89 protein-coding genes, 2 tRNA genes and 1 pseudogene are annotated in these 115,343 nt (G+C 51.4%); 80 read left to right on the plus strand and 12 right to left on the minus strand.

All coding sequences use genetic code 11. The features are described 5' to 3' along the window. Positions 1-138 precede the first annotated feature (138 nt). Complete coding sequence (locus ACTQ3A_RS04325) at positions 139-1,866, plus strand: glycoside hydrolase family 43 protein (protein WP_441494148.1); 1,728 nt, start codon at positions 139-141, stop codon at positions 1,864-1,866. A gap of 22 nt (positions 1,867-1,888) precedes the next feature. Next, positions 1,889-4,123 (plus strand): beta-galactosidase, encoded by a 2,235-nt coding sequence (locus tag ACTQ3A_RS04330; RefSeq protein ID WP_441494149.1) that lies wholly within the window; start codon positions 1,889-1,891, stop codon positions 4,121-4,123. A gap of 127 nt (positions 4,124-4,250) precedes the next feature. Here ACTQ3A_RS04330 and ACTQ3A_RS04335 read toward each other — a convergent pair whose 3' ends face one another. Beyond that, positions 4,251-4,919, minus strand: a complete 669-nt coding sequence (locus ACTQ3A_RS04335; protein WP_441494150.1) for a Crp/Fnr family transcriptional regulator — start codon at positions 4,917-4,919, stop codon at positions 4,251-4,253. 266 nt (positions 4,920-5,185) lie between these two features. Between ACTQ3A_RS04335 and hcp the strand changes: the two genes are divergently transcribed. The 4 genes from hcp to ACTQ3A_RS04355 all read left to right on the plus strand — a co-directional run bounded on the left by hcp (position 5,186) and on the right by ACTQ3A_RS04355 (position 11,561). Then, positions 5,186-6,829: a hydroxylamine reductase gene (gene hcp / locus ACTQ3A_RS04340; protein WP_441474020.1), complete on the plus strand. Its 1,644-nt coding sequence runs from the start codon at positions 5,186-5,188 to the stop codon at positions 6,827-6,829. 186 nt (positions 6,830-7,015) lie between these two features. Further along, positions 7,016-7,219: a hypothetical protein gene (locus ACTQ3A_RS04345; RefSeq protein WP_441098809.1), complete on the plus strand. Its 204-nt coding sequence runs from the start codon at positions 7,016-7,018 to the stop codon at positions 7,217-7,219. Between the two features lie 407 nt (positions 7,220-7,626). Beyond that, positions 7,627-8,922 carry a phosphopyruvate hydratase gene (gene eno / locus ACTQ3A_RS04350; protein ID WP_441494151.1) on the plus strand — a complete coding sequence of 432 codons (1,296 nt, stop codon included), beginning with the start codon at positions 7,627-7,629 and terminating at the stop codon, positions 8,920-8,922. Between the two features lie 659 nt (positions 8,923-9,581). After that, positions 9,582-11,561 (plus strand): glycoside hydrolase family 31 protein, encoded by a 1,980-nt coding sequence (locus ACTQ3A_RS04355; RefSeq protein WP_441494152.1) that lies wholly within the window; start codon positions 9,582-9,584, stop codon positions 11,559-11,561. Between the two features lie 70 nt (positions 11,562-11,631). Here ACTQ3A_RS04355 and aguB read toward each other — a convergent pair whose 3' ends face one another. After that, on the minus strand, positions 11,632-12,510 hold the full coding sequence (gene aguB / locus ACTQ3A_RS04360) for an N-carbamoylputrescine amidase (protein ID WP_441494153.1): 879 nt from the start codon (positions 12,508-12,510) through the stop codon (positions 11,632-11,634). Between the two features lie 389 nt (positions 12,511-12,899). Between aguB and pepT the strand changes: the two genes are divergently transcribed. The 16 genes from pepT to ACTQ3A_RS04440 all read left to right on the plus strand — a co-directional run bounded on the left by pepT (position 12,900) and on the right by ACTQ3A_RS04440 (position 35,736). After that, positions 12,900-14,111 (plus strand): peptidase T, encoded by a 1,212-nt coding sequence (pepT, locus tag ACTQ3A_RS04365; RefSeq protein ID WP_441494154.1) that lies wholly within the window; start codon positions 12,900-12,902, stop codon positions 14,109-14,111. A 308-nt stretch (positions 14,112-14,419) separates the two neighbouring features. Next, positions 14,420-15,445, plus strand: coding sequence for an SPFH domain-containing protein (locus tag ACTQ3A_RS04370; protein ID WP_441098805.1), 1,026 nt, complete (start codon positions 14,420-14,422; stop codon positions 15,443-15,445). A gap of 250 nt (positions 15,446-15,695) precedes the next feature. After that, positions 15,696-15,890, plus strand: coding sequence for a PTS ascorbate transporter subunit IIC (locus ACTQ3A_RS04375; protein WP_441098804.1), 195 nt, complete (start codon positions 15,696-15,698; stop codon positions 15,888-15,890). 245 nt (positions 15,891-16,135) lie between these two features. Beyond that, positions 16,136-16,888, plus strand: coding sequence for a LytR/AlgR family response regulator transcription factor (locus ACTQ3A_RS04380; protein WP_441098803.1), 753 nt, complete (start codon positions 16,136-16,138; stop codon positions 16,886-16,888). Between the two features lie 4 nt (positions 16,889-16,892). Then, positions 16,893-18,272 (plus strand): GHKL domain-containing protein, encoded by a 1,380-nt coding sequence (locus ACTQ3A_RS04385; protein WP_441098802.1) that lies wholly within the window; start codon positions 16,893-16,895, stop codon positions 18,270-18,272. A gap of 367 nt (positions 18,273-18,639) precedes the next feature. After that, the gene (locus ACTQ3A_RS04390; protein WP_441098801.1) at positions 18,640-21,222 is read left to right on the plus strand and encodes a glycoside hydrolase family 2 TIM barrel-domain containing protein; all 2,583 of its coding nucleotides are present in this window, start codon (positions 18,640-18,642) and stop codon (positions 21,220-21,222) included. Between the two features lie 342 nt (positions 21,223-21,564). Continuing rightward, on the plus strand, positions 21,565-24,684 hold the full coding sequence (locus tag ACTQ3A_RS04395; protein WP_441098800.1) for a glycoside hydrolase family 3 C-terminal domain-containing protein: 3,120 nt from the start codon (positions 21,565-21,567) through the stop codon (positions 24,682-24,684). After that, the gene (locus tag ACTQ3A_RS04400; protein ID WP_441098799.1) at positions 24,681-25,064 is read left to right on the plus strand and encodes a hypothetical protein; all 384 of its coding nucleotides are present in this window, start codon (positions 24,681-24,683) and stop codon (positions 25,062-25,064) included. The genes ACTQ3A_RS04395 and ACTQ3A_RS04400 overlap by 4 nt, the downstream gene beginning before the upstream one ends. Positions 25,065-25,242: 178 nt before the next feature. After that, on the plus strand, positions 25,243-28,047 hold the full coding sequence (locus tag ACTQ3A_RS04405; protein ID WP_441098798.1) for a family 78 glycoside hydrolase catalytic domain: 2,805 nt from the start codon (positions 25,243-25,245) through the stop codon (positions 28,045-28,047). Beyond that, positions 28,025-29,782: an MFS transporter gene (locus tag ACTQ3A_RS04410; protein ID WP_441098797.1), complete on the plus strand. Its 1,758-nt coding sequence runs from the start codon at positions 28,025-28,027 to the stop codon at positions 29,780-29,782. The genes ACTQ3A_RS04405 and ACTQ3A_RS04410 overlap by 23 nt, the downstream gene beginning before the upstream one ends. 40 nt (positions 29,783-29,822) lie before the next feature. Further along, a complete protein-coding gene (locus ACTQ3A_RS04415; RefSeq protein ID WP_441098796.1) occupies positions 29,823-30,965 on the plus strand; it encodes an alpha/beta hydrolase fold domain-containing protein in 1,143 nt (380 codons plus the stop codon). A 189-nt stretch (positions 30,966-31,154) separates the two neighbouring features. Further along, on the plus strand, positions 31,155-32,444 hold the full coding sequence (locus ACTQ3A_RS04420; RefSeq protein WP_441494155.1) for a glycoside hydrolase family 5 protein: 1,290 nt from the start codon (positions 31,155-31,157) through the stop codon (positions 32,442-32,444). A gap of 139 nt (positions 32,445-32,583) precedes the next feature. Beyond that, a complete protein-coding gene (locus ACTQ3A_RS04425; protein WP_441098794.1) occupies positions 32,584-35,055 on the plus strand; it encodes a glycoside hydrolase family 3 C-terminal domain-containing protein in 2,472 nt (823 codons plus the stop codon). A 24-nt stretch (positions 35,056-35,079) separates the two neighbouring features. Beyond that, the gene (locus tag ACTQ3A_RS04430) at positions 35,080-35,256 is read left to right on the plus strand and encodes a hypothetical protein (RefSeq protein WP_441494156.1); all 177 of its coding nucleotides are present in this window, start codon (positions 35,080-35,082) and stop codon (positions 35,254-35,256) included. After that, positions 35,249-35,596, plus strand: a complete 348-nt coding sequence (locus ACTQ3A_RS04435) for a DUF2200 domain-containing protein (protein ID WP_441098793.1) — start codon at positions 35,249-35,251, stop codon at positions 35,594-35,596. The genes ACTQ3A_RS04430 and ACTQ3A_RS04435 overlap by 8 nt, the downstream gene beginning before the upstream one ends. Beyond that, positions 35,596-35,736, plus strand: coding sequence for a hypothetical protein (locus ACTQ3A_RS04440; RefSeq protein ID WP_441495252.1), 141 nt, complete (start codon positions 35,596-35,598; stop codon positions 35,734-35,736). The genes ACTQ3A_RS04435 and ACTQ3A_RS04440 overlap by 1 nt, the downstream gene beginning before the upstream one ends. Before the next feature lie 164 nt (positions 35,737-35,900). On the opposite strand, the gene ACTQ3A_RS04445 is transcribed toward ACTQ3A_RS04440, so the two are convergent. After that, positions 35,901-37,160, minus strand: a complete 1,260-nt coding sequence (locus ACTQ3A_RS04445; protein ID WP_441098792.1) for a GntP family permease — start codon at positions 37,158-37,160, stop codon at positions 35,901-35,903. A 166-nt stretch (positions 37,161-37,326) separates the two neighbouring features. Beyond that, entirely contained in the window at positions 37,327-38,475 is a 1,149-nt protein-coding gene (locus tag ACTQ3A_RS04450; protein WP_441098791.1) for a glycerate kinase, read from the minus strand. Positions 38,476-38,891: 416 nt separating this feature from the next. Between ACTQ3A_RS04450 and ACTQ3A_RS04455 the strand changes: the two genes are divergently transcribed. Next, positions 38,892-39,971, plus strand: a complete 1,080-nt coding sequence (locus ACTQ3A_RS04455) for a CdaR family transcriptional regulator (RefSeq protein WP_441098790.1) — start codon at positions 38,892-38,894, stop codon at positions 39,969-39,971. 222 nt (positions 39,972-40,193) lie between these two features. On the opposite strand, the gene ACTQ3A_RS04460 is transcribed toward ACTQ3A_RS04455, so the two are convergent. Beyond that, positions 40,194-41,054 (minus strand): LysR family transcriptional regulator, encoded by an 861-nt coding sequence (locus ACTQ3A_RS04460; RefSeq protein ID WP_441098789.1) that lies wholly within the window; start codon positions 41,052-41,054, stop codon positions 40,194-40,196. A gap of 313 nt (positions 41,055-41,367) precedes the next feature. Between ACTQ3A_RS04460 and ACTQ3A_RS04465 the strand changes: the two genes are divergently transcribed. The 7 genes and pseudogenes from ACTQ3A_RS04465 (at position 41,368) to ychF (ending at position 51,838) form a co-directional block, all read left to right on the plus strand. After that, positions 41,368-43,326 carry an oxidoreductase gene (locus ACTQ3A_RS04465; RefSeq protein ID WP_441494157.1) on the plus strand — a complete coding sequence of 653 codons (1,959 nt, stop codon included), beginning with the start codon at positions 41,368-41,370 and terminating at the stop codon, positions 43,324-43,326. A 52-nt stretch (positions 43,327-43,378) separates the two neighbouring features. Continuing rightward, on the plus strand, positions 43,379-44,164 hold the full coding sequence (locus ACTQ3A_RS04470; protein ID WP_441494158.1) for a LuxR C-terminal-related transcriptional regulator: 786 nt from the start codon (positions 43,379-43,381) through the stop codon (positions 44,162-44,164). Positions 44,165-44,325: 161 nt separating this feature from the next. Continuing rightward, positions 44,326-45,468, plus strand: a complete 1,143-nt coding sequence (locus ACTQ3A_RS04475) for a hypothetical protein (RefSeq protein ID WP_441494159.1) — start codon at positions 44,326-44,328, stop codon at positions 45,466-45,468. 463 nt (positions 45,469-45,931) lie between these two features. Further along, on the plus strand, positions 45,932-48,190 hold the full coding sequence (locus tag ACTQ3A_RS04480; protein WP_441098785.1) for a DUF4428 domain-containing protein: 2,259 nt from the start codon (positions 45,932-45,934) through the stop codon (positions 48,188-48,190). Between the two features lie 107 nt (positions 48,191-48,297). Then, positions 48,298-48,588 (plus strand): annotated as a pseudogene (locus tag ACTQ3A_RS04485) (transposase); the annotation flags it as partial. 563 nt (positions 48,589-49,151) lie between these two features. After that, positions 49,152-50,288 (plus strand): aldo/keto reductase, encoded by a 1,137-nt coding sequence (locus ACTQ3A_RS04490; protein WP_441098784.1) that lies wholly within the window; start codon positions 49,152-49,154, stop codon positions 50,286-50,288. Positions 50,289-50,725: 437 nt separating this feature from the next. Beyond that, complete coding sequence (gene ychF / locus ACTQ3A_RS04495; RefSeq protein WP_441098783.1) at positions 50,726-51,838, plus strand: redox-regulated ATPase YchF; 1,113 nt, start codon at positions 50,726-50,728, stop codon at positions 51,836-51,838. A 209-nt stretch (positions 51,839-52,047) separates the two neighbouring features. On the opposite strand, the gene ACTQ3A_RS04500 is transcribed toward ychF, so the two are convergent. The 3 genes from ACTQ3A_RS04500 to ACTQ3A_RS04510 form a co-directional block, all read right to left on the minus strand. Further along, complete coding sequence (locus ACTQ3A_RS04500; RefSeq protein WP_441098782.1) at positions 52,048-53,475, minus strand: sensor histidine kinase; 1,428 nt, start codon at positions 53,473-53,475, stop codon at positions 52,048-52,050. 248 nt (positions 53,476-53,723) lie between these two features. Beyond that, complete coding sequence (locus ACTQ3A_RS04505) at positions 53,724-54,395, minus strand: response regulator transcription factor (RefSeq protein WP_441098781.1); 672 nt, start codon at positions 54,393-54,395, stop codon at positions 53,724-53,726. Between the two features lie 141 nt (positions 54,396-54,536). Continuing rightward, a complete protein-coding gene (locus ACTQ3A_RS04510) occupies positions 54,537-55,802 on the minus strand; it encodes a hypothetical protein (protein WP_441098780.1) in 1,266 nt (421 codons plus the stop codon). A 241-nt stretch (positions 55,803-56,043) separates the two neighbouring features. Here ACTQ3A_RS04510 and ACTQ3A_RS04515 point away from each other — a divergent pair, with 241 nt between their 5' ends. The 15 genes from ACTQ3A_RS04515 to ACTQ3A_RS04585 all read left to right on the plus strand — a co-directional run bounded on the left by ACTQ3A_RS04515 (position 56,044) and on the right by ACTQ3A_RS04585 (position 74,655). Continuing rightward, on the plus strand, positions 56,044-57,549 hold the full coding sequence (locus ACTQ3A_RS04515) for a MurT ligase domain-containing protein (RefSeq protein WP_441494160.1): 1,506 nt from the start codon (positions 56,044-56,046) through the stop codon (positions 57,547-57,549). Positions 57,550-57,570: 21 nt separating this feature from the next. After that, positions 57,571-58,326 carry a type 1 glutamine amidotransferase gene (locus ACTQ3A_RS04520; protein WP_441098778.1) on the plus strand — a complete coding sequence of 252 codons (756 nt, stop codon included), beginning with the start codon at positions 57,571-57,573 and terminating at the stop codon, positions 58,324-58,326. Positions 58,327-58,417: 91 nt separating this feature from the next. Beyond that, positions 58,418-59,317 carry a cation diffusion facilitator family transporter gene (locus ACTQ3A_RS04525; protein ID WP_441098777.1) on the plus strand — a complete coding sequence of 300 codons (900 nt, stop codon included), beginning with the start codon at positions 58,418-58,420 and terminating at the stop codon, positions 59,315-59,317. A 384-nt stretch (positions 59,318-59,701) separates the two neighbouring features. Continuing rightward, positions 59,702-60,133 (plus strand): division/cell wall cluster transcriptional repressor MraZ, encoded by a 432-nt coding sequence (gene mraZ, locus ACTQ3A_RS04530; protein ID WP_441098926.1) that lies wholly within the window; start codon positions 59,702-59,704, stop codon positions 60,131-60,133. Positions 60,134-60,155: 22 nt separating this feature from the next. Then, positions 60,156-61,100 carry a 16S rRNA (cytosine(1402)-N(4))-methyltransferase RsmH gene (gene rsmH / locus ACTQ3A_RS04535; protein WP_441098776.1) on the plus strand — a complete coding sequence of 315 codons (945 nt, stop codon included), beginning with the start codon at positions 60,156-60,158 and terminating at the stop codon, positions 61,098-61,100. Between the two features lie 25 nt (positions 61,101-61,125). Further along, positions 61,126-61,662, plus strand: coding sequence for a hypothetical protein (locus tag ACTQ3A_RS04540; protein WP_441098775.1), 537 nt, complete (start codon positions 61,126-61,128; stop codon positions 61,660-61,662). Positions 61,663-61,933: 271 nt separating this feature from the next. Continuing rightward, positions 61,934-64,201, plus strand: a complete 2,268-nt coding sequence (locus tag ACTQ3A_RS04545; RefSeq protein ID WP_441494161.1) for a peptidoglycan D,D-transpeptidase FtsI family protein — start codon at positions 61,934-61,936, stop codon at positions 64,199-64,201. A 156-nt stretch (positions 64,202-64,357) separates the two neighbouring features. Beyond that, positions 64,358-65,308, plus strand: a complete 951-nt coding sequence (mraY, locus tag ACTQ3A_RS04550; protein ID WP_441098773.1) for a phospho-N-acetylmuramoyl-pentapeptide-transferase — start codon at positions 64,358-64,360, stop codon at positions 65,306-65,308. A 95-nt stretch (positions 65,309-65,403) separates the two neighbouring features. After that, positions 65,404-66,774 carry a UDP-N-acetylmuramoyl-L-alanine--D-glutamate ligase gene (gene murD, locus ACTQ3A_RS04555; protein ID WP_441494162.1) on the plus strand — a complete coding sequence of 457 codons (1,371 nt, stop codon included), beginning with the start codon at positions 65,404-65,406 and terminating at the stop codon, positions 66,772-66,774. A gap of 11 nt (positions 66,775-66,785) precedes the next feature. Continuing rightward, on the plus strand, positions 66,786-68,438 hold the full coding sequence (locus ACTQ3A_RS04560) for a hypothetical protein (RefSeq protein WP_441487530.1): 1,653 nt from the start codon (positions 66,786-66,788) through the stop codon (positions 68,436-68,438). 175 nt (positions 68,439-68,613) lie between these two features. After that, on the plus strand, positions 68,614-69,792 hold the full coding sequence (gene ftsZ, locus ACTQ3A_RS04565; RefSeq protein ID WP_441475682.1) for a cell division protein FtsZ: 1,179 nt from the start codon (positions 68,614-68,616) through the stop codon (positions 69,790-69,792). Between the two features lie 323 nt (positions 69,793-70,115). Beyond that, a complete protein-coding gene (aroD, locus tag ACTQ3A_RS04570; protein ID WP_441494163.1) occupies positions 70,116-71,348 on the plus strand; it encodes a type I 3-dehydroquinate dehydratase in 1,233 nt (410 codons plus the stop codon). A gap of 221 nt (positions 71,349-71,569) precedes the next feature. Then, positions 71,570-72,397: an FHA domain-containing protein gene (locus tag ACTQ3A_RS04575; protein ID WP_441475658.1), complete on the plus strand. Its 828-nt coding sequence runs from the start codon at positions 71,570-71,572 to the stop codon at positions 72,395-72,397. A 14-nt stretch (positions 72,398-72,411) separates the two neighbouring features. Next, positions 72,412-73,476 carry an AAA family ATPase gene (locus ACTQ3A_RS04580; RefSeq protein ID WP_441475657.1) on the plus strand — a complete coding sequence of 355 codons (1,065 nt, stop codon included), beginning with the start codon at positions 72,412-72,414 and terminating at the stop codon, positions 73,474-73,476. Further along, complete coding sequence (locus ACTQ3A_RS04585) at positions 73,477-74,655, plus strand: GTP-binding protein (RefSeq protein ID WP_441494164.1); 1,179 nt, start codon at positions 73,477-73,479, stop codon at positions 74,653-74,655. Positions 74,656-74,886: 231 nt separating this feature from the next. On the opposite strand, the gene ACTQ3A_RS04590 is transcribed toward ACTQ3A_RS04585, so the two are convergent. Next, positions 74,887-74,960, minus strand: a tRNA-Arg gene (locus tag ACTQ3A_RS04590). Between the two features lie 294 nt (positions 74,961-75,254). On the opposite strand from ACTQ3A_RS04590, the gene ACTQ3A_RS04595 reads away from it, so the two are divergent. From ACTQ3A_RS04595 to ACTQ3A_RS04605, 3 genes are all read left to right on the plus strand, one after another. Then, positions 75,255-75,614 carry a metal-dependent transcriptional regulator gene (locus tag ACTQ3A_RS04595; RefSeq protein WP_441475655.1) on the plus strand — a complete coding sequence of 120 codons (360 nt, stop codon included), beginning with the start codon at positions 75,255-75,257 and terminating at the stop codon, positions 75,612-75,614. A 248-nt stretch (positions 75,615-75,862) separates the two neighbouring features. Further along, positions 75,863-75,994 (plus strand): hypothetical protein, encoded by a 132-nt coding sequence (locus tag ACTQ3A_RS04600; protein WP_441098765.1) that lies wholly within the window; start codon positions 75,863-75,865, stop codon positions 75,992-75,994. 332 nt (positions 75,995-76,326) lie between these two features. Next, the gene (locus tag ACTQ3A_RS04605; protein WP_441475654.1) at positions 76,327-77,157 is read left to right on the plus strand and encodes a glycerophosphodiester phosphodiesterase family protein; all 831 of its coding nucleotides are present in this window, start codon (positions 76,327-76,329) and stop codon (positions 77,155-77,157) included. A gap of 228 nt (positions 77,158-77,385) precedes the next feature. Here ACTQ3A_RS04605 and ACTQ3A_RS04610 read toward each other — a convergent pair whose 3' ends face one another. Next, a complete protein-coding gene (locus ACTQ3A_RS04610) occupies positions 77,386-78,126 on the minus strand; it encodes a lysophospholipid acyltransferase family protein (RefSeq protein ID WP_441495253.1) in 741 nt (246 codons plus the stop codon). Between the two features lie 314 nt (positions 78,127-78,440). Here ACTQ3A_RS04610 and ispE point away from each other — a divergent pair, with 314 nt between their 5' ends. The 21 genes from ispE to ACTQ3A_RS04715 all read left to right on the plus strand — a co-directional run bounded on the left by ispE (position 78,441) and on the right by ACTQ3A_RS04715 (position 102,880). Beyond that, complete coding sequence (gene ispE, locus ACTQ3A_RS04615; protein WP_441494166.1) at positions 78,441-79,325, plus strand: 4-(cytidine 5'-diphospho)-2-C-methyl-D-erythritol kinase; 885 nt, start codon at positions 78,441-78,443, stop codon at positions 79,323-79,325. Between the two features lie 23 nt (positions 79,326-79,348). Beyond that, positions 79,349-79,996 (plus strand): GntR family transcriptional regulator, encoded by a 648-nt coding sequence (locus ACTQ3A_RS04620; RefSeq protein ID WP_441475681.1) that lies wholly within the window; start codon positions 79,349-79,351, stop codon positions 79,994-79,996. Positions 79,997-80,245: 249 nt separating this feature from the next. Continuing rightward, positions 80,246-80,318, plus strand: a tRNA-Ala gene (locus tag ACTQ3A_RS04625). A gap of 195 nt (positions 80,319-80,513) precedes the next feature. Further along, positions 80,514-81,038 (plus strand): hypothetical protein, encoded by a 525-nt coding sequence (locus tag ACTQ3A_RS04630; RefSeq protein ID WP_441494167.1) that lies wholly within the window; start codon positions 80,514-80,516, stop codon positions 81,036-81,038. Between the two features lie 68 nt (positions 81,039-81,106). Then, complete coding sequence (locus ACTQ3A_RS04635) at positions 81,107-82,516, plus strand: uracil-xanthine permease family protein (RefSeq protein WP_441494168.1); 1,410 nt, start codon at positions 81,107-81,109, stop codon at positions 82,514-82,516. A 166-nt stretch (positions 82,517-82,682) separates the two neighbouring features. Further along, positions 82,683-83,450 (plus strand): alpha/beta hydrolase, encoded by a 768-nt coding sequence (locus tag ACTQ3A_RS04640; RefSeq protein WP_441494169.1) that lies wholly within the window; start codon positions 82,683-82,685, stop codon positions 83,448-83,450. A gap of 139 nt (positions 83,451-83,589) precedes the next feature. Beyond that, positions 83,590-85,503 carry a B12-binding domain-containing radical SAM protein gene (locus tag ACTQ3A_RS04645; protein WP_441494170.1) on the plus strand — a complete coding sequence of 638 codons (1,914 nt, stop codon included), beginning with the start codon at positions 83,590-83,592 and terminating at the stop codon, positions 85,501-85,503. Between the two features lie 94 nt (positions 85,504-85,597). Further along, on the plus strand, positions 85,598-86,977 hold the full coding sequence (locus ACTQ3A_RS04650; RefSeq protein ID WP_441475647.1) for an aminopeptidase: 1,380 nt from the start codon (positions 85,598-85,600) through the stop codon (positions 86,975-86,977). A 241-nt stretch (positions 86,978-87,218) separates the two neighbouring features. Beyond that, on the plus strand, positions 87,219-87,722 hold the full coding sequence (gene greA / locus ACTQ3A_RS04655) for a transcription elongation factor GreA (RefSeq protein WP_441475646.1): 504 nt from the start codon (positions 87,219-87,221) through the stop codon (positions 87,720-87,722). A gap of 274 nt (positions 87,723-87,996) precedes the next feature. Further along, the gene (gene ftsH / locus ACTQ3A_RS04660; protein WP_441494171.1) at positions 87,997-89,883 is read left to right on the plus strand and encodes an ATP-dependent zinc metalloprotease FtsH; all 1,887 of its coding nucleotides are present in this window, start codon (positions 87,997-87,999) and stop codon (positions 89,881-89,883) included. A gap of 367 nt (positions 89,884-90,250) precedes the next feature. Beyond that, the gene (gene glgB / locus ACTQ3A_RS04665; protein WP_441494172.1) at positions 90,251-92,851 is read left to right on the plus strand and encodes a 1,4-alpha-glucan branching enzyme; all 2,601 of its coding nucleotides are present in this window, start codon (positions 90,251-90,253) and stop codon (positions 92,849-92,851) included. A gap of 151 nt (positions 92,852-93,002) precedes the next feature. Beyond that, positions 93,003-93,476, plus strand: a complete 474-nt coding sequence (gene rimP, locus ACTQ3A_RS04670) for a ribosome maturation factor RimP (RefSeq protein ID WP_441475643.1) — start codon at positions 93,003-93,005, stop codon at positions 93,474-93,476. A 44-nt stretch (positions 93,477-93,520) separates the two neighbouring features. After that, positions 93,521-94,909, plus strand: coding sequence for a transcription termination factor NusA (nusA, locus tag ACTQ3A_RS04675; protein WP_441494173.1), 1,389 nt, complete (start codon positions 93,521-93,523; stop codon positions 94,907-94,909). A gap of 44 nt (positions 94,910-94,953) precedes the next feature. Then, positions 94,954-95,205, plus strand: coding sequence for an RNase P modulator RnpM (gene rnpM, locus ACTQ3A_RS04680; protein ID WP_441475680.1), 252 nt, complete (start codon positions 94,954-94,956; stop codon positions 95,203-95,205). Further along, entirely contained in the window at positions 95,195-95,515 is a 321-nt protein-coding gene (locus ACTQ3A_RS04685; RefSeq protein WP_441475641.1) for a L7Ae/L30e/S12e/Gadd45 family ribosomal protein, read from the plus strand. The genes rnpM and ACTQ3A_RS04685 overlap by 11 nt, the downstream gene beginning before the upstream one ends. Before the next feature lie 610 nt (positions 95,516-96,125). Next, on the plus strand, positions 96,126-98,813 hold the full coding sequence (infB, locus tag ACTQ3A_RS04690; RefSeq protein WP_441494204.1) for a translation initiation factor IF-2: 2,688 nt from the start codon (positions 96,126-96,128) through the stop codon (positions 98,811-98,813). Then, positions 98,810-99,193 (plus strand): 30S ribosome-binding factor RbfA, encoded by a 384-nt coding sequence (gene rbfA, locus ACTQ3A_RS04695; protein WP_441494174.1) that lies wholly within the window; start codon positions 98,810-98,812, stop codon positions 99,191-99,193. Before infB ends, rbfA begins: the two co-directional genes overlap by 4 nt. Then, positions 99,177-100,127 (plus strand): DHH family phosphoesterase, encoded by a 951-nt coding sequence (locus tag ACTQ3A_RS04700; protein WP_441494175.1) that lies wholly within the window; start codon positions 99,177-99,179, stop codon positions 100,125-100,127. Before rbfA ends, ACTQ3A_RS04700 begins: the two co-directional genes overlap by 17 nt. Positions 100,128-100,242: 115 nt before the next feature. Beyond that, entirely contained in the window at positions 100,243-101,262 is a 1,020-nt protein-coding gene (gene truB / locus ACTQ3A_RS04705) for a tRNA pseudouridine(55) synthase TruB (RefSeq protein WP_441494176.1), read from the plus strand. 12 nt (positions 101,263-101,274) lie between these two features. Continuing rightward, the gene (locus ACTQ3A_RS04710) at positions 101,275-102,201 is read left to right on the plus strand and encodes a bifunctional riboflavin kinase/FAD synthetase (protein WP_441494177.1); all 927 of its coding nucleotides are present in this window, start codon (positions 101,275-101,277) and stop codon (positions 102,199-102,201) included. Positions 102,202-102,553: 352 nt separating this feature from the next. Beyond that, positions 102,554-102,880, plus strand: coding sequence for a YerC/YecD family TrpR-related protein (locus tag ACTQ3A_RS04715; RefSeq protein WP_441494178.1), 327 nt, complete (start codon positions 102,554-102,556; stop codon positions 102,878-102,880). 253 nt (positions 102,881-103,133) lie between these two features. Here ACTQ3A_RS04715 and ACTQ3A_RS04720 read toward each other — a convergent pair whose 3' ends face one another. Continuing rightward, positions 103,134-104,111 carry a DMT family transporter gene (locus ACTQ3A_RS04720; RefSeq protein ID WP_441494179.1) on the minus strand — a complete coding sequence of 326 codons (978 nt, stop codon included), beginning with the start codon at positions 104,109-104,111 and terminating at the stop codon, positions 103,134-103,136. A 140-nt stretch (positions 104,112-104,251) separates the two neighbouring features. Here ACTQ3A_RS04720 and hisH point away from each other — a divergent pair, with 140 nt between their 5' ends. The 11 genes from hisH to ACTQ3A_RS04775 all read left to right on the plus strand — a co-directional run bounded on the left by hisH (position 104,252) and on the right by ACTQ3A_RS04775 (position 113,750). Further along, on the plus strand, positions 104,252-104,866 hold the full coding sequence (gene hisH, locus ACTQ3A_RS04725; RefSeq protein ID WP_277674906.1) for an imidazole glycerol phosphate synthase subunit HisH: 615 nt from the start codon (positions 104,252-104,254) through the stop codon (positions 104,864-104,866). 123 nt (positions 104,867-104,989) lie between these two features. Further along, positions 104,990-105,754, plus strand: coding sequence for an imidazole glycerol phosphate synthase subunit HisF (gene hisF, locus ACTQ3A_RS04730; protein WP_277674905.1), 765 nt, complete (start codon positions 104,990-104,992; stop codon positions 105,752-105,754). A gap of 47 nt (positions 105,755-105,801) precedes the next feature. After that, positions 105,802-106,485 carry a uracil-DNA glycosylase gene (locus tag ACTQ3A_RS04735; protein ID WP_441475633.1) on the plus strand — a complete coding sequence of 228 codons (684 nt, stop codon included), beginning with the start codon at positions 105,802-105,804 and terminating at the stop codon, positions 106,483-106,485. Next, complete coding sequence (locus ACTQ3A_RS04740) at positions 106,482-106,658, plus strand: hypothetical protein (RefSeq protein WP_441495254.1); 177 nt, start codon at positions 106,482-106,484, stop codon at positions 106,656-106,658. Before ACTQ3A_RS04735 ends, ACTQ3A_RS04740 begins: the two co-directional genes overlap by 4 nt. Then, positions 106,655-108,286, plus strand: coding sequence for a putative polysaccharide biosynthesis protein (locus tag ACTQ3A_RS04745; RefSeq protein WP_441494180.1), 1,632 nt, complete (start codon positions 106,655-106,657; stop codon positions 108,284-108,286). The genes ACTQ3A_RS04740 and ACTQ3A_RS04745 overlap by 4 nt, the downstream gene beginning before the upstream one ends. Positions 108,287-108,858: 572 nt before the next feature. Beyond that, positions 108,859-109,407 (plus strand): hypothetical protein, encoded by a 549-nt coding sequence (locus ACTQ3A_RS04750; RefSeq protein ID WP_441494181.1) that lies wholly within the window; start codon positions 108,859-108,861, stop codon positions 109,405-109,407. A 159-nt stretch (positions 109,408-109,566) separates the two neighbouring features. Then, positions 109,567-109,932 carry a metal-sensing transcriptional repressor gene (locus tag ACTQ3A_RS04755; RefSeq protein WP_441494182.1) on the plus strand — a complete coding sequence of 122 codons (366 nt, stop codon included), beginning with the start codon at positions 109,567-109,569 and terminating at the stop codon, positions 109,930-109,932. A 12-nt stretch (positions 109,933-109,944) separates the two neighbouring features. Beyond that, entirely contained in the window at positions 109,945-110,604 is a 660-nt protein-coding gene (locus tag ACTQ3A_RS04760) for a DUF3786 domain-containing protein (RefSeq protein WP_441475628.1), read from the plus strand. Between the two features lie 110 nt (positions 110,605-110,714). Beyond that, positions 110,715-111,758 carry a cobalt transporter CbiM gene (gene cbiM / locus ACTQ3A_RS04765; RefSeq protein ID WP_441475627.1) on the plus strand — a complete coding sequence of 348 codons (1,044 nt, stop codon included), beginning with the start codon at positions 110,715-110,717 and terminating at the stop codon, positions 111,756-111,758. Between the two features lie 331 nt (positions 111,759-112,089). Then, complete coding sequence (locus tag ACTQ3A_RS04770) at positions 112,090-112,902, plus strand: energy-coupling factor transporter transmembrane component T family protein (RefSeq protein WP_441494183.1); 813 nt, start codon at positions 112,090-112,092, stop codon at positions 112,900-112,902. Positions 112,903-112,943: 41 nt separating this feature from the next. Continuing rightward, positions 112,944-113,750, plus strand: coding sequence for an energy-coupling factor ABC transporter ATP-binding protein (locus ACTQ3A_RS04775; RefSeq protein WP_441098733.1), 807 nt, complete (start codon positions 112,944-112,946; stop codon positions 113,748-113,750). Between the two features lie 248 nt (positions 113,751-113,998). Here the strand turns inward: ACTQ3A_RS04775 and ACTQ3A_RS04780 are convergent, their stop codons facing one another. Beyond that, positions 113,999-115,237, minus strand: coding sequence for a class I SAM-dependent rRNA methyltransferase (locus ACTQ3A_RS04780; RefSeq protein ID WP_441494205.1), 1,239 nt, complete (start codon positions 115,235-115,237; stop codon positions 113,999-114,001). Positions 115,238-115,343: the final 106 nt, after the last annotated feature.

Here is a 115,343-nt window from a genome sequence, read left to right on the forward strand (position 1 = left end):
TAATTCGCTGGCAAAGGCGGGTTTAGCGGCATAAAGATCCTATCTGATTGCCTGTATTATTGAGTTTTCAAGGTGCGAAGCCCATTTTTGCTATGGGAAGTTTTAGTAAATTACTTTTTATCAGACAGGAGGACGGAAATGATTCACAATCCGATACTTCCGGGCTTTAACCCGGATCCATGCATCTGCCGGAAGGGAGACGACTATTATATCGCAGTGTCCACCTTCGAGTGGATGCCGGGAATTCCGATTTATCATTCCAGGGATCTTGCGCACTGGGAACTGCTCACGCACGTTCTGACGGATGATGTACAGGTGGATCTTAAGAAACTTCCGAGCGCGAAGGGAATCTGGGCACCGTGCCTTACTTATTGTGAATCGGAGAACCTTTTCTACGTGGTTTACGGCGTCATGAATTCCATGAATGCGCGGTACTTTGATGTGGATAATTTTGTTGTGACAGCAGAAAAAATTACCGGACCCTGGAGTGATCCGGTGTATCTGCATTCGGCCGGCTTCGATGCTTCGATGCTGCATGACGATGACGGAAGGAAATATGTGGTATCCCTGGAATGGGAGACGCGGACAGGATATGAGGAACCGGGGGTGATCTGTGCCGTTGAGTACGACCCGGACGCGGGACACATCATCGGATATCCGAAACGGATCTGGCGCGGTGCGACGGATCGCGGGTGTATTGAGGCTCCGCATCTGACGAAAAAAAACGGATGGTATTATCTGATGTGTGCCGAGGGAGGAACGGGATATAATCACGCGGTCACTATGGCACGTTCACGGAACGTGTTCGGTCCTTATGAGCCGGATCCGCTCGGGGCGATCGTGACGAGTCAGCCCGGAGTATCGAATGAGAGGGCGGACGCGGATCACCTGAAGCCGAAGTATTTTAATCCGGACTCTTTGCTGCAGAAGTCCGGACATGGAAGCTACGTCGATCTTCCAGATGGCGAAACCTATCTCGTTCATCTGACCGCGCGTCCGTGGATCATCCGCGACACAGAGGAGGAGCGCAAGGCGGCTTCTCCATATGCGCCGAAATGGCCGGTCGGGTATATGCCGGAAGGTATTCTGGATCTAAGGTGTACACTTGGCAGAGAGACGGCAATCGAGAGGATGACCTGGACCGAGGACGGATGGCTGCGCATGGCGGATGGAACGAATCTCGCAAAAGAAAATGTGCCGGAGCCGGATCTGCCGCAGACACAGATGAAGCCGGTTCCGGAGAGAGATGATTTCGACAGCGGTAGCCTCGGAAACTGGTATTATTCGCCACGGGAGATGCCGCAGCGTTTTGCGGATGTGAAGGCAAGGCCGGGTTTTGTCCGGCTTCGCGGTCAGGAGAGTCAGGCATCGCTGAACAAGGTGAGCCTTCTGGCAAGGAAGCTGACAGGGATGCATGCCAGAGCCGTCACTGTTCTTGAATACAGCCCTGAGGTTTATCAGCATGATGCGGGTCTCATGCTATACTATGACAATATGAACAACCTGTATCTTCGAAAATATTACAGTGAGACGCTGCATTCGGAGGCACTGGGGATCATACAGCTCGAAAATGGTCACAAGACAGAATATCAAAGCACGAGGACGGCGCTGGAAAAGGGACGTCCGGTCTGGATGCGGATGACGATTGATGGACGGAAAACCTTCTTTGAATGGAGCTATGACGGATCACTCTGGAAGCGGATCGGAAAGGAATGGGATACTTCTGTTTTTTCCGATGAGTACTGCAAGTATGGTGAGTTTACCGGGACAATGGTCGGGATTTTTGCCAGGGATTCTATGCTGCATGAAAAATGTGCGGACTTCGATCGGTTTGATCTGACGGTCACTGAGGACGGAGAAATGTGAAGGCAAAGAGGGGAGGTTTTGGATGAAACAGAAAGATATCCTGTTTGGGTGTGCCTACTATCTGGAATATATGCCGGAGGACCGCATGCGGGAGGATTTGCGGATGATGCGGGATGCCGGGATGAATGTCATCCGCATCGGCGAATCTACCTGGTCCACCTGGGAGCCGGTTGAGGGGAGGTTCGATTTTTCTCTTCTGGACGAGATGCTGGATCTTGCGGAGGCGTATGAGATGAAGGTAATTGTCGGGACACCCTCGTACGCGATCCCTGCATGGCTTGCGGAAAAAAACGATGACATTATGGTTGAGACATCAGAGGGAAAGGCAAGGTACGGACATCGTCAGCTCTTCAACATTGCGAGTCCGACGTTCCGGTTCTACATTGAGCGGGTGATCCGGAAGATGCTCGGGCATTGTGCCGGCCGAAGCTGCGTGATCGGCTATCAGATTGACAACGAGACGAAGCATTACGGCACTGCGGGCGCCGGTGTGCAGGAGATGTTCCGGGAGTATCTGAAGAAGAAATACGGTACGGTGGAGGAACTGAATCGTACCTTTTACCTGCGGTACTGGAGTAATTCCATCGGCCGGTGGGAGGATCTTCCGGACATGCGCGGCTGTATCAACGGCGGGCTGGCCTCGGAATTTGAGGCGTTTCAGCGCAGCCTTGTGACGGGGTATCTGTGCTGGCAGAGGAAGATCATCGATGAGTACCGCACGCCGGATCAGTTTGTCACGCACAACCTGGATTACAACTGGAGAAAATTTGGCGCGGAGATCTCACAGGACGGGTACTCTTACGGGGTGCAGCCGGACTGTGACCACGATAAAATGGGACGCGCGCTGACGATTGCAGGGACGGACATCTATCATCCGACACAGCATGACCTGACGGGTATGGAAATCGCCTTTGGCGGAGATGAGATGCGTGGGATTATTCCCGGAAGCAGGAATTATCTGGTGCTGGAGACAGAGGCGCAGGCCTTTCGGGAGTGGGTTCCGTATCCGGGACAGCTCCGTCTGCAGGCATACTCTCATCTGGCGAGCGGGGCATCGATGGTGGAGTACTGGCACTGGCATTCGATACATAACGGATACGAGACCTATTGGAAGGGACTTCTCAGCCACGATTTCGCACCGAATCCGACATATCTCGAGGCCGGCCGGCTCGGTCATGAGTGGAAGCGGATCGGAGCAGAGAACCTGATCATCACGAAGAAAAACCGCGCGGCCATGATCGTCGACAACCGGACGCTGACCGCCTTTAAATGGTTTCCAATTGATAAAGACCTGAGCTACAACGATATTGTGATGGAGACGTATCGTGAATTGTACGGACTGAATATCGGTGTGGATATCCTTTTTGAGGATCAGATCACGGGAGAAGACTGCCATCCGGACGGCGGCACGCAGAAGAACGACAGGCGCAGCCTGGACGGATATGACCTCATCGTGATTCCATCGCTTTATTCTGTCTCTGAGGAATTTATCCAGATTATCCGGAACTGGACAGAGGCGGGCGGAGTGCTTGTCGCCACGTTCCGCTCCTTCTTCACGGACCGCTCGCTCAGTGTGTGGACGGATATCCAGCCGCATCACATGACGGATGTCTTCGGGGTTAGTTACCATCAGTTTGTGAACCCGGAGCGGCTGACGGTGAACGGTTTCGAGGCGAGGCACTGGGCGGAACTTCTGATTCCGTGCGGCGGAATAACTGGAAGTGAAGAGAGCTGCATTTCAGAAACAGCAGAAGAAAAGGGCGCAGCTGCGAATGTTTTGGAAGCTGCAGAGAATAGGGATGGAGCTGAGGCGATTTTGGAGGATGCGGAAACCGGTTGCCGCGGGGATGGCTTTCAGGTACTCGGCTGGTATAAGCATCCATACTGGAACATCTATGCGGGGATCACGAGAAACCGGTTTGGCAGGGGAACAGCGTACTATATCGGGTGTCATACAGATCCGGAGCAGCTGAAGCGGATTTTAGTCCGGGCGTCCGCAGATGCAGGAATATGGCTGCCTCATTATGAAAATAAGGAGACAGCGGACGCGGAACAATATACCTGGCCGGTGATCCTGCGCAGCGGCGCCAATGCGAAGGGACAGACGGTTCATTATCTCCTTTATTACGCAGAAGATTCGCGGGTGATACGCAATCCTTATGGCATGGTGACAGATTTGATCAGCGGCAGAACTTATGCTCCGGGTGAGAAAATAGAGCTTCGGGACTGGGACGTAAAGGTGCTTCTGGAAAGCTGAACGTAATAGAACGTATCAGGCTGAGCCTTCAGCTCTGAGGAGCTGACCGCGCACTGGAAATCGCTGATCGAGAAATATCCGGTCGGACCGATTGAGGACGGAATGGATTCCCCAAGTGCGAAGGTAATTAATATTCTGTTCCCTTTTGTATTTCAAAGTGGTTTTTTTCAAATGTGATCAGTCCTTCGGATTTCATCTTTCCCAGTTCTTTTGAGAGTGCGGTCCGGTCGACATTCAGATAGTCAGCAAGCTGCTGGCGGTCAAAGGGGATGTCGAACCGGTGGCCGCCGCTCTGTAGGGCTACCGAATTCAGGTATGCCAGTACCTTGCCCCGGATGGTTTTGGGTGAGGTGTGGAAACTGCGGCCGGACAGAACAAGGTTTTTATGTGCGGTAACCACAAGAAGGTTGGTCAGGAACTTCCGTACCCAGGGGTGTGTGGTCGAATCGGTTTCTTTCAGGACATGAATTTTGAGGAAAAGAATCCGTGAGTCTTCATTTGCCACGACATCGACCAGCAGAGGTTCGTTATGCAGAAACGCATAGGTCTCTGCAAAAAAATGGCCGGAACCGACGTGACTTAAGATGGTGCGGTTCCCCCACATATCGTTGTTTTCTATTCTTACGCTTCCCTCCAGGACCAGTCCCATTTTGTCGGTTTTACTTCCAGCCAGAAGGATGGAAGCGTCTTTTTTGTATAAAAGCTCGCGGGCTTGAAGTGCCAGCAATGCATCGTGAATTTCTTCTTTGCTTAATCCCTTGAAAAGAACGTTTTTCGAGAGCATTTCTTCATTCATTTTCGTCTCCTTAGCCGCAGAAAGGGGCTTCATCAGTGCAAAACAGGACTGTGAAAGGCTGCCTTGTATTGGAAAGTGTCACACGGTTGAAAAAAATAATTATGTGGTAATGACAACATACTTCTGCTTTACATCCTACTATACTGTCCACAGAAAGACAACAAGTGACTGCCGCTGTATTCCAGGCTGTACAAAGGTCTATGTAATCCGGGAGGCAGCAGAGGCAAAGGAAGAATGCCCTTTGGGGCGATAGAGGAGGTTTATTGATGGAAAACAAGATGTTCTGTTATCAGTGCCAGGAAACAGCGGGATGTAAGGGATGTACGATCTCCGGTGTCTGCGGAAAGAAACCCGAGGTTGCCCGTATGCAGGATCTGCTTGTGTATGTGACGAAAGGACTTTCGTGTGTGACAGCAAGGATGCGCGAGGAAGGGATTCCCGTGGAAAAGGATGTGAACCATATGGTTACAAGAAATCTTTTTATCACGATCACCAATGCAAACTTTGACAGGGAAGCGATTCGCAAAGCAGTTGAGGAAACGCTGGCAGTAAAGCAGGATCTTCTTGGAAAGCTCGAGAACAAAGAGGGACTTCCGGAAGCCGCATTCTGGAACGGCGCGGAGGATTCCTTTGACGCCAAGGCGGCAGAGGTTGGCGTACTTTCGACCAGGGATGAGGATATCCGCTCTCTTCGCGAGTTGATTACCTATGGTTTAAAAGGACTTTCGGCCTATTCCAAGCATGCAAATGCGCTGCTTCAGGACAATGAAGAAGTGGATGCGTTTATCCAGAAAGCACTTGCGAAGACTCTGGATGATTCTCTTGGAGTAAACGATCTGGTGTCTCTTACTCTGGAGACCGGTAAGTACGGTGTAGACGGTATGGCTCTTCTGGATAAGGCGAATACAGAGGCCTATGGAAATCCGGAAGTGACACAGGTTGACATTGGTGTCCGTAAAAATCCGGGTATTCTGATCTCCGGTCATGACCTTCGCGATCTGGAAATGCTTCTGGAACAGACGAAAGGGACTGGTGTAGATGTCTATACACACTCCGAGATGCTTCCGGCACATTATTATCCGGCATTTAAGAAATATCCGCATTTCGCAGGAAATTACGGAAATGCATGGTGGAAACAGAAAGAGGAGTTTGAGAAGTTCAATGGTCCGATTCTGATGACGACCAACTGTGTGGTGCCTCCCGCAGAGAGCTATAAGGACCGCCTCTGGACGACCGGAGCGGCAGGATTCCCCGGTTGCAGACATATTGACGGCGCATATGGCGAGACCAAGGATTTCTCTGAAATTATTGCCCAGGCAAAGACATGTCCTGCTCCTACAGAGATCGAGACAGGAACCATTACCGGCGGATTTGCACATGAGCAGGTATTTGCGCTTGCGGACAAGGTTGTAGACGCGGTCAAGACCGGAGCCATCCGGAAGTTTGTTGTAATGGCAGGATGCGACGGAAGACACAAGACACGGGAGTACTATACAGAGTTTGCGAAGAGACTTCCGAAGGATGTGGTGATTCTGACAGCAGGATGCGCGAAGTATAAATATAACAAATTGGATCTTGGCGATATTGGCGGAATTCCGAGAGTTCTGGATGCGGGTCAGTGCAATGACTCCTATTCCCTGGCACTGATCGCCTTGAAACTCAAGGAAATATTCAAGCTGGATGATATCAATGACCTTCCGATCGTGTTCAATATCGCGTGGTATGAGCAAAAGGCCGTCATTGTACTCCTTGCGCTTCTGTACCTGGGTGTAAAGAATATCCATCTTGGACCGACGCTTCCGGCGTTCCTTTCTCCGAATGTGGCAAAGGTGCTGGTGGATAACTTTGGAATCGCGGGAATTGGAACTGTGGATGATGATCTGAAGCTTTTCTTTGGAGACGAGGCATAAATAAGGCGGAAGAGCTTTTCCATGACAAAGAGGATTCCTGCGCTTGTTAAAAGGTTCCTTGAGTTACAATATTGTCAGGTCGATGTCCGGAGATTTCCGGGTGTCGGCCTGGTTCAGTTTATCCTGCAATTTTTCCTTATTTGATTGTCGGCATTCAGGATATCGGAATAAATGAAATAAAAAAGAATGTATACCTGGCCGGTGATTCTGCGCAGCGGCGTCAATGCGAAGGGACAGACGGTTCATTATCTCCTTTATTACGCAGAAGATCCGCGGGTGGTACACAATCCTTATGGCACGGTGACAGATCTGCTCAGCGGCAGAAATTATGCCCCGGGAGAGAAAATCGAACTGAGGGATTGGGATGCAAAGGTGCTTGTGGAGAGTTGAAATTTGCAGGCCGGATCAGGCAAAGACACCGGAAATCTTTGCCAGACCGCCTGGAGTCGATTATAAAATTCCGATGTCGAAATAAGATTCCGATGCTGAAATAAGATTGCGGTTGACAATCAAATGCTGTTAGTGTACACTAATAATTAGTTAGAGATACCTAACGCACAAAAGGCTGATGATCCTGAATTTTCGCTGCTTGTCATGATGTACAACAACAGAAATGATCACCAGATGCCAACTGGATAAAGCTATAGCAGGACAGAAAACTATTGTGGATAGAACACTATAGCAGGGCAGAAAACTATTGCAGGATAGAACGCAATAACAGGATAAAAAGCCGTTTCAGGAGTGAAAGCAACAGGAATGGTTACCAGTTATGTCTCAGGAAGACAGGAGGAGACGATATGCTGAAACATTTACAGATTGATAAGGTGATTGGACGAGAGATCATAGATTCCAGAGGCAATCCCACGGTTGAAGCTGAGGTGATTCTGAATGACGGAACCGTCGGAAGAGGAGCCGCGCCCAGCGGAGCGTCTACCGGTGAATTTGAGGCGATTGAGCTTCGGGACGGAGACAAAGAACGATTTGGCGGAAAGGGCGTGACTAAGGCCGTCAACAACATAAACACAATCATCAATGATGCAGTCAGAGGACTGGACCCGCAGGATGTATATGCGGTAGATAATGCGATGATCAGAGCGGACGGAACGCCAAACAAGGCGAAGCTGGGAGCAAACGCAGTTCTTGCGGTATCCATCGCCAGCGCGAAAGCTGCGGCAGAATCTCTCGGAATTCCGCTTTTCCGCTTCCTTGGCGGCGCGAATGCCAACCGTCTTCCGGTTCCGATGATGAATATTCTGAACGGCGGGGCGCATGCGACGAATTCAGTGGACACTCAGGAATTCATGATTATGCCGGTGGGAGCATCTTCCTTCCGCGAGGCACTTCGCTGGTGCACAGAGGTCTTCCATTCACTTCAGAAAATTCTCAAAGCGGAGGGGAACACCACCGCGGTCGGAGATGAGGGCGGTTTTGCGCCGAATCTGAAGGATGATGAGGACACCATCGAGCATATTCTTCAGGCAATCCGCGACGCGGGTTATCGTCCAGGCGAGGATTTTGTTCTTGCCATGGATGCGGCATCCTCTGAATGGAAGAGCGAGAAGGGGAAGGGATATTATCACCAGCCGAAGTCCGGCAGGGATTTCACGTCTGAGGAGTTGATTGCGCACTGGAAATCGCTGATCGAGAAGTACCCGATCTGGTCGATAGAGGACGGTCTGGACGAGGAGGACTGGGAAGGCTGGCAGAAGATGACGGATGAGCTCGGAGACAAGGTACAGCTGGTCGGTGATGATCTCTTTGTGACAAATACAGAACGGCTTGAGAAGGGAATCCGGCTTGGCTGCGCGAATTCGGTTCTGATCAAGCTCAATCAGATCGGATCCGTGTCTGAGACGCTTGAGGCGATCAAGATGGCTCATAAGGCAGGATACACGGCAATCACATCCCACAGAAGCGGCGAGACAGAGGATACCACAATCGCCGATCTCGCCGTTGCGCTCAATACACGCCAGATCAAGACGGGAGCACCAAGCCGCAGTGAGCGTGTCGCGAAATACAACCAGCTTCTCCGGATCGAAGAGGAACTCGGCGAGTCTGCCGTATATCCCGGAAAAAAAGCATTTAACCGCTGAGAAAAAATCACAGAAATATAAGATCAATGACAGGCAGGAGCCGGTTCCGTTTATGGAACCGGCTTTTCTGAACTTATTTTACTCTATCATGAGGAAAGAAGATTAAAATGGGGCAGCTGAAGAAAGCTCTTAGGGCGAATTTCTAGGGATACGAGGTTATCCGCTAGCTGCTGCATGCGCCGTTTTATATAATGATCCGTATGCGGATGAAATCGGCAGAACCATCCGGTTTTCAGTCCTGTGTTCAGTGTGGACGATTACGAAAGATAAAATATATTATGAATTCTTCCACTCAAACAACTGATCTTCAAGAACTGGTGTGATATACTGTATAAGCTCTTCGAAAACGCAGACAGGCCGCCTGTCGCGAAGCGCGCGTAAGAGACTGCCTGCGTTTTCGAAGGCAACAGGTATGAGGATGAAGCGCGAAGGCGCGAAATCCTCATATCTGAAGGATTGCGGGAGTGCGAAGCACGGAGCAATCCGTAGCTTATACAGTATGTTATCGTATGGCCGTATCCTGTATAAGCTCTTCGAAAACGCAGACAGGCCGCCTGCCGCGAAGCGCGCGTAAGAGACTGTATGCGATTTCGAAGGCAACAGGTATGAGGATGAAGCGCGAAGGCATTGAGCAATTTATACAGTGTGAAGGAGACACCATGATCAGACATTATATAATCGGAGAACCGATCGAGACAGATTCTGTTGTGCTGAATATACCGGTTGAGACAGGAGAAATTCCAGGTTTTGTTCTGGATCCCGGTGCGAAGACGATTCGTCATCGAATGGACAGCGAGGATGTTATTTACGGACTCGGAGAAACTGTTCGCGGGATGAACAAGAGGAACTGGCTGTACATCAGCAACAACACCGATGACTATATGCATACGGAGGGAAAGCATTCCCTTTATGCCTCCCAGAATTTTATCCTTGTTTTTTCTCCTCGGGCTTCTTTCGGACTCTATGTCGATACGCCGGGAAGAGTGACGTTTGATCTGGGATATACGGATCCGGATGTGCTGGAGATCCGTCTGGATGATTTTGACGCGAATCTCTACCTGGTCCAGGATTCGACGCTCCCCGGAATTGCGCATGAATTCCGGCAGCTGGTGGGCAGAAGCTACATCCCGCCGAAATGGGCCTTCGGATTCGGGCAGAGCCGGTGGAGTTACCGCACGGAGAAAGAAGTGGAGGAGGTTGCTGACCGCTATCAGAAGGAAGGCATTCCGCTTGACAGTATCTATCTCGACATCGATTACATGGATCACTACAAGGACTTCACGGTTGATGAGCAGGCTTTTCCGGATTTCACGGATTTCTGCGCAAAGATGAAGAAAAGGGGAATCCATTTAGTGCCGATCATTGATGCGGGCGTCAAGATGGAGGACGGCTATGATATCTGTGAGGAGGGCAGAAAAGGCGGTTACTTCGTCAAGGATGAGGACGGAAACGACCTGGTGGCCGCTGTCTGGCCAGGGAAAGCGCATTTTCCGGACTTTATGAAGCCGGAGACGCGGAAATGGTTCGGGGAGCATTACCGTTTTCTGCTGGATCAGGGCGTGGACGGGTTCTGGAATGACATGAATGAGCCTGCGATATTCTACACGGAGAAGCACCTGAACAAGGTGTTTCGAAGAATCGATGAACTGAAGGGGGAGAATCTGGATATAGACTCTTTTTCCGAGCTGACGTCCCTGGTTGGAGGACTGTCGAACAATCCGGAGGACTACCGGAGTTTCTACCACAGATACAAGGGGAAATCCTATCGTCATGACAAGCTTCATAATCTGTACGGGTATCTGATGACGAGGGCTGCCGGAGAAGCATTCCGAACGCTTTGCCCGGATCGGAGGATTCTGCTGTTTTCACGGTCATCCTATATTGGGATGCATCGGTATGGAGGTGTCTGGACCGGAGACAACAGAAGCTGGTGGGAGCATCTGCTGCTCAGCATGCAGCAGATGGCAGGCCTGAATCTGTGCGGATTTCTGTATTCCGGATCGGACATGGGAGGCTTCGGAGACGACACAACGGAGGATCTGATGATGCGGTGGCTGGAAATGGCTCTTTTTACACCGCTGTACCGCAATCACAATGCAAAGGGAAACCGCTTTCAGGAGCTCAGCGCGTTTGCGCATCCGGAGCGCTTCCGCCCGATCATCGAGATCAGATATGCTTTGCTTCCATATATTTACAGCGAGTTTATGAAGGCGGCGCTCCGCGACGGTATGTATATGATGCCGCTTGCCTTTCAGTGGCCGGACGACAGAAGAGCAGTGGAGACGGAGGATCAGCTGCTCGTCGGGGAGAGCGTGATGATCGCGCCGGTGTATCGGCAGAACGCTTCCGGCCGTTATGTCTATCTGCCGGAGGATATGATGCTTCTGCGTATGAGAAGCTGGAACGATTACGATGAGATTCAGCTTTCAGAGGGCGATCACTATGTGAAGGCAGAGCTCGGGGAAGTGCTGATTTTCATCCGAAAGGGACATGTGCTTCCGCTCTGCCATCCGGCAGCAAATACGGCAGCGCTCGATTACAGCACGATCCGTTACATCTGCAATGGGGGATGCCCGGAGGATTACGAGTTATATAACGATGATGGAATTACTCCCGTGAAAGATCCCTTCCGGGCGTGACCTTCTGCTTTTTCGATGTGAATCTCCGGATGGGTGAAGCTGTCCGGAAATGAACAAGAAAATGATTGTGTTAACGTTCATCCTTTCCGGTTTCTCCCATGGTAAGGAGTTCTCCGTACATTTCGGGCCGGCGGTCGCGGAAGACACCCCATTCGCGGCGCATGGAAGCGACGGCGTCCAGATCGAACTGTGCCGTCACGAAGGTCTCACTTTCCCGGTCCGCAGAAGCCACAATCTCTCCGTCCGGTCCCGCGATAAAGGAGGAACCGTAGAAGGTGATGTTTGTGTAATCCTGTTCCTCATAGCCCACCCGGTTTGAGGCCACAAGCGGCATGATGTTGGCGGCGGCGTGACCCTGCATGCAGTTTCTCCAGTGAGGCATGGAGTCAATGCCGAGATCCGGCTCGCTTCCGATGGCAGTCGGGTACAGCAGGATTTCAGCGCCCATCAGTGCCATGCAGCGGGCGGCCTCCGGGAACCACTGGTCCCAGCAGATGCCGACACCTATCTTTCCGAATTGGGTGTCCCATACCCGGAATCCGGTGTCTCCCGGAGCGAAATAAAACTTCTCCGCATAGGGAACACCGTCCGGAATATGTGTCTTGCGGTATTTTCCGAGAATAGTCCCGTCTGCGTCAATCATCGCGACGCAGTTGAATGCCAGATTCCCGGCATCCTCATAGAAGCATATGGGGAGCACAACATGCAGTTCTCTTGCAATACTCTGAAAGCGCTTTACTGCCGGGTTGTCTTCCATTTTCGTGGCAAGGTGAAGATATTCATACTTATGTGTCTTGCAGAAATAGGGGCGTTCAAAAAGCTCCTGAAGCAGAATGACATTTGCCCCGGCCGCAGCGGCATCCCGTACAATCTTTTCCGCCTTGTCCAGTGTTTCCTCTTTATTCCATGAGCAGGCGAACTGTGTCGCCGCAAGAGTTACTTTTCGCATTGCGAAATCTCCTTTCAGCAGAATTCTAATTATAGAATGGTTTTGTGTGACAGACAGAAAAAGGCATCAGTTCGCGTACGGAACTGATACCTCCCTGTATCCTTCGCAATTTGTAACGATTCAGCACACCATTATCCAGGCGAAAAAAACCGCTTGTCAAAGGCCGCCGCAATGATTATAGCAACTTTACTACTGAATAAGGATACCACCGTGAGAAGCTCGGGAATATACTTATTTTCTTCCATACAGAAATCCATTGATTTTTAAAGACATTGAACCGTGGGCTTCTGTTTATTAATGCTGTATTTGGCGGACTGGCGCTGAAAGCTCGTTTACAGTATTATTATAGAGACATTGCTTTATGATCAACAGAAAGGTAGGGAATCAGCTTGGCAGCAAACAAAGATTTCATTCATCGTTTTCTCAATTACGTTCAGATCGATACGCAGTCCGATGAGGATGCGACAGATCAGCCGACAACTGCAAAGCAGAGGGCTCTCGCAGAGCTTCTTGAAAAAGAACTGCAAAGTCTGGGCGCCCGGACGGATTACGACCGGGAACACTGCTACGTTTATGCAGCCATTGCTTCGCATGGGAGTGGTTTTGAATCCATACCGCCACTGGGATTCATTGCTCATCTCGATACGTCTCCGGAGGTGAGCGGAAGCGGCGTGAAGCCGAGAATCATCCGGAATTACCAGGGCGGAGACGCATTATTAAAAGAAGAGGATTTTCCGGAGCTTACGAGACATCGCGGGGAGGATCTTATAGCATCAGACGGGACGACACTGTTAGGTGCGGACGACAAGGCGGGAATCGCGGAGATCATGAACCTCGTGCAGTATTTTCATGATCATCCGGAGGAACCGCACCGGGCGGTACGCATTGCGTTTACGCCGGACGAGGAAACAGGACGCGGCACAGAGCATTTTGACACGGAGCGCTTCGGGGCAAAAGAGGCATATACCGTAGACGGCGGGACCTTCGGTGTCATCGAATATGAGTGCTTCAATGCGGCGGAAGCACGGGTTATCATCCATGGCAAGAATGTCCACCCGGGAAGTGCGAAAAACCAGATGAAAAATGCCTGCCTGATCGCGATGGAATTTGCTTCGATGCTCCCGCCGGCTGAAACACCGGAGCACACAGAGGGATATGAGGGATTTTACCATCTCGACCGGGTGGAGGGCGGTGTCGAACAGACAAACCTTCAGTACATCATCCGGGACCATGACCGGAAACGGTTCGAGGCACGAAAGAAAACGATTCACTCAATTGCGGCGTACCTGAATCAAAAATACGGTGAGGGAACTGTTGACGCGTCGATCCGGGACCAGTATTACAATATGGCCGAGGTTATGAAGGATCATATGGATCTGGTCGGGCGTGTGCAGAAAGTTCTGTCGGACATGGGAGAAGTGTGTGTCACAAGCCCGATTCGTGGCGGTACAGACGGCGCAGCACTGTGTTTCCGGGGCATTCCATGTCCGAATCTGTGCACAGGAGGGTATAACTATCACAGCCGGTTCGAATATGCGAGCGTGCAGGAGATGGAGAAGACCGCGGAGATGCTGATCCGAATCGCACAGCTGCGGCAATGATGGGAAAAGCATTTCCATACGATATCGGGTTTCAAGACAGGCAGAATGCTGTTTTCAAAAGGAAATTATATGCCGGATTAAGGGGCTGCCGCATTTGCGAACAACCCCTGTTCTCTTCTTCCGGACAAATATCATCCAGACTGCCCGCTGCCGGTATGGAGGATGCTTCCGCCTCCGCAGGTTATTGTTGGTGCTGTCATGTATTGACATTTTTACAATATATGATATCATTATGATATCAAATAAATATCGTCTTCGGGCCGCGATTGCCCGGAAGCCTTTTTTAGGGGGCGGAAAGGAAAAACGTTATGGAAGAGAAGCAATTGGTGAAGAAGAACAATGGGATGCCTGTTTTGCTGCTACTGGTTGCACTGTATGTGGCGTCTGTTTTTCTGTTTGTGACGGGAATCAAGCTTGGAACGGAGGATTCTCTGTTTCTTCCGGCCTTCCTTCCGGCGATTCTGTGGTGGGGACTTGGATGGATCTTCTGCATGGGATTGAAGGTTGTCAAGCCGCAGGAAGCGCTTGTGCTGACGCTTTTTGGCAAGTATATCGGGACGATCAAGACGGATGGATTTTACTATGTGAATCCTTTCTGCTCGTCAGTAAATCCAGCCGCGAAGACAAGGCTGGGACAGAGCGGAGATGTGAATGAGAACGCTTCGGCCCATGGGATTCAGCTGTCGCTTTCTTCCGTGAACAAGACAGAGGAGCCGGCGAACTGGAAGATTTCTCTGAAAGCGATGACCCTGAATAATGCGAAGCAGAAAGTCAACGACGTACTTGGCAACCCGGTGGAGATCGGCGTGGCAGTGATCTGGAGAGTCAGTGACACAGCGAAGGCAGTTTTCAATGTCGATAATTATAAGGAATATCTGTCGCTCCAGGTAGATGCGGCGGTGCGGGATATCGTGAAGATTTACCCGTATGATGTGGCACCGAATATCGATACGACCGGTGACGGACAGGCTGACGACGGAAGTCTTCGCGGGTCTACGACGGTTGTGGCGGACAGAATCCGCGATCTGATTCAGAAAAAGGTGGAAAATGCCGGACTTGTGATTGAAGAAGCGAGAATCACGTATCTGGCTTATGCTCCCGAGATCGCCGCGGTGATGCTTCAGAGACAGCAGGCTTCCGCAGTGATTGACGCGAGAAAGATGATCGTGGACGGTGCGGTCGGTATGGTTGAGATGGCACTGGAGCGGCTGAAGGAAAACGGCGTGGTGGATCTCGACGAGGAACGGAAGGCGGCAATGGTGTCGAACCTGCTGGTGGTTCTGTGCGGCAACCATGACGCACAGCCCGTTGTGAATTCGGGAAGCCTGTACTGAAACTGAATGATGAATGCGGCGGCGCTGCCATTCCGGGTTAGTATGGTCTGGCGAAGGCCGCCGCTTCCTTTTGAGACGTGCTGAGAGGTTTTTTACGATAGTTTCGTATAAGGCTGACCATAACCGTGCTGCGCGAACAAACCGTTTCCACCCGCAGGTGGAAAACCTGCCAGCCCAAAAACCAGGATATATTTCTGAAGGGTGTGAGCAAACAGTTTCCGGATATGGTAGACAGAAAGCAGGTGAGCAGATGGCGAAGAAGCAGGTACCGCTTCGATTGAATGAAAAATTGTATGACGCGATCGCAGCCTGGGCGGAGGATGATTTTCGTTCGGTGAACGGGCAGATCGAGTATCTTTTGACGGAATGCGTAAAGCAGAGAAAAAAGGACGGGAAGTATGTGTCGGAGCATCTCGATGAACCGCCGGAGCTGGACATCCGGTAAATGACCATGCTATCTGCAACGCTATATACGTACGGGATAGGTGTCTGCGGCTACCCGCTGCTTTACCGCTTCCGTGTGTACTGCATGGAGGCTGTGAAGCAGCGGGTTCGGGAAGGCAGGAATTTTACAGCCTGACGAGGACAATTGTGCGTTAAAGGGATGTAAAATCAGGCAGAATGCGATAGGATGATTGCAGGGTTGGAGTTCATGATCTGCAAGCATCCTTTTGACAGGTATGTCAGCGGATGAAAAATGTATGCGTGATTTTGTCGGGAGAGGATGAGGAGATGCTTCGAATTGCGATTGTTGAGGATGATGAGAATTACCGCCGGGAGTTCCGCGGATATCTGGAACAGTACGGAAGAGAGCATGGCGAAGTTTTTTCCATCCGGGAATTCTCCGATGGAGACGGAATTCTGAATCCGTATACACCGGATTACGATATTATTCTGATGGATATTGAGATGGCATTTGTCGACGGGATGACGGCGGCGCAGGAGATCCGCAAGTCGGATACGGAGGTCTGCATCATTTTTATTACCAATATGCCTCAGTACGCGATCAAGGGCTATACGGTCGGCGCACTGGATTATATTCTGAAGCCGGTTTCCTACTATTCCTTTTCGGAGACCATTACACGTGCACTGGGAAGAAGGAAGACAATCCAGAATAAGTACGTGATTTTGAGTGTCAAGGGCGGGATGCGGCGGATTTCCACTTCTTCCATCCGTTACATTGAAGTCATGAACCATGAACTGATTTTTCATCTGGTTTCAGAAGAGATAACCTCAAGAGGCGCGCTGAAGGAGGTGGAAAAGGAACTATCCGGCGAGTATTTCTTTCAGTGTAACAAGGGCTTTCTGATTAATCTGGCTTATGTAGACGGTATCGTCGGGAATGATGTTCAGATCGGGGAGGACCGTCTGCAGGTGAGCCGGTCCAGGAAAAAGCCTTTGATGGATGCTTTGAATCAGTACATGGCGGAGACAGGGAGGTAACGGGATGGATGTATACGGGCTCCTGTTTCGTACTGCTTCCGGAAATGTCCTGCCGGATCTTAAGGACACACCGGGAATTTATTATGCAATCACCTATATGATTGCTTTTGCAATCATCAGTCATTACCGGCCGGCCCGGAGAAAGGGCTGGAAGGGGAATCTGATTTTTCTGGGAATGGGAGGATTTCTCATTTTTTACATGACGGTGACGAAGAATCCCCCTCTTCCGTTATTCCTTCCGGTTGTAATGGGTACCATTGTTCAGATTTTTCTCGGCTTTTACTGGCTGACAGAGATGAACTGGAAGAATTGTCTCTTTGATACACTTCGCGCCTTTATTCTGGGAGAGTTTGCGGCTTCTCTGGAATGGCAGCTTTATTATTTCGGTTTGACAGAATTAAGGGTTGCCTTGAATCCGCTGACAAATCTGATCTTTATGCTGCCGACCTATGCCGGTGTATTCGTTCTGGCTGCCGCGCTGGAGAGGAAATATGACAGCCGGTCCGGAAGGTATGAACAGCTGGAATTACATGGACATGCACTTCTTGGGGAGATATTGATCATCGGCGCGGTGTATTTCATGAGTGATATCAGCTTTGTTCTCCAGAGGGCACCTTTTACCGCACGATATACATCGGAAATTCTGCTGCTTCGAACCGTTGTGGATTTTGCCGGGGTTGTTGTTCTTTATTTTTATTCCATTGTGCTGCACCAGGCACAGGAGCAGATGGAACTGCAGACCATGCAGAATATTCTTCAGCTTCAATATTCCAATTATCAGACCTCGCGGGAGAGTGTGGATCTTGTCAATCAGAAATATCATGATCTCAAGCATCAGATCGCAATTCTGAGGGACGGCATCAATTCTGAGGAAAAAGTACGGTATCTTGACAAGATGGAGGAGGAGATCAAGCTGTACGAGGCGCAGAATAAGACCGGCAACGAGGTCCTGGATACGATCCTGACCAGCAAGGCCATGGCTTGTCAGAGATATCATGTGGAATTTACCGTTGTGGCGGACGGCGCGGCGCTGAGCTTTATGTCGATCATGGACATCAGCTCCCTGTTCGGAAATGCCCTGGATAATGCCATCGAGGCGGCAAAGCAGATACCGGACAGGAAAGAGAGACTGATTCATCTGACGATTGCGAGGCAGAAGAACTTTGTCAATATCACGCTGCTCAACCGCTTCAGCGGTGCGGTCAGTTTTCGAAACGGCCTTCCGGTGACAACCAAACAGAACCACGCTTACCACGGATTCGGAGTCAAGAGTATGCGCTCCACGGTGGAGAAATACGGAGGTTCACTGACGGTTAGCGCGAAGGATGGATGGTTCAGTCTTCACATCCTTCTGCCGGGCACACAGAGCCGCAGGGAAATCTGACCGACAGGAACGAGGCGTGACCGGAGGAGAGTGCGGCTGACATGTGGACCGCGCCGGGAGTATCACGGGAAGTGAAAACAGACAGATGACGCAAAAAAATGAACCATTTGCGTCATTTGTCTTTTTTTATCCTTTTTTGTGGTAGGCTTGAAAATGTGAGATAAGGGTTTCCGCATGACAAGGCTGTCTGGAGAGGATGATTCCTGGGACAGCCGAAGTGAAAACAGAGGCGGAAGTCGGGAATACAGAACGAGATAAAACACGCTGCGCGAGTTTTATCTCGCTATCGCGACGCTCGCCGCACACGAATACTTCGCATTCGGCTGCGGCTCACTGTTCGCGTAAATAAAAATTCAGGAGGCAGATCATGATCCGATACGATTTTAACAATGACTGGACGGTAAAACATCTGGGAAGCAGCGAAGAAGGGATAAAGGTCCGGCTCCCATATGACGCCATGCTTCGCGAGAAAAGATCCGGGGAGAGCGCGGGAATGCTTAATGTCGGCTGGTTTGCCGGAGGCGATTATGAATATGTTCATCGCTTCGAAGTGCCAGCGTCTTTTGAAGGAAGAAACGTGTTCCTCCTGTTTGAGGGAATCTACCGGAATGCTGAGATCTTCGTAAACGGATGCAAGGCGGTGTCGCGTCCGTACGGCTACACGCAGATCCAGACAGAAATATCAGCTTATCTGCATTATGGCGCCTCAAATGAAGTGCGGGTTGTGGCACATAATGCGGATCAGCCGAACAGCCGCTGGTACAGCGGCAGCGGAATTTACCGGCCGGTATGGATGTATGTCGGAGAGTCCGATTATATTCCGTTATATGGCCTGAAGGTTCGCACGGTGTCAGTGTGTGATTACAACAGCGAGCATACCTGCGGAAAAGCGCAGGTTGAGGTCCGTGTGCGGACCAGTGCCGCTGGTATGGTCAGTCTGCAAATGACGGATCCGGACGGAAAAAAAGCTGCATATGCAGAAGAGCAGTCCGCTGTGGTTTCTCCTGATGAAGAAGCTGTGTGTGGGGCTTCCGATGAAGCGGAAGAGTCAACGGCAGGAATTCACACAGAGAAAGACAGAAGGGCTGCGGAACATTTTGAGGCAGTATTCCACATTTCAATCGACCGGGCACGACTCTGGAATCCGGGGCGCCCGGAGCTTTACCGGTGCCGCGCAAGGTTTGCGGATGACACCAGTGAGGTGACCTTTGGAGTCCGCGAGCTTTCCTGGGACGCAGAGCACGGTATGCAGATGAATGGAAAACGGCTGCTTCTGAAGGGCTGCTGCATTCATTCTGACAATCAGCTGCTGGGCGCGGAAACTTATCCGGAAGCCGAAGAGCGGAGAGTAAGGATTCTGATGGAAAACGGCTACAACGCCATTCGCAGCGCGCACAATCCGTCTTCGGAATATCTGCTTGAGGCATGCGACAGGCTGGGAATGCTGATGATGGATGAATATGTGGACTGCTGGTATATCCACAAGACGCGATTTGATTATGCCGGAGAGATGACAAAATGGTATCGCGCAGATCTGCGTGATATGGTGGATAAAGATTACTGCCATCCGTCTGTAATTCTCTATTCTACAGGAAACGAGGTGGCGGAAACCGGCGAGAAGAGAGGCATTGCGCTGACCCGGGATATGACGGAATATCTTCACAGACTGGACGGCTCCCGCCCGGTCACCTGCGGCGTCAATATCTTCTTTAATCTGATGTATGCGATGGGCTTCGGCGTGTACAGCGATGAGAAGGCGGCAAAAGAGGCGGCCGCCGCAGAAAAGGCAGCAGAGCAGGGAAAGGAACGGAAGAAAAAGAAGACGGTCGGCAGCGAGTTCTACAATCAGATGGCGGGCCTTCTCGGTGACAAGACGATGAAGCTCGGCGCAACGCTTCACGGCTGCGATGTCAAGACGAGGGATGCGTTTGCCGCGATGGATGTTGCCGGCTACAATTACGGCATTTACCGCTACCGGCACGACCTGAAGAAGTATCCGGACCGGCTGATTCTCGGAAGTGAGACCTTCTGCAACGATGCGCATGATTTTATGAATCTGGCGAAAAAGAACCCGCGTATCGTCGGTGATTTTGTGTGGGCAGGCATGGATTACCTCGGCGAGGCGGGAATCGGTTCCTGGGAATACGAGGATTACGCACCCAAGGACGCGGATCCGGCGGGATGGATTTCCGCGGGAAGCGGCAGAGTGGACCTTACGGGAAAAGCAATCGGCGAGGCCAGCTGGACCCGGGTCGCCCTCGAGCAGGAGACCGGCCCGTTTATCGCCGTAAAGCCGGTCTATCAGAACGGCAGGCATACCCCCTCTGCATGGAAGATGTCGGATGCCATCGAAAGCTGGTCCTGGAGAGGCTGCACCGGAAAGAAGGCAGAGATCGAGGTGTACGCCAGGGCGGAGCGTGTGGAGCTTTTTCTGAACGACAGAAAGGTCGGAGCCGCAAGACTGCACGGGAACTGCATTGCCAGATTCAAGGTTCCGTATGAGGACGGAGTGCTTCGCGCCGTTGCCTATAACGGTGATGACAACCGCATCGGAACCTGCCGGTTGGAAAGCGCAAAGGAGGAAACGACTCTTCAGGTGATACCGGAAGCTGCCATGGAGCGGATTTCCGGCTGCGATACTCCGGATCTGACGGGAAAACGGCTCACCGCACAGGCCGGAAGGCTCTGCTATTTCCGCATTCGTTACACCGACAGGGACGGCATCTGGAAGCCGATGGAAAAGCACAGAGTGCATATCGAGGTGGAAAACGGGGAACTTAAGGCACTTGGGAATGCCTGCCCCTACAATCCGGAAGGGTATCTGCAGGATACAGTTTCCACGTATTACGGAGAAGCACTCGCGATTGTACGCGCCGGTGAGAGCGGCACACTGAGGCTGACCTGCAGAGATGAAGAGAGAAGCCGGGACCTGGAGATGGAAATCGTGTAAAAAGCCGAAGTGACGTGCAGGCGGCACAAACGCCGCGACAGGCAGACGAAGCCGGTCACATGCAGACCTGCTCCGTGCTGCGCAGTCCTGCATTTTTACTTACGCGAACAGTGAGCCGCAGCCGAATGCGAAGTATTCGTGTGCGGCGAGCGTCGCGATAGCGAGATAAAACTCGCACAGCGTGTTTTATCTCGTTCAACAGGTACGTGCGTTTTTGTACCGATTATGCTAAAAAATGAACCGTTCGCGCTAAAAAAGGATTTGGTTCCGTTTCTTCTTTATAATGAGAAGCATGGAACACAAATCCGCGCGGACGTTTTTTTATGTACAGGGAGGTAGAGAATGAAAAGGAAAAAATCAGCCAGAGCATGGCGGGGACTTACCGGCGTGTCGGCGACCGTAATGGCAATTCTGGTTGCCGGTTCAACCGTTGCAAACGCAAATGCAGCCTTTATCAATACGAGACTGGGAACCGCCAGTCAGAAGATGGTCGATTCTTCTACAGAAGACAGCATGTACTATGACTCCGAATTTTCATCGCTGGAGGATATGTACAATGCGAAGGTAAAGCTGGCCGAGGAGATCGCCGGCGAGGGAACTGTACTTTTCAAAAATGACAATGCGGCACTTCCGCTTGCAAAGAATGAAAAGATTACGCTCTGGGGCATGAATTCACATTATCCGACGCTGGGCGGCATGATTGGATCCTCAACAGCATCCGACACAAAGAACGGGCAGGTTCCGGTGGACCTGGAGCAGGCGTTCACCCAGAAGGGCTTCACGCTGAATCAGAACTTCATTGACCTGTATTCGAGCAAAGAGGCGTCTGAGTACATGAGAACCGGTTTCGGACAGCCCGGGCACGGCCTGATGCCGGCATTCACACCGACCTATGAGACACCGGCGGCTTATCCGGTCGGAGAGATTCCGGCCGATCTCTATACGGAGGATACGCTGAGCAGCGCCGATGATACGACGGCAGTTGTCGTGATCTCGAGAGACTCTTCCGAGGCTGCAGACTATGAGCCGGGGATGAAGAATGCCACAAAGGGCGACTCTTTTGAGCGTCCGCTTGCTCTGTCAGATTATGAGAAGTCCATGATAGATCTCGCAAAGAAGCACAGCACAAAGGTTGTAGTTCTTCTGAATGCGGACAATCCGATGGAAATTGATTCGCTGAAGAAGGATCCGGATATTGATTCGATCGTATGGGCGGGAGAACCCGGAATGTACGGATTCCTCGGAGTTGTAGATGCTCTGGACGGAGATGCAAATCCATCCGGAAAAATTACAGATACCTATGCGGTGAATTCGGTTTCCTCTCCTGCAATGCAGAATTTCGGGGTTTATACCTATACGAATGCATCCAACAACGGCGGCACGCTGACCGAGGACAATAAGGCAGACTGGTTCGCGGTTGAGACCGAGGGAATCTACGACGGCTATAAGTATTATGAAACCCGTTATGAGGATCAGATGCTCGGTCAGGGCAATGCGGATGATAAGGCGGGGTCTTCTACCGGAGATGCCTGGGATTATCAGAATGAGGTTTCATACCCCTTCGGATATGGACTGTCTTACACGACCTTTGAACAGAAACTGAACAGCGTGGACGTATCTCTGGGAGATCAGGGAAGCGCCTCCGTTACCGTTACCAATACCGGAAAGACTGCCGGCAAGGACGTGGTGGAACTCTATGTACAGACACCATACACAGAGGGAGGCCTGGAAAAATCAGCGATTCAGCTGGTCGGCTTTGCGAAGACGTCCGAGCTCGCGCCGGGGGCGTCGGAGGATGTGACAGTTTCCTTTGATCCGCAGTACATGGCGTCCTATGACGAAACCGCAAAGGACGGAAATGGCGCGTGGGTTCTGGATGCCGGGGATTATTATTTCTCCATCGGAAACGGGGCACATGAGGCGCTGAATAACGTGCTGGCGAAAAAGACAGGCTCCACCGGCAAGCTGGAGATGACGACGGATGATGAGAAGGCAAACCCGGACAATGCAATCGTCTGGAATCTTGACAAGCAGGATATCGATACCTATTCCAAAAACGTATCCAACCAGCTTCAGGACGCAGACATTAACAAGCAGATTCCGGACACGGCAGAGTATTCTACCAGAGCAGACTGGACAAAGGGATGGAAGACCGTGGATTCTCTGACACCGACCGATGAGATGATGATCGGACTGACAAACAGCAAATATGAGCTTACCGAGAACGGTGACGGCGAGAGCTGGGGAGAGGACAGCGGTCTGAAGCTTATCGATATGGTTACGATTAAGGATGGAAAAATTACCGGCGTAACCGACATTAATGATGAAAAATGGGATAAGCTGGTATCTGAGATCACGCTGGATGAGGCAATCCAGTTTATCGAAAAGGGTGGAGATGACAATGAGAATATTGATTCCATTCTCCTTCCAAGATCCGATCAGAACGACGGTCCTCTCGGCTTCACCTATGACCAGGTAGCCGGATATTATATTCGCTGGGACAAGAACAGCGACACCAACCACCCGACTTATACGACAGCGGAAGATAAAGACGGCACCTACGCGGATAATGTCATGCCGACAGAACCGGTTGTGGCTGCCACCTTTAATCAGGAGCTGGTTCACCGGGAAGGTGAGCTTCTTGGAGAGGGTGGCCTGTGGTCCAATGTTGCAGGAATCATTGCTCCAGGAATCAATCTTCACCGTGTGCCGTACAACGCGAGAAACCATGAGTATTATTCAGAGGATTCCGTGCTGACAGGAACTCTTGCGGTAAGCCTGTGCACAGGAATTCAGTCCAAGGGTATGTATGCGGAGCCGAAGCATCTGGCCGCAAACCATCAGGAAACAAACCGGTCCGGCATGTCTGTATTTTCCAATGAGCAGGGCATGCGCGAGAACGAGCTCAGAGGATTCCAGATGGTGCTGTCCACCAACAGTGCCGGAAATGTAATGACATCCTTTAACCGTCTGGGAACGGTTTTCGCAGGTGCAAACGAGAATCTGCTGATCAATATTCTGCGAAATGAGTGGGGATATGAAGGCGCGGTCGTAACCGATATGATCAATGGCGCCGATTACATGAACTGGAGGGATATCACCTTTGCAGGCGGCGGAAACTGCCTGACAACTTCTGCTTACGACACATCGAAAATCGGCACCATGGCAGCTTCAAAGGCACTCATCGCTAAGGATACTGCTTTCCAGAAGATGATGAAGACCAATATCAAGTACTGGCTGCACACACTGGCGGGAAGCCTCGTGATGAACGGAATTACGCACACCACCGTGCTGAAGCATGTAACTCCGTGGTGGCAGGCGGCGATCTATGGAGGAATTGCCCTGTTCGCGGCGCTGACGGTTCTCTTCGCCGTACTCTATGTTACCAAAGAACGCAAGCTCAAGGCTGTTCAGATCGTGGATGCATCCGGAGCAGACGCAGATGAGGAGGTAAAAAAATGAAAAACAGAGCAGCAGGATTTTACCTGACACTGGCTGCCGCCATCCTGGCGGTAGCATCCATCATCATGTATACACGCGCCATGTACAAGACGCCGACGGTATTTGTCACTCTGGCAGCAGTAGTGGTGATCGAGGCTGTGACAATCATTCTGAACCGGAGGGGGCTGAACAGCTGGCTTCCGCTGGTCGGAGCAGTGCTGATGGGTTTTGCGGCCGGATATTCGTTTAAGCCGATGGTCAATCAGATCGGCTATGTGATTGCCGGGCTGGATCAGATCGACACACTGATTCCGTTCATCATTTTTGCAGGAATTGCGATCGTCGGAATGCTGCTTTACCTGATTGCGGGGTTTTTGAAACAACAGAAGGATGAAAGATGAACAGACTGCGGAAGCGCAGCTGATCGGAAATGGAACGGCCGCTCAGAAAAGGGCGGCTGGTTTCAGGTTGAAATACCAGGTACGACTTTACGAAGCACCATCATGTTAAAATAATTGGTGTGTTAATTTTCTGAATGCTCTGCGAGTGGAAGCGGTCGAGGGAAAGGGGTGCAGATAAATGCTGAGGATTCGTTCATTTACCGTGCAGAATCTGGAAGAGGGATGTGTGACAGATTCCTCAAACCCTGCGTTTTGGTGGGAGCTTGAGAGTACCGGAAAGGATGTGAAACAGACCCGCGCGGAACTTACCGTCGGAGACTGGACGGTGAAGCTCGCTGGGGAAAACCGTGCAGTTTATCGCGGCGCAAGTCTCAGGTCTTTTACAAGATACCGGGCGGAGCTTTGTGTCACGGATAATCACGGAGAGAACGCATCGGCTGAGCTTTTCTTTGAGACGGGAAGAATGGGAGCACCCTGGATCGGAAGATGGATTACTGACGGCGCGTACCGTTTCACGGAGAAAAAGGCTTCTCCGGTCCCGATGCACTTCCGGAAATGTCTGAACCTTACGAAGAGAGTAAAAAGGGCGGTGCTGTACAGCACCGCTATGGGTATATATCAGTTCTATGCGGATGGAGAGAGAGTCGGCGGAGATTATTTCGCCCCGGGCTTCACGGCATATGGGAAGCAGCTTCAATACCAGACATATGATCTTACGGAGCAGTTTGAAAACTGTGGCACACACATTCTGACCGCGGTCGTCGGTGGCGGCTGGGCTGTCGGACGCTACACCTATAAAGAACGCTGCCGGATTTACGCGAACCGTCAGGCGCTTCTGGCTGAGGTCCGGATCTGGTTTGAGGATGGATCGGAGCAAGTGATCGGAACAGGATCCGACTGGGAGGTATCCATGAACGGACCGTTCCTCGCAGCGGAATTCTACAACGGCGAGTTCTTTGACGCAAGGCGCATGGCCATGCTCGGTCATGCTGCAGACAGAACAGACGCGGCAAATCAAACGGACGGATGGCATCCGGCGTGTGAGGAAAAACTGAGAATTCACCCGGACATAATCGCACAGTACGGAGACCCCGTGCGTGCGCATGAGGTTTTCCGCCCCGTAGCAGTCACCCGCTCGCCATCCGGAAAGATTATTTTTGATTTTGGACAGAATTTTGCGGGAGTAATCCGCATTCTTTTGAAAGGAAGTGCCGGGCAGAAGATTACCATCACCCATGCAGAAGTTCTGATGGACGGAGAATTGTACCGGGAGCCTCTTCGAAGTGCACGGCAGGAGGCTATTTATATTCTGAAGGACGGTGTGCAGGAGTACGCGCCGTCTCTCACTTATATGGGATTTCGGTATGCTGCCGTCGAAGGCGCGGAAATAATGGCGTTTTCTGACGCCGCGGATCAGGCTGCGGAAATCCGTTCATCTTCCTGTGCTGCGGCTATTGAAGCGTATCATCAGAGATCCTCCTTCACTTCAGCCGGCGAGGCGGAGAACCCTACGGCTTCTGAAGGTGACCTGCCTCAGATTCTGAGGGTGGAAGCAGTGGCGCTGTATTCCGACATCCGTGACAACGGAAGCTTTTCCTGCTCGAATCCGGATCTGAACCGTCTTCAGGAGAATATCCGGTGGGGCGCGAAGTCCAACTTTGTCGATATCCCGACGGATTGTCCGCAGAGAGATGAGCGGCTTGGCTGGACCGGCGATATCGCTCTTTTCTCACGGACTGCAGTATATAATTTTGATATGTCGCGCTTCCTTGGAAAATGGCTGCGGGATGTGAAGGCGGAGCAGAGATGGGGCGGCGGGATTCCGATGATTGTCCCCTTCGTCAAGGTGTACTGGCAGTGGGAGCTGGTCGTGACGATGGCGGTGGATCACTGGGGAGACGCCTGTATCCTGGTGCCCTGGGCAGAATATCTTTCCAGGGGGGATTTATCCACCCTTGAGGAGATGTATCCGGTCATGGTGAAATATATCGACGCCTGCCGTTTCTGGGCCGGACTTTTTTCCCTCGGGAAGAGACGGTATATCTGGAAGCTTCTGCATCATTACGGCGACTGGTGCGCACCGGGAGTTGACATGTGGACATGGATGCGCAGAGGTGAGTATACGGCGACGGCCTGCCTGTCGAACTCGGCGGCAATCATGAGCCGGATTTCCGAGGCTCTCGGGAAAAAGAAAAACGCACGCAGATACCGGAAGCTGCATGAGGATACGGCTGACGCGTACCGGAGTCTTCTCATGGATCCGGACGGAAGGGTCAGGGATGAATTCCAGACCGCATACGTACTCCCCTTGTATTACGGAATGCTGCAGGGAGAGGACCGGAAGAAGGCGGCGGAACATCTGGCACGGATGGTAAGAAAAAATGGTTATCATATCGGAACAGGTTTTCCGGGAACGCCATATGTGCTGTTTGCGCTGGCAGATAACGGATATCCGCAGGAGGCGTTCCGCATGCTTTTGAATGATACGTGTCCGTCATGGCTCTATGAGGTAAAGACCGGAGGAACAACCATCTGGGAGAGATGGGATGCACTTCGTGAGGACGGAAGCTGTAATACCGGGGAGGGTGACGGAACCGGAGGCATGGTGTCCTTCAACCACTACGCAAGCGGAGCGGTGGGAGATTTCTTTTACCGGAGAATCGCGGGGATCGAGCCGCTTGAGGCCGGGTACCGCAGATTCCGCATCCGTCCTCTGATCTGCCGTGATGAAGAAAATAATGGAAGGTTTTTCCTCACGCAGGCGAGAGGAAGCGTCAGAGGCGCGTACGGAGAAATTGTCAGTGACTGGAAAATTGTCGACGATACATTTGAAATTCATATCCGCGTTCCGGCTGGAACAACCTGCCGCGCAGAGCTTCCTGACGGAAGCTGCCATGAAGTGGGAAGCGGAAACTGGACCTACGCCGTAACGGTTGTCAAAGGAGAGGAAGGAGTACAGAGTGAAGATCACGAAAATTGCTGAAAAGTCTGCATTTCATACCCGGATAACGTCTTCTAATGTAAAAATTAAGGAGATGTTTTTCGGATATCTGGGAGCGCCGTTTCTGGCAATGATCTCAAATGCTGTTTTTGCGGCGTATCTGAATCGTTACTATGTTGATGTATTGGGATGGACAAAATTCGGTCTGTTCTCAGCGCTTCTTCCCATGGTTTCGGTGATATTTGTCATCGCGGGAAATCTCGTGGTGGGAAGTCTCATTGACCGGACGAGGACGGCAGCCGGAAAGGCGAGGCCGTATCTTCTGCTGTCGATCCCGCTTCTGGCGGCGGCGATTCTTCTTTTGTTTCTGACGCCGGTAAAGGGAAGCGGTCTGGCGCAGATTCTCTGGATTGCGGTGTCCTATAATCTCTATTACGCTGTAGCGTATCCCTGCTATTACACAGCGCACAACTCCATGGTATCTCTTTCTACCCGGAATTCTTCCCAGAGAGGCATTCTGGCCACTTTATCGAATGCGTCGACAGTCGGAGCTGCGGGTGTGGGCGGCAGCATACTTGTACCGATTCTCCTGCAGAGCTATATGTTTGTCACAGATGAGAACGGGCTGAATGTGGAGGCAAGCTACCTGCACTGGAGAGTGCTTGCAGTCTTTCTGGCCATCCTGACCGCGGTCGGAGTTCTGTTGGAATATTATTATACCCGTGAGAGGATCACAGAGGAAAGTCAGAATCTGAATCTTCAGGAGAAGAAAATCCCCACCAGAGAGCATATCCGTGCTTGTGTCCATGACCGGTACTGGTGGATGATGATTCTGTTTGTTCTGGTCTTTCAGATGGGTCAGGCATTCAAAAACGGATCTATGAGCTTTTTTGTCCGGTGGATGTTTGACGGTGTGATTCATTCCTCAAACCCGGAACAGATGTCCGGTACTCTGATGTCGACGCTGGGACTGGTGGGAGGAATTCCGACAGTAATCGGTATGTTCCTTGCGTGGCCGCTCGCAAATAAGCTTGGGAAGAAAAAATCAATTCTACTTGGTCTCATTTTTGCACTTGCCGGGGGCATGGTCGCGTTTCTCAATGTCAACAGCTTTGTGATCGTATGCATCGGCGTGATTCTGAAAGGAATTGGAATTATTCCGGCGCAGTATGTTCTTCTTGCGCTGCTCTCGGATGTACTTGATCACCTGGAGGCGAAAAACGGATTCCGGAGTGACGGATTTACCATGTCGATCTACAGCGCGGTTTTCGTCGGACTGGCAGGAATCTGCAACGGCGTTCTGAACGGTATGTTGGCTTCCTCCGGATATAATAACATCGGCATCGCAGCTGATCCGGCAAGCGGGAAGGCTATTCAGGATATTTCCTCATGGACCGGGCGGGTTGTATACCGACAGTCACTTGGAACAGAGCATGTGCTTGCGTTTCTGTATCTGGCGGTGGACATGATTACCTTCGCGGTCAGCATTTTCCTGATTCTCGGGCTCAATGTGGAGAAAAATCTGAAGAAAGAACAGGAGATGATTCTGGAGCATCAGAAACAGGCTGTTCTGGCCGAGGGCGGCGTCTGGGAGGATCCGTCCGTTAGAGAGAAGCGGGAGCAGGAGGAAGCGGACCGCAAGGCGGAACAGGACCGGATTGCAGAGCTGCAGGCATACTGCAAGAAGAAGGGCCTTGATTTCGAAGAAGAAAATCGGAAATATCTCGAAAAAGAGGCAAAGAAAAAGAACTCACTGATCGGAAAACTTCTGGGGTAAGGAAATTCTGACAGGTCAGAAATGGAGAGGTGCAGAGAAGATGAATGTAAAGAAAAGAAAGGTGGGCAGAGTGGTGCGGAACATTCTCCTTGCTGTGGTGATTGCGGCTGCCGTGATAATGGGAATCTGGCATAAGACAACGGCAGCAGTCTTCCATAATCTGACTCAGCCACATGTCCGTGTGCCTGACACGGATACATGGACGGGCGGTGAGTCTTATTTGAAGATTCCATATAGTTCGGTTTCTGATTCGGATTATGTTGACCTTTATGTTCCTTCTGATGTGAAAAATCCTCCGTTGCTGATTCTGGTCCACGGGGGCGGTTTTGTCACAAATGACAGCCAGTCAAAGCAGGCGGTGTTGATGTACCGGTATTTCCGGGATCATGGATATGCGTGCGCCTCGGTCAACTACAGACTGGCAGAGGAAGCTCCTTTCCCCGGGGCAGTTGAGGATGTGAAGGCGTGTATCCGGTTTCTTCAGGCAAACGCCGGGACCTATGGATATGATTCCGGGCGGATGGCCATATTCGGTGAATCCGCAGGAGGCTACCTGGCAATTGCCGCAGCCATGACGAATGATGAGGAGTTTAACAGCCTGCCATATATCGGAGAAAGCAGCGGGGAATCAGACGGCTGTTCCGATGATGGAAGCAGCGGCAAACAAGAGGAAGGACAGAGCTCTGCTGCGGGCGGAGATTCCGTACCGGCAGAAGGTGTCAATCCGGCGATCCGGGTTTTGATCGACTATTATGGAGATGTTGATTTCACGAGCCTGGATGCTCAGTGGAAAGAGATCGGTTATTCTTCTCTCGTGCGCTCGATTGCCAATGGATGGATTCAGAAAAATCTTCCGGAGGGCTACACCGATATCCACAGCTACTGGCTCCGCAAGGATATTTCGAAGCTGAGTAAAGACGAGCTGGCGCCGATGCTTCTGAATAATTACATTGACGAAAACCTACGTCCGGATTCCGATCTGTCCGTCTACATTTCCCATGGAGATGCAGATCTCACGGTACCGGTCACACAGTCTCAGAATCTGTATTCGAAAGTATCCGGCATCATCGGTACCGGGCGGACAAAGCTGAATATCGTAAAAAATGCGGGCCATGCAGGAGACGGGATGTACTCGGATCGGGAACTGGAGAAGATGGACCGCTTTATACAGGCACACATGTAGAAACGGGTGGCCTTTTGCAGAGCGAGGCTGTCCGTTCGCATGCCGGAGACGGACTGCACACCCGCAGACGGGAAATATACGGCAGTGACTATGCATCGGCGATATATGCATATGCCATGTTAAACTGCTGAAGCTGGATCTGGAATGACCAGAGGAAGAAAAGCCTGCAGGAATAACCGGAGGAGAAAAATGGAGAAGACGACACAGAACAATCCGTTTCACGGGGTGAATCTGGGAAACTGGCTGGTGCTGGAGAAGTGGATGTCTCCGGAGATGTTTGACGGAACGGATGCGGAGGATGAGACATGGCTGAACCGGGAGGCGTCCTGGGGGATTATTCCGGAGAATTCGTTCTGGGCGAAACTTCCTGCTGATGATCCGGGATATCAGACGGGGCAGATGCCCAGAGAGAAGCTGGACCAGCGCATGAAGTATCACAGGGAGACCTATGTGCAGGAGAAGGATTTTAAATGGCTACACAATCATGGAATCACCCATGTGCGCATACCGGTGCCGTTTTTTATCTTTGGGGATCGTAAACCCTATAAAGGCTGTCTGGAATACCTGGACCGTGCATTTGTGTGGGCCCAAAAGTGGAAGATCAAAATTCTGATTGATCTTCACACGGCCTGCGGGGGACAGAACGGTTACGATAACGGAGGCATTACAGGCGTATGCAAATGGCACAAGAATCCGGAAGAGGTGGAGTTTGTGCTGCATGTTCTGGAGAGGCTGGCGAAGAGATACGCGGAGGAAAGCGCACTCTACGGACTGGAGGTCTTGAACGAGCCCATCAGCCGCCTGGTATACCTGACGGCGCCTTCCACAGGGAAGGCCAGGGATCTTGAGGAGGCGGAGGGCTCCGGTCATGTACCTACCATTTTTCTGAAGGATTTTTACCGGAGGGCGTACCACAGAATCCGCAGATATCTGCCGGAATCCAAAACGATTGTCTTTCATGACGGGTTCCGGCTGAATGTGTGGGGAGACTATTTTGTCCGCCACAAGATGAAAAACGTCTGTCTCGACACGCATATGTATGTTTTTGCCATGGAGAACTTTTTTCCGGTGCATAAGCCCTGGGTATATCGTACCTACCTGGCGATCAACAAACAGAGAATCCGGCTGGCGCAGAGGTATACGCCGGTTATTGTGGGAGAATGGTGTGTCACGAATGAATATGCCTTCGGGATTCGAAGGGATTTCACCAGAGGGGCACTTTCCGGAATGGCGACCTCTCCGGACGCAAGGAGGTACCAGATCAATGTTCCGCTTCCTGAGCGGGAGAAACGAAAGCGGTTTCTGCGTCTTGCCCGTGCCGAGCTTCGCACCTGGGAAGAGACAGAGGGGTGGTTTTACTGGAATTATCAGCTTCTGCGGGACCGGAGAAAAAAGACAGACGAATATTTTAAGGAGGCCTGGGATTTCGCGCGGTGCATGGAACGCGGATGGCTCCCGGCTGCATTGGAGAGTGAATAACGGCCGGCGATCACGGATATCCGATACACTGAAAACAGGGCCGTCAACGCGGGACTGTACTGGAGATGGAATAATTGTCGGCGATCCCTGACATGAAGAAATTGATTTTTTGTCAACAATGAATGAAAGGACTTTATTTATGAAACACGCGGATATTGTCAATCGGATGACGGCGGAGGAGAAGGCCGCATTTCTTTCGGGGAAAAGTGAATGGGAGTCCTGGAATTTTGAACGGCTCGGAATTCCGTCGATCTTTATGTCGGACGGACCGAGCGGAATCCGCAAGCAGGCCGGCGAGGGCGACCACCTTGGTTTGAATCCCTCGGTTCCTGCGACGTGTTTTCCGTCGTCAGCGACTCTCTGCAACAGCTGGGACGCGTCCCTGACAGAAGAGGTCGGCGAGGGACTGGGAAGGGAAGCCATGGCGGAGGGAGTCAACGTGCTTCTGGGACCGGGCATGAATATCAAGCGGAATCCGCTTTGCGGACGTAATTTCGAATATTTTTCCGAGGATCCGTATCTGACGGGGAAGCTGGCAGCGGCAGAAGTGCGGGGAATTCAGTCCCGGGGCGTGGCTGCCTGCTGCAAGCATTTTGCGGTGAATTCGCAGGAGACCCGGCGGATGGCCATGAATGCGGTTATCGATGAAAGGACACTTCGGGAGATTTACCTGACTGCGTTTGAAATCGCGGTGAAGGAGAGCCACCCGAGGGCGATGATGTCCAGCTACAACGAGGTGAACGGAGTATACGCGAACGAAAACCGTCACCTGCTGACAGATATTCTGCGGAAGGAATGGGGGTTTGACGGTTTTGTTGTGACCGACTGGGGCGCAAGCAATGATCATGTTCTTGGTGTGAAGAACGGCTCAAACCTGGAGATGCCGAATCCGGGACTTGATTCGGCCAGAGAACTCCTGGCTGCGGTAAAATCCGGAAGAATTTCACAGGAAGAGGTGGATCATAGAGTCGATGAGCTGTTGGATGTGGTGCTGGAGCTGACCGCTGAGGCGAAAAAGGTCTGTCAGAATCATGATGATCATGACGGTTCTGTGCAAGCTTCCTGTTTGGATAAAGACGCGATACACCGTGAAAACCACCAGCTTGCTCGGAAAGCAGCGGCGGAAAGTATGGTTCTTCTGAAGAACGAGGATCAGATTCTTCCATTAAAGAGCGGGACAAGGGTCGCCATCATCGGAGATTTTGCATTTGAACCGCGCTATCAGGGCGCCGGTTCCTCGATGGTGAATGCGACGAAGGTAGAAAACATCCGGGATCTCGCAGGCGGCTATGATCTTCAGGTTGTGGGCACGGCAAGAGGATACCGGAGGGATGGGAGTGAGGATGCAACCCTGATCGGGGAAGCGGTTTCCCTGGCGAAACAGGCAGATGTTGTGTTGCTCTTCTTTGGCCTGAATGAGCAGTCCGAGTCTGAGGGCCTTGACCGCACACATCTTCGCATTCCGCAGAACCAGATCACTCTGATGCGCGAGATTCAGGAAGCAAACCGGAACACAGTCGGAATTATCAGTGCGGGATCAGTCATTGAGATGCCCTGGCACAGCCTTTTCAAGGGGCTTCTTCACGCGTATTTACCGGGACAGGCTGGCGCGAGTGCAATGCTTGACGTGCTCACCGGCGCGGTAAACCCATCCGGACACCTCGGAGAAACCATTTTGAATAAATATGAGGATACACCGTCGTATTCGTATTATCCTGCTCTTGAGCGGAATTCTGAATATCGAGAGAGCGTATTTGTGGGATACCGGTATTTTGAGACCGCAGATGTTCCTGTGCTCTTCCCGTTCGGGTATGGACTTTCCTATACCACCTTCGAATATTCCGCTCTGCAGGTAGAAGAATCGGGAATCCGGTTCACGCTGAAAAATACCGGCACCCGTGACGGCGCCGAGGTTGTGCAGATGTATGTGGGAATGAAAGATTCCGCTCTTTTCCGACCGGTCCGTGAGCTGAAGGGATTTGCTAAAATCTTTCTAAAGGCCGGAGAAGAAAAGAAGGTGAGTATCCCGTTTGATGACAAGACCTTCCGTGTGTGGAACCGCATGACGGACCGCTGGGAAATCGAAGGCGGAACCTATCTGATATCTGTCGGTTCCAGCTGTCAGGATCTTCGACTGACATGTTCGGTGGAAAAGCAGGGGGATCTGGAGCGGATTCCCTATGACAGGGAGAAATGCGGCTGCTATTACAAGGCGGACATCCGAAGAGTCTCTGATGAGGCGTATGAAGAGATACTGGGGTATCCGGTTCCTTCCGGCTCCTGGAACCAGAAAAGCCTCGGCATCAACGATGCCCTGTGCCAGATGTATTACGCGAAGAGTCCCATCGCCAGAAAGATATATAAGGTTCTGGACAGGAAACTGAAAAAATCGCAGGCAGAGGGAGGTGTCCCGGATCTGAATACGATGTTCCAGTATAACATGCCGTTCCGCGCAATTGCGAAGATGACCGGCGGCCTGGTCTCGATGGAAATGGTAAATTGTATGGTAGACATGGTGAACGGCCATTTCTTTCGGGGAATGGGAGGCGTGATCGGCGGATTTTTCCGGAACAGGAAAGAAAATAAGCAATATCTCCGGAAATTAAAATGAAATTGAAACAAATATGAAATTGATATGAAATCGATAGGAACAGACAAAGGCAGGTTCGTGACGGACCTGCTTTTCTGGCATTTTCAAAGAGAAATATATATTGATTTCCAGACTTCCGGATGGTATTTTGTGATTCAGGACAATCTCTCTGGCGTCACCAGATGGGAAATCGTGCGTGAAGGAAGTGGATCAAATGGATAATGAAAAAGTATTTGCCATGAAATTTTCCAAGGTATACCCGCTGCTCGTGGCGAAAGCTGAGCGTAAAGGCAGAACAAGGCAAGAAGTGGATGAAATCATCTGCTGGCTGACAGGATATGGAGAAGGAGAGCTGCAGGAGCAGTTGAAAAAAGAAGTCGATTACCGGACATTTTTTGAAGAGGCTCCGCAGATGAATCCGAATTGCCATCTGATTACAGGCAGTGTGTGCGGAATCAAGGTCCAGGAAATCAAAGATCCGTTAATGCAGAAGATCCGGTATCTGGACAAGCTGGTTGATGAGCTGGCAAAAGGCAAGGCAATGGAAAAAATAATGCGATGATGGAAAACATCAAAGAAAAATACCTGTCCGCCGGAGAAATGCTCCTTGAACGGACAGGTATTTTTTTGATTTACGCGAACAGTGAGCCGCAGCCGAATGCGAAGTATTCGTGTGCGGCGAGCGTCGCGATAGCGAGATAAAACTCGCGCAGCGTGTTTTATCTCGTTCAATCAGGTGACGAAGAACTGCAATTGATAAATGATTTAGTCAGCTGACGAAGAGACATCATTGATGAAAGATCCAGTCAGGCGACGAAGAGCAGCAATTTATCCGGTCAGGCGACGAAGAGCAGCAATTTATCCGGTCAGGCGACGAGGTATACGATCACAGCTGCGATAGTGCTTGTAAGTCCGACGAGTGCCTCATACGCGATCAACTTCATGCGGTCCGGGATCTGCATGTTCACGGCACCGCCGGTTGCATGGAAGAAGGATCCGTGTGGCAGGGAATCGATGACTGTTGCTCCGGCATGAATCATAGCGCCGGCAGAGACGGCCGGTATTCCGCTGGAGATGAGTACCTTGGAGAAGGTCTGCGCGGCAACGGTAGCGCCTGCCGTGGTGGAGGCTGTAGCGCCTGCCATGAGGATACCGGCGATCGGTGCAAGCAGGAAGGCGGGCATGTGGAAGAAGTTCAGTACATTCACGACATCTGCCTGAAGAGCGGATGCCTTGATAATGCCGGCAATCGTACCTGTACCGAGAAGCAGTATGGAGACACCGGTTACCTTATCCAGTCCAAAGGAGGAAAATTCGCCGAATTTTTTTACAGTGCCTGTCGCAAACGCGCAGACGAGTCCACCGACCGGAAGAGCGATCATCGGGTCTATCGTAATTCCTGCCTGACGAAGCGCGAGCAACACAATTACGGTGAGCGGACCGGCAATTGCCTGCGCAAAGGAGGGCAGGCTGCGGGAATCGGCCGATTCAAGATCCGAATCTGTTACCGGAAGGCCGTTCTTTCCGGCAAGAATTCCGGACAGAATGACCGTTACAATCAGGGCACAGATCGCCGGAATGATGTTTCTCGTGATCAGAGAGGTCAGATTGATCTTAAAAGCCTCTGAAACCGCGATGGTATTCGGGTTCGGGGAAATGATGTTGCCGGCCTTTCCGCCTCCGATCATCGCCAGGAGCAGTGACTGCTTGTTGTATCCGGCTTCCTCACCGATCGCGAGCGCAATCGGGGCAACGGTGATTACGGAAATGTCAATAAATACGCCGACCGCGCAGATGATCATCGTGGCCAGGGCTACCGCAAAGAGCGCTCTGCGGCTTCCAAGCTTCCGGACGATGACCTGTGCGATTTTTTCTGCGGATCCGGTCCGGATGAGCGCGCCGGCGAGAATGCCGGAGGTCATGATCCGGAGAACGGAGGTAATCATGCTCCCCGCCCCGGTCATCATGGAGTCTACGGTAACACCCAGATTTCCGCCGGAGCCGATCAGTCCGCCGACCAGAGCGCCGATGATCAGGCTGTAGGCCGGATGGAATTTCCGGATGATGAGAAAAATTGCGAGCGCCATTCCGATCAGCGCCCCTGCAGTTGAAAATGTGTATGTCATTGCCTTGCCTCCTTATATGGTATCCGTTGGGATGGTCAGAAAGTTTTATATGCAGCAGCGGGATACTTAAGCATCTCCCGTTCTGCGTCCGGGAGAGTGCTTGCAAATCCTACAGGTCTTATGAGTTGGTTCTGATGCTTCGGGTTTAGCGGTGATATCCGGAGGATTACCTCTTCGCTAGCTGCAGTTTTATTAGGCGTGCCGCCTGTTCGGCCGCCGCAGCCATATTTTTTTTGGCGTTCTCAGGTTCACAGGCTTCTTCCAGGGTCGTGACACCGCGTACGATCGGGAAGAAGGCATCGATGCCGCATTCGTTGCAGGCGCATGCGTCGTCTGTGACGCTTCCGGCAAAGGCGATGACGGGTTTCCCATGTGCTTTGGCAAGATTTGCGACTCCGACCGGCACCTTGCCCATGGCAGTCTGGGCATCGAGCCTGCCTTCGCCGGTAATGATCAGATCCGCGTCCGCGAGGTATGATTCGAGACGGGTCTCCTCAAGAACAATCCGGATGCCGGACTGAAGCTCGGCGGGCAGAAAAGTGCGGAAGGCAAAGCCCATACCGCCGGCAGCTCCGGTTCCTGGAAAATCCGGATCAGCGTCCGGATGAAGGACTTTGGAAATTTCGGCATACCGGGCGAGCCAGCGATCCATATTCCGGATATCCTCCGGACGTGCTCCCTTCTGCGGGCCGAAGACGGCACTGCATCCGTTGCTGCCGCACAGCGGATTTGTGACATCGCAGGCGATGCGGAAGGTGCATTCTGCCAGCTCGGGGAGTACATGCTCCTCCGTTATCGCAGCAAGCTCCATGAGTCCCCGGGCGCCGCGTGAAATCTCTCTGCCATCGCTGTCCATAAGTCCGAATCCGAGGGCCTGAAGCATGCCGGCGCCGCCGTCATTCGTCGCGCTTCCTCCGATTCCGATGATAAAGCGACGGCAGCCTTTTCGAATGGCATCCGCAATCACCTCGCCGACGCCGTATGTGGTTGCCGAAAGCGGGTTAAGTTCTTCGGCCGGGACCAGAGTGATGCCCGCGGCTCCGCTCATTTCGATCACCGCAGTCATGGAATCACGGATGATCCCATAGGAACAGTCAACCGGTTCTCCGAAGGGTCCGGTGACCGTGACATGCTCAAGGTGTCCGTTCATTCCCTTTGTCAGAGCCTCAACTGTTCCCTCTCCGCCGTCCGCAAGCGGCCGCACGGCAATTTCCGCGTCGGGATACACCCGATGAAAGCCCTCCGCAAAAGCATTTCCCGCTTCGATCGAAGTCATGCTTCCCTTGAATGAATCTATGGCGGTCACAATTTTCATATCAATACTCCTTTCCCCTGTTCATAAATTTCCGAAGGTAATTCGTCTGTGTTGTGTATCTGTCCCCGGACTTCTCCGATCGCCTTCGGAACCTCCGGGCTGCTGTTCCGCACTTGTTTTATAAGCTGATTATAGAAAAAAGTATCCGGGTATGCTATGTTATAGATAACATAAATTTAACGACAAAATGTGATTATGTATCAGGTTTAACAGATCCGATCTTATAAACCTGATCTGGCAGGCCGGATCTAACAAACGCTATCTGGCAGGCCGGATCTAACAAACGCTATCTGGCAAGCCGGATCTAACAAACGCTATCTGGCAGACCGGATCTAGCAAACGCTATCTGACAGACCCAATCTGGCAGACGTGATTTACAGACATGAAAAAAGGAAAAAGAGGAGAAAGCTGAGAACATGAAGAGTCTGATACGGCACCGTCTGGCGCAGCAGATGGTGGATACCATACATGATGTGTGCGGATACAACATTAATTTTATCAGTCCGGAGGGGAAAATCACCGCGTCGACGGATCCGGAGCGTATCGGTATGTTCCACGAAATTGGAAGAAAAGCTGCAGAGAGTGGAGAGACCATAGAGGTGGACAGCAACGAGGATTATTCGGGTACAAGAAAGGGAATCAATATTCCGATCTATTATCATAACTCTGTAATCGCGGTGATCGGCATTACAGCAGAGCCCTCCGAGGCCCGGAAGTACGCGCATCTTGCGGAAAGGATCTCGGCGCTTCTCCTGCATGAGCAGGAAATCGGAGAGATGTACCGGAGTACAGATGAGCGGCGCGCCTATCTGATCCGCTGTATTCAAAATGAGGATTTCGAAAACCGCGCTTATTTTGACAGCTGCCTGAAGGAGTTTCATGTAGACCCGAAGGGCAGATACCGCATGCTGTGTATTGAGATAAATACTCGTTATAATCTGGTGAACATCTCTCTTCTGGAGCAGAAGGTAAGAGCTTTTTTCAACCGGATCGGGGAAGAAGTCTACACCTATATCTACCCGAACCGGTTCGCCGGACTCATACGGTCGGAGTCGTACAAGAATTATCAGTCAGTATTCCGCCGTTTCGCATCGGATCATCATCAGATCCTTCAGATGGGGGTCGGCAGTGACAAGAGCTTTGAAAAGTGCGGCGATTCCTGGCGGGATGCAGTCATCGCCATTAGCTCAATACGCGGGACCGGGAAGGATCTCGTCGCGTTTGATGATCTGAAGCTGGAGATTCTTCTTTCAGGGATGAGTGATGCGGTGAGAGAGGAATACAGAACGAAAGTGCTGGGAGGGTTGAAGCCCTCGGAGGTTGACTTTCTGAAGACTTACTATGATTCGGACATGTCCCTGAAGGCGGCAGCGGAGAAGCTTTTCCTGCACGTCAACACCGTTCAGCAGAGGCTGAACCGGATTGCCGGGAAGACCGGAATGAACCCCAGGAATTTCCGGGATGCGGTTTTGTTCTGGCTGGCGATGCATGTCTGAAGCAGGCGAATGGGCGGCTATGAATACAGATTCTGTTCTGGCGCTGGCGATGCATGTCTGAAGCAGGCGAATGGGCGGCTATGAATACAGATTCTGTTCTGGCGCTGGCGATGCATGTCTGAGGCAGGCGAACGGCCGGTCCTATATACGGATTCTGTTCTGGCTGGCGATGCATGTCTGAAAGAGGCAGATACCGGTGATGATGAATGCGAATACGAACACTCAGGAAGCGGAACTGCCTGTGGGCTCGGAGGACGCCGGGGTCTTTAACGTTGCGGCGTAGATGGCCCAGGGGATGGAGTCTTTGATCTCGATGCACCGGATATTCTCCTGCCGGATTTCGGAGGCATGAAGGTTTACATCGATGCCGATGCCGTGCTGTCTGGATACGAACAGATAAATTAGTGAGCTCTCCATTGTACGGATGGAGATCTGCGGCACAAAGCCGAGCTCCTGACATTTGGTGACGATGGAGTGAAAAATACTGAATTTTTCGTTGAGTGTAATCAACTTCTCTTCCTGCAGATCCACGAATGACAGTACATCTCTATCATACAGCGGATGCCCCTGTGGAACGACGGCACAGAGTCTCGTCTCGAAGATTTTCTGCTCATGCACCATGGGGGAGCGAAAATGATCGACTACATAGGCGGTGTCGATTTTGCCGCCCAGGAGCAGATCTTTGATGTTCTGATTGAAATCCTCTGTCCATTCCACGCTCTCTGATCCGATCAGCTTCTGATTCAGAGTCCGCAGCGCGGGGACGGATTGAAGAGCGCGGATGACGCCGCAGGCAAAACCGACCCGGAGAGAGCGGCGGGAGAAATCCATTCGCTTCATCTCCATTTCAAGATCCTGCAGCCGGTACAGAAGCTCCCGGCTGTGCTTGTACAGGTAGTCTCCGCTCTTGGTGGGAATGAGCCCTGCCGATGACCGGCGAAAGAGAACCACGCCGAGCTCATCCTCCAGACGGTTCAGATTTTTTCCCATACCCTGCGGGGAAATATAAAAACGTTCGGAAGCCTTGTTCAAACTTCCGGTTTCATAGCAGGCACAGAAATAACGAAGCGTTTTTGTATCCATTCCCTGAGTATGCCTCCTTCTTACATGATGTCCATTCCCTGAGCATGTTTCCTTCTTTCATGATGCCCATTTCCTGGGTGCGTCTCATTCTTGTATGACGGGATCTGTCTTTCTGCATTATACCCCAGATAAGGATGAGTTTATACTTTTTCAGACAAAAACCATACAATCATTATGAAGGGATGAAAAAAATAGTTTCTACTCGTATGAGTCTGGTTGATGGCGGAAGCCGGTAAGACGATGTAAGATTAATTTAGTTAATTTGTTAACGATATCGCGCCATCAATCTGAAATGAGTGTACAGGAGGATGTTATGAGAACCAGAAAATACCCGAATCTCTGCAAACCAATCACGATCGGCAGAACTACCTTTCGCAACCGTATGTTTTCCGCACCTATGGGTGGAACGGATATCACGAATGACGGCTGCATCGGACCAAAATCCACGGCTTTTTATGAGCTGCGTTCCAAGGGAGGTGCAGCGGCGGTCACGGTAAGTGAGTGCATGGTTCACCCACAGACGGACGGATCGCACGCCTATCATCTCGATGAGTCTATTCTGAACTCCCTGGCCTGCGCAACCTATACGGCGGATGCAATCCGCAGGCATGGCGGGATTCCGAGTCTGGAACTGTCGCACTCCGGTATGTTTGCCGGCACCTACATGACAGACAAGAAGAAGCAGCACGATCTGCATCAGTGGGGACCCTCCGATACCGTTCGCGGAGACGGCGTGCAGGTGAAGGCTCTGACAAAAGAAATGATTGAAGATATTGTGGCGGCGTACGGGCATGTAGCAGGACTGGCAAAGCGTGCGGGTTTTGAAATGATCATGATTCACGGCGGGCACGGCTGGCTGATCAATCAGTTTCTGTCTCCCCTGTTCAATCATCGGACAGATGAATATGGCGGGTCACTGGAAAACCGCACCCGGTTTGCTGTGGAGGTTCTTCAGTCGGTGAGAGAGGCGGTAGGTCCGTTCTTCCCTGTTGAATTTCGAATGAGCGGCGCTGAGTTCACGGAGGGCGGATATGGCCTCGATGAAGGTGTCCGTATTGCACAGGCGATCGAGCCCTATGCGGATATCATACACGTGTCGGCCGGCACCTATCAGAAGACGTTCGGCATCACGCATCCGTCAATGTTCGAGGACCACGGACGCAACGTGTATCTGGCGGCAGAGATCCGGAAGCATGTGCATAAGCCGGTAGCTACGATCGGAGGCCTGAACGACCCGGCGCAAATGGAGGAGATCATTGCTTCGGGAAAAGCGGATATCGTGTATATGGGACGCGCCCTTCTGGCCGATCCCTTCCTTCCGAGAAAAATCAACGAGGGCAGAGAGGATGAGATCGTGCGGTGTCTGCGCTGCTTTACGTGTATGGCGGAGCGCGCGGCCACATCTACCAGACGCTGTACGGTCAACCCGCTGATCGGAAGAGAACTGGAAGGGGATGAGATCCAGCCCGCACCGGTAAAGAAAAAGGTTCTTGTGGCAGGCGGCGGCCCGGGCGGTCTGTATGCGGCTTATACCGCTGCAAGACGGGGGCATCAGGTGGTGCTCTGCGAGAAGGAAAAAGAAGTCGGTGGCATTCTGAAATCCGAACAGGCGCTTTCCTTCAAGTATGAGATGTATCAGCTCTCCGGAACATACCGGCTGCTCTGCGAGAAGGCGGGTGTTGAGATTCGTACCGGTGTCGAGGTGACACCGGAATATGTCGACAGCGAGGCACCGGACGCGCTGATCATTGCGGTCGGCTCCACACCTCTCGTACCTCCGATTCCGGGGCTGCGCGGGGAAAATGGAGCAAACGTCATTGTGGTCAACAACTATTATCTGGAAAAAGAGCGCTGCACGGATCATGTCGTCGTATTCGGCGGCGGACTCGCGGGCTGTGAATGTGCCGTTCATCTCGGACAGGAGGGAAAGCATGTCGAGATCGTTGAGATGCGGGATATGCTCGCGCCGGACGCAAACGTCCGCCACCGTCCTCTGCTGATGGCACAGATTGATAAATATTGTACGGTCCATACCGGTTACAAGGGACTCGAGGTTACAAAAGAGGGAATTCTATGCGAGACAAAGGACGGAGAGAAGGTTCTGGTTCCCGGTGACACCGTGATCTGCGCGCTCGGCCAGAGATCCCGGACTGACGTTGTGGAGTCCCTGATGGATACCGCTCCCTTCGTCCGTGTAATCGGCGATGCGTCCAGAGTATCTACCATTACAAACGCGGTGTACTGGGGATATCATGCGGCACTCGACATCTGACGCAGGATAGCCGGAAAAGAAACAGGTATAGAAACAGGCAAAAAAACAGATTTTGCGGCAAAACACCACTTCCGAAGAAAACGCCGCCGCTGTCAGGCAGTTTCGCCGTGCCACCCAGGTATTGCGTGAGGAAAACGTCTATCCCCAGGACGATGTGTCGGAGTTTATCCGGGATGCAGAGGTTTCCGGCGTCCGTGTGGAAATAAACGGCGAGCTTCCGACGGAGGCGAAGCTGCTCAAAGTCCTTCTTGCGGTCATGCGGGAAACCTGTATCAACGCCGTCCGTCATGCGGATGCAACGGCTATGTACGTGGTATCGGAGCAGACAGAAGCCGCCGCCGAGCTGAGAGAGCAGTTCCCGGAGCTCAAAATCATTATCGTCACCTCCATGCCGGAGGAGAGCTTTATCAAGCGGGCAAAAGAGGTTGGAGCGGACAGCTTCTGGAACAAGGAAGTAAGCCCCGAGGAGCTGATCACCGTGATGGACGCCACCATGCAGGGCAAGCATATGTGGCCGGGCGAAACGCCCATTGTCAAGCTGGGCGTTACCACCAACACTGATTTTACGGAAACGGAGATCAAGGTTCTGCGTATGGTTTGTGAGGGGCTGGAATACAGCGAGATTGCCGAGGAGCTGCACTATACCAAAGATAATGTGAAGTATCACATCCGCAATATTCTGCAAAAGACAGGCTATGCAAACAAAACCCAGCTTGCCATTGCCGTGACAGGCAAACGCTTCATCATTCCCAAGCTCTTCGATGAGCAGGACGGTTCAGAGGAAAACCCCCATCGTTTTATAATTTCATTTGACTGTACAACCCGGTTTCAGATTTGAAACCGGGTCTTTTTTTTGAAAAAGATGCAAAAGTTTACCCACATGGGTAGGGATAATAAAAAACCGGTTCGGCATAATATAGGTGAACATAGGGTTACTGCGCCTTTTTATGCACCGGAAGCTTTGACCGGACGCAAAAAGAAATCCGGGAGGTGATGCAAATGCGGAGAGTTGTTGTTGATATGCAAAATGCTTTGCTTGCGCTGTGTCTGCTGCTGAGCCTGACCGCCTGCGGGGCACAGTCCTCCGGAAAGATCCCCGGGGGCACAAGCGATCCGAAAATGGAAACGAAGCTGCCGGAAAACGACCCCGGCGGCAAGGGTGATTTGAGCGGGAAAGACGATCCGGATGGTGACACCGTGACCGATGAAGCGGCGCGGGCGGCGCTGGACCTGCTGCGCCAATGCATGGCGGACAGTCCCAAGGCTGCCGCCGTGGCGTACCTCGGCTATCGGGACGCGGCGGAGCAGGACGGCGACCTCACCGACTGGCTGTGGACCAACGCGCCGGGGCTGATGGAGAAAATGGCATTTCTGCAGTCCATCCCCGCTGACCGTGTGCTGAACGGCAGCTACGGCGACCTCTATTGCGTCGCGCCCCGGGACGAACACACCTCGCTGGCGGTGAATCACGTCACCTGGCGCTCCAATGGCCGCGGCATGTGGCCTGTGGCGGACGAGGTACTCTACCGCAGCGAGTACGCCGAGCCCCTGCTGCTCTTCGTCCGCTGGGAGGAATTTGAGGACGAGCCGGACGTGGAGATCGTCATCGTGCCGGATGGCGGCGTTGAGGTGAGCTGGTGTCCCACAAGGAACTTGGAGGACGGCGGCTATATCGAACTCCCCACCGGCGTGGACTACGAACCCCTGCTGCTGGATTTCAGCCGCTTCGGCGACGTCACAGGTCTTGACTATCCCGAGGATTGGGAGCCGGCGGGCGACGACTGGTGGCTGCCGCCTACGGATATGGGCCTGGCAGACACCACCTGGGTCTGTGATGACTGGCTGATGAGCCTGCACTACGGCGACTGCGACCCTGACTATGCCGGGATCGCCGAGCTCTACCACAGCTTTGAAGACAATACAGAGCTGACACGGGTCTTTTCCGGCGTGTGGCGCATGGAGGATGACTGTCTGCGGCTGGATCTCTCCGCCGGCGTCGGCAGCTCCCTCAGCGGCAGTTTCCCGATCCTCATCTCCCCCTCCGGCGAGGAGATGCATTTCCAGCGTTCGCGCAGCGGCGAAGGGGTCCCCTTCCTGCCGGACGATATGGACTCCATTGATCTGACACGGAGCTATGGCTGAGTCCCCTTTCATTTTTCCAAACACTCGCAGTTCTCCCTGCATCTATTCTATCGAGAGACGCTGAAACAAAAAATGCTCGTATCGCAGTCATAGCTTACAAGGGCGCCGGCAGCGATGAGCTGCTTGACTACAGCGTAGGGACGATCATTCTGAAAAAAGTCGTCAACACGGAGGATACAACCACGATTACTGTCGACGCCTACGGAAGCGAGACATATCTCCCCGAAAGCAAAAAACCATTCACGAAAAAAATCAAGCGGACGCTCACTCTGCAAAGAGCGAGACACCCCGAAAAAAGAAAAACGGACGGGGAACTCTTCACCGAAAAGGACTGCCCGTCCTGCGGAGCGAATTTCATACCTGATGAGAATCACTGCTGCTCGTTCTGCGGATACAGTCTCAAGGCAGATAACGCCAAATGGGTCGTTTTGACGATCGGCAAATGACAAGGAGGATCCTTGTAATGGGATTATTTGGCAAAAAATACTGTGATGTCTGCGGTGCCAAGATAGGTTTTCTCGGAAACCGCAAGCTCGAGGACGGCAATCTCTGCAAGGAATGCGCGAAAAAGCTCTCGCCGCTTTTTTCAGAGCGTCGGCACTCGACAGTCGCTGAGATTAAGGAACAGCTCGCCTACCGCGAAGAGAACAGGCATCGGCTCGATGATTTCTTGCCGACTGTCACCTTTGACGGAAGCAAGAAAGTTTATATTGACCCGATAAGCGAGCGTTTCATCGTCACGGGACTTTCGAACTGGCGCGGTGGCAACCCGGATCTGATCAGCTTCTCACAGGTCACCAACGTTGAGACAGACATCAGAGAGAACAAGGAAGAGATCTTCTATAAGGACTCCGAGGGCAACGAGAAGAGCTACAATCCGCGCCGCTACGAGTGCGACTACGAGTTCAACGTCACAATCCACGTTGATTCCCCATGGTTTGACGAGATCGAGCTTGAACTGAGCGACGGGAACCGTCCTGACAGCCGCGTCACCGACCTCTACCGCAAATACGAGCAGAAAACGCATGAACTCGCTGATATACTGATGCGCCGCGACAATCGTCACCGTGTCTTTGACGGTGCCGGAATGATGAACCAGATCCGCGCTGAGGACGAACGTCCCGACTCCGCGCCCGCCTCTCAGCCAAGCGGCGGGGAGTGGGTCTGCCCATCCTGCGGCTCAAAGACTACCGGCGCTAAATTCTGCGACAACTGCAGAGCTCTGAAGTCTGCGCCTGTTGAGGCTGCCGCGGCTCAGACTTCTGTCAATGAGACGTGGGTATGCCCCTCCTGCGGGTCTGAGGGTCAGTCGAAAAATTCCGTGAGAACTGCGGATGCGCGAGACCGGCTCCGAAGACAGTGCGCTGCGCCTCCTGCGGTTACACCCCGGAGAATCAGGCAAAACCGCCGAAGTTCTGTCCGGAGTGCGGCAAACCGCTGTACTGACGCTATGAAATGCCGAAGATCGTTGAGGGTGGTGATAATAATGTCTGTTGTCCTTACTGTATCCGCGCTGTTCGGCTGTGGAGGAAGCGGGAAATACACGGTCGATGATATCATCTCGTTCCATACCTCCTACTATGGCATGGCAAGCAATCCGGTGTATGCCTTCGTGCTGCGAAAGCAGGATGAAAACTGGCTCTTCTCCGCAAGCTGCTGGGTCGAGAGCCGGGAGGACTATTACACATCCTTCAGTTCCTTCCCGATACCAACCGAGGAAGCGGAGAAATTCCTTGAGATCATCCGCGAGGAAGACGAGATCAGGCGGCTGCGGAAATACCGCAATCCGATACGCTTCTTCCACATAGCCGACGAGCCGATGCGCAGCTCCAGAATGACTTTCACCGACGGAAACAGCATTGAAAAAGAGACCAAGCTTTGCGACAGGGCTATTGACTGCCTGCGCGACCTCGCTGACAGACACTATGAAGCCGCTGAAAAAGCCGAGCTGATAGCGATAAAGAATAAGCTTACCTCGGTATTTATCCGTCTGAAGGATACCGAACCGTGGCGTTCGCATTCCTTCACTCTGAAAAAAGACGGCGACCAATGGTACTTTTCATTTGAATGCTCGTTCGGAGAGGACAGCTTGCCTGTAAAGGCGGAAAATGTCCGGCTTTCAGACGAGGAGACAGACGATGTGATCAGAATCATTGCGAGATATGACCTGATTTCCAAGGCGAGCGGATATGCCGAGCCGCCGGAAGATATCGACAGTATTACCGACCGGAATGTGTATATCACGGAATTCAGCCTTGCCGACGGGAGCGGGATAAACTCATCCCTCCCCGCGCCGGATGAGCTCACCGGCTGCCTTTACGGGCTTGCCGGGGCGAAGCTCCTGACTGAGGTCAATATCAGCCGTAGCTGCATGGATCATTCCTCATCATACTCATTCAGTCTCGAAAAGGCGGAAGACAACTGGTTTCTGTCCTTTGACTGCGCGACAGATAGAAAAGGATATCACACAAACGCGGAAAAGCTTCCTGTCAACGCCGAAGAGGCAGAGGAAATACTACGAATAGTCAGAGACCAACGTCTCATAAGCGAGGTTCTGTCGTATGAAGAGCCGCCGGAAAGCGACATATACGCCCTTGATGAGACCACATACAACACATCATTTGTTCTTTCGGACGGCAGCTCAGTACACGCCCCTATAAATGCGGGCAGTGAACTGTCAGACGCGTTCTATTCCCTTGCGGGCAGAATAAACAAAAAATAAACCGACTCTGTCAGTAAATAAAAAGGAGAATTAAATAAAATTATAAAAGAAGGATCAAGGGTTATCAAAACCCAAGATCCTTCTTTTGTGTTAGAATTATACTTGCAATGAACAAATCTAACACACTTAATTCTACCTCAAAACAGGCAGTTTTGCCAATGCTTATTCAGGATTATCTGGACATCTGTGATCCGGTACTGACATTTGACCGATTCATGGGAGGAATCGATCTGGAGAAATATCTGAAAAACATCCAGAAGCACTATACTGGAAGACTCAGATATAACCCGGTCAGCATGCTGAAAACAGTACTGTTCGGATTTATGACGAATGGCTACATTTCCTTACGGGAACTGGAGGACCAGTGCAGGGTTAATCTCCGGTTCATGTATCTTATCTTCGTATGCCTCAAGGTTATTTTGTTCAGGAAGATTTTTTCGAATAGGAGTGCCGTCACTGGCGGAGTGTCCGCGTTTTGGCGGCAAATGGTTCTCGTTATGATACAGCCGCATATAATCCCGTGTTGTCTGCCAGCTGATATCGTACTGTTCAGTTGCATCATATTTGGAGATCTCGCCGTCATATATCCGGCGGCCGATGTCCAAACACGTTGTTCTTTGGTGTATTTCATGGTAAGCCTCCTGTCCATGCAAGGATAACTTGTGTTTATGGATCTGAAGTCTGATGTTTTAACTATACAGAATCAACGTCTAAAAGTTAACCCATCTGCATCCAAAATAAGTTTACTACTTCATGGGAGACAGATTTCTGATGATCCCGCAAGTGCAAATATGATATGATACAAGTAGAAAACGGGGATGCCGTGGAAGTCTTTTGGGAAGATGCAGAGATCAAAACAACGTAGTTACATGGGTTCGGATTAATCGGGATATGATTTTAGGACGCGGTTGAATGGCTTTTGATGAAAGATTGCAATGATTTGAATGAGAGGTGACAGAATATGAATTTTAAACCAGAAAAGAAACTCGGCTTTGGCCTGATGCGGCTTCCGCATATGGATCCGCAGAATCCTGCGGATATCGATATCGAACAGGTGAAAAAGATGGTGGATATCTTTATGCAGAGGGGTTTCACCTATTTTGATACCGCATGGATGTACAACGATTTTGCCAGTGAATGTGCTGTAAAGACATGCCTTTCGGATCGTTATCCGAGAGAAAATTATACTCTTGCAACGAAATTGCACGCGGCTTTTTACAACACGATGGAAGAAAGAGATGAGATTTTCTTTAAGCAGCTGGAAAAATGTGGCGTTGAGTATTTTGACTATTATCTGATTCACGGCGTTGGTCACGGCATGCTAAAGCATATCGACACATTTGATGTGTGGAACTGGCTGGTTCAGAAGAAGGAAGTCGGCCTTGTCAGACACATTGGTTTCTCCTTCCATGATACGCCGGAGTTGCTGGAAGAGTTGCTGACGAAACATCCGGAAATGGAATTTGTTCAGCTTCAGATCAATTATCTGGACTGGGAGTCCGAATGGATTAACTCGAGGCGGTGCTATGAGGTGTGTGAAAAATTTGGCAAGCCGGTGATTGTGATGGAGCCTGTGAAAGGAGGAACGCTTGCAAAGATTCCGGCCGAAGCGGAGCAGCTGTTCAAAGATCACGATCCATCTCTGTCCGTTCCCAGCTATGCGATTCGTTTTGCCGCAAGTCTCCCGAATGTCATGGTCGTGCTCTCCGGTATGTCAAATATTGAACAGGTAGAGGACAATACCTCCTTTATGCAGGATTTTGAGCCTCTGACGGAAGAAGAGAAGGCACTCTGCTTCAAGGCTGGAGACATTATTAACAGTCAGATTACAGTTCCGTGTACTGGCTGCCATTATTGTACGGACGGATGCCCGAAGCATATAGCTATCCCGGAATATTTTTCTTTATACAATGAGGATATGCGCGAAAACCTTGCGGAAAAGGGATGGACTGTAAACTTTACCAATTATCAGGAGGTTGCGGCGAGACACGGAAAGGCGTCTGACTGTATCAAATGCGGACAGTGCGAAAGCATCTGCCCTCAGCATCTTCACATCATCGATTTTCTGGAAGATGTAAGCAGGCATTTTGAACACTGAGGAGTGGAGAGATATATGGCAGCATTTCCAAGTCCTGAAAATGAAGCAACATTGCAAATGATCCGCGATTAGTGTACAATATTATCGCTAAAATTTCTATGAGGGCTTCTCCGACGGAGGAGAAGCCTGTTCATTTACGCGAACAGTGAGCCGCAGCCGAATGCGAAGTATTCGTGTGCGGCGAGCGTCGCGATAGCGAGATAAAACTCGCGCAGCGTGTTTTATCTCGTTGTCAGAAGGTCTTTATTGATATAGCGGAGGAAGGCTGCAGAATCCCGACGATCTATCAGACGGGGATTACTCTTTTTTATCTGCCGGAATTCGCAATCTAAGGCCAAGGACGATCTGTCTCGTGGCGCTTGTTGTGGCACCCGATAAATTTAGCAAGGAGCCAAAAGCCCGTAAATATAAGGATTTTTAAGGAGATATAGAAGAAAATGAAACTAGGTATCGTCGGACTTCCGAATGTTGGTAAAAGCACTCTGTTTAATGCGCTGACCCAGGCAGGGGCAGAAATGGCGAATTATCCGTTCTGCACCATTGATCCAAATGTCGGCGTTGTGCCTGTTCCGGATGAGAGACTGAAGCTGCTTGGCGACTTCTTTCATTCCAAGAAGGTGACACCGGCAGTTGTCGAGTTCGTGGATATCGCCGGACTGGTAAAGGGCGCATCGAAGGGAGAAGGCCTGGGCAATCAGTTCCTCGCGAATATCCGTGAGTGCGACGCGATCGTTCATGTCGTCAGATGCTTTGAGGATCCGAATGTCATCCATGTAGATGGAAGTGTTGATCCGACCCGTGATATCGAGACCATTGATCTGGAGCTGATCTTCGCGGATCTCGAGGTACTGGAGAGAAGAATCGCGAAGACGACCAAGGCGGCCCGCATCGGCGACAAATCCGTCAAGACGGAGCTTGAGATGCTTCTGGCCCTGAAGGCGCACCTGGAGGATGGCAAGGATGCGATTTCGTTTGATCTGGAGCCTTACCGGGACGAGGAGAGTGTTCTGACCGCCTTTAATGAGCTGAATCTCCTGACCGCGAAGCCGGTGATCTATGCGGCAAATGTCGCGGAGGACGATCTTGCGGACGACGGCGCTTCCAATCCCCATGTTCAGGCGGTGCGGGAGTACGCGAAGGCGAAGAACAGCGAGGTCTTCGTGGTGAGTGCGGAGATCGAGGCGGAGATGTCCGAGATGAGCGAAGAGGATAAGGAGATGTTCCTTGAGGACCTCGGCGTGAAATCATCCGGAATGGACAAGCTGATTCAGGCCTCCTACCGCACGCTCGGTCTGATGAGCTTCCTGACCGGAGGTGAGGACGAGACCCGTGCGTGGACCATACGAATCGGCACAAAGGCACCGCAGGCGGCCGGAAAAATTCACACCGACTTTGAGCGCGGCTTCATCAAGGCGGAGGTCATTAATTACAAGGAGCTTCTGGACTGCGGTTCGTACGCGGCGGCACGTGAGAAGGGCCTGGTCCGCATGGAGGGCAAGGATTACGTCGTAAAGGACGGCGATGTGATTATTTTCCGTTTCAATGTATAAAGCAATCTCCCGAAGAGGGCCTTTTTAAGATCAGGCCAGACTTCGGGAGATTTTTTTACGCGAACAGTGAGCCGCAGCCGAATGCGAAGTATTCGTGTGCGGCGAGCGTCGCGATAGCGAGATAAAACTCGCGCAGCGTGTTTTATCTCGTTGTGTGAACAGGCGGGCAGTTGTCAGGAATCTGCTGCCTTCTTCAGCCGGGAAAAGTCTCAAAGAGTTACGTGGAAGGAGATATCCGGTTTCTTGTAGCTGATGAAGATCTTGCCGTGGTGGTTTTCTACGATCTGCTTTGCCATGGAAAGGCCGATGCCGTAGCCGGATTTTTTGCTGTTGTGTGAGGTGTCCTCGCGGTAAAAACGGTCGAAAAAGCGGGTGTAATCTGTACCTTCGCCATCTGCGTAGGTATTGGTTACGGTGAGATGGATGCCCTTGCCGTGATTTCTCGGATGCAGGGTGAGGAAGACGGTGCCGCCTTCGTCACAATATTTCGCGGCGTTGTCCAGTAGGATATTGAACAGCTCTGAGAGTGCACTCTGATCTCCGGTAAAGTGAAGCTCGTCGTCGATCACGGTTTCGAGACGCTTGCCCTGCTGTTCGATGACCGGCCGGAAGTTTTCTGCGGATTGTCTTGAGACTGCTGACAGATTCATGTCTTCCGGATGCTTGAAACTGGTTTCCTGCATCCTGGTAAGGGTGATCAGGTTGTTCACAAGACCGGTCAGGCGGGAAACCTGGTTGCGGATGCTGGTGGTCCACTCATTTTTTCCGTTGATCATCTCCAGGACCTCGGCATTGGCGGAGATCACAGTGAGCGGCGTCTTCAGCTCGTGTCCGGCATTGGTGATGAACTGTTTCTGGCTTTCGATGTTGCGGGCGATGGGCTGTACGACTTTCCGCGAGATGAAGGTGATGATAATCAGAAAAACAATCGTGCAGAATATGGCGAAGATGATCGAGTACCGGGAGAACATCTGAAAAGAACGATAATCGTTTGTGGAATCCATGAAAACGAGAATATAGGTTCCGTCTTCAGCGGGCTGTCCGTAATAGGAATAGATCATCTGGTTGTAATGGATCATTCCGCTGTTCTGACCGGATGCATAGCAGGATTCGGCAAAGCTGCGGGTTTCTTCCTCTGTGAGAGAGGAAATATGGTCGTTTTTCATGGTGAGAATGTGACCCTCTGCATCAAAAATTGCGGAAAAATACCGGATCTGATAGCTGCTCTCGGGGGTCAGCTCCAGATATTCTGTCTTTGTGCTGTCCGGACCGATTTTCAGAGCACGGAAATATTCGCGAAGCCTGTACAGAATGGAGTTGATGTTGATGGTGATACCGGTTTCGCCTGATGTCGAAGACGAAGAGCCGGATACCGTACCGCTTTCCGATGAGACATCCGGGGAGGCGTCGTAATCGTGGTAATCCGGGTCGTTCTTTTTCAGATAATCTTTGTATTCATTGAGCGTGATGGATGGAAGCTCGCCGCCGTTGTCCGCGATATATTGCAGCTCATCGTGTATATCGGACGATCTGTTCAGATAATTGAACAGGTTGACGGGGATGAGCAGAAGAACCATCAGGATGATGATGGCAAGGGTAGAATAAAGGATGAACTGGTGCTGTAATTTCTTGATCATTCCGGACTCCCTTTCAAAGTAAACTGCCATACGATAAATTGCGCCACATACGGTATAAGCTGCGGAATTGCTCCGCGCTTTGCACTCCCGCAATCCCACAGATAACCGGCTTTGTCGGTCTGCTGCGGCGTTCACCCCACCGCTTCACACTTTGTGTCAGCGGGTGTGGCTCGCTGCCGGGACACATTCCATTATGTGCCTCTTGCGCGTTTATTTAAGTGCCTGGGGCGGTCGGCCCGCTTCGCTGATTATCTGAATTGACGCAGCACGTAGGTTCCGCCGTGTTCACCGGCGATTTCAATATCAGCCCGGATTGCCTGAAGCTTGTTGCGCAGATAGCAGACATATACCCATACGATCTCCGGATCCTTATCAGTATTATCGCTCCAGATATGGTCGAGGAGTTCCTGCGTCGTCAGCTCTTTTCCTGCGTTCAGCATGAAAAATTCCATCATCTTTGTCTCTTTGCCGGCCAGGCGTATGGAGTTGTGACTGGAGAGCTCCTGCTCATCGGTATTCAGCGTGACATCTCCGAGGCGAAGCTGCTTTGGGGTGTAGGACTCGGAGCGGCGGGTGAGTGAGCGGATCCGGGCGAGAAGCTCGCCCATTGCAAAGGGTTTGGTCAGATAGTCGTCGGCACCGGCGTCCAGACCGGTGATACGGTCGTCAATTTCTGCCTTCGCCGTGAGCATGATAACGGGCGTCACGTTGCCACGGCTCCGCAGAACCCTCAGGGCTTCGATCCCGTCCATCTTCGGCATCATGATGTCAAAGATCATGCAGTCATAAGGGGCAGCCGCTGCTTTTTGTACGGCTGCTTCACCGTCATAAACTGCGTCAATTTCGTAACCTGCGTGTGAGAGAACCGCGACCAGTGCGCGGGAGAGATCCGGTTCATCTTCTGCCAGTAATAATTTCATTCTATCTATATGGCTCCTTTCTGCTGTTATCTTGCTGCGTCGCCCATCGGGTCCGGGATGCTCATGATCGGGCATGAGGTGCCTGACAGGCCTGAAATTTCCATCGGGTCTGATGCATGTCAGGCAGACGGGCTCTTTGTCTTACTGCTCTTTAGCGGAGCCTCCGTTGATCAGAGCGCGGATCGTCTGCATAGAGACGTCGCAGGACGCCAGTTCATCCGCGCACCGCTTCAGTTCAGAGGTGATCATCGAAGCATTGGATATGTTCTGCTTGTACTTGAGCTGGTGTTCCAGACTTGCCCACATGTCCATCGCAATGGTCCGGAGCTGAATCTCGACATAGTATTCTCCCGGGAAATTTCCGCGGACATCCTCATACGGAACGGCAGCCTTCAGAATCATATGGTAACTCCGGTAACCGTTTGGCTTGGCGTTTCGGATGTAATCCTTTTCTGTTATAACAGTCAGATCAGAGGATGCTTTCAGGTGACGTATGATGGCGTAGATGTCGTCGATGAATCGGGTCACGATGCGGATACCGATTGCATCAGTGATGACATTGAGCGCGGAATCGGGTGTCTCGGGCAAACCTTTCCGTCTGCATTTCTCACGCATGCTTTCCTCGCTCTTGATCCTGGCACTGAGATGTTCATAGATACCTTCGCCCTTCTCGGAACGAAAACTGTCGTTATAGGCGCGGATGCGGTCGGTCATGCTGTCCATCACAAACTTCAGCGCGGACTTATATTTTCCGTAAACGGAGTCTTCCGTATCCGCGGTCTGCGGCTCCGGCCCGGCGTCCTTCGTATCCGTGGTCTGCGGCTCCGGCCCGGCGCCCTTCGTATCCGCACTCTGCGGCTTCGGCCCGGCGTCCTTCGTATCCGCACTCTGCGGCTCCGGCTCGGCGTCTGTCGCGTCAGTGCATCTTGTCTGAACCCAGTAGGCACCCATGCTCTGACCGGGCTTTCCGGTGACTTCGTCATTGAGATAGGCGGAAAGATCCGTATCTTCCGGTTTCCAGGAAAGAGCAGCTTCCACGGTCGGGAATTCGATTTCAGCGTACCAGAATTCCGTTTTCTGCCCCTCGTCGACATGGTTTACTTCGAGATGGCTGCCGTCCGGAAGCAGATATGTCCTCCGGATTTTCGGGATCAGAGGGAGCTGGATGAGATCCTCCAGCTGTATGAATTTGTCTTCTGAGATGGAAAGCTCGATCTCTTTTCTGGCAAGTGTCCCTGAGGATTTGAAGCAGAGAATATAATCCGTATCTCCTCCACTTCTGGATTCCTCCCGGATCCGGACGGTCGGCGTGACCGAGAGATATCCCTGACGCATCCGATATTCAAAAAGAAGAGGGAAGGGCTTCTCCGGCCAACCCTTTACCATCCATTTTCTTTCAATTTCCATATAATGTGCCTCATTTCTGCAGGTTCTGTATTCTGGATTATAGCAGCTGTTTCCTCTGCGATTTTATTTTAACATGGAAATGAAAGGATTGTGTGAAATAATAATCACGGTCTCCGAAATCTTGAAAACATGCGGGGCATGTGCTATGGTAAGGTTGTTTTTTACGTTGATCCAGGGAAAAAGGCACCTTACCCGCACGGGGAAGTGTACTTTCATGACTATATAATAAGGAAGAAGAACTATGGCAAATCTGTTAAAAACCATGCTTGCCGTCGGGGCATGCAAGGCATCGAGGACGGCACTCCGGATGATGCACCGGGGAGGCACGACGACGCCGGGCCGGCTGGCGATGAAGATCGATGGTGATATTCTGGAGACGGTTTCCCGGGACATGGAAATCATTGTGGTGACCGGAACAAACGGGAAGACGACGACTTCGAATATGATCGATCACGCGCTTTCGGGCAGCGGCAGAGAGGTGCTTGCGAATAAGTCCGGGGCAAATCTGCTTCCTGGCGTTACGGCGGAGTTTACCTCGAACGCGACGGCGACAGGCAGACCGAAAAAGCACTATGCAGTGATTGAATGCGATGAGGGCGCCCTCAAACAGGTCGTCCCGAGGATACATCCGAAGGTGATTGTCGTGACGAATCTTTTCCGTGATCAGCTGGACCGGTACGGTGAGGTCATGCATACGCTTGAGGAGATACGTAAGGGAATCCGCCTGGTTCCGGACGCGATTCTCTGTCTGAACGCCGATGATTCCCTGACGGCATCTCTGGCGCTCGGCGTTCCGAACCCGGTGACGTATTTCGGTATCGACTGTCCCGTCGGAGAACAGAAAAATGTGGAGATTTCTGACGCAAGATATTGTATCCGGTGCGGCACAGAGTATGAGTATGATTACCATACCTATGCGCATCTGGGAGGGTTCCGCTGTCCGAAATGCGGATACCGCAGGATCCGTCCGGCGGTTGCCGTGACCGGGATCGAGAAGGCATCTTCCTCAGGGAGTGTTGTGCGGATGCGGTTCGGAGCAGACGGGAGTACGGACGCCGCCGCAGAAGATGGCAGGATCAGAGGAACAGCCGACGGGACAGAAGGCGGAAGGGACAAAAGCAACGCTGCCGGGGCAGAGGAAGGCAAGGGCAGAGACACCGCCACAGAGACAGAGCAGGAGGTCACGATCGGGCTCCCGGCTGTCTATAATATCTATAACGGTGCAGCCGCGATCGCCGCATATCAGGCAGCGGGCTTTGACCGTAAGGAGATCGTCACTTCGCTGGCGGACGTGCACAGCAGTTTCGGCAGAATGGAAACCTTCCGGCTCGGAGAAGTTCCGGTTCAGATGATTCTGGTGAAGAATCCGGCCGGGTGCAATCAGGCCTTATCTTATCTCTCCGGACTCGGTGAGGATTACCAGGCGGTCTTCTGCCTGAATGACCGGACTGCGGACGGACATGATATCTCCTGGATCTGGGATGCGGATTTTGAAAAGGTCTGTCGGGATCCGCATATGAGGCATGCTTTTGTTCTGGGAGACAGAGCGGACGACATGCGCCTGAGGCTGAAGTACGCGGACGCTGAGGAAGAGGACATAGAGAAGGTGGCAGATAATGCGGCACTGATTGAAAAGCTGAAGAAAAGCACGGTTCCGGTATTTATTCTTCCGAATTATACATCCATGCTTTCTCTTCGGGCGGCGCTCGGAGCGATTACCGGGAAACAGGAATTCTGGAAAGGCTGACAAGGAGAGGAAGGTTGAGCTATGAGTGAATTGAAAATCTGCCATCTCTATCCGGAAGTGCTGAATCTGTACGGAGACCGCGGAAATATCCGGTGCATGCAGAAACGGCTGGAGTGGAGAGGCATTGACGCGAGCATTACGCGGGTCGGCCTTGGAGATCATGAGGATCTCTCCCAATATGATCTGTTCTTTATCGGCGGCGGCCAGGATTTTGAACAGGAGGTTCTTTTGAAGGACCTGAAGGCAGGAAAGGCGGACGCGATCCGTTCAGCCATTGAGGACGGAAAAACATTTCTGTGCATCTGCGGCGGTTACCAGATGCTCGGACATTACTATGAAACCTATGACGGAGTCAGATGTGAGTTTCTGGGCGCGGTTGATTTTTATACCAGGGGCGGAAGCACCCGGATGATTGATAATTATGCCTTCCGGCTGGATGCCTCCTGTGGCGGAAGCACGGTTGTCGGTTTTGAAAATCACAGCGGCAGAACATATCTGGGCAAGGGCGTGAAACCGCTCGGTACGGTTTTGAAGGGCTATGGAAACAACGGAGAAGATGGAACAGAGGGCGTGCACTACAGGAATGTTTTTGGTTCCTACAGCCATGGGCCGGTGCTGCCGAAGAACCCGGAGTTTTGCGATTTCCTGCTGAAAACGGCACTGGAACGGAAATATGGAAGCTTTGATCTGGAGCCGCTGGAGGATGCTTTTGAAAAACAGGCCCACGACAGCGTTCTTGCTGGCGTAAAGGCCGGCACCGCCGGAGCAGATGACTGAGCACATTTGGATTGAAAGAGCCCTGGAACCTGAGATGCCGGTGATCGGTGAGCTGGTATCGTGAGCTGGTATAAATTGGAGACATCTGTGTATGCAGGAGAAAAAACTGAAAATTGAAAAGCTCGCGATGCGGATCTCTTTTATCGGGACAGTGGCATTTGCTGCCGCCGAGTTCCTGATTTTTCTGATCGCGGGTTCGAGAGCGGTTCTGATGGACTTTGTCTTCGATTTCGTCGACGTGATTCTCATTGGACCGTTGATGGTTCTGATTCCGTTTCTTTATAAGCCGGCATCGGAACGGCATCCGTACGGGTACGGACAGGTGGAGTCGCTGTTTATTATCATGAAGTACCTCGCTCTGGTAATTGTGGATATCGATCTTCTGTACGACAATATCCGCACAATAATCGGCGGAGGGCAGATGATCGATGCCGGTGCCGTCTTTCTGTATGAGATGATTTCGAGCATCGGCACGCTGGCGATGTGCCTGGTTCTGAAGCACCTCAGCCGCAAGTATGAGTCCATGATCATCGAAGCGGAGATCTACTCCTGGAAAATTTATGTATATACCAGCGCGGGACTTGCACTGGCCTTTCTTCTGACTATTTTCCTGAAGAAAACGCTGTATGCATTTGTCACGCCCTACATGGATCCGGTGATTGCGTCGGTGATGGCGATTGTCCTGATCATCCGTCCGATTCGGGAAATCGCGGCAAATACCCGGAATCTTCTGCTGTTCTCGGCACCGCCGGAGACCGTTGAGGAGGTACGTGCGGTAGCTGAGGAGGAGCTGCGGAAATATTCATGTGATATTAACTTCCTCGAGGTTATCCAGACCGGAAGAAAGACCTGGGTGGAGATTTACATTGACAGTGAATCGGATGTTGTGGTTCTGCGTCATCTGCATCTGATTCGTGACGCGATTCGGGAGAAACTAAAGGATAAATTTGATCAGTATTATGTGGAGCTGATACCGGATATTCCGAATTGACCGAAGAAGATGTTGTGGAGAAAGCCTTGCCTCTGACATTGATTCTATTGAGCGGTTGGAATCATAGCCATGGTTAAGCCTGGCGCCATCAACGATCCGGCGCAGCGTACGATTTACAGAAGGACACTGCTGCCTGAAAGTGGCAGCTTCGCTACATCATGTATCAGATCTGCGATAAGACACAAAATAGACCGGCCCTGTAACGGGGCCGGTTTTTTCACATAATTTTCGCGAAAATCGGTTGATTTTTAGAGGACGCAAGACTAAAATGGGAACATAGGTGGTGATTTGTGGTGAATTGTGGTAGAAAAGGGAGACCAGAACGCTTCTTGGGGAGGAAGTGGAGGATTCTCTGCCGCGGTCACGAATGAGGTTATTGTTTCTATGTTCATGGGTGAGTACAGCCATACAATTGATAGCAAAGGAAGACTGATCATCCCATCCAAGTTCAGGGAGGAGCTTGGGGAGAACTTTGTCCTGACAAGAGGATTGGATGGATGTCTGTCGATCTATCCGGCTGCATCGTGGAAAGCCTTCGAGAAGAAACTGGCCGAATTGCCACTTACAAGTAAAGATGCAAGAACCTTCACCCGTTTCTTTGTCAGCGGAGCAACAGGCTGTGAACTGGACAAGCAGGGGAGAATTCTCGTGCCGGGTACGCTGCGGGAATATGCAGGTCTGGAAAAGGATGTGATTCTGGCCGGGAACCTGGATCGCATTGAAGTCTGGAGCAAGGACCGGTGGGCGGATAACAACGATTACGAAGACATGGATGCCATTGCGAAGGGACTGCAGGATATTGGAGTGTCAATCTGAAGTCTGATGCAGGAGCTGGGATATGGAATTCAGTCATAAATCGGTATTGTTAAATGAGACCATCGAGAATCTGAAGATTAAGCCTGACGGAATCTACGTGGACGGCACATTAGGGGGTGGCGGACACGCATTTGAAGTTTGCAAGCGTCTTACAGGTGGGGGAAGACTCATCGGGATTGATCAGGATGCTGACGCGATTGAGGCGGCCGGGAATCGTCTTATGGAATATAAGGATCGGGTAACGATTCTTCGGGGCAACTATCACGAGATGAAAAGCATGCTGACAGATCAGGGCATTGCCGGCGCAGACGGTATATTGCTGGATCTTGGTGTATCTTCGCACCAGCTGGATGATTCAAGCCGTGGATTTACCTACCGGGCAGACGCCCCACTGGACATGAGAATGGACCAGAGGCGTGAGCTTTCTGCTTATACGGTCGTAAACACCTACAGCAAAGAGCAGTTGTATCAAGTGATTCGTGATTATGGTGAGGAGAAATTTGCCGAGAATATCGCCAAACATATCTGTCTGGAGCGGGAGAAAAAACCAATCCGGACAACCGGAGAACTTGCCGGTATCATCAAGGCCTCTATTCCGGCCAGAATGAGAGCGACAGGCGGACATCCGGCGAAGCGGACGTTTCAGGCGATCCGTATAGAGGTTAACGGTGAACTTGATGTTCTGAAGGATTCGCTGGACAGCATGATCGGTCTGCTGAATGAGGGCGGAAGAATCTGTGTGATTACGTTTCATTCTCTGGAGGACCGCATCGTCAAGAACATTTTTAAAAGAAATGAAAACCCGTGTATCTGTCCTCCGCAGTTTCCGGTCTGTGTATGCGGAAGAAAGTCAAAAGGTTTTGTAGTTACACGAAAGCCTATCGTTCCATCGGTAGAAGAAATGGAAGAAAATCCCCGCTCGAAGAGTGCCAAGCTCAGGGTATTCGAGAAGCGAAGCGCAGGATGATTCTCCTGAATACAGGATAACAGGAATGGCCAGAAGAAATACGAAATCATATACAAATGCAAAACGAAGGGTAAATTCGATAAAATCGGGTTCGGCAAAGTACTACAGACTGCAGGAATCATATGAAGACGGTAATGCCGTCCGAAGTTTCGAGGAAGAGACAGAGGAGGACATTATTGAGGAGGTAAAGCCGAAGGTGAGTGAGCGGACAAAGAGCAACCGCGCCAGGGCGAAGAATATGAGCGCCGGATATGTTCTTTTTCTTTCCGCAGTATGTATCGTCACGGTTTTTCTCTGCATTCATTATCTGCAGCTCCGCTCTGATCTGACCAATCAGACAGAGGAAATCGCCTCGATGCAGAATGCGCTCAGTCAGCTTAAAGCGGATAATGACGCATATTACAAGGAAACCATGGCATCACTGTCGATGGATGATGTGAAAGATACGGCATTGAATAAGCTGAATATGCATTACGCAACGGAATCCCAGATTCGTTATTACAGCGCAGAGGATGAGAGCTATGTGCGTCAGTACCAGAACTTATCGGAAGACGATGGCTGATTCGGATGAGTCGGGAGAGAAAAACGACTGCGAATCACCGATGGATCCGGGATGCTGAATGGAAAACGAGACAGGCAGACATTATTATGTTATAATTTCAGAACCATGTGAATTGATCTGAGAAGACGCGCCGCTGTCGTCAGACAGTGCGTATCCGCGGCTTCCCAGATTAGTTCATATGGTTCTGATGTTTTTTGCACAGAAAAGTATATTCTGGGACTGCTTTTCTCGGGAAAAGACAGAACTGTGCGCCTGAAAAAGGAGATTTGATTTGAGCAGAAGAACGAATCGAAGAGAACGTCTGGAAAAGAGAAGAGAGCGACGCATGCGTCAGCGCCGGATCGGATACAGGACGAGCAGAAAGCTTGTGGGTCTGTTCCTTCTGGTTGTCCTATGCCTGGCGGGGCTTGCCCTTCGGATTACCTATATCAACGCCTCTCAGGGTGAGCGGTATGAAAGAATCGTGCAGACACAGGCACAGCAGCAGTACTCGAGCTCGACGATTCCTTATCGGAGAGGAGATATTACAGACCGGAACGGGACAATTCTGGCCTCAAGTGAGAAGGAGTACAATGTCATTCTGGACTGTAAGGTCGTGAATACTGAGGTGAACGGTCTGGACGGGACTTCCAGCCAGACATATCTGGAGCCTACGGTAAAGGCACTTGTCAATGTTCTGGGAATTGATGAGGCTTCGATTCGTAAGCTGCTTACGGATGATGAGACAAAGAACAGCCAGTATCAGATTCTGAAGAAAGGATTGTCCATCACGGACAAGCAAAAATTCGAAGAATACACAGATGTGACCAGTGAGGAAAATGCGAAACTCACCGATGAGGAGAAGGAAGAAAGGGAAGACATCAAGGGAGTCTGGTTTGAAGAAAATTATGTCCGGACGTATCCGCTGAATTCGCTTGCCTGCGACACGATCGGCTTTACCTATGACGGCACAACCGCGGACTGGGGAATTGAAGGATACTACTCAGACATTCTCAACGGAGTCGACGGAAGACAGTATGGATATTACACCGATAACGCGGATGTAGAGCAGTCTACTATTGCCGCGAAGGACGGGGATAACGTCGTATCCACGATCGATGTTAATGTCCAGCAGATTATCCGTGACGCGCTGGAAGAGTATGAGAATGAGCAGGCAGATAATGAAGAGAAGAATAACGGCGCAAAAAATGTAGGTGTCGTTGTGATGGATCCGAACACTGGAGAAGTTCTGGGCCTGGATTCCGATAAATGGTATGACCTGAATAACCCGCGTGATCTGACTCCTTTCTATTCCGAGGAAGAGATCAAGAAGATGAGCAATGACGATATGATCGATGCTCTGAGCAATCTGTGGCAGAACTTTACCATATCAAATGCTTTTGAGCCGGGATCGGTTTACAAGTCGATCATTGTCGCAGAGGGATACACGACCGGAGTTCTGAATGATAATTCCACCTTTATCTGTGACGGGGGACAGCAGGTGGCCGATAAATATATTGCCTGCGAGGGCACTCACGGGCAGGTTACGGTTGACGAGGCAGAGAAGTATTCCTGCAACGATGCGCTGATGCAGATTGGCGCATTGATTGGCGAGAAGAACTTCCTCAAATACGACAACATCTTTAATTTCGGCATGAAGACCGGCATCGATCTTCCCGGGGAGAGCTCGGGCCTCCTGTTTGACGCGGATACCATGGGACCGGTCGAGCTGGCAACATCCTCCTTCGGGCAGGGATTCACTGCAACGATGATTCAGGAGGCCGCTGCGATCTCCGCAGCCATCAACGGCGGCTATTATTATAAACCGCACGTCGTTAAGCAGATCACGGATGAAAATGGTGCTGTGGTTCAGACCATTAACCCTGTTCTTGAAAGAAGGACGAACACCGAGGCGGTGAGTGAGAAGGTCCGGGAGGATATGGGTACGGTAATGGAGTATGGCGGAACCGGCTATGTGGCAAAAATCCCGGGCTACAGTATGGGAGGAAAAACAGGAACCGCAGAGACGCTTCCACGGGGCAACAACAAGTATATTCTTTCCTTTATCGGATTTGCGCCGCTTGATGATCCGAAGGTTGTGGTCTATGTTACGGTTGATGAGCCGAACGCAGAGAATCAGGAATCTTCATGCTACGCCGAAAGCATTGCCCGGAACATCTTCACGGAGCTTCTTCCATATATGAATATCTTCCCGGATGAAGACGGGTACACTGCTTCAGATGTCGAGACAGGCTTTGTAACTACTGCGCAAATGATCAACAAGGAGTTCTCGATTGGCGAGAATGGCCCGATTTATACGACAACGGGAGGTTCAGCTTCCGGAAATGCCACACCCTCTGGAAATGGAGAGACGGATGCGTCTACGACGGAGGCGGGAGAAACTGTGACTGGCAATGATACAACCGTAGGAACGGCACAGGACGGAACGGATCTGCCGACCGTGGACATCGGTTCGGAGGATACCGAGAGCGGGAACGATTACTTTACCGATGGCGTCAGCAATGAAGACCTTTCAAATTACCTGGCGGAGAATCAGTAATGGAATATATCCCGCAGGCGGTTGACAGGATGCGCAAATTATGTAATATATGTGTACGGCACAAGGACTGCGAAAAAATAGTCGGAGTATTAACTGACCGGGCTTTTTCGGGGCGCCGGTCAGTTATCATATGAAATCAGGAGTGGGAGACAGAATATGAGATGGATTGAATTTTTACCGGTATTTATAGCGTTTCTGGTGACTGCGGTCTGCACAGGACTGCTGATTCCTTTTTTGAATCGCAAAAAGGTAGATCAGACAGAACGGAAGGAGGGCGTTGCATCTCATCTGAAGAAGGCGGGAACACCGACGATGGGCGGTATTGCGATTATCGCGGGAATTCTTGTGGTGGCGCTTCTCTATTTCCGGTCAGAGCCGGCCATCGTCCCGATCATGATACTGACCTTTGGCTTCGGACTGGTAGGCTTTCTGGATGACTTTCTGAAGGTGGTACTTCACCGTTCCGACGGACTTATCGCATGGCAGAAGCTGATCCTTGAATTTGTTGTGACCGCGGTCTTTCTGTATGTGATGGTGCACGTGTACGGTGTTTCCCTTTCCATGCTCGTTCCGTTCAACACAGCGGCATCTGTCGATTTCGGGGCCTTCAGTATTCCATTCGCTTTTCTTGTGATTCTCGCGACGGTGAACGGTGTAAACTTCACCGACGGTCTGGACGGGCTTGCATCCTCCGTCACGATTGTGGTTGCACTGTTCTTCTCGGTATCGTCGATGATGCTTTCCGGCGGAATCACGCCCGTTACCTTTGCTGTGGTCGGCTCTCTGATGGGATTCCTTCTGTTCAACGCTTATCCGGCGAAGATCTTCATGGGAGATACCGGATCTCTGGCGCTGGGCGGCTTTGTTGCCGGGAGCGCGTATATGATGAAGATGCCACTGTACATTCCGATTGTCGGATTTATCTATGCTTTTGAGCTGGTGTCTGTAGCGCTTCAGGTAACGTATTTCAAGTTGACCCACGGAAAGCGGATCTTCAAGATGACGCCCATTCACCATCATTTTGAGCTTTGTGGATGGTCTGAGACCAGGATTGTGACAACCTTCACGATTATTACGGCTCTGCTCTGCCTCCTCGCCACAAAGTAATACGGCAAGTCAGGGGCAGGCACAGAATTTATCAGAGGTAAATATCCAGGCTCCGGAAACGGGACCGTCATTTCAGAATAGGAAGGGACATGGACATGGAGTTAAAGGGAAAGAAAGTACTAGTATTCGGATCCGGAAAAAGTGGTATCGGTGCAGCGCATCTGCTTCTGGCAAGGGGAGCGGTGCCGGTGATCTACGATGGCAATGAGAAAGCTGACCGGAAGGAGATTCTGGATAATGTTGGCCGGGATGTGGAGATCATTCTTGGCAGTCTTCCGGATGAGAAGGCGAAACAGATTGATCTTGTGGTCATGAGCCCGGGAGTTCCCTGCGACATACCGGTTGTACAGGATTTTTACGCGAGAGGAATTCCGGTCTGGGGAGAGATCGAGCTTGCTTACAGGATCGGCAGGGGAAAGGTGCTCGCTGTCACAGGAACGAATGGAAAGACGACAACGGTAACGCTTCTGGGCGAGATTATGAAGGATTATTTCCCTGAGGTCTATGTAGTCGGAAATATCGGGACACCCTATACGGACGTGGTCCTCGGGCAGAGCGAGAATGCGTGGACGGTGGCGGAAGTCAGCAGTTTCCAGCTGGAGACCATCGACAGTTTTCATCCGGTTGCATCGGCGATTACAAATATTACGGAGGATCACCTGAACCGGCATCATACGATGACGGAATATATTCGATGCAAGGAGCGGATTGCGGAAAATCAGACCGGGGAAGATATCTGCGTTCTAAATTATGAGGACGATATACTTCGTGAATTCGGCAGCAAGGTAAGAGCAAAGGTGATCTATTTTTCCAGTCGCAGAGTTCTGAAACATGGAATATATCTGGACGGCGGTACGATTTACATCGCGGATGGCAAGGAAAAGCTTCCGGTAGTCCGGACAGATGATCTTCAGCTTCTCGGTCTTCATAACTTTGAAAACATCATGGTTGCTGTTGCCATGGCGTATCACGCAGGTGTACCTGTGGAGAGTATCCGTAAGACGGTATGTGCTTTCAAGGGAGTTGAACATCGCATAGAGTATGTGGCCGAGGTAAACGGCGTAAGATACTATAACGATTCTAAGGGCACGAATCCGGATGCTGCCATTAAGGGAATTCAGGCGATGAACCGGCCGACCTGTCTGATCGGGGGCGGTTTCGACAAGGAGCTGGCTTTTGATGAATGGATCAAGGCGTTTGACGGTAAAGTAAAGTTTCTCGCACTGATCGGACAGACAAGAGAAAAGATCGCAGAGACGGCAGTGCGGCTCGGCTTCCCGAAGAAGAATATTGCTTTCTTCGATAACCTGGAGGAGGCGACGAAGGCTTGCGCGAAACATGCGGTTCCCGGAGATGCCGTTCTGCTCTCTCCGGCGTGTGCGAGCTGGGGCCAGTTTGACAATTACGAGCAGCGTGGAGATATGTTCAAACAGTACGTCAGAAGCATGTGCGAATGCCACGAATAAAGGAGTTCGTTTTGGATCAGGAAAAAAGAGGACATCAGGAAAAGAAAAAACGGGAGAGGATCCGGAGGAAAAAACTGCGGATTATCCTTGCGGCTGTCGGAGGCCTTCTGGTGTGCTTCGTGATTTTCATCGGCGTATTTTATGTTCCGGATCAAAATGCGGAAGTGACAGGGAGTTCGCGGTATACGGAAAAAGAGATCAGGGAGATGGTGTTCGGAGGCTTCGCGGATCGGAATTCTCTGTATCTGTGCTATGTGAGAAAGACGATTAAGCCCGAAAACGCACCGTTCATCTCATCTATACATGTGGAATACATGGGCCACAGCAGTGTCAGGCTCGCGGTAAATGAAAATTCTCCTGTTGGATATATTCAACAGGACGGAATCAACTATTATTTCGACGCAAACGGAATCGTGCTGGAGGCGGTTAAGGACGATAATCCAACGTCTGACGAGGAGGAGACAGAGTCCGTGGTGTCTTCGTCATCGGTTTCGGCTTCGTCTGTTTCTTCCTCTTCGGTTTCTTCATCCGGCACGCAGAAGACCGATTACAAGTCGCTCGGCCTTACGGCGACGCTGGTGGATCTCAACGGCGACGGCGTTCCCGAGACAGATGCGGATGGAAACTGGCTTGTGGACACTGATAGCGACGGGATGGTTGATCAGACAACTTCTGGTGTCGGACTGATTGATATTGACGGCGACGGCGTTCCGGATATCACACAGACAGACTACGACAATGCTAAGACGGCAAAAGAAGAGGAGAAAAAGCAGAAAGCCCAGACATCTGGGGCGGCAGCTGCAGCAGATTCCTCTGCGAACCGGACGGAGAATGGATCAAATGTACTTCAGGCTGTTTCATCCGGGTCTTCCGAACCTTCTGGCGATTCTTCCGCTGACACAGAGTATCATCCGGCATTGACGGATGTAACAAGGATTATCGGACTAACCGATAAGAAACTGACCGTTGGAAAGGCCGTTCCGGTTTCAGACAATAGCGTCTTTTCTACAATTCAGGCCTTGAGCCGGCTGATCAGCAAATTTGACATCAGACCGGACAAGATCGCGTTTGACAATGACCAGAATATTACCCTGTATTACAACGATGGAAAGGTGAAGATCCTTCTGGGAAAGGATACCCTTCTGGAGGACAAAATGTCGAAGGCTGCAGCGATTTTGCCTCAGCTTTCGGGAATGGAGGGAACGCTTCATCTTGAGACCTATACGGAGGATACGGTAAATATCATCTTTGATACGACGGAGACGGGGAAGAATTCCTCCGACAGTTCCGGAAGTACGGGAACAGTGACTGCTTCCGGAAATACGGCAGATGCTGGCAATACGACCGCTGAGGGAACCGACACTGCGGACGAAAACGGCGGAACGGCAGATACGTACACTGCGGGCGGAGACGGAAGCACGAATGCCGCATATGGAGACGCAGACACAGGGAATGCGGGCGGAGACGGGAGCACGGATGCCACATATGGTGAAACAGACACCGATGGCACCGGCGGAGCTGGAGACACGGATGCCGCATATGGAGACACAGACACAGGGAATGCGGGCGGAGACGGGAGCACGGATACCGCATATGAAAATGAAAACACCTATGACGACGGGACAGACGGAACGGCGGATGGCTATGGCGGAGCTGCATACTGATGACTGTGGCTGCCTACGTTTTTTTGAAAAAGTGTTGAATATTTCCTGCGAAGACTATATTATAGGAAGTGTGTTGTTTTCTTTGATTATAAGGAATGAGGGAAGATAAATAATTGGCAGAAGACCTGCTTCAGGTTTCTGGTCAGATAAAGGAGGAAGCATTTTGTTAGAGATTATGACGAACGAGGCTGAATCTTCAGCAAAGATTGTGGTAATTGGTGTCGGAGGCGCCGGCAACAATGCCGTAAACAGAATGGTAGACGAGTCCATCGGAGGGGTGGAATTCGTTGGAATCAATACAGATAAGCAGGCACTGACACTTTGCAAGGCACCGACTGTTCTGCAGATCGGCGAGAAGGTTACAAAGGGACTCGGAGCAGGAGCAAAGCCTGAGGTAGGACAGAAGGCTGCAGAGGAGAGTGCGGACGAGATCAAGAAGCTCGTGGAAGGCGCCGACATGGTATTCGTCACCTGCGGTATGGGCGGCGGAACCGGAACCGGTGCTGCTCCGGTGGTTGCAAGTCTGGCAAAAGAAGCCGGATGCCTGACAGTCGGTGTGGTTACCAAGCCGTTCCGTTTTGAAGCAAAGCAGCGGATGACAAATGCTCTTTCCGGTATCGACAGACTGAAGCAGAATGTAGACACATTGATTGTGATCCCGAATGATAAGCTTCTCGAGATCGTGGATCGCCGCACGACTATGCCGGAGGCACTGAAGAAGGCGGATGAGGTGCTTCAGGAGGCAGTACAGGGCATTACGGATCTGATTAATGTACCCGCGCTGATCAACCTCGACTTCGCGGATGTACAGACGGTTATGAAGGACAAGGGGATGGCGCATATCGGAATCGGTGCTTCCAAGGGCGATGACAAAGCACTTGAGGCGGTTCAGGAGGCAGTTCAGTCCCCGCTTCTTGAGACAACGATTGAGGGTGCTTCCAATGTCATCATCAATATCTCAGGAGATATCAGCCTGATGGATGCCAATGACGCTGCCAGCTATGTACAGAATCTCGCCGGTGACGACGCAAATATTATCTTCGGCGCGATGTATGACGACTCCACGCCGGATACCTGCAAGATCACGGTGATTGCGACCGGACTGGATGATGCATCTGCCAGAGTAGCAAATGTAAAGGACGCAGAGGCAGAGAAAATCGAGAAGACAGAGCCGACGATCCTCGGTTCCTCACAGAACCGCAGAAGCGGAGCCGCAGCTAAGACTGCACCTTCCTATTCCATGCCGAGCTTCACGATTCCAAAGCAGACCGCTGCACCAACCACGTCGAGACCGACAGCCCCGAAGACACCGAAGAAGGATATCCAGATTCCGGATTTCCTCCAGAAGCACTGAGATAGGGAGCGAAGAGAGGTGCATTTTTCCTCCACAGGGAATAAGGATATTTTTCCGGTTCCTGCATGGAAGGAAGATTTGTGTCTGATTCAGGAGAAGAACGACAGATCTCAGAGATACCAAATGGGATCATAATTATCGAATTAGATAAATAATTAAGAGATTTTACAGCCCGGAACCTATCCGGGCTGTTTTAGACTGCAGATATTATCGTCGAAGTTCTTCCGCGAAAGCAGGAAGTCCGGCGATTCAGGGGCAAAGGAGAAGATATGTGGTTCACAAGACGAAGAAAAAGAAATACATTTTTAGGAAGAAAGAACAGGATGGCAGAAGGTCAGAATACTGTGGATGAAAAGGAATCGACGGCAGGACGTGATGAGGAAAGTCTGTCGTGCGGGAATTCTGCGGAAATGAACCTGGAGAAAAAAACACCCGAAGAGTATTCGGAGAATGTGAATCCGTCAGACCAAGTGAACGTGACAGCAGAAGAACCTGCGGACCATGAGCCTGCGGAGGCTGAGAGCGAACGGCAGAAAGAGGGCGAAAATATCCGGTCTGTAGATGATGAGAATGGGCTGCACGGAGAAAACAAGAATGAGCTGCCCGGGGAGAACGAGAATACGCTGTCCGGAGAGAAGAGCGTAGAGAAGACAGATGATCCTGAAGCGGAGAAAGACGCGGATGTGCGATCGGATCATAGGGGACAGGAAATGAGACGAAATAAAGTTCACGAGAAAAAACAGCGTTCGCTCTATGAGTGGCGCCGTGAAAAGCCTGCAAAATCGCCGAAGCCGTTGAAGGCAGTCAAGAAACCGGTGCATCTGAAGAACGGAGTGATTCTGGGAGAGGGACTGCCGAAAATCTGTGTTCCGTTAACCGGGACAGGAAAGGATGAACTGGAAGCACAGGCACGAGAAGCTGCTGCGGCGTCTCCAGATCTTGTGGAATGGCGTGCCGATTATTTCGAGGACCTTGGAGACGTGGAGAAGGTGGCGGAAGTGCTTATGTCCCTACAGGAAATTCTGGGTGAGACTCCGATTCTCTTCACCATCCGCACGAAGAGAGAGGGAGGCAATGGACAGCTGACGCCGGAAGAATACCGGTCACTGCTTCTGTATGCGGCCGGGCGTCCGGAAGTTTCTCTGGTTGATATTGAGGGACTGAATCCGGAGATCAATACAGAACTCCTGATTTCCGAGGTCCATCAGCTGGGGATGCCGGTAATCGCGTCCTGGCACAACTTTAGCAGAACACCCAAAAAACCGGAGCTGGGCCTTGTGTTTGACAGACTGTCACGAACCGGGGCGGATGTGCTGAAGGTGGCAGTCATGCCAAAGAAGGCAAAGGATGTGCTGCGGCTTATGAGTGTTACCGAGGAGAAGAACCGTCAGTTCCCGAGTCCGCTCGTGACGATGGCAATGGGAGACCTTGGGAGGCTCAGCCGCGTGAGCGGAAGAATTACCGGATCAGTGCTGACCTTCGGAATCGTCGGAGACGCATCCGCGCCGGGACAGCTTCCGGTCGAGGAGCTCCGGGAGATGCTCAGGGCTATCTGATAAACAGAGTATTCGTTTCAGGATGGTTTCAATACACCCGCAAGGCCGGAAACGCTGCGAATGACAGCATTTTATTTCCGGCGTTTTCGGAGCGTTTCGCTGGTGTTTTCGGAGCGTTTCGCTGGCAGTTGTATAATTTTGTGAACTGATGTACAATGACTCTGGCTGATATCTGAGGAGGGGCGGAAAACAGCTGAAATCTTACAGACAGAGGATGTAGTATGAGGGATTTTTTGATTAATTCAGAAGAACTGCTCGATACGAGGGCCCTTGCCTTTGTGAATGGACAGGGAGCAGACTACGGATTGTTTCCGTGCTTCTGGATTCATTATAACGAACGAATCAAGCTGGCTTTTTTCCCGGAACGTTACAGAACGCTCGGGGAGGCGACGCAGGATATGGATCTCAACGAGGTGACAAAGGCGGCTCAGGCGCTGCTTGAGAGAGTGAGTGCTCTGTCAGAGCATGAGGAAATTTCACTGGAGAATGTCATCTGGGATACGGACAGCATTTATCTGGATGACGGAGGACAGGTGTATCTGATCTGCCTTCCGGCAACCATCCCTGAGGAGTCCAGGCATAGCGGTATCTATATGAAGCGGCTCTATTCCCTGATAGAAGATCTGGTATCGGATCGCGATGGCGGTGAATTTGTCTGCAGGCAGATCGCCTATCAGAAGCAGCAGAATTTCGGCGACTGGAAGAGCCTTTCCACTGCTTTGGAGCAGCGGTCTCCGGCTGAGCTCGACAACGAAAGTCTCACATTGAAGAGCATTAACACACCGCATCCGCTTACCTTTATCATCCGACAGGAAAAGTTCCGGATCGGGACAGATCCGGGGGAGGCGGACGGACTGATCACAGATGTGGATACAGTCAGTCCGGTTCACGCGATTATCGGTTGGAATGGCATCAATTATTATGTCAGTGATATGAACAGCGAAAATGGCACATATATCAATGATCAGAAGATTGCCCCGAATACGGAGATTCCGATTGGTGAAGGTACTGTTATTCGTTTCGCGGATTATACATTTAACGTAGAGTGAGGGCCACAGTGATTATGGAAGGTAAAAAACCGCAGCTGATCATAATAGACACCGATTCAGGATTTCTCAAACGGTATGAGGAGGATATCATCAGACGGTATTCTGTGAATGCCGAGGTTCAGGTTATCACGGATCCGGGATTTGTGGATGCCTACTTTTCGACGGAGCAGAACCCGGATCTGATGCTGATCGATGAGGCTTCCTATGGAGACGGCAGTCAATTTGAGGGGCATTCGATCGGCAAGATCTATTTGCTTGTTCCGGAGGTCGAAATGACAAAAACATATCCGGACAATGTGACGGTTCTGGTTGAGTTCATGCCTAAGGAAGAGATTTTCGAGAAGATCGATATGGCCCTTTGGTCAGAAGATGAGGCGGAATCTGCCGCACAGGCGGAGGATGAGACGCCGGCTCCGAAGCAGACAAGGGTGGTTGCCGTTTATTCTCCGATCGGGGGATGCGGGAAAAGCCTCGTGTGTGTGGCCCTTGCAAGAAAACTTAAGATGCTGGACCAGAAGGTGCTTCTGGTCGGATGTGATGACACACAGAGCCTGTCCGTATATCTTCCAGGAGAGAATTACGCCTCTCCGGAGCTGGCGGAAAAGCTGATTCACCCTGACGAAGATACCTACTGGACGATTCTTCAGAACATCAAGACGGATGTCGTTTCGTATCTGCTTCCGTTTGAAAAATCCCTGGGGATGATGAATATCGGCCTGGAGGAATTCGATGTTCTGATTCACACGCTTGTGGAGAAGCAGGATTTTGATTTTATTATTCTGGATATGGGGACCCGTCTCACCCGGGAGATCACGGAGAGGCTGAATAAGATAAAGGCATTGATTCTGCTGACCGAGGCAAATGTTCTGGCAAACCGTAAAATGCAGAAACTGCTGAAAAACAGCGAGCTTCTGCCAAAATGCCAGTGCATGATCATCGCAAACGAGTATCAGTCGGATGACACCAGGGTGCTGAGGGATAAGGTTTTCGGGACTATCTCACCTTACCCGAACTGGGAAAAGGCACTGGAGGATCCGGTTTTCTACCGGCTTGCGCTGGCTCTGGAGGAGAGTGTGTAGATGCAGGTTAAGATCGATCTGATCACCGGCCTTCTTGGTTCCGGGAAGACGACGTTTATTATCCGGTATGTGCAGAAGTTTCTGCGAGAGGGAAAGCGTGTCTGCATTCTGGCGAATGACTATGGGGCAATCAGTGTGGACAGAGCGCTGTTGACGGAGGCTTTGGGAGAGGCATGCGATGTGGAGATGGTCACGGCCGGAGATTGGGATTGTTACCGCAGACGGTTTCGGACGAAGCTGATTTCCATGGGCATGCTTGGCTATGACAGAGTCATTGTGGAGCCGTCCGGAATTTTTGATACGGATGATTTTTTTAACATTCTCAATGACAGCCCGATCGACAGATGGTATTCGCTGGGGAATATTCTGTGCATGGTGGACGCGCATATACCGGAGCGCCCGGATGACACGTGGAAGTATCTGTTCACTTCGGAAGCGGCAAATGCCGGCCTTCTGGTTGTATCCAGAGCGCAGGAGATTCCCGGGTTTCCGTCTGTTAAGACATCGGAGGAAATCTGCAGCAGTATTCTCAGCCTGCTGGATGAGGGATCGGAGAAATACAGATTGAACAGAATTTTCCGGCGGGAGGATATCCTCGTTGCTGACTGGGAGCGGCTTAGCGATGAAGACTGGAGAAGGATTCTGGAAGCGGGGCATCGGAGAGGGGATATGGTTAAGCTTCCGACGGCAGAAGACGGCAGCTATCAGACCCTTTTCTATTATCACATTTCCAGACCTGTCCAGGATGTTCGCTCGCTTATTACCGGCCTGTTTACCAATGAGAAAAAATACGGAAGAGTCATCCGCGTCAAGGGATTTTTCCGCGCGCCGGGACTGAATAAACCGGAAGGATCCTCCGGATTGGAGAAGAATGACCGTTGTGAAGATGACCATTGCAGGGATGATTATTGTGATGACAGCAGTCGTGCGGATAGCGGTTGTTCGGATGGCAGTTGCGCGGATGGCAGTCGTGCGGATGGCGGTTGTTCGGATGGCAGTTGCGTGGATGACGGTTCTGAGGATAGCTGGTATGAGATTAACGCGACTGCTGAGCACACGGAGGTCAAGCCGACATCATTCCGGAAAGAGGTGATGATCATCGTGGGAGAGCGTCTGAAAGGCGCGGAGGTCGGACTGGCCTTCGGGGAGACCAGAAGTGTCACATACTATGATGTATGATACATGATATGTGGGATGCATCATGAGATACATGACGTGCGGGACACATGATGTGCGGGATATATAAAAATATATGAGAGATAAGGGAAAAGAGCCTGCCGGCGATCGGGCAACAGGGCTCTTTTTTGTGTGCGGTGAAAAGGAAAGGAACACGCAAAAGGGTTCACAGGTGTTCCGTGATACAAAAAGACTTCCGATCTCTTCAGAAATCGGAAGCCTTTTCTTTTGTAGCGTGTGATAGAGGATTCGAACCCCCGGCCTTTTGGTCCGTAGCCAAACGCTCTATCCAGCTGAGCTAATCACACACGGCTGTTTTTCAACCAGCGATGATTATCTTAACGCATACAAATTGTTTTGTCAATAGATAAATTAAAAAAATATAATTTTTTATTGACAACAGATATGGGGAAGTATAAACTTTACAGAGGTTAATAGCATCTAATATATATACGAGTCAACAAATATATATTCGAATATATTATACCTCGTACAGGGCATTTACCATTGATTCGACACCATTATAAGACCAATATGACACCATATGTTTTGCTGATCAGCAAACCGCACTGCCGGTTGTTGTTTTCGATGGAGGAGAAGGGATGATTACAGATGCGATGCAGGGCTACTTATACACAATCCTGAAGCTTGAGGAGGACCGGGAGGAGGTGCGTTCCATAGATATTGCGAACGTATTGAAATTCTCCAGAGCCAGTGTTCACAATATGCTCCAGCAGCTGGAGGGAGAAGGGCTGATTCATATCTCGCCCCGAAAGAAAATATCTCTGTCTGATTCAGGACGCTCCATTGCCTGCGCGTATTGTGACCGGATTACATTTTTGTGTAAGATGCTGACAGACGCGGGAATAGAACCGGAGGAGGCACAGCAGGAGGCGAGAGCAATGGCGCGTTGTCTGAGCGAAGCATCCTACAAGGCACTCAGTCAATGCGACCGCAAATGAGAAGTATTTGTCATCTCTTCGAAGTACAGTATGTGGTGTTGTCTTAAGTGTGTGGTTTATTGCATGACGGTTTACCGAATGCAATTCTGTTCACAGCTGATCCTGCTGCAGAGATCAGGGAAATCTGCATTACTTGCATATCTGTGTACAACTAATGTCTGGGTTGACAAACAGGAAATGAGCTTGTAACACTGCGGAGAATTTCAGACGCTCTGGTCAAAAGGATCAACCGTAACTACAGGAAGATTATGGTATTCAATACCTTGCTGATCATTCTGGGTGTGACAGGAGTTATGATGCCCGGGACAACAGCTGCCCTTCACAATATGTCGACAGTTGCGATCGCACTGTCGAGTATGACGGACCTTCTGGACAAATAAGTGCTCTGACACGGACAAGCTTCTGTGGGGCCTGAATCCTGTACATGTAATAGGAATAAGTCCCGGCGGCACGGGACGGGCTGAAAAATGACCGGTATTTCTTTGATTTTGGAGATGCCTGTGTTATACTGTATAAAACCGTTGTCCAGCAGGTGGCCTTTGGGCATGCGAAGCATGCACGGAAGCTGCGAAGCAGCGAAGTGACGCGGGGACTTGTACAGTTTGTAGCACGATTTATCGTATGGGCGTTTACTGAGCAGGTAAATGAAAAATTCCGAAACCGGAGAGATACCGGCACAGAATACATACAGAAAAGCCTGGAGGGTGTTGCTATGGGTAAGACATTTAAGAAGGTGGCAGGTGTCTGCATCGGCACAGTTGCTGCGTGGACGTTTGCGGTGAAACCGAGAATCTGGAACAAACCGGATATCAGCGAAATCCGCCGTTATGATTATGCGAGAAGAGGGTACCGGGGAGAGGATGGCAGGATTCCGGAGAACAGCATGGCGGCGATCCGCGCTGCCATTGATCACGGCTATGGTCTGAACCTCGACGTGAGACTGACTCGTGACGGGGTGCCTGTTGTTTTTGCAGACTCCAGACTGGAGCGGATGACGGGAATAGAAGGCTCTGTGGAGAACAGTGTCCTGGACGAACTGAAGGAACTGAAACTTGGAGATTCAGAGGAGGAGATTCCGACGCTGGAGGAGGCTCTCCACGAGATCGATGGTCAGGTTCCGGTACTGCTGAATATCCATACGGAGGAAGACAATTACAATGCCATATCGGATCAGGTGTGTGAGGTTGTAGATGCCTATGAGGGCGTATTTGCAATTGAATCGATCGATGTGAGAGTGCTGAGGTGGTACCGGAAGCAGCGCGGGGAGTACATCCGCGGACAGATTTCGGATTTTAATCACAGAAGCGGCTCCTCCTTTATGAATCTTCTGTTCGACATCCTTACAAGCTGTCTTCTGATGAATTTCCTGACGGCGCCGGACTACATCTCTACCAATATTGATTCACGCAATAATCCGAGCATCTGGCTGTGCCGACTCGTTTATCGCGTACCGAGAATGGACCGCACTGTCCGCTCGCTGGAGGATTATGAGCTGGTGAAGACAGATGGATCAACGGTTGTGTTTGAAGATATTCAGCCATAAGGCCGGTGGCGGAAACCGGACATGAAAAATCCATGGGGTTCTTTGAAGAAAGAATTCCATGGACTTTTTAGCGTGAATAAGTTATCTTTTGAATATGACATCTTTATCGTGGACAGGAAATCCTGTTCGGCGGTCAGCTCAGAGGAGAGTGATATTCCGGCAGACCGCCATCAGGCGGCCGGCTCAGAGGAGAATGGTATTCCGTCAGATCGCCATCAGGCGGCCGGCCTACAGGAGGCTGGCATTGCGCTCGAGGGTCTGCGTCATGATCTTCCGGGTGTATTCACCAACATGCTTCTTCTCTTCACGGGATAGAGCCGCGGGATCGATCGGCTTTCCAAATTCGATGATGACATGTGTGGCCTTCAGCCAGGGAAAATGCCGCTCGAAGATGTTGATGGAGTTGGAAATGGACACCGGAATGATCGGCGCGCCACTCTTTGTTGCTACACGGAAGCTTCCTTCGTGAAATTCCAGGAGAGGCGTGTCTGACTCCGCCTTGTTCCGGGTGCCTTCCGGGAAAATAAAGACGAATTTGCCGGATTTGACCTGTGCAATTGCATCGAGGATTACCTGCATTCCCTGTTTCAGATCATTCCGATTCAGGAAGAAGCAGTAGATATAGCGCATCCAGATGTTGAAAATCGGTACTTTCTCAATTGAATCCTTGGCGATGTATCCGCCCATGGTTTTCATAAACGGATAAGTCATGATGACATCATAGATACTGCGGTGGTTGCCGATGAAGACGGCGCCGCGGTCATCCGGAATATTTTCCTGTCCGATAGCGGTGATGCGGATGCCGGCGAGCACGCAGAGTACGCGAAACGCCCACCGGATCATGACCTGAGAAATCCGGCCTGCTTTTTCGGGATCTTTTCGGTGAATGAGGGTTATGATTCCGAGCACAGGAAGTGTCAGAATCAGGTAAAGAACAGCAAATAATATCGAGATAAGTGAACGCAGCATATAATTTCCCCCGTTTTTCTGCTGATTGAAATTGTGCATGAAATGCTCCCCGGTTATGAAAACGATGGAACAGAACATGAAATGCTTCCGGCTATGAAGCTGATGAAACAGATCATCGTACGCTATTGATTATAAAATTGCGCAGAGGCTACTGCAAGCAGTAATCAGACAATTAACACATTTTTATTTACGCGAACAGTGAGCCGCAGCCGAATGCGAAGCATTCGTGTGCGGCGAGCGTCGCGATAGCGAGATAAAACTCGCGCAGAGTGTTTTATCTCGTTGGGAATCTGTCACACAGGGATGGAGCAGCCATGGAATTAAAAGCAAGAGCAAAGATTAATCTGAGTCTGGATGTTGTCGGAAGGCGTCCGGACGGCTATCATCTGGTCCGGATGGTGATGCAGACGGTCGACGTCTGCGATACACTGGTTTTGCAGAAAAAGGATTCTGCAGGGATTTCGCTTGCGTGCGATGCACCAGGAGTGCCGGCGGACAGCAGGAATCTGGCCTGGAAGGCGGCAGAGCTTCTGATGCAGGAATTCGGGGTCAGAGATGGTGTCAGCATTCTTCTGAAAAAAAGAATTCCGTCTGCGGCAGGCCTCGCCGGCGGGAGCGCTGATGCAGCCTGTGTTCTGAAAGGAGTGAATGAGCTGTTCGGATTCGGGCTGACGGAAGAGGAGCTCTGCAGAAGAGCCGTGAAACTCGGCGCGGATGTGCCTTATTGTATTATGGGAGGTACGGCTCTTTCCGAGGGAATCGGGGAGGTGCTGACGAAACTGCCGCCCGTTCCGGATTGCCGGATCTTGCTTGCGAAGCCGGAGGACAGCGTTCCGACGGGACAGGTATATCATGACCTGGATCTGCTGGAGAGCTATCCCCATCCGGATGTGGACGGACAGATCCGCGCGATCCGTGAGGGAGATCTGGACGGGATCGTCCGCACGATGGGAAATGTTCTGGAGCTGGTGACGATACCGCACCATCCGGCTGTCACAGAGCTGATTCAGATTATGGAAAGAAACGGGGCAGAGGGAGCAAGAATGAGCGGAAGCGGACCGACCGTTTTCGGAATCTTCCGGCGGGAGGAGGATGCCCGAATAGCGTACGAAGAACTTGAGAATAGCGGACTGGCAAAGGATGTTTTTCTGACAAGGCCATATCCGGTGACAGATACCATGCAGGAGGTTTATGCGTGAAGACAGATAAACTGGTACAGACGATGAGTGAATACGAGGGGATGCCTCTTCGGGATGTCGTTTTTCAGACGCTTCGCAAGGGAATTCTCCGGGGCGATCTGAAACCGGGAGAGCGGCTCATGGAGATTCAGCTCGCCAACCGGCTGGGCGTGAGCCGGACTCCGATCCGGGAGGCCATCCGTATGCTGGAGCTGGAGGGGCTGGTATACAATATACCGAGAAGGGGCGCACAGGTGGCAAGGATCACAGAGCAGGATCTGAGGGATGTTCTGGAGGTGCGCCTCGGTCTCGAGGAGATGGCGGTTGATCTCGCTCTGGAGCGGATTACGCCTGAGGGACTGGACCGGCTTTATCAGGCAAGCCGGAACTTTGAGAAAATGATTGGAAAAGCCGGGGTCACAGAGCTTGCGCGCGCCGATGAGGACTTCCATGCCATCATCTATGAGGCGACCGGCAATCGAAGACTGATCCAGCTGATCAGCAACCTGCGTGAGCAGATGTACCGCTATCGCGTCGAATATCTGAAGGATGAGAGCAATCGGAACACGCTGATCCGGGAGCACGATGAGCTCTGGAAGAGCCTGAAGGATAAGGACAAGGAGTCCGCGGAGCAGTATATGCGGCGGCACATCGAGCGGCAGATGAAGAATATTCAGAGCAACATACAGTGAGCGCACGGATGCGACAGAGTTATACTGCAGATGAAGAATATTCAGAGCAACATACAGTGAGCACACGGATGCGACAGCACTATACTGCAGATGATATCGACTGCCGAATGCTCTGCGCGGCGGAATATTGAGAAGACAACCGGTGAAGGATTCTGGGTTAACAGAATAAAAATATCGATGCTTAGAATTAAAAAAATTACTTGAAAATCATTGCACGAAGGTTTATTATAGACAATGGTTTCACAAAGAGGGGCATTAGCGCAGTTGGGAGCGCGCCACATTCGCATTGTGGAGGTCGTGAGTTCGAATCTCATATGCTCCAGACAGCCGGAAATCCTTTATTTTCAAGGACTTCCGGTTTTTTTGTGTGCCAATGTTAAATTTTCGTGTGGCGTTTTTCTGTACATATGGAATCCAAAATGGTATCATATCTGTTTAGTGAGTACATGAATCATCGGTGAATGTACAGTTGGAATTTACAAATTAGTAAAGGTGAGGTTATCCGTTGAAGCATTTTGTGAATAAGTACCAATACGGTCCAAAGGAAGTAGAGGAATCGATGGGCGCATGGTGGCTCAGAAAATATCGGATTCCTCTCGCCGCGCTTCTGGCAATGTTTCTGGTTTTTGCGGTGTGTGCAGCAGTGACCGGTAATGCGGTCTGGCTGGTTCCCGGTCTGACCGGTATCTTCGGCTTTCTGATGTTTATCGTCAGAGAGCGGCAGGCGGTTGGGCGTGAGAAAGAAAACATTGTGCGGACCTATCATATGAGCGATCCGTTTATGCGTGTCGAGATTGATCATGAGATCCGCACCGTCGTCAGCAATACCAGAAATTCCATACCGCTCGCGGGAGTTGAGGGAGTAATTGTCACAAAAAATATGATTGTGCTTCAGCTCAGTCACGATATGTCCCTCGGACTGAAAAAAGATTCCTTTGAACGGGGAACGGCGGAAGAGTGTCTTGCTTTCATGAAGGAGCAGGTGGAGAAGAACCGGAAAGACCGGAAGGAGTTCTCACGAAAGAATAAAAACAAAAAATAGCAGACCTGCTTAAACCGCGCTGCAACTGGTTAATCAGATCAGAGTGAAGAATATGAGGAGGGAAACACATGAGACTGGTTTATGATGTTGAGGAAAGGCCACCGTTCCGAAAGAATGTGATTTACGCGTTTCAGCAGCTGCTGGCGATCATTGCGGCGACGCTTCTGGTTCCGACCCTTGTCAATCTGGGGACGAAGGGAGCAACGGAGGTTGTGATGAGCCAGCCGGCGGCGCTGTTCGGGGCGGGAGTCGGAACGCTGATCTATGTACTGTGTACACAGAAAAAGAGCCCGATTTTTCTCGGAAGCTCGTTCGCCTTTATCAATCCGTTGATCGGCGCCTGCACCTTCGGTTATCTCGGAATCTTCCTTGGCGCTGTCTTTGCGGGTCTGGTATATGTGGTGATCGCGCTGATCATCTGGAAGGTTGGAACCGGATGGGTTGACCGTCTGATGCCGCCCGTGATCATCGGGCCGACCGTCGCGCTGATCGGACTGTCTCTGTGCGGCTCAGCGGTGAATAATCTGCAGAGCAATGCGGCCGGGGAATACAACCTGATCGCGATCTTCTGCGGGCTCTGCGCTTTCTTCACGACGATTGTGGTATCTGTCCGGGGCGGAAGATCGATTCGAATGATCCCATTTATTATCGGTATCCTTGTGGGGTATGTTCTGGCATCTGTCTTCACCCTGATTGGTTATGCGGCAGGGATCGAATATCTGAAGATCGTGGACTACTCGGCGCTGATCGATAATTTCCGCACACTTTCCGTAAACAGCTTTTTCAGTGTGCCGAATTTCACATTCCTCGGAATTTTCCATAATGGTGCGGATGCAATGAAGGGAGTCGCTGGCGTGCTTCAGGTTCTTCTGCTGTTCGGACCGGTAGCGCTTGTTGTATTTGCCGAACATATCGCGGACCATGAGAACCTCGGATCCGTCATTCGAAGAGACCTGATCCGTGATCCCGGCCTTCACCGGACTCTTATGGGAGACGGACTTGGAACAATTATCGGATCATTCTTCGGAGGGTGCCCGAACACGAGTTACGGAGAGGCCATCGGATGTGTCGCGATCTCGGGAGATGCTTCTGTGTCCACCATCATTCTTACCTCCTGCATGGCGATTGTACTTTCTTTCTTCTCGCCGTTTGTGGCCTTTGTCAATACGATTCCGGTCTGCGTCATCGGCGGTATCTGCATTGCGCTTTACGGATTCATCGCGGTCAGCGGTCTCCGTATGATTCAGACCGTGGACCTGAATGACAACCGTAATCTTTATGTTGTCAGCGCAATTCTGGTGCTGGGAATCGGAGGACTCATCCTTGATCTGAAATATGTGCAGATTACAAGCATTGCCACCGCTCTTATCGTCGGGATTCTTGTCAACCTGCTGATGCACAAAGGGAAAAGCCCTGAGGAAGAGGAGGAAGAGCAGGAGAAGAAATATCAGTATGATAAGAATGAGAAGCTCTTTTGATTTACGCGAACAGTGAGCCGCAGCCGAATGCGAAGTATTCGTGTGCGGCGAGCGTCGCGATAGCGAGATAAAACTCGCGCAGCGTGTTTTATCTCGTTTTGACTGAACGCAAAATGAAGCTGTCACGAGGGTAAACCCTGCGCGGCAGCTTTTTCAGGAGGAAGAAATGAAATTTGCAGTTATTTTTCCGGGAATCGGATATCATTGTGATAAACCGCTGCTCTATTATTCTTCGAAAATTGCGAAGAATCTGGGAATGCAGATCGTGAAAGTCTGCTTCCATGATCTTTCCGGAAAGAAAGATCTGATCGGCAATGAGGAGAAAATGGAGGGCGTTTATAAAATCGCGAGAGATCAGGCGGAAGATATTCTCGGAGAAATGGAATGGGACAGGGCGGATGAACTGGTATTCCTGTCGAAAAGCCTCGGAACAGCGGTTGCGGCTTCCTATGCGCGGGACCACGGCCTGAGCGTACGCCATGTCTATTACACTCCGGTCGCCGGTACTTTTCATTTTATGGAGAAAGCATCCGGGATTGCCTTTCACGGAACAGGTGATCCATGGGTTGAGACGGAGGTTGTGCGGCAGGGATGCAGGGAGAAGATGGTTCCCCTGTACATCACAGACGGCGCGAATCATTCTCTGGAGACCGGTGATGTGATGGCGGACCTGCAGAACATGCGGAGTATCATGGAGAAGACATATGAATATCTGGCCGGCGGGGAGAGAATCTTCCGGATCCTCCGGATTTCGGAGGCGGACTATGGATGCGAGGAACTGCCGGAGAATACGGATGTCCCGGTATCCGTTCTGCTTGAGGATGCTTCCGGCATGGAAATGAGCATCACCGCAGGGGATGAGGAGCTGTACGGGAAGGATCTGAATGCCGGAGACCTTGCGTTTGTCCGGAACGGAAAACTGTTTCATGTATGAGAAGAAGTGCCAGGAGCCTGAACGGAAGCTTCGCTTTATACCTTGGGGCGCTGAGGAACTTAAGTAAGTGTCGGGATCATAGAAGAACGGAGGCACCGGGATCCGCCCGGCAGGGAGCAGGAAGCAGAGAGGAGAATATGTGAAAATAATACTTGCGGCGGTCAATGCAAAATTTATACATTCAAGTCTCGCGATCCGTGATCTGAAAGCATATGCGGAAAGCCACCGGGAATATCGGGGAAGACAGAGCGGCGGCGGATGTGGGAATGTTCCGGAAACGTGTGGCGGCAGACGCGAGGACGTATCGGAAGCGTGCGGCAGCAGACGCGGAGACATGATCATAGAGCTGGCGGAATATACGATCAATCAGCAGCCGGACAGGGTCCTCGCGGACTTGTACCGGAGACGGCCGGACGTGATCGCTTTTTCCTGCTATGTGTGGAATATGGAGTATGTGGCATCTCTGCTCGGCGATCTTCGCCGGATTCTTCCGGACGCGGAGCTCTGGCTCGGCGGCCCTGAGGTCAGCTATGACGCGGCAGAGGTCCTTCGGAATTATCCGGTTCTCCGGGGGGTTATGGCCGGAGAAGGGGAGATTATCTTTACCCGTCTGGTGAATGCCTATGAAGCAGCCAAAAGATGCGGATCATCGCCGCAGCTTTCGGAAATCGGGGGAATTATATACCGCCGCGGAAGCTCTGGGGCAGCGGATGAAATTCTGGTTAATCCTCCCGCGGAAGTACCGGATCTCGACGAGATCCCTTTTTTTTACGCAGATCATGATTCCGCAGGCGAGGAGATCCTCCATCAGTTTGAACACCGGATCATTTATTATGAAAGCAGCCGGGGCTGTCCCTTCCGGTGCAGCTACTGCCTGTCATCGATCGGAAAGAGCGTCCGCTTCCGGAACCTTGAGCTTGTAAAAAAGGAGCTTCAGTTCTTCCTTGATGAGGGTGTTCCTCAGGTCAAGTTTGTGGACCGCACGTTTAACTGTGATCACGATCACGCGTCTGCAATCTGGAGCTATATCCGGGATCATGACAACGGGATCACAAATTTTCACTTTGAAATCGAGGCGGAGCTTCTGACGGAAGAAGAGATATGTCTGCTGTCCGGCATGAGACCGGGACTTGTGCAGCTGGAGATCGGAGTACAGTCCACGAATCCTGCGACCCTCCGGGCAATCTGCCGGCCGCAGAACGTGGATCATCTCCGGCAGATTGTATCGGAAATTCACGCGGCGGGGAATATTCATCAGCATCTCGATCTGATCGCGGGACTTCCGGAGGAGGATTTTGAGAGCTTTGCCAGGTCCTTTGATGAGGTCTATCGAATGGAGCCGCAGCAGCTTCAGATGGGATTTCTCAAATTGCTGAAAGGGTCGGCTCTTCACAGAAATGCAGAGAAATTCGGAATCGTCTGCCATGAGAGGGCACCTTACGAGGTGATCCGGACAAGGTGGCTGAGCTACGATGATATTCTCCGGCTGAAGGGGATTGAAGAGATGGTCGAGGCATACTATAACAGCTGGCAGTTCGCGTGCACGATGCGGGTACTTGTGGAGCGCAGCGGAAGCCCGTTCCGTGTATATGAAAATCTCGCAGCTTATTACTCGGAACATCATCTCACGGAGATTCATCTGTCCCGTCCGGAGCGATTTGAGGCACTTCTCGGTTTTGCCACCGCGTTTGATCCCGGTTCGGAAAAATTATACCGGGAGCTCCTGGTCCTGGATCTGTATCTGAGGGAGAACAGCCGAAGCCGACCGGAGTGGGCACGTGATCTCAGCTCCTGTCGGGAATTTTTTCGCAGATACTACCGGGAGGTAATGAACATAAAGCAGGACCGCCGGATGGTTCACGGGGATCTATTCCTTCCGGAGACGCTGATCGCTGCGGGTCTCGTTTCCCCGGAGAGCCCGGAGCTGAAACTACATGAAGGCGTGGCGGTTCCCGTGGTTTTTGATTACCGGAAGAGGGATCCTCTCACAGATAACGCGGTGGTGACTGTCCTGCCCGGACGTACGGATCAGGGAGCTGTGGGCAGCATGTGAGCAGCAGAGGAAGGAACCGGATTTGAACTTTGACCGTTTCAAAATACAGATTTTGTGATATGATCTGTGTATCGAAAGAAAAGGAGAAAATCGAATGAAAGAAAAAAAACAAACGATCTGGGAAAAGGATGATGAGCAGAAGCTGAACGATTTCTGTGAAGATTACAGAATTTTCCTTTCCGGACATAAAACAGAGAGGGAAAATGTCGCAGGCATGGAAGAGGAACTGAAGAAGGCTGGAGCAAAATCTCTGGAAGAGGCTGCCGCTGAGGGCAGAGCTCTTAAACCCGGAGAAGTTGTATATACGGATATGATGAAGAAGTCTCTTCTGATCTTCCGAATCGGACAGAAACCGATGACAGAGGGACTGCGTCTTCTCGGTGCGCACATCGATTCTCCGAGACTGGATCTGAAGCAGCATCCGTTGTATGAGGATACCGATCTGGCGCTTCTTGACACCCACTATTATGGCGGAATCAAGAAATATCAGTGGACGGCGCTTCCGATGGCCCTTCACGGCGTCATCGCGAAAAAGGACGGTTCGGTTGTGAATGTCTGCATCGGCGAGGATGAGAACGATCCGGTGTTCGGTGTCAGTGACCTTTTGATCCATCTGGCGGCAAAGCAGATGGCGAAAAATGCCGCCGAGGTTGTCGAGGGGGAAAACCTGAATGTTCTGGTCGGAAGCAGACCGCTCGCGTCCGCGGATGAGGATGAGAAGAATGCGGTTAAGGCGAATATCCTGAAACTTCTGAAGGAAAAATATGATATGGAGGAGGACGACTTCGTATCAGCGGAGATCGAGGTGGTCCCTGCAGGACAGGCCAGGGATTACGGACTGGACCGGAGCATGATCATGGGATATGGTCAGGACGACAAGGTTTGCGCATATCCGTCCTTCCGGGCAATCATGGACGAAAAGAATCCGGAGTACACCAGCGTCTGTCTTCTGACAGACAAGGAGGAGATCGGATCTGTCGGCGCGACCGGCACGCACTCCCGATTTTATGAGAATACACTGGCAGAGGTCATGAATCTGCAGGGATGCTACAGTGAACTGGCACTCCGCCGTCTGCTGACGAAGACCAGGGTTCTTTCCTCTGACGTAAGTGCCGGATTTGACCCGGATTATCCGGATGTGATGGACAAGAACAACTGCGCGTATCTTGGAAGAGGACCGGTATTCAACAAATATACCGGTTCCCGCGGCAAGAGCGGTTCCAATGACGCCAATGCGGAGTATATTGCGTTCCTGAGAAAACTGATGGAGGAGAACAATATTATCTACCAGACCTCTGAGCTTGGAAAGGTAGACGCGGGCGGCGGTGGAACGATCGCCTACATTCTCGCAAATCTCGGAATGGAGGTTATTGACTTCGGTGTTGCTGTTCTCAATATGCATGCACCCTGGGAGATTACCAGCAAGGCGGATATCTATGAGGCTTACAACGCATACCGCGCATTCCTGAAGTAACGGAATCCGGACCCGGGAGGCGAAAATTCCTCCCGGTAAATCATATGACCCGCAGGCGGGGAAGCGCACACGGTATAAGCTATGGCTTGTTCCGTGTTTCGCAGGAGGAGCAGCACACCCTGCATAAGCTATGGCCTGTTCCGTGTTTCGCAGGAGGGGCAGCACACCCTGCATAAGCTATGGCTTGTTCCGTGCTCCGCAGGCGGGGCACCAAAAACTGTAATTAAGAAGGTAAGAAATTATGCATGACAGACTGACACAGAGTGATATCGACAAGATGCAGGCGGAAATTGACCATCGGACTCTGGTGGAACGGCCGAGAATCCTTAAGGAGGTACAAGAAGCGAGAGCACAGGGAGATCTGAGCGAAAATTTTGAGTATTATGCCGCAAGAAAAGCCAATCGGGAGAATAACAGCCGCATTCATTACCTGGAGAAAATGATCGAAACAGCAATTGTAATTGAAGATCGATCAAAGAGCGATGAGGTCGGATTGAACAAGAAGGTCACTCTGCAGTTCGATGACGAGGAGGAGACCGAGACGTACAAGCTCGTTACCTCTGTACGCGCGGATTCCATGCAGGGACGGATCACTCCGGAATCTCCTCTCGGAAAGGCAATCATGCGTCATAAAGTCGGTGATGTCTGCCACGTCAAGGTCAGCGATACCATCGAGTATGACGTCAAGATCGTTGGCATCAAAAACGTCGGGGAAGAGGAATCGGATACGATTCGCAGGTTCTGAAGCGGACGCATCCGGATGAGAGGCGGGACAGACGCAAGGCGCGCATTCACCGTGGTTCGCTGTTTGTATAAGGCAGCAGGCAATTCGAAAAATTGTATAAAATTTATTTCCGCACGGTTGACAGGAGATCGCCGATGTAAGATACTGGTCTACAGAATTAGCCATCAGATGTACTGGCTGCTAATTTTGGGGCCGCTGATGAAGATCCGGGACGAAAAGCAACACTTAGTCCGGAATCTGATCTGGAACCAAAACAATGAACGGAGGTGATAGTTTGAAAGAGGTAAAAAATGATAAAAAGCCGATTGCGTTTTATTATGCCATCGTGCTGCTCGTGCTGCTCCTTCTCAATTTTCTTCTGATCCCGCAGATCAATAGTGCCAAGATACAGGACACAACATACGGCAACTTCATTGAGATGCTGGAAGATGGGAAGGTAAGCCAGGTAGAGGTCAACTCGGCGGACAGTGAGATCGAGTTCAAGGATTCCTCGGGCAATATGTACCGCACCGGTATGATGAATGACTATAAGCTGGTGGACCGTCTGCTTTCAGCGGGAATCAAGGACTTCGAGAGTCCGATCCAGCAGCAGATGTCGCCTGTTTTGAGCTTCCTGCTGAGCTGGATTCTTCCTCTTGTCATTTTCTTCTTCCTTGGAAGATGGCTTATGAGTTCAATGACAAAGCGTATGGGCGGAGGCATGGGTGATGCCATGAGCTTTGGCAAGAGTAATGCCAAGGTGTACATACAGTCGGAGACCGGCATTAAGTTCAAGGATGTGGCCGGAGAAGACGAAGCGAAGGAGCTTCTGCAGGAGATCGTCGATTTCCTGCATAATCCCCAGAAGTACACGGAGATCGGCGCGAAAATGCCTAAGGGTGCTCTTCTGGTGGGCCCTCCGGGAACCGGTAAGACGCTACTTGCCAAAGCCGTTGCCGGCGAGGCGAATGTACCGTTTTTCTCTATTTCAGGCTCTGAATTCGTCGAGATGTTTGTCGGAATGGGCGCGGCGAAGGTCCGGGACCTGTTCAAACAGGCCAATGAGAAGGCACCGTGTATTGTGTTTATCGATGAGATTGATACTATCGGTAAGAAGCGTGACGGCGGAGGATTCTCCGGCAACGATGAGCGTGAGCAGACATTGAACCAGCTGCTTGCGGAGATGGATGGATTTGATGGACGAAAGGGTGTCATCATCCTTGCAGCGACCAACCGTCCGGAGTCCCTGGATCCGGCGCTGACCCGTCCGGGCCGGTTCGACCGGAGAATTCCGGTAGAGCTTCCGGATCTGAAGGGAAGAGAAGAAATCCTGAAGCTTCACGCGAAGGATATCCGGATTTCCGACAATGTAGATTTCAATTCGGTTGCGCGCACCGCTTCCGGAGCAAGTGGCGCCGAGCTTGCGAACATGATCAATGAGGCGGCTCTTCGCGCGGTACGCGACGGGAGGAAATTTGTAACCCAGAACGACCTGATGGAGAGCGTTGAGACCGTAATCGCCGGATATCAGAAGAAGAACAAGGTGCTGACGACGAAGGAAAAGCTGATCGTCTCCTATCATGAGACCGGACACGCCCTGGTCGCTGCCCTTCAGACCCATTCAGCGCCGGTCACAAAGATCACGATTATCCCCAGAACATCAGGAGCTCTTGGTTACACCCTTCAGGTGGATGAGGGAGAACATAACCTGATGAGCAAGGAGGAGATCGTGAACCGGATCGCAACGCTTACGGGCGGACGTGTTGCGGAGGAACTGATCTTCCATTCCGTGACAACGGGAGCATCAAATGATATCGAGCAGGCGACGAAGCTCGCAAGAGCAATGGTGACGAGGTTCGGCATGAGCGATGAATTCGGAATGGTAGCAATGGAAACCGTTACGAATCAGTATCTCGGCGGTGATACATCTCTTGCGTGCTCCGAGGCAACATCGGGCAAGATTGACGAGATGGTTGTGAAGATTGTGCATGACGCGTACAGCAAGGCAAAGAGTCTGCTTTCCGCCAATATGCCGAAGCTTCATGAGCTCGCCAAATATCTGTATGAGCGGGAAACAATCACCGGTGAGGAGTTTATGCAGATCCTTGAGAAAAAGCCGGAGCTGATACCGGATCAGAATCAGGGGGAGGCAGGACAGGATACCGCTCCGGCGGCACAGTAACCGGTTCGCGGCATTCGCACTGTGAAAATTCCACCCTGATCCAGTGAGCAGTAAGACTCATACGATGCTGTTCACGCAGCGCGAAAATCTTTGCTGTACATTGTTGGGGCGAATAGTAACGCTCATCGGAAATCTGCAGAGAACACTGTGCAGATTTGTAGAAATTATTCTGAGAAATGATGTATAATGGGAACCAAAGTTCTGTCAGATGCGGCAGTGCTTTGGTTCCTTTTTTACGCGAACAGTGAGCCGCAGCCGAATGCGAAGTATTCGTGTGCGGCGAGCGTCGCGATAGCGAGATAAAACTCGCGCAGCGTGTTTTATCTCGTTACAGAATGGGGAGAAGCATTTTTCAGGAGGAGACCAGATGAGCATGAAAGAAAGTATGGAAAGCAGAATCTATGACCTGATGGACTGGGCGGAGATCGAGGCTGTCGTATACGCGGAGGAGGATTCGCCGCGAAGAGTGCTGGGTCCTGTGGCACTGCCGGACGGCGTTCTGATCAGAGCATTCTTTCCGGGAGAGGAAAACGTCAGCGTAAAAACGGCTTCAGGGGATGTCGTTCCGATGGTTCTGGAAGACGAGGCAGGATATTTTGCGGTCATGCTTGACCGGAAGAGAATACCTGATTACACTTTTGTGATTCTGCACGAGGATGGTACGGTGTCGGAATACAAGGACCCATATGCATTTCCGTGCCAGATCACAGAAAAGGAAGAGATCCGGTTCCAAGAGGGCATATGGGACAGGGCTTCGGAAAAAATGGGCGCGCATCTGATGAACATTAACGGCACAGAGGGAGTTTATTTCGCGGTGTGGGCGCCGAATGCGATTCGTGTGTCCGTTGTCGGTGATTTTAATCTGTGGGATGGACGCAGACTGCAGATGAACCGTCTGCAGAGCGGTATTTTTGAGCTGTTTGTACCGGGAATTAAAGCAGGCAGTTTCTACAAGTTTGAGATCAAAGCGAAGGCAGGTCTGGTCTATCTGAAGGCGGATCCGTTCGCATTCCGCGCGCAGCAGCTTCCAGAGGCAGCTTCGGTGATCACGAACACCGGATATGACTGGAAGGATGACGAGTGGATGAAACGCCGGGAGGAATTTGATCCGTCCCGTTCGCCCCTTGCGGTTTATGAATGCAATATCGGGATGTGGATGAAGCGGGAAGATGGAAACCCTGAGAGGACTGCAGAAAACCGGGAAGCAGAGGACGGATCGGGGAAGGCCCCGGACCCGGAAGAAGAGACTGGAGCGGTGCAGGCCCCGGACCGGAAAGGAGAGAATGGAGCCGAGAAAGCCCTGGATCTGGAAGAAAAAACCGGAGCGAAGCGGGCTGAAGACCGGAAGAAGGGGATCGGTGAGGCATCTTCGGTGTACCGGGAAATCGCGGAAGATCTCGTCTTGTATCTGAAGGACATGGGTTATACGCACGTAGAATTCCTACCGGTAATGGAGTATCCGGACGATGCTTCCATGGGGTACGTGACCAGTGGCTTTTTTGCCCCGACCAGCCGTTATGGAACACCGGTGGATTTTAAATATCTGGTTGATCGTCTGCATCAGAATGGAATCGGCGTACTTCTTGACTGGGTGCCGGGTTATTTCGCAAGAGGCAATGATGGCCTCGCTTCCTTTGACGGGACCTGTCTCTATGAGCACATGGATCCGAAGAAGGGAGTCTGCCCGTACAACAACGCACTGATCTTCAATTACGGACGCGGCGAGGTCGAGAGCTTTATGAAATCAAGCGCGATGTTCTGGATTTCGGAGTATCACGCGGATGGCCTGCGGATTCCGGATCTCTCCGGTATGCTGTATCTGAACTACGGCAGGCGCGATGGGGAGTGGATCGCGAATATGTACGGCGGGAATGAGAACCTGGAGAACATTGAGTTCCTCCGGAATCTGAACAATGACATCCGGGCAAACGGACACGGTGCGATCACCATCGCGGAGGAGACGACCGGGTATCCGGCAGTTACCGGAAATACAGAGGAGGAAGGCCTCGGATTTGGTCTGAAGTGGAACAACGGATGCATCGATGATTACCTCAAGTATATCCAGCTCGATCCGCTTTTCCGCGGGGCTCACCAGGATGATCTTACGTTCAGCATGGTATACATGTATACGGAGAAGTTCATGCTTGCGCTGTCCCACAATATACTGGAAAATGGAAGACCGCTGCTTCGCATGATGCCGGGTAAGGATGATTCCCTGAAGCTTGCGAATCTCCGTCTGACCTACGCTTACCTGATGATGCATCCGGGCAAGAAACTGATCTGCCAGGGGCAGGATTTCGGGCAGAAATCGAGAATGAGTGTTTCGGACGGCGTTGACTGGAGCGAGCTTGCCAACGGGGATCAGAAGAAAATGCAGAATTTCAGCAGAGCCCTTCTGAAGTTCTACCGAGAGCAGCCTGCGCTGTACCGGCTCGATGAAAAACCGGAAGGCTTCGAGTGGATCAGCAACCTTGACTGGGAGAGAAACCTTCTGGTATTTCTGAGAAAGACGGAGAAGGAGGAGGACACCCTGCTCGTTGTCGCGAACTTTTCAAATGTCGTATATGATAATTTCATGGTCGGAGTACCTTATGCGGGGAAATACAAAGAGATCTTCAACAGCGATGCCGCGGAATTCGGCGGCGGCGGTGTGATAAATCCGAGGGTGAAGCTGAGCCGGGCGGTTGAACAGGATGAACGGAAGGATTCAATCAAGATAAAGGTACCGCCGCTCGGAGTATCCGTTTTTCGCTTTACCGAGGCATTTGAGCGTACAGCACCGGATCGGGAGGAGAAGAAGCCGGAGCGGACAAGCGTGAAATCCGCAAAAGCCATGAAGAAGGGAGAAACCGAGAAAACGGGAGAGACTCTGAAGAAAGCAGCAGTCACGAAAACAGAGAAAACCGTGAAAAAGGTCGCGGCTGCGGCTTCCAGGAAGATGGTGAACAGGAGAAAGGGAAAAGCGTAATGTATACAGCATGGGCTTATAGAAAAGCGTAATGTATACAGCAGGGGCTTGCATTTGCGCGGCTTTCGTGGTATTTTGGTAACGTTAATAGTTGACTAAGGTAGGAGTGGGCGAGAAAAGCCCACTCCTATTTTATGAAAGGAGAGATTGCGTGAGCAGTAAGACGGAAGCAATCGAGAAGAAGGCGGAAGCGATTCTGATCCCGATTCTGGATGAGATGCACTATGAATTTGTGGATCTGGAATATGTCAAAGAGGCCGGCTGCTGGTATCTGAGAGCATATGCGGACAAAGAAGGCGGGATCACGGTGAACGACTGCGAAGACATCAGCCGGGTTTTCGGTGAAAAGCTGGATGAGCAGGATTTTATCGAGGATTCCTATATTCTGGAGGTCAGCTCCCCCGGACTTGGAAGACCGCTGAAGAAGGAAAGGGATTATCAGCGTGCGATGGGGCAGCGAATTGAGATCCGCACGTTCAGGATTATTGATCACGCAAAGGAATTTACCGGGGTGCTGACTGCCTATGATAAGGATACGGTGAGCATCGTGGAAGATGAAACTGAGAAGCCGATGACCTTTCACAAAAAGGAGATCGCCCTGATCCGTATGGCGTTTGATTTTTAACGGTTGAATATAAGTTGGTTTAAGACCAGGAGGATAATGAAAAAATGAACAGCGAGTTACTGGAAGCTCTGAATACTCTTGAAAAGGAAAAGGGGATCAGCAAGGACACTCTTCTGGAGGCAATTCAGCAGTCTCTTCTGCAGGCCTACAAGAATCAGTATGACCGTACGGATAATGTAACGGTCACGATAGATCCGGAGACCTGTGATTATCACATTCTTTCCGCCAAGACGGTGGTAGAGCATGTGGAGGATCCGGTCACAGAGATCGGACAGCAGGAGGCGTTCAAGATCAATTCCGGTGCGCAGATCGGCGACACAGTGAATGTTGAGATCCAGTCCAAGAGCTTCGGACGGATTGCGACCATGAATGCGAAGAACGTCATACTTCAGAAGATCCGTGAGGAAGAGAGAAAATCCCTGTACAATGAGTACTATGAGAAGGAACATGAGGTTGTCACGGGTGTTGTTCAGCGATATATCGGAAGGGATGTCAGCATAAATCTCGGCAAGGTAGACGCGATCCTGAAGGCCAAGGAAATGGTAAAGGGTGAGAAGTTCAAGCCTACGGAAAGAGTCAAGGTATACGTGCTGGAGGTCAGGGATACCCCGAGGGGGCCGAAAATCCTTGTATCCCGCACACATCCGGAGCTGGTGAAGAGACTCTTCGAGGAAGAAGTCGCGGAAATCCGTGATGGTGTGATCGAGATCAAGGCAATTGCACGAGAGGCTGGATCGCGTACGAAGATCGCAGTTTACAGCAATGAGCCGAATGTCGATGCAGTCGGAGCCTGTGTCGGCGTGAACGGATCACGTGTCAATGCGATTGTGGATGAACTGGATGGTGAGAAGATCGACATCATCAACTGGGATGAGAACCAGGCATATCTGATTGAAAATGCGCTTTCTCCGGCAAAGGTTATCTCTGTTCTTGCGGATCCGGATGAGAAGCAGGCACTTGTCATTGTCCCGGATTATCAGCTTTCCCTGGCGATCGGGAAGGAAGGTCAGAATGCCCGCCTCGCGGCGCATCTGACGCAGTTCAAGATCGATATCAAGAGCGAGACGCAGGCGCGTGAAGAAGGTCTGTTTGATGAATACGCGGAAGACGATGAGGACGATGAGGATGAGGATTACGACTATGACGAGGAGGAATCCGGCAGGGAAGAGTCCGAAGAGGCCGAATCCGGCGAGGAGGACTCCACAGAAACGTCCGACGCAGACAGCGCTTCTGCAGATGCTGAAGATATGAAAGATGACGAAGATACCACAGATCCGGAAGAGATGGATCCGGAGGCCGGATCTGAGGATTCCTCTGACGGTGAGAAGGACACTCCGGAAACGGAGGAAGACAGCGCCGCGGCGAATGAGAATGACGCCGATGAGGCTGGAGCTGGTCCTGACACGGAGGAAGACAGCAAACCTGAGGCATAAGCTGGCGAGGGAGGCGTTCATTGAGTATAACCCGTAAAATACCGATGCGTACCTGTGTCGGATGCCGTTCCAAGAAGACGAAGAAAGAACTGATCCGCGTTTTGAAAACGCCGGAAGGCGAGATCCGGCTGGATCCGACGGGCAGGCAGAATGGAAGAGGCGCGTATATCTGCGCAGATCCCGGATGTCTGGCAAAGGCAAGGAAAAATCACGGTATAGAAAGATCTCTGGGCTGCGCAATTCCTGACGAGGTATATGACAGGCTTGAGGAGGAGATGAAACAGATTGGACAGTAGAAAGGCACGGTTCATGATCAGTATCTCCATGAAGGCCGGAAAAGTCGCTGCCGGGGAATTCGCCGCAGAACAGGCAATCCGGGCAGGCAGCGCGGAATTGGTGATCGTCTCGGAAGACGCATCGGAAAACACAAAGAAAAAATTCCGCGATATGGCTGCTTACCGGAGTATTCCGTTTATGCAATTTCTTCCGAAATCAGAGCTCGGCGCTCTGATCGGAAAAGGGGAGCGTTCTTCGCTGGTAATCACAGACGCGAACCTGGCACGGGAAATCCGAAGCCTTCTGGGGTCGGAGAGCGAACAGATATAAACACAGACAGATCAGGATTCATTGAAATAAAGAGGTAAGCGATACATTGAATAATAATGAAAATGAAGGAAAGATTGTAAACGATAAGATAGAAAAGACAGCGAAGGCGGAGGAATCCAAAACCTCGAGAGGAGACAGTGCGGCAAAGGGAGAGAAGGAAGCAAAACCGGTAAAGAAAAAGAAAAGGCTGATCGCTGTTTTTCACCCGCAGAATGCAACCAGTAAAGAGGGCAAGAGCTTCCATCAGGTCATGGATAAGGATAAAAAGAAGAAGACCAGAGAGAAGACCGGAAGAACAGATGGTGCCGCCGGTCGCGTGGAAGGCTCCCGACGCGGTGTGATGCAGGAGAGCAGCCGCGGTGGACGCCCTGTCGGCAACCGTGCGTCTGCCGGAACTCCCATTGTGAAGGTGCCGAGACCGCATCCGGTTATCCGGACCGAGGAGGCTCCGAAACCTGCTCCGGCGGAAACAAAGAAGAGTGCTGTCAGAAACACTCCTGTGACAGAGGCGGCAAAGCCGGAAGCAGCTGCTGAGACTATCGGAGCTGAGACGGCTTCTGCTAAGCCGGCTGCTGCGGAATCAGCAAAGATCAATTCATCCGCTGCGGGAATGGCGGAAAAGAGCTCTTCGGCGGGCACGGCTACAGAAATGAAAGTGTCGAATGGAAAGAACGGGGCATCACAGAGTGAGGCAACGGCAGCTGAGAAGAGTGAGCATGAGACAGCATCTCAGGAGAGACCGGCTGCCGGAACAGCATCTGCTGCCGCTGGCGAGAGTTCGGAACGGCAGAACCAGGACATCAGAAACGATGCGGACCGGAATGGCGGCGGCCAGAGCAGAAGCTATGGAGACCGCACCAACGGCCAGGGCAGAAGCTATGGAGACCGCAATAACGGCCAGGGCAGAGGCTATGGAGACCGCAATAACGGCCAGGGCAGAAGCTATGGAGACCGCAATAACGGCGGCCAGGGCAGAAGCTATGGAGACCGCAATAACGGCGGCCAGGGCAGAAGCTACGGGGACCGCAATAACGGCGGTCAGGGCAGAAGCTACGGAGACCGCAATAACAGCGGCCAGGGCAGAAGCTACGGAGACCGCAATAACGGCGGTCAGGGCAGAAGCTACGGAGACCGCAATAATGGCGGTCAGGGCAGAAGCTATGGAGACCGCAATAACGGCGGTCAGGGCAGAAGACCGTTTGGCGACCGCAACAACCGTCCGGGATTCGGAGGAAGCAGACCTGGTTTTGGAGGAAACAGACCTGGGTTCGGCGGTAAGGACGCAGAAGAGGGAAATCGTTTCCCGGGACACTCCAGAGGACAGCACAGTGATCACAAGGTCGGTCAGGGCGCTGCGATGGATATGGGGCTCAAGAAGCCGTCGAGAGATGGTGCCGGACACAATAAGGATAAAGACAAGAACAAGAATGATCTTCGCGGCAACAAATACACGAGCGACAGAGGAAATGGACGCAACAACAGACATCTGATCCCGAAGGCACTGCAGAGACCGGTGCATAAGAAAGAGGAGAAGAAGGAAGAAAAGGTGACAGAAATCAAGATCCCGGAGAAAGTTACCATCCGCGAGCTTGCGGATAAGATGAAGATGCAGCCCTCCGTCATCGTTAAAGATCTCTTCATGAAGGGTGAGATGTATACCGTTAACCAGGAGGTCGATTACGAAAAGGCAGAGGAGATTGCGATGACATATGATATTCTCTGTGAGCCGGAAGAGAAGGTGGATGTCATTGCCGAGATGCTGAAAGAGGATGAAGAGGATGAAAGCAAGATGATTCCCCGTCCTCCGGTAGTCTGTGTCATGGGACATGTCGATCATGGTAAAACATCTCTGCTCGATGCGATCCGCCACGCACATGTGACTTCAAAGGAAGCCGGCGGAATCACACAGAATATCGGCGCATATGTCGTTAATATCAACAACAAGAAGATCACCTTCCTGGATACGCCGGGCCATGAAGCGTTTACGGCGATGCGGCTTCGTGGAGCTCAGTCCACGGATATCGCGGTACTTGTCGTGGCGGCGGATGACGGTGTTATGCCGCAGACCATCGAAGCAATCAACCACGCGAAGGCTGCCGGCGTTGAAATTATCGTTGCGATAAACAAGATCGACAAGCCGGGAGCAAATGTCGACCGGGTAAAACAGGAACTCACAGAGTATGGACTGATTGCAAGTGACTGGGGCGGTCAGACGGAGATGGTCGAGGTTTCCGCGAAGACCGGAGTTGGTCTTGATGATCTTCTGGAGACAATTCTCCTTACGGCGGATATCATGGAACTGAAGGCGAATCCGGACCGTCTCGCGAGAGGTCTGGTACTTGAGGCGAAGCTGGATAAGGGCAAGGGACCGGTAGCGAACCTTCTCGTTCAGAAGGGAACCCTTCATGTCGGCGATTATATTGCCTGCGGCGCATGCTCGGGAAAAGTCCGTGCTATGACGGATGAGAACGGAAAACGTGTAAAAACAGCAGGCCCGTCCACCCCGGTTGAGGTGCAGGGACTTGACGGTGTTCCGGATGCGGGCGAGACGCTGGTAGCTATGGAGACAGACAAGGAGGCGAAGAATTTTGCCGCAACCTTTACCGCCGAGCACAAGAATCAGCTTCTGGAGGAGACCAAGTCCAGGATGTCTCTGGATGATCTCTTCAGCCAGATTCAGGACGGCTCTGTCAAGGAGCTTGAGCTTGTTATCAAGGCGGATGTACAGGGATCGGTAGAGGCTATTCGTCAGTCCCTGCTCAAGCTTTCCAACGATGAAGTAGTTGTAAAGATCATTCACGCCGGAGTCGGCGCGATCAATGAGTCTGATGTCACACTTGCGGCGGCATCAAACGCGATCGTGATTGGATTTAATGTTCGTCCGGACGCTAACGCGAAAGCCCTGGCAGAACAGGAAAAAGTAGATGTGCGTCTGTATAAGGTAATCTATCAGGCAATTGATGATATCGAAGCAGCGATGAAGGGAATGCTGGAGCCGATTTACGAGGAGAAGGTCATCGGTCATGCCGAGGTACGCCAGCTCTTCAAGGCATCCGGAGTCGGAACCATTGCCGGAAGTTATGTCCTCGATGGAATCGTACAGAGAGGGTGCAAGGTTCGCATCAGCCGCGGAGACAAGCAGATTTTCGAGGGAGACCTCGCAAGTCTGAAGCGTTTCAAGGACGATGTCAAGGAAGTCAAGGCCGGCTATGAGTGCGGTCTGGTGTTTGACGGCTTCAATGAGGTCAGGGAAGGCGACCAGGTTGAGGCATATGCTATGGTCGAGGTGCCGCGTTGAGAAAAAACAGTGTCAAGAACATAAGAATTAATGAATCAGTAAAGGAAGAACTGAGCAATATCATCCGAAATGAAGTGAAAGATCCGCGGATCGCTCCGGTTGTTTCCGTTACGGAAGCTATCGTGGCGACAGACCTGAAAAACTGCAAGGTCATGATCAGCGTTCTGGGGGATGAGAAGGCGAAGGAGGATACGATGGAGGGACTGAGAAGTTCCTCCGGTTTCATCCGCCATATGCTTGCGGTGAATCTGAATCTGAGAAATACGCCTGAACTTCATTTTAAGCTCGACGAATCGATAGAATATGGTGTCGAGATGTCAAAACGGATTGATGAGGTCATGGAACAGGATCGAAGAGGAAAGCATGCAGAGGAAAATTGAGGAATTTTTAAAAGATGTAAATACAGTCGCGATTGCGGGACACGTTAACCCGGATGGCGACTGCGTCGGGTCGTGCATGGGTATGTACCTGTATTTGCGTGATAATTATCCGGAGATCAGCGCGGACGTATATCTCGAAAAGCCCCGCAGTTCCTTTGACATGATCGAGGATATTGACAAGGCGAGACAGGTCTGCTCTGCAATCCGGTATGATTTGCTGATTCTTCTGGATATCAGCAGTCAGGACAGGATCGGTGTTGCCGGAGCTCTGCTGAAGACTGCAGACCGCGTTCTCTGTCTGGATCACCACAAGACGAACCGTGACCACTACACCTGGTTGTTTAATTATCCGGATCTCAGCTCCACCTGTGAGGTTGTCTGGAATTTTCTGGATCCGGAGAAAATCGGGGAGAAGTGCGCAGAGGCATTGTACATGGGCATTGTTCATGACACAGGGGTTTTCCAGTACTCCTGTACGTCACCCCGCACGATGCGAATCGCCGCGTCTCTGATGGAGAAGGGAATCCCGTTCAGCAGAATTGTAGACAGTACATATTATGAGAAAACCTTTATTCAGAATCAACTCCTCGGAAGAGCGCTTATGGAAAGCTTCCTTATGTTTGGCGGGAAAATGATTGTCTCCTGCATCCGCAAGAAAGACATGGACTTCTACAATGTCTTGCCGGCGGACATGGACGGAATCGTGAGCCAGATGAGAAACACGGCGGGCGTAGAGGTTTCTGTTTTCATGTATGAGCTGGAAACCGGAAAATGGAAGGTTTCTCTGCGCTCCGTAGATAAAGTGGATGTGAGTGTTGTTGCGCAGATTTACGGCGGCGGCGGGCATGCGCGCGCGGCAGGCGTGACGATGCAGGGATCCTGTTACGATGTTGTCAATAATCTGACCTTGTATCTGGAAAAAGAACTCGTCTGACCGGTCGGACGGACTGGACATCAGCAGAGAAAACATCTGTTCGATCAAACAGATTGGACATCAGCAGAGAAAACATCTGTTCGATCGAACGGGTTGGACATCAGCAGGGAGAACAATGAAAAACGGAGTCATTAACATATACAAGGAGAAGGGCTATACCTCCTTCGATGTTGTCGCGAAGCTCAGAGGCATCCTGCATCAGAGGAAGATCGGTCATACGGGTACGTTGGATCCGGACGCTGAAGGCGTCCTTCCGGTCTGTGTGGGAAAGGCCACTGGCCTCGTGGAGCTTCTGACCGATGAGACGAAGACATATGAGGCAGTGCTTTTGCTTGGAAAGGACACCGACACGCAGGATATCAGCGGAGAGGTACTGTCCGAGCATGCGGTGACCTGCGATAAGAAGGATCTGGAGAATTGCCTCAAATCCTTTGAGGGCGCACAGATGCAGATTCCGCCGATGTACTCCGCTCTGAAGGTTAATGGGAGGAAGCTGTACGAGCTTGCCAGAGAGGGAAAGACGGTGGAGAGAAAGGCCCGGCCGGTTCATTTCTATGAAATCCATCTGCTTTCCTGCAATCTGCCGAGAGCGGTTATCCGTGTAACCTGCTCGAAGGGCACCTATATCCGGACGCTCTGCCATGACATCGGGGAAAGGCTGGGCTGCGGAGGCTGCATGGAAGCACTCACCCGGGTCCGCGTCGGACAGTTTCACATTGAGGATTCGCTTCGCCTTTCCGAGGTCGCCCGGCTGACCGGAGAGGGGAGATGGAAGGATATCCTGATTCCGGTATACCGGCTGTTTGATTATCCTTTGATCCGCACTTCAGGTGAGGCAGACCGGCTTGCGCATAACGGCAACCGGATCCCCGAAGAGGGATACCGCGTGATACAGGACAAGGACCTGGTTTCGGAGGATGGAGTCCGTGTTGTAGATGACAGGGACGGGCATCCGGAGACCGGATTTCAGGTCGGGAGAGCTACAGGTCAGTCCGCAGAAGAGAAACGGCGGGTGAGGCTTTTTGATTCTGAAGGCGTTTTTATCGGAATTTATGAATCTGCGGCACCTGGCGGTTTACTGAAGCCGGTCAGGATGTTCTATGACCCGGATGATGAATGCAGAGTTAAAATTTGAGGAGCGTCAGCTTTGGAATATATACAGGAAGTGGAAAAATATACCGGCGCAGAGCGCTGCGTCATTACGCTTGGAAAATTTGACGGCGTTCATAAGGGCCACCGGAAGCTGATCGCCCGGGTAAAGGAAATTGCCCGCGCGCACGGATGGAAGACTGCTGTCTTTACCTTTCAGGTGTCGCCCCAGGTATGCATGGGAGCACGCCGGCCGAAGATGCTGATGACAAATGAAGAGCGAAGGGAGATCCTCAGGGAGCTGGATGTGGATCTTTTGTTTGAGTGCAGGTTTACAGAAAGAATGCGCAGCATGGATCCGGAGGATTTTGTCCGTGAGATTCTGCTGGACAGGCTTCATGTGTCGGCAGTCGTCATGGGAACGGACTTCCATTTCGGGAAAGACCGGAAGGGAGATTCGGAACTGATGAAGCAGATGGGAGAGAAGTACGGATTCCTGGTAGAGGTGCTTCCGAAGGAGAAATATCACGGCAAGGAGATCAGCAGCAGCTATATTCGGGAGGAACTGGCGCTGGGCCATATGGAGAAAATCACCAGGCTGCTCGGACAGCCATACTTCATCACGGGAAAGATTGTGCATGGCAGACATCTCGGACATTCCCTCGGATTTCCCACCATCAATCAGATTCCGGATCCTGTAAAGATGACTCCTCCCCGAGGCGTCTACTATTCCAGAACCCTGGTGGCTGGCAGGTGGTATCAGGGAATCTCAAACATCGGAATCAAGCCGACTGTCGGCGGCACAGCGGTCGGACTGGAGACATATCTGTTTGACTGTACATTGGATCTGTACGGCCAGGAAGCTAGAGTAGAGCTCCTGTCCTTCCGGAGACCGGAAGAAAAATTTTCGGACATCAATGAGCTGAAGGAGCAGATGGACCGCGATATCCAGGCGGCAGACAACTATTTTTCCAGAGAAGAATGAAAATCGCCAGGAGAATAAAATCACCAGGAGAATAAAATCACCAGGAGAATAAAATCACCAGGAGAATAAAATCACCAGAAGAATAAAAATCACCGCGCGCTGAAAATATGCAATCGCGGTCACACCGGTTGCGTTGAAACAGCGAAACAGATTCCTGCCCCAGGATTTTCTCAATTTTTTTCAGGGCAGCCGTTATCAGGCTTTGTATGCGCCTTGCGAAAAGGAGCTGTTCTTGACTGCGGTACACTAAAGTGGTAACATGATTTTAGCAGTCACTTTGATACTGTGAAATTGTGAAGTATCAGAGATACATTGGTTTCGTGACGAAATAATAATTTTGGGAGCAGAGAAAATGAGCAAAGATATTCATACGGAAGAGGTGGATCAGCTGTTTCAGGCCATTCTGACGCTGCATACGCTGGATGAATGCTACACCTTCTTTGAGGATGCGTGCACGATCAATGAAATCCTTTCCCTCTCACAGCGCTTTGAGGTCGCAAAGATGCTGAGAGAGAAGAAGACGTATCTCGACATTTCCAGAAAAACGGGCGCCTCGACGGCAACAATCAGCCGTGTGAACCGTTCACTGATCTATGGAAATGACGGTTATGAGATGGTTTTGAAGAGAATGGGAATCGAAAAGCCGGCGGATTCGGAAGAAGCCGGTGGAGAAAGCTGACAAATATCCAGAACGCACGTACAAAGAAGTACCGGGTACCGATCCATGATGAAGAGGATCAGTACCCGGTCTTCTTTTATGCCATCCGATAGCGCAGTGCCAGATCTGAGGCAGTGCTCATGATCTGACGTAGTGTCTATCATTGGAAGACGGTGATTTTCCGCATGCGATAATAACCACCATGCGGATACATTGTTCGACAAATTGTACAAGCTACGGCTTACATCGTGCCGGGGCTCTCACAATTCTACAGTTATTTATGAAGCTCCCGGATGGAAGGAAGCTGAGCTAGAATGACCCCGGTGAATACGAAGACACATCCGGTCAGTTCCTTCGGTGACATGGAATCGCCGAGGACGATCCAGCCGGATATGGCGGAGATGACCGATTCCAGGCTCATCAGAAGTGAGGCAAGTGTCGGATTGAGGCCCCGCTGTCCGATGATCTGAAGGGTGTAGGCTACTCCGGAGGAAAGAATTCCCGCATAGAGGATAGGCCAGATACACTGTGCGATGGAGGATATGTCAGGAGTCTCCAGAAGAAAGGCAGGGAACACAGAAAGTGTTCCGGATACCAGAAACTGAATACAGGAGAGCTGGATTCCGTTCACGCGTGGAATGAAATGGTCCACCGTCAGGATGTGCATGGCAAACATACAGGAAGAACACAGCGTAAGAAGATCACCGCGGTTCACGGAAAATCCTCCCCGGATACTGAGAAGATAGAATCCGATGACAGCGAGGGCAACCGAAATCCAGACCAGAGGCGGACACTTTTTGTGCAGGAACAGCCCGAAGATCGGCACAAGAATAATGTACAGGGCAGTGATGAACCCGCTCTTTCCTGCGGTTGTGTATTCGAGGCCTGCCTGCTGAAAGCCGCCTGCAAGAAAGAGAAGAATGCCGCACACGATGCCGCAGACACGGAGATCCCGGGTCCGTGATTTCTTCGGACGCATCCCGGGAATCGAAGCGCCGGTGTAGTTCGGAGCTAATGGATCTTTCTTTCCCACCAGAATTGCGACCGGAAGCAGAACGAAAGCGCCAACGTAGAATCTGCAGAAATTATAGGTGAAGGGCGAGATGCTCTTCGCGGCAATGCTCTGCGCCACAAAGGTGGTGCCCCAGATGAGCGCAGCCAGAAGGAGCAGCAGGGAGTGCCGTATTTTCAGGGAATCCCTGGTACGGCAAAGGGCGGCTCTTTTATTCCTTGACGGGGTATCTGATGACATATGAAAACCTCTTGTATTCGTGAAAAAAATAAGTTACGATGTAATTTGTCCTGAAAGAAGGTCACGCAGCCGGCAGGAAAAGCCGGCCTGCGGCTGACAGACTTAATCATCATAGCATCTGAAAATGGAGAATTCAAGGAATGATAGCGATAATTGATTATGATGCGGGGAATATCAGGAGCGTTGAAAAAGCGTTCGTTTCACTCGGACAGGAGGTAACGGTCACCAGGGATGCCGGAGTACTCCGGAGCGCGGATAAAGTGGTCCTTCCTGGAGTCGGGAATTTCGGAGACTGTATGCAGAATCTGGAGAAGTTCGGGCTTGTTCCGGTCATCCGCGAAATCGCATCGAGCGGCAAGCCCTTCCTTGGAATCTGTGTCGGTCTCCAGCTTTTGTTTGAGGAGAGCGAGGAATCGCCGGGTGTGAAGGGCCTCGGGATCCTGAAGGGCAAAATCCTTCGTATCCCTGACGGGGAGAACCGGAAAATTCCCCACATGGGCTGGAATTCGATTCATCTGGTCCGGCAGAACGGTACCGGGAGACTGTTTTGCGGAATCCCTGAACAGTCCTATGTCTATTTTGTGCATTCCTATTACCTGAAAGCCGCAGATGAAAGCATCGTCACTGCTACCACCGAGTACGGCGTGACGATTCATGCATCCGTTGAAAAGGGCAATGTGTTCGCAACCCAGTTCCATCCGGAGAAAAGCTCTGACACCGGACTGGCGATTCTCAGAAACTTTGCCGGACTTTGATAACCAGAACCATGATCCCGGGAAATGGAGTTAAGCAATCAATAATAAGGATCAAAGCGAATACGGATCAAAGCGAATACGGATCCAAGCAATTAAATATTTAAAATACTCATGGAGAATGCTATGTTTACAAAACGAATCATTCCCTGCCTGGACATCAAGAACGGGCGGGTTGTAAAAGGCGTGAACTTTGTAAATCTCAGGGATGCCGGCGATCCGGTGGAGGTTGCAAAGGCCTATGACAGAGAAGGCGCTGACGAAGTCGTTTTTCTCGATATCACCGCTTCCAGTGATCACAGGAACACCGTAGTGGATATGGTCCGGAAGGTGGCTGAGAATGTTTTCATCCCGTTTACGGTCGGCGGCGGCATCCGCACCGTGGAGGATTTCAAGGCGCTTCTTCGTGAGGGCGCAGACAAAATTTCCATAAACTCTTCCGCCATTGAGAACCCGGATCTGATCAGTGAAGCAGCTATGAAGTTCGGCAGCCAGTGCGTCGTTGTGGCGATTGATGCAAGAAAAAGACCTGACGGAGAGGGATGGACGGTTTATAAGCACGGCGGCAGGGTCGATGTGGGCCTCGATGCAGTCGAATGGGCTGCGGAGGCGGAACACCGCGGTGCCGGTGAGATCCTGCTTACCAGCATGGATTGTGACGGCACCAAGGCAGGATATGACCTGGAGCTGACCGGCGCGATTTCCCGGGAGGTTGGAATACCGGTCATCGCTTCCGGAGGCGCCGGAAGCATGGAGGATTTCTACAAAGCGCTGACGGTGGGAGGCGCTGACGCGGCACTGGCGGCATCACTGTTTCATTACAGGGAACTGGAGATCCGGCAGGTCAAGAAGTATCTGCAGGAGCACGGGGTGCCCGTGAGACTGGTCTGAGGCAAGAATTATGACAGGCGGATGAATACAGCAGGAGGGAGCAGGAGATGGCAGGTCTTACCGGAAGCTGGGAAAAAGCCATGAAACCGGAATTTTCCAAGCCGTATTACAGAAAACTCTTTTTTACCGTAAGTCAGGAGTACAGGACGAGAACGATATATCCTCCGGCAGAAGATATTTTCAATGCCTTTCATTTTACGCCGCTGGACCAGGTGAAGGTAGTTATTCTCGGGCAGGATCCGTATCATGAGCCGGGACAGGCTCACGGGCTCTCTTTTTCCGTGAAGCCGGGAATTGAGATCCCCCCTTCCCTTGTAAATATCTATCAGGAGCTTCACGATGATCTCGGGTGTTACATTCCGGATAACGGATATCTGGTCAAGTGGGCGAAGCAGGGCGTTATGATGCTCAACTCGGTTCTGACGGTTCGGGCGCATCAGGCAAATTCTCACCGGAATATCGGGTGGGAGGAGTTTACCGATGCGGCGATCCGTGTACTTGCGGATCAGGACAGGCCGATGGTGTTCATTCTGTGGGGAAAGCCGGCCCAGAGAAAAGCGGAGATGATCTATAATCCGAAGCATCTCGTGCTGAAGTCGCCGCACCCCAGCCCGCTGTCTGCGTACAGAGGCTTTTTTGGAAGCAGACCCTTCTCGAAGACCAACCGGTATCTAGAGGAGAACGGAATAGAGCCCATTGACTGGCAGATCGAGAACATCGCCGGGAAATGAGAAATGCAGACCGGCCGGACCGGGCCCGGGAGATGAGAAATGCAGACCGGCCGGACCGGGCCCGGGAGATGAGAGATACAGACCGGCCGAACCGGGTCCGGGAGATGAGAGATACAGACCGGCCGGATCGGGCACGGGAGCAGGAAATATTAGCAGGAGCACGGATACCATGACAGAGAAAAACTCAAACTCACTCGTAAAAAACGCGTCCGTTCTGATGATTGCGTCCATCATTTCACGCGTCATCGGTCTTCTCTACCGAAGACCTCTCGGAAGTATTCTGGGGTCGGTCGGACTTGGATATTATGGATACGCAAGCAATCTGTATTCGATTCTTCTTCTGATCTCTTCCTACAGCATTCCAATGGCGACGTCAAAGATCATCTCGGAGATGCTTGCAAAGAAGGAGTACAGGGGAGCGCATAAGGTCTTCCGGGGAGCCATGCTCTATGCGGTTATTGTCGGAGGTATCACGGCGCTGATCTGTTTTTTCGGCGGTGCAATTCTTCTCCCGCAGAACCAGCAGAATGCTCTTCCAGCGCTTCGCGCACTGGCACCGACGATTTTTCTTTCCGCGATCCTCGGCGTATTGAGAGGATATTTTCAGGCACACCGGACGATGACGCCCACATCCATCTCGCAAATCCTGGAACAGATCATGAACGCGATCGTCAGCATTCTGGCGGCATGGATTCTGATCCGCAATCTTGCGCCGGAGGGCGGTACGAGAGCTGCTATATACGGAGCCATGGGCGGAACCATCGGAACCGGTGCGGGAGTTTTGGTCGGACTTCTGTTCATGACCTTCGTGTATATGCTGAACAGAGGCTATTTCCGGAGAAAAATCGCACACGACCGCAGATCCACAGAACAGAGTTACCAGGAAATCCTGAAGATGCTTGTTCTGATGATTACGCCGATTATTTTCACCTCATTTATCTACAACTGCAGCGCGTATGCGGACAGCTATCTGTACTCCGCGATCCAGGGATTTAACGGAATGTCTGCGGATTCCATATCTGCTGCCTACGGAGAATACAGCAATTATTATGTTCCCATTGTCTCGATTCCGCTGGCGATGGCCTCCGCCAGTACCTCTGCCATGATGCCCGAGGTATCAGGGAAATACGCAATTGGTCAGCTCGACGAGCTGAACCGCCAGGTAAATCAGACACTTCGTCTGACGATGTTCATCTGCATTCCGTGCATGATCGGACTGACGGTTCTCGCTAATCCGATCATGGGAGTGCTTTTTCCGTCGGCGAGCGAGCTGGCGGAGAAGCTGCTCTTTGCCGGTTCCGTTTTCGTTGTGACCGATTCCTTCTCCATTGTGACGGGAGGTGTGCTTCAGGCGATCGGAAAGCAGCATGTGGCTCTGGTCAATGCAGGAATTTCGCTTGCTGTCAATCTGGCTTCTCTCGCGGTTATGCTGTTCGCAAGACCCGGACTTGATATTTATGCGGTTATGCTCTCCAATATCATTTTCTCGCTGGTATGCTGCTTCCTGAACATTCTGTCCATGAAGAAACACTTAAGAACAAGGCACGAGATCCGGAAAACATATGTGGAGCCTCTGGCATCGTCCGTGATCATGGGGGCTGTCGCCTGGCTCATCTACACGGCGCTGTTCCATCTTACGAGGAGACCGTTCATCGGTCTGCTTGTGGCGATTCTGGTTGCGATTGTTGTCTATCTCGTATCCTATGTCGTCATTTCAAAGACAACAGAGGAGGAGATGTACCGGTTCCCGATGGGAGGGAGAATCGTGAAATTCCTGCGGCTGATCCGGATCTATCACTGATTATGAGAGAAATTTCCCGGTGCTTGAGGACTCCTCGTGCAGCGCTTCAATGAAATCGAGTAGCTTCGCACAATCCCTCTCGCAGTTCGCATTGCCGCAATATCTGGTTTGATGTTTCAAGATCGGGCAGCCAAAGATAAGCTTAAGATCTGCGCTGAAGGAATATTCGATTCGATATTTCAGGATCGTGTAGCGAAAAATAAATTTTTGCAGTGTAAACTGGCGCAACGAGATAAAACACGCTGCGCGAGTTTTATCTCGCTATCGCGACGCTCGCCGCACACGAATACTTCGCATTCGGCTGCGGCTCACTGTTCGCGTAAATAACCGATTCCCGGGCATGTTCGCCCGGGAATTTTGTTACAGAGATATTAATGAATTTTACGCGTTGTTACGCAAGATCTTGTGGTGACTGCATGCAGATGACACTACCTGTACATGATACGACAGAAAAGTAAAAAAGCCTTAAAATAAAGGCTTTTTTTGCTGCGGGAACTGTGATATAATCGGTATCAGTCAGAGAATATAAGGGATTCCCGACTGGTTTTACAGAGGAAAGAGGGAGTATTACAATGAGAGGGGCCAGAAGGAAAGTTACAAAAATATTAATCACTGTTGCGCTTACATTAAGCATGTTTGGCTGTGCAACAAGCGTATTTGCAGCCGGGCGTGATCTGGTAGGCGGAGGAACGAGCAGAACGGTTGTCCGCAATTCGTCGTCATCCACCGGGAACGCTGCTTCTTCTGCGGCTGCCGGTTCCGGCGCAGCAGCTTCAGCATCCACCGGCACACAGACGGTCTCCGGATCTGCGGGCACACAGGCTGCATATGGAAATACCGCTTCGTCAGAACAGCAGAATGCGGGTACGGCCGCAGGCGGGGAACAGAGCACCGCTCCCGCGGTAACGGTCGTTGCAGGAAATGCGGCGACGGGATATATTGATATCATCACGCCGTTCATGGTATTGTTTGTATGGACATTCCTTTTGTTCTGGGCGCTGACGATCACCCTGATCCATCGTGTCAGAGAGAGAAGAAATGCGGTCTATCACGAGGAATATCTGGAATTCCGGAGAACGATGAGCCAGGATATCGATCTTGGCAGCATTATCACCATTTAAATTCAATATCATCAAACCCTCATTGGAGAGATTCGGATGAGGGAATTTGGATGAAGAAGTCATGCAACGAAAAGAGAGACGGGTCTGCCGCGTGAACCTGAGGATTTCACGGCCGACCCGTTATCTTTTGGGAAGAACATCGGACACAAGGGAGGAAAAATGACGGAGCAGAAGAAAGACACCGTTCTGTCTAATGTCCGGCACACGCATTTGCTGGAGGACGGAACAGAGATCACGCATACCCACGAACATACCCACACGCATACACACCAGAATACGAAAGCGGTAGTCAATCGTCTTTCCAGGGCGATTGGTCATCTCACCATGGTGAAGAGAATGGTAGAGGAGGGCAGGGACTGCAGCGATGTTCTGATTCAGCTGGCCGCGGTCAAGTCCGCACTGAACAGTACAGGCAAGGTGATTCTGAAGGATCACCTGGAACACTGCATGGTTGATGCCATTGAGAGCGGAGACATGAAGGAAATCGAAGAGCTGAACAGAGCAATTGATCAATTTATCAAGTGAGGATAAATGAAAATGAGTACATTCGACAGAGAGAACGGGACAGATGTCTCCGAAGAGGAACTGTTCAGGCATTATCAGGCTCAATATGCAGAGACGGAGCCTACACATATCGCAAACAGACTCGGACTTCCTTTTGACTATATCTTTGAGCGGTTCAGCGTCTCTTTTATGGGGAAGGAATACTATGTCTCGCATCCCGGCATGAGGATCGAGGCTGCTGATGGAGAGGATCCATACCGGCTCGAAAGCCTTCCTTCCGGGAGAATCCTGATCGGAAGATATCTTCTTCACGCGACAGTGTTTCCGCAGAATGGGGAATTTATGGCATTCCGGGAACTGCCCAGCGGCGAGGTATATGCGCGGCAGTTTGAGGAACGATGCCTGAGCCGTCTTGCCAGACGGTTTGGAAGCCATCTGGATGAATTCGGGGATATTATGGAATATATCGGCGCGGAGCATATTCACGGCGCAGATGAGGCATGGGAATTTGAATTTCTGGACGGACTGTCCATTCGTTTCTTATTCTGGAGAGGGGACGAGGAGTTTGCGCCAACGGCACAGATTCTGTTTTCCAGCAATTTTCCGGCGGCTTTCGGCACCTATGATCTGGCGGAGATCATTGACACCTGCATGGAGGCATTCGAAAATGTTCTTCAATATCTGAAAAAATAACCCCCCACCCAGCTTCTTTTTTACCGGAGCAGGGACTATCATTGTGTGTGAACGGTGATGCAGGTACTGTCCGCACGCCGGAATATGTAGTTGACACGGGGGATTCTTTTATGCACATTCCAGAAAATTATCTAAGTCCACAGACCTGTGCGGTGATGACCGCAGTGATGATTCCGGTCTGGGTACATGCGGTGAAGAAGATCAAGGTGGAGATTCCGAAGACAAAGATGCCTCTGATGGGGGTGGCTGCGGCATTCTCCTTTGTTGCAATGATGTTCAACGTTCCGTTGCCTGGTGGCACGACGGGACATGCGGTAGGGGGAACGCTGATTGCGCTGCTTCTCGGCCCGAATGCGGCCTGTATCTCGGTGACGATCGCTCTGCTGATACAGGCACTGCTTTTCGGTGACGGCGGGATTCTGGCTTTTGGGGCCAACTGCTTCAATATGGCCTTTGTCCTTCCGTATCTCGGATATGCAATTTACAGTCTGATCCGCAGCCGGACCAGTTCCGAAAAGGGAAGGCTTGTGGCTGCAGGAGTCGGAAGCTATATCGGCATCAATGCCGCGGCGTTCTGCGCGGCCGTTGAGTTCGGCATCCAGCCTGCGCTCTTCCACACGGCGTCCGGTCAGGCTCTGTACTGCCCGTACGGACTGAACATCGCAATACCGGCAATGATGCTCGGACATCTCACTATCGCAGGCATTGTCGAGGTGATCTTCACTGTTGCTGTGCTGGCATATGTACTCCGCACTTCACCGGGGATCTTGCCGGACGCGTCACATGAACAGACGGCCAAGAAGGCAGGGGTAAAGCCGCTGGCGATCCTTTTGGCGGCATTGATCTGTGCGGTGCCGCTTGGACTTCTGGCTACGGGAACGGCATGGGGAGAATGGGGCGCCGATGAGATCGCGTCGGTTGTCAGTGGCGGAAAAGCACTCGGCTATACACCGGCCGGAATGACACAGGGCTTCTCCCTGGAGGCGCTGCTGCCGGATTATTCCATCGCTGGGCTTCCGGATGCAGTCGGATACATTCTTTCCGCACTGATCGGAGTGCTTCTTCTGATCATTATTTTCCGAATCATTGCGGCATCGATGAAGGAGACGGTAGACTTTCACAAGAAGAAAGTATCCGGGGCATCCGCGGATTGAGAGAAAATAGAATATCCGGGAATGAGGATCCGCGCGACTTTGTGTCGGATCCTCATTTCTGCTGCCGCACAGTCTTTGGGCGGTGAGCCATATCCGCTCACACAGTGTGAAGTGGCGGAGTGAACGCTGCAGCAGATCGACGAAGCCGGCCACAAGTGGCTGCTGCGAGTGCTGCGAAGCAGCGGAGCAGCTGGCTTAATACAGTATGCAGCACATTTATTGTTTGGGCGTTTGCTGTACAAACGGGACGCGTGGGGTTAAAATGACTGTCAGGTCTGTTCGACAGGATCGGAAGGCCTGACTGACTATAATCAGGAAGTGTGAGTATAATATGACTGCTGAAGAAAATGAAATCCCCGAGTGGCTTACGGCAGAGGAGAATTACGATCCGCCGGAAGACCGGGACAATTTTATCACAAAAACGATGCTGAAGCTGATTGGGGTTCTGTCCAGCGCGCGGGAGGACGGGAAGATCCGGGTGCGGGGAGCTAGCCCGGCGGTAAAAATTATCTACATTCTGTACTTTATCGTTCTGACAGCGCTCTGCACAAACGCATTTTTTCTGTATTGCATGTTGGCTCTTTGCCTTGCGCGGTATTGCTTTCTTCCTGCAAAAAAGCTTGGAAGAATTCTTCGAAGCGGGATAACTGCAGCGCTTCTGAGCATGCTGATCCTTCTCCCGGCAGTTTTTCTCGGACAGCCGTCGACCATGCTCACGGTTTCCCTGAAGGTGTTTCTTTCTGTCAGCATGCTGACGTTTCTGTCGGTAACGACTCCCTGGAATCGGCTGACAGGCGCACTCAGAGTCTTCCATGTACCGAACATATTTATCTTCACATTTGACATCACGCTGAAATACATTGTGATACTCGGGGACATGTGCGTGAATATGCTGACCGCAATGAAGCTTCGCTCCGTCGGGAGAAACAGGGATAAAAGCAGATCGCTGTCCGGCGTTCTCGGGAGCGTCTTTTTGCGGTCGAGAGAGATGGCGGAGGAGATGTACGGCGCCATGCAGTGCAGAGGATTTGAGGGAGAGTATTATTCTATGAGGAAAAATCTGTTTGCAGGAAGAGACGTGCTGTATATTTTACTGATGGCGGCAGTGACCGCAGGATTTCTCTTTCTGGAAACAGCAGCCTGAACGATTTATGATAGATACGAAATAAAAAAAGGAACAAATAGATGAATGATACATTATTACAGCTGAAGGATATCTGCTATGCGTACGAGGATCATATTGCGCTGCGGTATATCAATCTTGAAATCCGGAGAGGAGAGACCATCATTCTGGAGGGCGCGAACGGAAGTGGGAAATCCACGCTTCTGAAGCTGATCAATGGTCTTGTTTTTGCAAATGAGGGGAGCTACCTATTCGAGGGAAGAGAAATTTCCGAGGAGAGCCTGAAAAATAATAAATTTGCGAAGTGGTTTCACCAGAAAATCGGCTTTGTCTTTCAAAACTCCGATATACAGCTGTTCTGTTCAAATGTCGAGGAGGAAATCGCTTTCGGACCTCTGCAAATGGGATTGGATGAGGAAGCTGTCAGGCAGCGGGTAGATGATGTGATCCGGCTTCTGGATATCGATAAGCTCAGAGACCGGGCACCCTATCATTTGAGCGGAGGCGAGAAGAAGAAGGTCGCAATCGCCTGTATCCTCTCAATGAATCCGGAGATCCTGGTGCTTGATGAGCCGCTGGCGGGACTGGACCGTCCCGCCCAGGAGTGGCTGATTTCGTTTCTTCTGAAGCTGAAGAAAGCAGGGAAAACGATGATCATCGCGACACATAATGAGGAACTCGCGGAACATCTCGCGGACCGGCATATCTTTTTTAATGAAGAGCATGAAGCCGAAGAGCTTCAGGTGTTTTACCACACACACAGGCACTGCCACGTCCTTCATCCGAAGTCGGAGGAGGAAGAAATGCTTGTGGAGGAGGGAATTGAACACCATACGCACACGGAGGAAGAACTGTCCGGAGATCTGTGATCCGGCGCCTGCTTCAGGATTTGCGCCATTCCTGGTGATAAGCAAGCATCCGGTACGTGATCTGTGCCATTCCCTGTGCTTAAGCGGACACCCGGTACGCGGTCTGAGCTGTTAGGGGAGCGGTGTACAGGACTGCAGATCTGCATGTGAACCACCCATGCTGAAGCTTTTTCGCTTCCAGTTCTGTTGCGTGGCGGCTTTCCTTCGACAGCAGATCTGCGTGCGAACCACCCATGCTGAAGGACGCTTTAGTACTCACGAAGTACCTGAAAAATATAAAATTTCAGGTAGTAGGAGTCGTCTTCCGCCCCAAACAGGATCGGATGATCCGGAGCCTGGGTGCGGAATTCAGCCTGGCGGAGACGGACATGAGCATCTCTGGCTGCCTGGGCAATAGTCCGGGCAAAGAGCTCCTGATCCATGAAGTGGGAGCAGGAACAGGTCGCAAGGAATCCGCCGTCCTTTACCAGGCGCATTCCCCGGAGGTTGATTTCGCGGTAGCCCTTTGCGGCAGCCTTGATGGAATTCCTTGATTTTGTGAATGCGGGCGGATCCAGGATTACGACGTCGAACTGCCTGCCTTCTTTTTCGAGCTCCGGAAGGAGATCGAAGACATCGGCAACCTGATAATCAATCCGGTCGGCCAGGCCGTTGATTTCGGCGTTTTTTCTGGCCTGCTCGATGGCCGTATCTGACGCATCTACCGAGAGAACGTGCTTTGCGCCGGCAGACGCCGCGTTCAGTCCGAAGGAGCCGGTGTGTGTGAAACAGTCGAGAACCTCCGCGTTCCGGCAGATGGGCCAGATGGCTTTCCGGTTCAGCTTCTGATCCAGAAAGAATCCGGTCTTCTGGCCGTCGCGAACGTCTACTATATAGCGGATGCCGTTTTCTGTGATGCGGACATTTGTGTCAAAGGGAGCAGAGAGGAAACCTTTGATTCTCGGCAGCCCTTCCTTTTCACGCACCCTGGCATCGCTTCGCTCAAAGATGCCGCGGATCCGGATGCCGTCCTCTTTCAGCACTTCGACCAGCGCCTTCAATATGAGATCCTTCAGACGGTCGATACCAAGTGCCAGGGATTCCACAACGAGGATGTCCTCGTATTTATCGACGGTCAGACCGGGCAGACCGTCCGCATCTCCGAAGATGATCCGGCAGCTGGAGGTATCAATCACCTGCTTCCGGTAATTCCACGACGCCCGGACTCTTTCCTTCAGGAGTGCGGGAGTGACCTTCTCGTCCTTTCTTCTTGTAAGCATCCGGATTCGTATCCTTGAAACGGTATTGATAAAACCATAGCCCATAAAATACCCGTCAAAGTCCTGAACGCAGACAATGCCTCCGTTCGTGAAGCTTCCGGCAACGGCGGCAACCTCATTGTCGAATACCCAGAAGCCTCCCTTTTTCAAGGTCCTGCCTTCTCCCTTTTTCAGGGTAACAGATGCGCCTTCGGCCAGATCATGTTCCGATTCTGTATCTATCGTCATGTCAAGTATATTCTCAAGCTGTTGGACTTCTTTGATTTCGCTCATTCTGCCTCCTGTATCTCCGGAAATGAAATATTCTATCGCATGGGAATGCTCTGCCGCCTGG

This window comes from Bilifractor sp. LCP21S3_F8 (assembly GCF_052117805.1).
In the GTDB taxonomy this organism is placed as follows: Bacteria; Bacillota; Clostridia; order Lachnospirales; family Lachnospiraceae; genus Bilifractor.

Excerpts from the sequence above, each read along its gene's own strand:
- ACTQ3A_RS04325 (WP_441494148.1), top strand. The coding sequence starts at position 139 with ATGATTCACAATCCGATACTTCCGGGCTTTAACCCGGATCCATGCATC.
- ACTQ3A_RS04330 (WP_441494149.1), top strand. The coding sequence starts at position 1,889 with ATGAAACAGAAAGATATCCTGTTTGGGTGTGCCTACTATCTGGAATAT.
- ACTQ3A_RS04335 (WP_441494150.1), bottom strand. The coding sequence starts at position 4,919 with ATGAATGAAGAAATGCTCTCGAAAAACGTTCTTTTCAAGGGATTAAGC.
- hcp (WP_441474020.1), top strand. The coding sequence starts at position 5,186 with ATGGAAAACAAGATGTTCTGTTATCAGTGCCAGGAAACAGCGGGATGT.
- ACTQ3A_RS04345 (WP_441098809.1), top strand. The coding sequence starts at position 7,016 with ATGTATACCTGGCCGGTGATTCTGCGCAGCGGCGTCAATGCGAAGGGA.
- eno (WP_441494151.1), top strand. The coding sequence starts at position 7,627 with ATGCTGAAACATTTACAGATTGATAAGGTGATTGGACGAGAGATCATA.
- ACTQ3A_RS04355 (WP_441494152.1), top strand. The coding sequence starts at position 9,582 with ATGATCAGACATTATATAATCGGAGAACCGATCGAGACAGATTCTGTT.
- aguB (WP_441494153.1), bottom strand. The coding sequence starts at position 12,510 with ATGCGAAAAGTAACTCTTGCGGCGACACAGTTCGCCTGCTCATGGAAT.
- ACTQ3A_RS04370 (WP_441098805.1), top strand. The coding sequence starts at position 14,420 with ATGGAAGAGAAGCAATTGGTGAAGAAGAACAATGGGATGCCTGTTTTG.
- ACTQ3A_RS04375 (WP_441098804.1), top strand. The coding sequence starts at position 15,696 with ATGGCGAAGAAGCAGGTACCGCTTCGATTGAATGAAAAATTGTATGAC.
- ACTQ3A_RS04380 (WP_441098803.1), top strand. The coding sequence starts at position 16,136 with ATGAAAAATGTATGCGTGATTTTGTCGGGAGAGGATGAGGAGATGCTT.
- ACTQ3A_RS04385 (WP_441098802.1), top strand. The coding sequence starts at position 16,893 with ATGGATGTATACGGGCTCCTGTTTCGTACTGCTTCCGGAAATGTCCTG.
- ACTQ3A_RS04390 (WP_441098801.1), top strand. The coding sequence starts at position 18,640 with ATGATCCGATACGATTTTAACAATGACTGGACGGTAAAACATCTGGGA.
- ACTQ3A_RS04395 (WP_441098800.1), top strand. The coding sequence starts at position 21,565 with ATGAAAAGGAAAAAATCAGCCAGAGCATGGCGGGGACTTACCGGCGTG.
- ACTQ3A_RS04400 (WP_441098799.1), top strand. The coding sequence starts at position 24,681 with ATGAAAAACAGAGCAGCAGGATTTTACCTGACACTGGCTGCCGCCATC.
- ACTQ3A_RS04405 (WP_441098798.1), top strand. The coding sequence starts at position 25,243 with ATGCTGAGGATTCGTTCATTTACCGTGCAGAATCTGGAAGAGGGATGT.
- ACTQ3A_RS04415 (WP_441098796.1), top strand. The coding sequence starts at position 29,823 with ATGAATGTAAAGAAAAGAAAGGTGGGCAGAGTGGTGCGGAACATTCTC.
- ACTQ3A_RS04420 (WP_441494155.1), top strand. The coding sequence starts at position 31,155 with ATGGAGAAGACGACACAGAACAATCCGTTTCACGGGGTGAATCTGGGA.
- ACTQ3A_RS04425 (WP_441098794.1), top strand. The coding sequence starts at position 32,584 with ATGAAACACGCGGATATTGTCAATCGGATGACGGCGGAGGAGAAGGCC.
- ACTQ3A_RS04430 (WP_441494156.1), top strand. The coding sequence starts at position 35,080 with ATGAAATCGATAGGAACAGACAAAGGCAGGTTCGTGACGGACCTGCTT.
- ACTQ3A_RS04435 (WP_441098793.1), top strand. The coding sequence starts at position 35,249 with ATGGATAATGAAAAAGTATTTGCCATGAAATTTTCCAAGGTATACCCG.
- ACTQ3A_RS04440 (WP_441495252.1), top strand. The coding sequence starts at position 35,596 with ATGGAAAACATCAAAGAAAAATACCTGTCCGCCGGAGAAATGCTCCTT.
- ACTQ3A_RS04445 (WP_441098792.1), bottom strand. The coding sequence starts at position 37,160 with ATGACATACACATTTTCAACTGCAGGGGCGCTGATCGGAATGGCGCTC.
- ACTQ3A_RS04450 (WP_441098791.1), bottom strand. The coding sequence starts at position 38,475 with ATGAAAATTGTGACCGCCATAGATTCATTCAAGGGAAGCATGACTTCG.
- ACTQ3A_RS04455 (WP_441098790.1), top strand. The coding sequence starts at position 38,892 with ATGAAGAGTCTGATACGGCACCGTCTGGCGCAGCAGATGGTGGATACC.
- ACTQ3A_RS04460 (WP_441098789.1), bottom strand. The coding sequence starts at position 41,054 with ATGGATACAAAAACGCTTCGTTATTTCTGTGCCTGCTATGAAACCGGA.
- ACTQ3A_RS04465 (WP_441494157.1), top strand. The coding sequence starts at position 41,368 with ATGAGAACCAGAAAATACCCGAATCTCTGCAAACCAATCACGATCGGC.
- ACTQ3A_RS04475 (WP_441494159.1), top strand. The coding sequence starts at position 44,326 with ATGCGGAGAGTTGTTGTTGATATGCAAAATGCTTTGCTTGCGCTGTGT.
- ACTQ3A_RS04480 (WP_441098785.1), top strand. The coding sequence starts at position 45,932 with ATGGGATTATTTGGCAAAAAATACTGTGATGTCTGCGGTGCCAAGATA.
- ACTQ3A_RS04490 (WP_441098784.1), top strand. The coding sequence starts at position 49,152 with ATGAATTTTAAACCAGAAAAGAAACTCGGCTTTGGCCTGATGCGGCTT.
- ychF (WP_441098783.1), top strand. The coding sequence starts at position 50,726 with ATGAAACTAGGTATCGTCGGACTTCCGAATGTTGGTAAAAGCACTCTG.
- ACTQ3A_RS04500 (WP_441098782.1), bottom strand. The coding sequence starts at position 53,475 with ATGATCAAGAAATTACAGCACCAGTTCATCCTTTATTCTACCCTTGCC.
- ACTQ3A_RS04505 (WP_441098781.1), bottom strand. The coding sequence starts at position 54,395 with ATGAAATTATTACTGGCAGAAGATGAACCGGATCTCTCCCGCGCACTG.
- ACTQ3A_RS04510 (WP_441098780.1), bottom strand. The coding sequence starts at position 55,802 with ATGGAAATTGAAAGAAAATGGATGGTAAAGGGTTGGCCGGAGAAGCCC.
- ACTQ3A_RS04515 (WP_441494160.1), top strand. The coding sequence starts at position 56,044 with ATGGCAAATCTGTTAAAAACCATGCTTGCCGTCGGGGCATGCAAGGCA.
- ACTQ3A_RS04520 (WP_441098778.1), top strand. The coding sequence starts at position 57,571 with ATGAGTGAATTGAAAATCTGCCATCTCTATCCGGAAGTGCTGAATCTG.
- ACTQ3A_RS04525 (WP_441098777.1), top strand. The coding sequence starts at position 58,418 with ATGCAGGAGAAAAAACTGAAAATTGAAAAGCTCGCGATGCGGATCTCT.
- mraZ (WP_441098926.1), top strand. The coding sequence starts at position 59,702 with ATGTTCATGGGTGAGTACAGCCATACAATTGATAGCAAAGGAAGACTG.
- rsmH (WP_441098776.1), top strand. The coding sequence starts at position 60,156 with ATGGAATTCAGTCATAAATCGGTATTGTTAAATGAGACCATCGAGAAT.
- ACTQ3A_RS04540 (WP_441098775.1), top strand. The coding sequence starts at position 61,126 with ATGGCCAGAAGAAATACGAAATCATATACAAATGCAAAACGAAGGGTA.
- mraY (WP_441098773.1), top strand. The coding sequence starts at position 64,358 with ATGAGATGGATTGAATTTTTACCGGTATTTATAGCGTTTCTGGTGACT.
- murD (WP_441494162.1), top strand. The coding sequence starts at position 65,404 with ATGGAGTTAAAGGGAAAGAAAGTACTAGTATTCGGATCCGGAAAAAGT.
- ftsZ (WP_441475682.1), top strand. The coding sequence starts at position 68,614 with ATGACGAACGAGGCTGAATCTTCAGCAAAGATTGTGGTAATTGGTGTC.
- aroD (WP_441494163.1), top strand. The coding sequence starts at position 70,116 with ATGGCAGAAGGTCAGAATACTGTGGATGAAAAGGAATCGACGGCAGGA.
- ACTQ3A_RS04575 (WP_441475658.1), top strand. The coding sequence starts at position 71,570 with ATGAGGGATTTTTTGATTAATTCAGAAGAACTGCTCGATACGAGGGCC.
- ACTQ3A_RS04580 (WP_441475657.1), top strand. The coding sequence starts at position 72,412 with ATGGAAGGTAAAAAACCGCAGCTGATCATAATAGACACCGATTCAGGA.
- ACTQ3A_RS04585 (WP_441494164.1), top strand. The coding sequence starts at position 73,477 with ATGCAGGTTAAGATCGATCTGATCACCGGCCTTCTTGGTTCCGGGAAG.
- ACTQ3A_RS04595 (WP_441475655.1), top strand. The coding sequence starts at position 75,255 with ATGATTACAGATGCGATGCAGGGCTACTTATACACAATCCTGAAGCTT.
- ACTQ3A_RS04600 (WP_441098765.1), top strand. The coding sequence starts at position 75,863 with ATGGTATTCAATACCTTGCTGATCATTCTGGGTGTGACAGGAGTTATG.
- ACTQ3A_RS04605 (WP_441475654.1), top strand. The coding sequence starts at position 76,327 with ATGGGTAAGACATTTAAGAAGGTGGCAGGTGTCTGCATCGGCACAGTT.
- ACTQ3A_RS04610 (WP_441495253.1), bottom strand. The coding sequence starts at position 78,126 with ATGCTGCGTTCACTTATCTCGATATTATTTGCTGTTCTTTACCTGATT.
- ispE (WP_441494166.1), top strand. The coding sequence starts at position 78,441 with ATGGAATTAAAAGCAAGAGCAAAGATTAATCTGAGTCTGGATGTTGTC.
- ACTQ3A_RS04620 (WP_441475681.1), top strand. The coding sequence starts at position 79,349 with ATGAGTGAATACGAGGGGATGCCTCTTCGGGATGTCGTTTTTCAGACG.
- ACTQ3A_RS04635 (WP_441494168.1), top strand. The coding sequence starts at position 81,107 with ATGAGACTGGTTTATGATGTTGAGGAAAGGCCACCGTTCCGAAAGAAT.
- ACTQ3A_RS04640 (WP_441494169.1), top strand. The coding sequence starts at position 82,683 with ATGAAATTTGCAGTTATTTTTCCGGGAATCGGATATCATTGTGATAAA.
- ACTQ3A_RS04650 (WP_441475647.1), top strand. The coding sequence starts at position 85,598 with ATGAAAGAAAAAAAACAAACGATCTGGGAAAAGGATGATGAGCAGAAG.
- greA (WP_441475646.1), top strand. The coding sequence starts at position 87,219 with ATGCATGACAGACTGACACAGAGTGATATCGACAAGATGCAGGCGGAA.
- glgB (WP_441494172.1), top strand. The coding sequence starts at position 90,251 with ATGAGCATGAAAGAAAGTATGGAAAGCAGAATCTATGACCTGATGGAC.
- nusA (WP_441494173.1), top strand. The coding sequence starts at position 93,521 with ATGAACAGCGAGTTACTGGAAGCTCTGAATACTCTTGAAAAGGAAAAG.
- rnpM (WP_441475680.1), top strand. The coding sequence starts at position 94,954 with ATGCGTACCTGTGTCGGATGCCGTTCCAAGAAGACGAAGAAAGAACTG.
- infB (WP_441494204.1), top strand. The coding sequence starts at position 96,126 with ATGGCGGAAAAGAGCTCTTCGGCGGGCACGGCTACAGAAATGAAAGTG.
- ACTQ3A_RS04700 (WP_441494175.1), top strand. The coding sequence starts at position 99,177 with ATGCAGAGGAAAATTGAGGAATTTTTAAAAGATGTAAATACAGTCGCG.
- truB (WP_441494176.1), top strand. The coding sequence starts at position 100,243 with ATGAAAAACGGAGTCATTAACATATACAAGGAGAAGGGCTATACCTCC.
- ACTQ3A_RS04715 (WP_441494178.1), top strand. The coding sequence starts at position 102,554 with ATGAGCAAAGATATTCATACGGAAGAGGTGGATCAGCTGTTTCAGGCC.
- ACTQ3A_RS04720 (WP_441494179.1), bottom strand. The coding sequence starts at position 104,111 with ATGTCATCAGATACCCCGTCAAGGAATAAAAGAGCCGCCCTTTGCCGT.
- hisH (WP_277674906.1), top strand. The coding sequence starts at position 104,252 with ATGATAGCGATAATTGATTATGATGCGGGGAATATCAGGAGCGTTGAA.
- hisF (WP_277674905.1), top strand. The coding sequence starts at position 104,990 with ATGTTTACAAAACGAATCATTCCCTGCCTGGACATCAAGAACGGGCGG.
- ACTQ3A_RS04735 (WP_441475633.1), top strand. The coding sequence starts at position 105,802 with ATGGCAGGTCTTACCGGAAGCTGGGAAAAAGCCATGAAACCGGAATTT.
- ACTQ3A_RS04740 (WP_441495254.1), top strand. The coding sequence starts at position 106,482 with ATGAGAAATGCAGACCGGCCGGACCGGGCCCGGGAGATGAGAAATGCA.
- ACTQ3A_RS04745 (WP_441494180.1), top strand. The coding sequence starts at position 106,655 with ATGACAGAGAAAAACTCAAACTCACTCGTAAAAAACGCGTCCGTTCTG.
- ACTQ3A_RS04750 (WP_441494181.1), top strand. The coding sequence starts at position 108,859 with ATGAGAGGGGCCAGAAGGAAAGTTACAAAAATATTAATCACTGTTGCG.
- ACTQ3A_RS04755 (WP_441494182.1), top strand. The coding sequence starts at position 109,567 with ATGACGGAGCAGAAGAAAGACACCGTTCTGTCTAATGTCCGGCACACG.
- ACTQ3A_RS04760 (WP_441475628.1), top strand. The coding sequence starts at position 109,945 with ATGAGTACATTCGACAGAGAGAACGGGACAGATGTCTCCGAAGAGGAA.
- cbiM (WP_441475627.1), top strand. The coding sequence starts at position 110,715 with ATGCACATTCCAGAAAATTATCTAAGTCCACAGACCTGTGCGGTGATG.
- ACTQ3A_RS04770 (WP_441494183.1), top strand. The coding sequence starts at position 112,090 with ATGACTGCTGAAGAAAATGAAATCCCCGAGTGGCTTACGGCAGAGGAG.
- ACTQ3A_RS04775 (WP_441098733.1), top strand. The coding sequence starts at position 112,944 with ATGAATGATACATTATTACAGCTGAAGGATATCTGCTATGCGTACGAG.
- ACTQ3A_RS04780 (WP_441494205.1), bottom strand. The coding sequence starts at position 115,237 with ATGACGATAGATACAGAATCGGAACATGATCTGGCCGAAGGCGCATCT.